Origin of the sequence: Rhizobium subbaraonis (assembly GCF_900220975.1) — a bacterium.
In the GTDB taxonomy this organism is placed as follows: domain Bacteria; phylum Pseudomonadota; class Alphaproteobacteria; order Rhizobiales; family Rhizobiaceae; genus Mycoplana; species Mycoplana subbaraonis.
The window spans coordinates 1-115,343 of the sequence record NZ_OBQD01000001.1 but is presented as its reverse complement, the minus strand read 5'-3'; the positions used below and the strand labels follow the sequence as shown (position 1 = coordinate 115,343).

The 115,343-nt window shown below is 64.0% G+C and carries 92 protein-coding genes, 1 tRNA gene and 5 pseudogenes (1 of these 98 running past the window's edge); 55 read left to right on the top strand and 43 right to left on the bottom strand.

Annotated features, from left to right (window positions below; genetic code table 11):
- From CRO48_RS00490 to CRO48_RS00475, 4 genes are all read left to right on the top strand, one after another.
- Positions 1–52: the end of an inorganic phosphate transporter gene (locus CRO48_RS00490; protein ID WP_097135376.1), read on the top strand. The gene continues 1,457 nt to the left of window position 1, outside the view; the window shows 52 of its 1,509 coding nt (coding positions 1,458–1,509); its start codon lies beyond the left edge, outside the window; the stop codon is at positions 50–52.
- A gap of 11 nt (positions 53–63) precedes the next feature.
- Positions 64–801, top strand: coding sequence for a 16S rRNA (uracil(1498)-N(3))-methyltransferase (locus CRO48_RS00485; RefSeq protein ID WP_097135374.1), 738 nt, complete (start codon positions 64–66; stop codon positions 799–801).
- Between the two features lie 183 nt (positions 802–984).
- Positions 985–2,358 (top strand): glutamate--cysteine ligase, encoded by a 1,374-nt coding sequence (locus CRO48_RS00480; protein ID WP_097135372.1) that lies wholly within the window; start codon positions 985–987, stop codon positions 2,356–2,358.
- A gap of 126 nt (positions 2,359–2,484) precedes the next feature.
- A complete protein-coding gene (locus tag CRO48_RS00475) occupies positions 2,485–3,366 on the top strand; it encodes a DUF937 domain-containing protein (RefSeq protein WP_097135370.1) in 882 nt (293 codons plus the stop codon).
- A 99-nt stretch (positions 3,367–3,465) separates the two neighbouring features.
- Here CRO48_RS00475 and CRO48_RS00470 read toward each other — a convergent pair whose 3' ends face one another.
- The gene (locus CRO48_RS00470; protein ID WP_097135368.1) at positions 3,466–3,762 is read right to left on the bottom strand and encodes a DUF1127 domain-containing protein; all 297 of its coding nucleotides are present in this window, start codon (positions 3,760–3,762) and stop codon (positions 3,466–3,468) included.
- 269 nt (positions 3,763–4,031) lie between these two features.
- Between CRO48_RS00470 and CRO48_RS00465 the strand changes: the two genes are divergently transcribed.
- On the top strand, positions 4,032–4,985 hold the full coding sequence (locus CRO48_RS00465; protein WP_097135366.1) for a LysR substrate-binding domain-containing protein: 954 nt from the start codon (positions 4,032–4,034) through the stop codon (positions 4,983–4,985).
- Positions 4,986–5,248: 263 nt separating this feature from the next.
- Here CRO48_RS00465 and katA read toward each other — a convergent pair whose 3' ends face one another.
- Complete coding sequence (gene katA / locus CRO48_RS00460) at positions 5,249–6,733, bottom strand: catalase KatA (RefSeq protein WP_097135364.1); 1,485 nt, start codon at positions 6,731–6,733, stop codon at positions 5,249–5,251.
- A 197-nt stretch (positions 6,734–6,930) separates the two neighbouring features.
- On the opposite strand from katA, the gene CRO48_RS00455 reads away from it, so the two are divergent.
- Positions 6,931–7,842 (top strand): hydrogen peroxide-inducible genes activator, encoded by a 912-nt coding sequence (locus CRO48_RS00455; RefSeq protein WP_097135362.1) that lies wholly within the window; start codon positions 6,931–6,933, stop codon positions 7,840–7,842.
- A 70-nt stretch (positions 7,843–7,912) separates the two neighbouring features.
- Here CRO48_RS00455 and CRO48_RS00450 read toward each other — a convergent pair whose 3' ends face one another.
- From CRO48_RS00450 to CRO48_RS00435, 4 genes are all read right to left on the bottom strand, one after another.
- Entirely contained in the window at positions 7,913–8,791 is an 879-nt protein-coding gene (locus CRO48_RS00450) for a dienelactone hydrolase family protein (RefSeq protein WP_097135360.1), read from the bottom strand.
- A 162-nt stretch (positions 8,792–8,953) separates the two neighbouring features.
- Positions 8,954–9,988 carry an alcohol dehydrogenase AdhP gene (adhP, locus tag CRO48_RS00445; protein WP_097135358.1) on the bottom strand — a complete coding sequence of 345 codons (1,035 nt, stop codon included), beginning with the start codon at positions 9,986–9,988 and terminating at the stop codon, positions 8,954–8,956.
- 267 nt (positions 9,989–10,255) lie between these two features.
- Positions 10,256–11,755: an IMP dehydrogenase gene (gene guaB / locus CRO48_RS00440; protein WP_097135355.1), complete on the bottom strand. Its 1,500-nt coding sequence runs from the start codon at positions 11,753–11,755 to the stop codon at positions 10,256–10,258.
- Positions 11,756–11,951: 196 nt separating this feature from the next.
- The gene (locus tag CRO48_RS00435) at positions 11,952–12,938 is read right to left on the bottom strand and encodes an MBL fold metallo-hydrolase (protein ID WP_176526607.1); all 987 of its coding nucleotides are present in this window, start codon (positions 12,936–12,938) and stop codon (positions 11,952–11,954) included.
- Positions 12,939–13,202: 264 nt separating this feature from the next.
- Between CRO48_RS00435 and CRO48_RS00430 the strand changes: the two genes are divergently transcribed.
- Positions 13,203–14,612 (top strand): MFS transporter, encoded by a 1,410-nt coding sequence (locus CRO48_RS00430; RefSeq protein ID WP_097135350.1) that lies wholly within the window; start codon positions 13,203–13,205, stop codon positions 14,610–14,612.
- A gap of 34 nt (positions 14,613–14,646) precedes the next feature.
- Here CRO48_RS00430 and CRO48_RS00425 read toward each other — a convergent pair whose 3' ends face one another.
- Genes CRO48_RS00425 through CRO48_RS00415 form a run of 3 tightly spaced genes read right to left on the bottom strand, consistent with a single transcriptional unit; the run spans position 14,647 to position 17,404 of the window.
- Positions 14,647–15,030: a VOC family protein gene (locus tag CRO48_RS00425; protein WP_097135348.1), complete on the bottom strand. Its 384-nt coding sequence runs from the start codon at positions 15,028–15,030 to the stop codon at positions 14,647–14,649.
- Positions 15,030–15,797: an RlmE family RNA methyltransferase gene (locus tag CRO48_RS00420; protein ID WP_097135346.1), complete on the bottom strand. Its 768-nt coding sequence runs from the start codon at positions 15,795–15,797 to the stop codon at positions 15,030–15,032. Before CRO48_RS00420 ends, CRO48_RS00425 begins: the two co-directional genes overlap by 1 nt.
- Entirely contained in the window at positions 15,794–17,404 is a 1,611-nt protein-coding gene (locus CRO48_RS00415; RefSeq protein WP_097135344.1) for a Ppx/GppA phosphatase family protein, read from the bottom strand. Before CRO48_RS00415 ends, CRO48_RS00420 begins: the two co-directional genes overlap by 4 nt.
- Before the next feature lie 370 nt (positions 17,405–17,774).
- Between CRO48_RS00415 and CRO48_RS00410 the strand changes: the two genes are divergently transcribed.
- From CRO48_RS00410 to CRO48_RS00385, 6 genes and pseudogenes are all read left to right on the top strand, one after another.
- Positions 17,775–17,848 (top strand) — tRNA-Gln (locus tag CRO48_RS00410).
- 84 nt (positions 17,849–17,932) lie between these two features.
- Positions 17,933–18,280 (top strand): annotated as a pseudogene (locus tag CRO48_RS00405) (haloacid dehalogenase-like hydrolase); the annotation flags it as partial.
- A gap of 72 nt (positions 18,281–18,352) precedes the next feature.
- Positions 18,353–19,720, top strand: coding sequence for a DUF3300 domain-containing protein (locus CRO48_RS00400; protein WP_245423369.1), 1,368 nt, complete (start codon positions 18,353–18,355; stop codon positions 19,718–19,720).
- 25 nt (positions 19,721–19,745) lie between these two features.
- Complete coding sequence (locus CRO48_RS00395; protein WP_176526606.1) at positions 19,746–20,702, top strand: DUF2950 family protein; 957 nt, start codon at positions 19,746–19,748, stop codon at positions 20,700–20,702.
- A gap of 115 nt (positions 20,703–20,817) precedes the next feature.
- A pseudogene (locus tag CRO48_RS32745) lies at positions 20,818–20,927 on the top strand (formylglycine-generating enzyme family protein); the annotation flags it as partial.
- Between the two features lie 1,456 nt (positions 20,928–22,383).
- A complete protein-coding gene (locus tag CRO48_RS00385) occupies positions 22,384–22,995 on the top strand; it encodes a class I SAM-dependent methyltransferase (RefSeq protein WP_176526604.1) in 612 nt (203 codons plus the stop codon).
- 332 nt (positions 22,996–23,327) lie between these two features.
- Here the strand turns inward: CRO48_RS00385 and CRO48_RS00380 are convergent, their stop codons facing one another.
- Complete coding sequence (locus tag CRO48_RS00380; protein ID WP_097135339.1) at positions 23,328–24,227, bottom strand: LysR family transcriptional regulator; 900 nt, start codon at positions 24,225–24,227, stop codon at positions 23,328–23,330.
- A gap of 119 nt (positions 24,228–24,346) precedes the next feature.
- Between CRO48_RS00380 and CRO48_RS00375 the strand changes: the two genes are divergently transcribed.
- The 8 genes from CRO48_RS00375 (at position 24,347) to CRO48_RS00340 (ending at position 32,722) form a co-directional block, all read left to right on the top strand.
- Entirely contained in the window at positions 24,347–25,531 is a 1,185-nt protein-coding gene (locus tag CRO48_RS00375) for an MFS transporter (protein WP_097136029.1), read from the top strand.
- The gene (locus CRO48_RS00370) at positions 25,528–25,995 is read left to right on the top strand and encodes a cyclophilin-like fold protein (RefSeq protein ID WP_097135337.1); all 468 of its coding nucleotides are present in this window, start codon (positions 25,528–25,530) and stop codon (positions 25,993–25,995) included. The genes CRO48_RS00375 and CRO48_RS00370 overlap by 4 nt, the downstream gene beginning before the upstream one ends.
- 30 nt (positions 25,996–26,025) lie before the next feature.
- Positions 26,026–27,105, top strand: a complete 1,080-nt coding sequence (locus CRO48_RS00365) for an alpha/beta hydrolase (RefSeq protein WP_097135335.1) — start codon at positions 26,026–26,028, stop codon at positions 27,103–27,105.
- A 492-nt stretch (positions 27,106–27,597) separates the two neighbouring features.
- Positions 27,598–28,440 carry a metallophosphoesterase family protein gene (locus CRO48_RS00360; protein WP_097135333.1) on the top strand — a complete coding sequence of 281 codons (843 nt, stop codon included), beginning with the start codon at positions 27,598–27,600 and terminating at the stop codon, positions 28,438–28,440.
- Positions 28,437–29,606, top strand: coding sequence for an ABC transporter ATP-binding protein (locus tag CRO48_RS00355; protein ID WP_097135331.1), 1,170 nt, complete (start codon positions 28,437–28,439; stop codon positions 29,604–29,606). The genes CRO48_RS00360 and CRO48_RS00355 overlap by 4 nt, the downstream gene beginning before the upstream one ends.
- 1 nt (position 29,607) lies before the next feature.
- A complete protein-coding gene (locus tag CRO48_RS00350; RefSeq protein ID WP_097135329.1) occupies positions 29,608–30,540 on the top strand; it encodes a carbohydrate ABC transporter permease in 933 nt (310 codons plus the stop codon).
- Positions 30,537–31,385, top strand: coding sequence for a carbohydrate ABC transporter permease (locus tag CRO48_RS00345; protein WP_097135327.1), 849 nt, complete (start codon positions 30,537–30,539; stop codon positions 31,383–31,385). Before CRO48_RS00350 ends, CRO48_RS00345 begins: the two co-directional genes overlap by 4 nt.
- A gap of 56 nt (positions 31,386–31,441) precedes the next feature.
- Positions 31,442–32,722 (top strand): ABC transporter substrate-binding protein, encoded by a 1,281-nt coding sequence (locus CRO48_RS00340; protein WP_097135325.1) that lies wholly within the window; start codon positions 31,442–31,444, stop codon positions 32,720–32,722.
- Positions 32,723–32,813: 91 nt separating this feature from the next.
- Here the strand turns inward: CRO48_RS00340 and CRO48_RS00335 are convergent, their stop codons facing one another.
- The 5 genes from CRO48_RS00335 to CRO48_RS31990 form a co-directional block, all read right to left on the bottom strand.
- Positions 32,814–33,797, bottom strand: coding sequence for a substrate-binding domain-containing protein (locus CRO48_RS00335; protein WP_097135323.1), 984 nt, complete (start codon positions 33,795–33,797; stop codon positions 32,814–32,816).
- Positions 33,798–34,051: 254 nt separating this feature from the next.
- Positions 34,052–34,444 (bottom strand): GFA family protein, encoded by a 393-nt coding sequence (locus tag CRO48_RS00330; RefSeq protein WP_097135321.1) that lies wholly within the window; start codon positions 34,442–34,444, stop codon positions 34,052–34,054.
- Between the two features lie 351 nt (positions 34,445–34,795).
- Positions 34,796–35,434 (bottom strand): Vgb family protein, encoded by a 639-nt coding sequence (locus tag CRO48_RS00325; RefSeq protein ID WP_097135319.1) that lies wholly within the window; start codon positions 35,432–35,434, stop codon positions 34,796–34,798.
- 64 nt (positions 35,435–35,498) lie between these two features.
- Complete coding sequence (locus tag CRO48_RS00320; protein WP_097135317.1) at positions 35,499–36,719, bottom strand: helix-turn-helix domain-containing protein; 1,221 nt, start codon at positions 36,717–36,719, stop codon at positions 35,499–35,501.
- 154 nt (positions 36,720–36,873) lie between these two features.
- A complete protein-coding gene (locus CRO48_RS31990; RefSeq protein WP_176526603.1) occupies positions 36,874–37,038 on the bottom strand; it encodes a hypothetical protein in 165 nt (54 codons plus the stop codon).
- A gap of 96 nt (positions 37,039–37,134) precedes the next feature.
- Between CRO48_RS31990 and CRO48_RS00310 the strand changes: the two genes are divergently transcribed.
- On the top strand, positions 37,135–37,833 hold the full coding sequence (locus tag CRO48_RS00310) for a DUF899 domain-containing protein (RefSeq protein WP_097135311.1): 699 nt from the start codon (positions 37,135–37,137) through the stop codon (positions 37,831–37,833).
- A 31-nt stretch (positions 37,834–37,864) separates the two neighbouring features.
- Here the strand turns inward: CRO48_RS00310 and hemN are convergent, their stop codons facing one another.
- Together hemN and CRO48_RS00300 are read right to left on the bottom strand one after the other, a co-directional pair.
- Complete coding sequence (gene hemN / locus CRO48_RS00305; protein WP_097135309.1) at positions 37,865–39,217, bottom strand: oxygen-independent coproporphyrinogen III oxidase; 1,353 nt, start codon at positions 39,215–39,217, stop codon at positions 37,865–37,867.
- Positions 39,218–39,398: 181 nt separating this feature from the next.
- Positions 39,399–42,359, bottom strand: a complete 2,961-nt coding sequence (locus CRO48_RS00300; RefSeq protein WP_097136028.1) for a calcium-binding protein — start codon at positions 42,357–42,359, stop codon at positions 39,399–39,401.
- 208 nt (positions 42,360–42,567) lie between these two features.
- Here CRO48_RS00300 and CRO48_RS00295 point away from each other — a divergent pair, with 208 nt between their 5' ends.
- On the top strand, positions 42,568–44,556 hold the full coding sequence (locus CRO48_RS00295; RefSeq protein WP_097135307.1) for an adenylate/guanylate cyclase domain-containing protein: 1,989 nt from the start codon (positions 42,568–42,570) through the stop codon (positions 44,554–44,556).
- Positions 44,557–44,576: 20 nt separating this feature from the next.
- Here the strand turns inward: CRO48_RS00295 and CRO48_RS00290 are convergent, their stop codons facing one another.
- Entirely contained in the window at positions 44,577–45,125 is a 549-nt protein-coding gene (locus tag CRO48_RS00290; RefSeq protein ID WP_097135305.1) for a cupin domain-containing protein, read from the bottom strand.
- A 161-nt stretch (positions 45,126–45,286) separates the two neighbouring features.
- On the opposite strand from CRO48_RS00290, the gene CRO48_RS00285 reads away from it, so the two are divergent.
- On the top strand, positions 45,287–46,624 hold the full coding sequence (locus CRO48_RS00285) for an aspartate aminotransferase family protein (RefSeq protein ID WP_097135303.1): 1,338 nt from the start codon (positions 45,287–45,289) through the stop codon (positions 46,622–46,624).
- Between the two features lie 82 nt (positions 46,625–46,706).
- Here CRO48_RS00285 and CRO48_RS00280 read toward each other — a convergent pair whose 3' ends face one another.
- The gene (locus CRO48_RS00280) at positions 46,707–47,510 is read right to left on the bottom strand and encodes a hypothetical protein (protein WP_176526602.1); all 804 of its coding nucleotides are present in this window, start codon (positions 47,508–47,510) and stop codon (positions 46,707–46,709) included.
- A 362-nt stretch (positions 47,511–47,872) separates the two neighbouring features.
- Here CRO48_RS00280 and CRO48_RS32740 point away from each other — a divergent pair.
- Both CRO48_RS32740 and CRO48_RS00270 read left to right on the top strand, forming a co-directional pair.
- Positions 47,873–48,004, top strand: a pseudogene (locus CRO48_RS32740) (dihydrofolate reductase family protein); the annotation flags it as partial.
- Positions 48,005–48,101: 97 nt separating this feature from the next.
- Positions 48,102–48,761 carry a glutathione S-transferase family protein gene (locus CRO48_RS00270; protein WP_097135301.1) on the top strand — a complete coding sequence of 220 codons (660 nt, stop codon included), beginning with the start codon at positions 48,102–48,104 and terminating at the stop codon, positions 48,759–48,761.
- 164 nt (positions 48,762–48,925) lie between these two features.
- Here CRO48_RS00270 and CRO48_RS00265 read toward each other — a convergent pair whose 3' ends face one another.
- From CRO48_RS00265 to CRO48_RS00235, 6 genes are all read right to left on the bottom strand, one after another.
- Positions 48,926–50,011, bottom strand: coding sequence for an ABC transporter ATP-binding protein (locus CRO48_RS00265; protein WP_097135299.1), 1,086 nt, complete (start codon positions 50,009–50,011; stop codon positions 48,926–48,928).
- Positions 50,012–50,016: 5 nt separating this feature from the next.
- On the bottom strand, positions 50,017–50,850 hold the full coding sequence (locus CRO48_RS00260) for a carbohydrate ABC transporter permease (RefSeq protein ID WP_097135297.1): 834 nt from the start codon (positions 50,848–50,850) through the stop codon (positions 50,017–50,019).
- A gap of 4 nt (positions 50,851–50,854) precedes the next feature.
- On the bottom strand, positions 50,855–51,775 hold the full coding sequence (locus CRO48_RS00255; protein WP_097135295.1) for a carbohydrate ABC transporter permease: 921 nt from the start codon (positions 51,773–51,775) through the stop codon (positions 50,855–50,857).
- Between the two features lie 292 nt (positions 51,776–52,067).
- Positions 52,068–53,327 (bottom strand): ABC transporter substrate-binding protein, encoded by a 1,260-nt coding sequence (locus CRO48_RS00245; protein WP_097135293.1) that lies wholly within the window; start codon positions 53,325–53,327, stop codon positions 52,068–52,070.
- Positions 53,328–53,363: 36 nt separating this feature from the next.
- Positions 53,364–54,536 (bottom strand): PLP-dependent transferase, encoded by a 1,173-nt coding sequence (locus tag CRO48_RS00240; RefSeq protein ID WP_097135291.1) that lies wholly within the window; start codon positions 54,534–54,536, stop codon positions 53,364–53,366.
- The gene (locus tag CRO48_RS00235; protein WP_176526601.1) at positions 54,533–55,255 is read right to left on the bottom strand and encodes a FadR/GntR family transcriptional regulator; all 723 of its coding nucleotides are present in this window, start codon (positions 55,253–55,255) and stop codon (positions 54,533–54,535) included. The genes CRO48_RS00240 and CRO48_RS00235 overlap by 4 nt, the downstream gene beginning before the upstream one ends.
- Positions 55,256–55,497: 242 nt before the next feature.
- Between CRO48_RS00235 and CRO48_RS00230 the strand changes: the two genes are divergently transcribed.
- The 3 genes from CRO48_RS00230 (at position 55,498) to CRO48_RS00225 (ending at position 57,985) form a co-directional block, all read left to right on the top strand.
- Positions 55,498–56,865, top strand: coding sequence for an FAD-binding oxidoreductase (locus CRO48_RS00230; RefSeq protein ID WP_097135289.1), 1,368 nt, complete (start codon positions 55,498–55,500; stop codon positions 56,863–56,865).
- 93 nt (positions 56,866–56,958) lie between these two features.
- Complete coding sequence (locus CRO48_RS31985; protein WP_176526600.1) at positions 56,959–57,114, top strand: hypothetical protein; 156 nt, start codon at positions 56,959–56,961, stop codon at positions 57,112–57,114.
- A 124-nt stretch (positions 57,115–57,238) separates the two neighbouring features.
- On the top strand, positions 57,239–57,985 hold the full coding sequence (locus tag CRO48_RS00225; protein ID WP_097135287.1) for an SDR family oxidoreductase: 747 nt from the start codon (positions 57,239–57,241) through the stop codon (positions 57,983–57,985).
- A gap of 133 nt (positions 57,986–58,118) precedes the next feature.
- Here CRO48_RS00225 and tsaA read toward each other — a convergent pair whose 3' ends face one another.
- Positions 58,119–58,637, bottom strand: coding sequence for a tRNA (N6-threonylcarbamoyladenosine(37)-N6)-methyltransferase TrmO (gene tsaA, locus CRO48_RS00220; protein ID WP_097135285.1), 519 nt, complete (start codon positions 58,635–58,637; stop codon positions 58,119–58,121).
- A gap of 171 nt (positions 58,638–58,808) precedes the next feature.
- Here tsaA and modA point away from each other — a divergent pair, with 171 nt between their 5' ends.
- The 3 genes from modA to modC all read left to right on the top strand — a co-directional run bounded on the left by modA (position 58,809) and on the right by modC (position 61,535).
- Positions 58,809–59,603: a molybdate ABC transporter substrate-binding protein gene (gene modA, locus CRO48_RS00215; RefSeq protein ID WP_097135283.1), complete on the top strand. Its 795-nt coding sequence runs from the start codon at positions 58,809–58,811 to the stop codon at positions 59,601–59,603.
- Positions 59,604–59,715: 112 nt separating this feature from the next.
- Complete coding sequence (modB, locus tag CRO48_RS00210; RefSeq protein WP_097135281.1) at positions 59,716–60,462, top strand: molybdate ABC transporter permease subunit; 747 nt, start codon at positions 59,716–59,718, stop codon at positions 60,460–60,462.
- Positions 60,459–61,535: a molybdenum ABC transporter ATP-binding protein gene (gene modC / locus CRO48_RS00205; protein WP_097135279.1), complete on the top strand. Its 1,077-nt coding sequence runs from the start codon at positions 60,459–60,461 to the stop codon at positions 61,533–61,535. The genes modB and modC overlap by 4 nt, the downstream gene beginning before the upstream one ends.
- A 2-nt stretch (positions 61,536–61,537) precedes the next feature.
- Here modC and CRO48_RS00200 read toward each other — a convergent pair whose 3' ends face one another.
- Complete coding sequence (locus tag CRO48_RS00200; RefSeq protein WP_210201966.1) at positions 61,538–61,915, bottom strand: winged helix-turn-helix domain-containing protein; 378 nt, start codon at positions 61,913–61,915, stop codon at positions 61,538–61,540.
- Positions 61,916–62,089: 174 nt separating this feature from the next.
- On the opposite strand from CRO48_RS00200, the gene CRO48_RS00195 reads away from it, so the two are divergent.
- Entirely contained in the window at positions 62,090–63,304 is a 1,215-nt protein-coding gene (locus CRO48_RS00195) for a TIGR03862 family flavoprotein (protein ID WP_097136024.1), read from the top strand.
- A gap of 222 nt (positions 63,305–63,526) precedes the next feature.
- Positions 63,527–64,231, top strand: coding sequence for a Crp/Fnr family transcriptional regulator (locus CRO48_RS00190; RefSeq protein WP_176526599.1), 705 nt, complete (start codon positions 63,527–63,529; stop codon positions 64,229–64,231).
- A gap of 15 nt (positions 64,232–64,246) precedes the next feature.
- Here the strand turns inward: CRO48_RS00190 and CRO48_RS00185 are convergent, their stop codons facing one another.
- From CRO48_RS00185 to CRO48_RS00165, 5 genes are all read right to left on the bottom strand, one after another.
- Positions 64,247–65,578, bottom strand: a complete 1,332-nt coding sequence (locus tag CRO48_RS00185; RefSeq protein ID WP_097136023.1) for an NAD(P)/FAD-dependent oxidoreductase — start codon at positions 65,576–65,578, stop codon at positions 64,247–64,249.
- A gap of 228 nt (positions 65,579–65,806) precedes the next feature.
- On the bottom strand, positions 65,807–68,194 hold the full coding sequence (locus CRO48_RS00180) for a phosphoketolase family protein (protein ID WP_097135273.1): 2,388 nt from the start codon (positions 68,192–68,194) through the stop codon (positions 65,807–65,809).
- A gap of 59 nt (positions 68,195–68,253) precedes the next feature.
- Positions 68,254–69,366, bottom strand: a complete 1,113-nt coding sequence (locus tag CRO48_RS00175) for an ABC transporter permease (protein ID WP_097135271.1) — start codon at positions 69,364–69,366, stop codon at positions 68,254–68,256.
- 1 nt (position 69,367) lies between these two features.
- A complete protein-coding gene (rbbA, locus tag CRO48_RS00170; RefSeq protein ID WP_097135269.1) occupies positions 69,368–72,139 on the bottom strand; it encodes a ribosome-associated ATPase/putative transporter RbbA in 2,772 nt (923 codons plus the stop codon).
- Entirely contained in the window at positions 72,136–73,197 is a 1,062-nt protein-coding gene (locus CRO48_RS00165) for an HlyD family secretion protein (protein WP_097135267.1), read from the bottom strand. The genes rbbA and CRO48_RS00165 overlap by 4 nt, the downstream gene beginning before the upstream one ends.
- Before the next feature lie 785 nt (positions 73,198–73,982).
- On the opposite strand from CRO48_RS00165, the gene CRO48_RS00160 reads away from it, so the two are divergent.
- The gene (locus tag CRO48_RS00160) at positions 73,983–74,363 is read left to right on the top strand and encodes a hypothetical protein (protein ID WP_097135265.1); all 381 of its coding nucleotides are present in this window, start codon (positions 73,983–73,985) and stop codon (positions 74,361–74,363) included.
- Positions 74,364–74,476: 113 nt separating this feature from the next.
- Here CRO48_RS00160 and CRO48_RS00155 read toward each other — a convergent pair whose 3' ends face one another.
- Positions 74,477–74,743: a hypothetical protein gene (locus CRO48_RS00155; protein WP_097135263.1), complete on the bottom strand. Its 267-nt coding sequence runs from the start codon at positions 74,741–74,743 to the stop codon at positions 74,477–74,479.
- 176 nt (positions 74,744–74,919) lie between these two features.
- On the opposite strand from CRO48_RS00155, the pseudogene CRO48_RS00150 reads away from it, so the two are divergent.
- From CRO48_RS00150 to CRO48_RS00135, 4 genes and pseudogenes are all read left to right on the top strand, one after another.
- A pseudogene (locus tag CRO48_RS00150) lies at positions 74,920–75,395 on the top strand (HD domain-containing protein).
- A 293-nt stretch (positions 75,396–75,688) separates the two neighbouring features.
- The gene (locus tag CRO48_RS00145) at positions 75,689–77,638 is read left to right on the top strand and encodes a PrkA family serine protein kinase (protein WP_097135261.1); all 1,950 of its coding nucleotides are present in this window, start codon (positions 75,689–75,691) and stop codon (positions 77,636–77,638) included.
- A gap of 211 nt (positions 77,639–77,849) precedes the next feature.
- Positions 77,850–79,157, top strand: a complete 1,308-nt coding sequence (locus CRO48_RS00140; RefSeq protein ID WP_097135259.1) for a YeaH/YhbH family protein — start codon at positions 77,850–77,852, stop codon at positions 79,155–79,157.
- Between the two features lie 13 nt (positions 79,158–79,170).
- Entirely contained in the window at positions 79,171–80,709 is a 1,539-nt protein-coding gene (locus tag CRO48_RS00135) for a SpoVR family protein (protein WP_097135257.1), read from the top strand.
- A 29-nt stretch (positions 80,710–80,738) separates the two neighbouring features.
- On the opposite strand, the gene CRO48_RS00130 is transcribed toward CRO48_RS00135, so the two are convergent.
- From CRO48_RS00130 to xdhC, 6 genes are all read right to left on the bottom strand, one after another.
- Positions 80,739–81,326, bottom strand: a complete 588-nt coding sequence (locus CRO48_RS00130; protein WP_097136022.1) for a J domain-containing protein — start codon at positions 81,324–81,326, stop codon at positions 80,739–80,741.
- Positions 81,327–81,704: 378 nt separating this feature from the next.
- A complete protein-coding gene (locus tag CRO48_RS00125) occupies positions 81,705–83,894 on the bottom strand; it encodes a cellulose synthase (RefSeq protein WP_097136021.1) in 2,190 nt (729 codons plus the stop codon).
- 264 nt (positions 83,895–84,158) lie between these two features.
- Positions 84,159–86,606, bottom strand: coding sequence for a cellulose biosynthesis cyclic di-GMP-binding regulatory protein BcsB (locus CRO48_RS00120; RefSeq protein ID WP_097135255.1), 2,448 nt, complete (start codon positions 86,604–86,606; stop codon positions 84,159–84,161).
- Positions 86,603–88,783, bottom strand: a complete 2,181-nt coding sequence (bcsA, locus tag CRO48_RS00115; protein WP_097135250.1) for a UDP-forming cellulose synthase catalytic subunit — start codon at positions 88,781–88,783, stop codon at positions 86,603–86,605. Before bcsA ends, CRO48_RS00120 begins: the two co-directional genes overlap by 4 nt.
- An 88-nt stretch (positions 88,784–88,871) precedes the next feature.
- Positions 88,872–89,750, bottom strand: a complete 879-nt coding sequence (bcsN, locus tag CRO48_RS00110) for a cellulose biosynthesis protein BcsN (protein ID WP_097135248.1) — start codon at positions 89,748–89,750, stop codon at positions 88,872–88,874.
- Positions 89,751–89,944: 194 nt separating this feature from the next.
- Positions 89,945–90,793, bottom strand: coding sequence for a xanthine dehydrogenase accessory protein XdhC (xdhC, locus tag CRO48_RS00105; RefSeq protein WP_097135246.1), 849 nt, complete (start codon positions 90,791–90,793; stop codon positions 89,945–89,947).
- Positions 90,794–90,950: 157 nt separating this feature from the next.
- Here xdhC and CRO48_RS00100 point away from each other — a divergent pair, with 157 nt between their 5' ends.
- The 7 genes from CRO48_RS00100 to mnhG all read left to right on the top strand — a co-directional run bounded on the left by CRO48_RS00100 (position 90,951) and on the right by mnhG (position 98,082).
- Positions 90,951–91,775, top strand: a complete 825-nt coding sequence (locus tag CRO48_RS00100) for a bifunctional allantoicase/(S)-ureidoglycine aminohydrolase (RefSeq protein WP_245423368.1) — start codon at positions 90,951–90,953, stop codon at positions 91,773–91,775.
- Between the two features lie 282 nt (positions 91,776–92,057).
- Positions 92,058–94,967 (top strand): monovalent cation/H+ antiporter subunit A, encoded by a 2,910-nt coding sequence (locus CRO48_RS00095; RefSeq protein WP_097136020.1) that lies wholly within the window; start codon positions 92,058–92,060, stop codon positions 94,965–94,967.
- Positions 94,967–95,302 (top strand): Na+/H+ antiporter subunit C, encoded by a 336-nt coding sequence (locus CRO48_RS00090; RefSeq protein ID WP_097135242.1) that lies wholly within the window; start codon positions 94,967–94,969, stop codon positions 95,300–95,302. The genes CRO48_RS00095 and CRO48_RS00090 overlap by 1 nt, the downstream gene beginning before the upstream one ends.
- Complete coding sequence (locus tag CRO48_RS00085) at positions 95,302–96,945, top strand: monovalent cation/H+ antiporter subunit D (protein WP_097135240.1); 1,644 nt, start codon at positions 95,302–95,304, stop codon at positions 96,943–96,945. The genes CRO48_RS00090 and CRO48_RS00085 overlap by 1 nt, the downstream gene beginning before the upstream one ends.
- Complete coding sequence (locus CRO48_RS00080) at positions 96,942–97,424, top strand: Na+/H+ antiporter subunit E (protein ID WP_097135238.1); 483 nt, start codon at positions 96,942–96,944, stop codon at positions 97,422–97,424. Before CRO48_RS00085 ends, CRO48_RS00080 begins: the two co-directional genes overlap by 4 nt.
- The gene (locus CRO48_RS00075; protein WP_097135236.1) at positions 97,421–97,702 is read left to right on the top strand and encodes a K+/H+ antiporter subunit F; all 282 of its coding nucleotides are present in this window, start codon (positions 97,421–97,423) and stop codon (positions 97,700–97,702) included. Before CRO48_RS00080 ends, CRO48_RS00075 begins: the two co-directional genes overlap by 4 nt.
- Positions 97,699–98,082: a monovalent cation/H(+) antiporter subunit G gene (gene mnhG, locus CRO48_RS00070; protein ID WP_097135233.1), complete on the top strand. Its 384-nt coding sequence runs from the start codon at positions 97,699–97,701 to the stop codon at positions 98,080–98,082. Before CRO48_RS00075 ends, mnhG begins: the two co-directional genes overlap by 4 nt.
- A 47-nt stretch (positions 98,083–98,129) precedes the next feature.
- On the opposite strand, the gene CRO48_RS00065 is transcribed toward mnhG, so the two are convergent.
- Positions 98,130–99,071, bottom strand: coding sequence for a LysR family transcriptional regulator (locus CRO48_RS00065; RefSeq protein WP_097135231.1), 942 nt, complete (start codon positions 99,069–99,071; stop codon positions 98,130–98,132).
- A gap of 173 nt (positions 99,072–99,244) precedes the next feature.
- On the opposite strand from CRO48_RS00065, the gene CRO48_RS00060 reads away from it, so the two are divergent.
- The 9 genes and pseudogenes from CRO48_RS00060 (at position 99,245) to CRO48_RS00020 (ending at position 109,825) form a co-directional block, all read left to right on the top strand.
- On the top strand, positions 99,245–100,453 hold the full coding sequence (locus CRO48_RS00060) for an ABC transporter substrate-binding protein (RefSeq protein ID WP_097135229.1): 1,209 nt from the start codon (positions 99,245–99,247) through the stop codon (positions 100,451–100,453).
- Positions 100,454–100,470: 17 nt separating this feature from the next.
- Positions 100,471–101,253 (top strand): ABC transporter ATP-binding protein, encoded by a 783-nt coding sequence (locus tag CRO48_RS00055; RefSeq protein WP_097135227.1) that lies wholly within the window; start codon positions 100,471–100,473, stop codon positions 101,251–101,253.
- A gap of 1 nt (position 101,254) precedes the next feature.
- The gene (locus CRO48_RS00050; protein WP_097135225.1) at positions 101,255–101,956 is read left to right on the top strand and encodes an ABC transporter ATP-binding protein; all 702 of its coding nucleotides are present in this window, start codon (positions 101,255–101,257) and stop codon (positions 101,954–101,956) included.
- Positions 101,957–101,960: 4 nt separating this feature from the next.
- Entirely contained in the window at positions 101,961–102,848 is an 888-nt protein-coding gene (locus tag CRO48_RS00045; RefSeq protein ID WP_097135223.1) for a branched-chain amino acid ABC transporter permease, read from the top strand.
- Positions 102,849–102,945: 97 nt separating this feature from the next.
- Positions 102,946–103,833 (top strand): annotated as a pseudogene (locus tag CRO48_RS00040) (branched-chain amino acid ABC transporter permease); the annotation flags it as partial.
- A gap of 132 nt (positions 103,834–103,965) precedes the next feature.
- Complete coding sequence (locus tag CRO48_RS00035; RefSeq protein WP_097135220.1) at positions 103,966–105,561, top strand: GMC family oxidoreductase; 1,596 nt, start codon at positions 103,966–103,968, stop codon at positions 105,559–105,561.
- Between the two features lie 105 nt (positions 105,562–105,666).
- Positions 105,667–106,557 (top strand): 3-hydroxyisobutyrate dehydrogenase, encoded by an 891-nt coding sequence (gene mmsB / locus CRO48_RS00030; protein WP_097135218.1) that lies wholly within the window; start codon positions 105,667–105,669, stop codon positions 106,555–106,557.
- A 141-nt stretch (positions 106,558–106,698) separates the two neighbouring features.
- On the top strand, positions 106,699–107,154 hold the full coding sequence (locus tag CRO48_RS00025; protein ID WP_097135217.1) for a MarR family winged helix-turn-helix transcriptional regulator: 456 nt from the start codon (positions 106,699–106,701) through the stop codon (positions 107,152–107,154).
- Positions 107,155–107,263: 109 nt separating this feature from the next.
- A complete protein-coding gene (locus CRO48_RS00020) occupies positions 107,264–109,825 on the top strand; it encodes a GcvT family protein (RefSeq protein ID WP_097135215.1) in 2,562 nt (853 codons plus the stop codon).
- Between the two features lie 156 nt (positions 109,826–109,981).
- Here CRO48_RS00020 and CRO48_RS00015 read toward each other — a convergent pair whose 3' ends face one another.
- From CRO48_RS00015 to CRO48_RS00005, 3 genes are all read right to left on the bottom strand, one after another.
- Positions 109,982–111,934 carry a methyl-accepting chemotaxis protein gene (locus CRO48_RS00015; RefSeq protein ID WP_097135212.1) on the bottom strand — a complete coding sequence of 651 codons (1,953 nt, stop codon included), beginning with the start codon at positions 111,932–111,934 and terminating at the stop codon, positions 109,982–109,984.
- 271 nt (positions 111,935–112,205) lie between these two features.
- Positions 112,206–113,009, bottom strand: a complete 804-nt coding sequence (locus CRO48_RS00010; protein ID WP_141401995.1) for an amidohydrolase family protein — start codon at positions 113,007–113,009, stop codon at positions 112,206–112,208.
- A gap of 319 nt (positions 113,010–113,328) precedes the next feature.
- Positions 113,329–115,230 carry a hypothetical protein gene (locus CRO48_RS00005; RefSeq protein ID WP_097135209.1) on the bottom strand — a complete coding sequence of 634 codons (1,902 nt, stop codon included), beginning with the start codon at positions 115,228–115,230 and terminating at the stop codon, positions 113,329–113,331.
- Positions 115,231–115,343: the final 113 nt, after the last annotated feature.

Genomic DNA, 115,343 nt, shown 5'->3' with positions numbered 1-115,343 from the left:
CGCAATGTCGGGGGCAATCGTGTTCAGCATCCTCAACGCGCTCTTTGGCTGACGGAATACACAATGCGCGCCAACTACCGCATGCAACGCCTGTTCGTCGAAGCCGATCTCGCTGCCGGCAGCGCCTTCGAGGTGTCGAAGGACCAGTTCCACTATCTCGCCAACGTGCTGAGGCTGGAGGACGGATCGGAACTGCTGGTCTTCAACGGCCGCGACGGCGAATGGACGGCCACGGTCTCCTATCCGACCCGAAAACGCCTGCTGCTGACTGCCACTGGGCAAGTGCGGCCGCAGCCCGCGGCCTGCGACCTGCACTACCTCTTTGCGCCATTGAAGGTGGGCAGGCTCGACTATCTCGTCCAGAAGGCGGTGGAGATGGGCGCCGGCGTGCTGCAGCCGGTCATGACGCAACACGTGCAGGGCAAGATCACCAGCATCGAGCGGATCGAGGCGAACGTCGTGGAAGCGGCCGAGCAATGCGGCATCCTCTCCATTCCTGCCGTGGCCGCGCCGAGAAAACTGGAGGACCTGCTTGAGGACTGGCCGCAGGATCGCCGCCTCATCTTCTGTGACGAGGGGCACGACAGCCAGAACCCGCTTTCCGCGCTCAAGGCGGTCACCGAACGCAAGCTTGCCCTTCTTGTCGGTCCGGAAGGCGGCTTTTCCGACGCAGAACGAACATTGCTGCGCGGATTGCCATTCGTGACCGCGATTCCGCTCGGCCCACGCATCCTGCGGGCCGATACGGCCGCCGTCGCCGCGATGGCGGTGATCCAGGCGACCATTGGCGACTGGAAATAACTACCGGATGCCGCCTGGAAATGGCCCGCGGACCGGCTGCGACAAAGGCTGGTCCGCGAACGGCGTTTCTGTTTTTTTGAAGGTATCTTGAAAGAAATTTGCTTGCACCGCACTTAATTACGGTTCAAGCACCCTCACCTGCCTGACCTTCCGGTCCGGTTCCACCTCTTTAAGAAGACGCCCATGGCTCGCGATACCACCGACCAGACGCCGGTTCGCTCGACGGCGGAAATGACCGACTATCTCGCTTCCGGCTGCAAGCCGAAGGCAGATTTCCGCATCGGCACGGAGCATGAGAAGTTCGTCTTCTTCACCGCCGATCACACTCCCGTTCCCTATTTCGGCGAACGCAGCATCTCGGCACTTTTGAACGGCATGCAGGCCAAGACCGGCTGGGAGCCGATCATGGACGGCGACAACATCATCGGGCTCGCGGGCCCCTCCGGCGCCGGCGCGATCTCGCTGGAGCCGGGCGGCCAGTTCGAGCTTTCCGGCGCGCCGCTCGAAAACCTGCACCAGACCTGCAAGGAATCCAACCAGCATCTGGCGACGCTGCGCGAGATCGCCGAACCGCTCGGCATCCGCTTCCTCGGCATGGGCGGCAGCCCGAAGTGGACGCTGGCAGAGACGCCGGTGATGCCCAAGTCGCGCTACGAGATCATGACGCGCTACATGCCGAAGGTCGGCCGCCACGGCCTGGACATGATGTACCGCACCTGCACGATCCAGGTGAACCTCGACTTCGCCTCCGAAGAAGACATGCGCCGCAAGATGCAGGTGTCGCTGAAGCTGCAAGCGCTCGCCACCGCGCTCTTCGCCTCGTCTCCCTTTACCGACGGCAAGCCGAACGGCCTGCTTTCCTGGCGCGGCGAGATCTGGCGCGACACCGACAACAACCGTTCCGGCCTCATCCCCTTCGCCTTCGCCGCCGATTTCGGCTTCGAGAACTACGTCGAGTGGGCGCTGGACGTGCCGATGTACTTCGTCGTGCGCGACGGCAAGTATCACGACTGCACGCATGTCACCTTCCGCCAGTTCATGGCGGGCGCCCTGAAGGGCGAGATCGCCGACTGGGAGCCCAATATGGGCGACTGGACCAACCACCTCTCGACGCTGTTTCCGGACGTGCGGCTGAAGCGTTTCCTGGAAATGCGCGGCGCCGATGGCGGCCCCTGGCGGCGCATCTGTGCGCTGCCGGCCTTCTGGGTCGGGCTGCTTTACGACGACACCGCACTTCTCGCCGCCGAAGACCTGACGCGCGACTGGACCGTCGAGGAGGTCTCGGCCCTTCGCGATGCCGTCCCCGCGCAAGGGCTGAACGCGCGCCATCGCGGCCTGTCGCTGTGGGACATCGCCCGCGAGGTGATTTCGATCTCCCGTTCCGGCCTTTCGGCGCGAAACCGGCTGAACGGAGACGGCGTGGACGAAACGATCTTTCTCTCGCCGCTGGACGAGGTTCTGGCCAAGAAGTCGACGCTCGCCGAAGACATGCTCGCCCGCTACAACGGCCGCTGGAACAGTTCGGTCGAGCCGGTCTTCACCGACTATCAGTACTGAGGTCGCTGCGACCGGGCTGCCTCAAGAATCCGGTTCCAGTCATCTCCGTTGTCGTTATAGTGCAAGGACATGCATCTGCATGTGCCGGGGCGCGAACCCGCCCGCACAATGACGAAAGGATCGGCTATGATCGCACTGTACGATTTGATGCTGAAGGCCCAGAACGGCAGTGCTCTGGACGTGATGGCAAAGCAGTTCGGGCTGGCGCAGAAACAGGCGAACGAGGCAATCTCGGCGCTGATGCCGGCGTTTTCCGAAGGCATGAAGCGCAGCACGATGAACCCGTACGATTTCGGCGGCTTCATGAAGGCGCTATCTTCGGGTGATCACGTCAAATATTTCGAGGACGTGACGAAGGCCTTCAGCCCCAAGGGCATCGAGGCGGGCAACGACCTGCTCGGCCAGTTCTTCGGCTCCAAGGACGTGTCGCGGGCGATCGCCGCCCAGGCCGCGCAGATGACGGGCATCGGCCAGGAAATCTACAAGCAGATGCTGCCCGTCGTCGCCAACACGCTGATGGGCGGATTGTTTAAGCAATCCATGGCGCCGTTCCTCGGGGCCACGCAGCCGGGCATGGACAATCCCTGGGCCGCCGCCATGCAACAATGGATGGAAGCGACCGGCATGGCGAAGAAGCCCGAACCCCAGGGCGTCCCCTTCGCCAACCCGTTCGACAATCCCTTCACGCAGGCGTTCTTCGGAACGGGGGGCGAGAAGAAGGCACCGCAGGATCCCTTTGCGGACAATCCTTTCGCAAAGGCGTTTTCCGACATGATGACGGCGATGAGCGGCGGAAAAGCCGAAGGCCCGCCCACGCCCGAGAAGGGCACAACACCGGCCGATTCGTTGACGAGCTTCGTCAACACCCTGTTCGATGCGGGGCTGGAGATGCAGAAGGACTATCAGAAGAACATCGAAAACATCTTCAACACGATGAGCAAGACGCCGGAGAGCGACGCTACGCCGAAGGCGGATCCGAAGAAGGGCGCGCCCGACATCGACAAATAGCCCGGCCAACAAAAAAACCCGGCGGGACCGCGAACGGTCACACGCCGGGCAAGCGGCAGGGTTATTGGCTCTCACCCTGCGGGGAAGCTGGGAACGGCCTCAGTCGCGGCGACCGTTCCGGAGGTAGCGTTGCGCGCGCTCGCGCGATGCGATCGTCAGATGCAGGCCGGGATCGGCAAAGAACGTCGACGTCAGCGCGTCCTTCACGTCCGAGCGTTCGAGCCCGATGTCGCGCAGCTGCCAGTCGTCGAGATCGTGAAGCCGGTTCACGGCGGCACGGTTTCGCCATGTACGCATTGCACGGACGGCAAACTGGAAAAGGCGGGAGGGCAGCGACGGAGCGCTTCCGCGCGCGGCGGCAATATCGAGGTCTATGCGGCTGTCGATGGTGCGCATGGCATTTTCTCCTTTCCGGTGCGCCGCGCCCATCGGGCAATTGCGCACGCATGATGTGTTCGCCGGCCGCGGATCGGCAGGCGTCAAAAGGTTTAGGTCTTCTCAAATAAGGCCCATCCCGGCTGGAGGCCGTACGGGATGGTAATGTCCCCAAGATGCCCGTCACTGAGGTGATGTTCATCTTGCTGGCCCTTTGTCGCAAAATGACATTGATCAGTCCAACGAATGTTTTTAATAGTATCTATCAAACACTCTGATGGAAAACCGCCATGTCCGCTCCGCTAGACATCGATCAGTTGCAGACCTTCGTTGCAATCGCCGATACCGGATCCTTCACGAAGGCCGCGGACCGCGTCTTCAAGACCCAGTCCGCCGTCTCCATGCAGATGCGCCGGCTGGAGGAACGCATCGGCAAGCAACTGTTCATGAAGGACGGCCGCGGCAATCGCCTGACCGCGGAAGGGGAGCGGCTGCTCAACTTCGCACGGCGGATGATCCGCCTCAACAACGAGGCGATCGCGGCCTTCGACGACAACCGTCTCGAAGGTACCCTGCGCATCGGCACGCCCGACGACTATGCCGACCGCTACATGCCCGAAATCATCATGAGGTTTGCCAAGACGCATCCCAATGTCGAGCTCTACATCGTCTGCGAGCCTTCCGTGGATCTGGCTGAAAAGATGAACAAGGGCGAACTGGACATCGCGCTCGTGACGCACAATCCGCGGCTTCGCCATTCAGACGTGGTCCGGACGGAGCCGCTTTGCTGGGTCATGTCCGCAAACCACCCTCTGCCGGAAAATGCGCCGGTGCCGCTGGCCGTCGGCCGGCGCGACTGTCAGTGGCGGCAGATCGCCTGCGCCGCGCTCGATTCGGTGGGGCGCGAATACCAGGTTCTGTTCACGAGCTGGTCGTCGACGGTCGTCGCTGCCGCCGTCATGGCCGGAATGGCTGTCTCGGTGCTGCCGGAATCAGCGCTGCGGCCGGGCATGCGCGTGCTGACGCAGGCCGACGGTTTCCCACCGCTGGCGCCGGTGCAGATCGGCATCATGAAGCGCGCGGGCCTGTCGACGTCGCTGATGAACGCCATCACCAGCCACATTACCGCCTGTCTCGACAACATTTCCCCACTTGCCGTCAACGACGACCTGCCCGATGCCGAGGTCAAGACCTTCCCGCGCCTGCCGCGGCTGCGGCCGGGGCACATCCTGCCGGGCTGGTAGGCGGCGGCAAACGCCGCCCGACGGCACCTTGACCCTGGCCGTATCAGGCAGACCGGCATGGCCGGCATATGCCTTTCGCAACATCCCACGACACGCAACATGCAAAAGCCGGGCTTATCGCCCGGCTTTCTCCTGCCTCACTTCCACGCTCGTCGGACGAAGCGCGGCGCCTGTCAAAGGATCACGCGACGCGCTTTGCCGCTTTCTTGCGCATGTCGTTGTCGCAAAACCGCGGCACACTTTTGCGCGACATGCCTGCGGATCTACTCAGCCGCCGTGCTGATCGTGTCGGCCTCGTAGCCGTGTGCGGTTTTCAGCGCGGCGCGGACGCCGGCCTCATAGTCCGGATGGACCTGCCTGTAGTGGGCCATCTGGCGCTCGATGATGGCGCCCGGTACCCCGCCCATTGCCGCGGCGATGTTCGAGAACAGGCGCGCCTTCTGCTCGTCGTTGAACAGATTGAAGAGCGCGCGCGGCTGCGAATAGTCGTCATTGCCGATGCGGTGGTTGTAGCGGTCCATGTCGCCCGAGACCTTCAGCGGCGGCTCCTTGGCCGACGGCAGCTCGGCGGCCGACCCCGAGACCGAGTTCGGCTCGTAGTAGGCGTCGACGTTGCCGGTCTTCTGGCCGAAGAAGTTCATCTGCCCGTCCTTGTGGTAGTGATGGACGGGACAGCGCGGGGCGTTGACCGGCAGCGCCTCATAGTGCGTGCCGAGCCGGTGGCGGTGGGCGTCGGCATAGGAGAAGACGCGCGCCTGCAGCATCTTGTCCGGCGAGTGGCTGATGCCGGGGACGATGTTCGACGGCGAGAAGGCGACCTGCTCGATCTCGGCGAAATAGTTCTCCGGGTTGCGGTTCAGTTCCATGACGCCGATGTCGATCGGCGGATAGTCGCCATGCGGCCAGACCTTGGTCAGGTCGAAGGGGTTGTAGGGCGTCTTGTCCGCATCGGCTTCCGGCATGATCTGCACCTGCACCGTCCAGCGCGGGAACCTGCCCTCCTCGATGGCGCCGAACAGCGCTTCCTGGTAGCCCTCGCGGGTCTTGCCGATGATGCCCTCGGCCACCTCGTTGGTGTAGTGCTCGTGGCCCTGCTGGGTCTTGAAGTGGAACTTCACCCAGAACCGCTCGCCGGCATCGTTCCACAGCGAATAGGTGTGCGAACCGTAGCCGTTCATGTGCATCGGGGTGATCGGCAGGCCGCGGTCGGAGAACAGGATCGTGGTCTGGTGCAGGCTTTCGGGCGACAGCGACCAGAAGTCCCACATCGCGGTCGGCGAACGCAGGTTCGTCTTCGGATGACGCTTTTGCGTGTGGATGAAGTCGGGGAACTTGTAGGGATCGCGGACGAAGAAGACTGGAGTATTGTTGCCTACGAGGTCCCAGTTGCCTTCCTCGGTGTAGAACTTCAGGGCAAAGCCGCGCACGTCGCGCTCGTGGTCGGCCGCGCCCAGTTCGCCTGCGACGGTGGAGAAGCGGGCGATCATCGGCGTCTCGGCGCCCGGCTGCAGGACCTTGGCACGGGTGTATTTCGAAATGTCGCCGGTAATCTTCAGCGTGCCGTAGGCACCCCAGCCCTTGGCATGGACGACGCGTTCGGGAATGCGCTCGCGGTTCTGGTGGGCAAGCTTCTCGAGAAGCTGGTAGTCCTGGATCATCACGCCGCCGCGCGGGCCGGCCGTCAGCGAGTTCTGGTTGTCACTTACCGGCGCGCCGGCCGTGGTGGTCATTGTCGGTCGATCTGACATGGGATCCTCCTGTTTCTCGTCGCATCCATTGCCGAAAGGCTGCCCGGCGAAGCCGCGGCCCTTCCAACCTAGGGCAGCCTTTTGGCATTGCCATGAAGCCCGACCCACTCTGGAATTTTTCTAACAAGTCTTTGTCCCACCGCGCGACGATAATTTCCAATTGTATTTGCATTAATTTTCGATCAGAAAAACCTATCATGATTACCGTTCGTCAAATGCGCTACTTCGATGCGCTCGCCTCCACCCTGCACTTCGGACGGGCGGCAGAGCTTGCCCATGTCAGCCAGCCCGCACTCTCGGCGCAGATCCTCGAAATGGAGGCCAATCTCGGCGTCAAGCTTGTCGAGCGCGGGCGCGGCAACACGCTTCTGACCCGCAAGGGCGAGGAGGTGTTGACGCATGTGCGCTCCATCCTGGCCGAACTGGACCGGCTGGAGCAGACGACCCGGCGCAGCGACGGTCTGCTGGGTGGGCTAATGCGGCTCGGGATCATCCCGACGGTGGCGCCCTATCTCGTGCCGCGTCTCGTGCCGCATCTGCGCACCGCCTATCCGGCGATCCAGATCGAACTGCGCGAGGCGGTGACCGACCGCCTCATCGCCGATCTCTCCGAGGGTCGGCTCGACCTCGTGATCGTGGCACTGCCGATCGAGAGCGAGGTGATCGCGACGCGTCCGCTCTTCCGCGACCGCTTCTTCATGGCGATGGCGGAGAACGACAGCGAAGTGCTGATGTCGCCGCTCTCCGAGTCCGACGTCGACGTCGACCGGCTACTGCTTCTCGAGGAAGGGCACTGCCTGCGCGACCAGGCGCTTGCGGTCTGCGGAACGGCGGGCAAACGCAGCCTCGTCAATTTCGGCGCGACCTCGATGGCAACGCTGCTCCAGATGGTGTCGCACGACATGGGCATGACGCTGATCCCGGAGATCGCGGTGCCGACCGAGACGCTGCGCAACCCCATCCGCATCGTCCCTTTCGCCGACCCGCAGCCCGCCCGAGAGATCGGGCTGGCCTGGCGGCGGGGGATCCTGCAGGCGGAAGAAACCGATGCCATCGCCGAAGCGGTGTGCGCCTGCGTGGGAGAGCAAGCTGCCGCAACGTTCTCTTGAGGGGATCATCGCATCGGGCTGCTGCGATGATCCATCACTTCCACGCCGCGGCTTACCCTTGGCCAGTGAACTATCCCAGGTTCTTCTTCAGAAACGCCACCGTGCGCTGCCAGGCGAGCTCGGCCGCGGCCTTGTCGTAACGGGCGGCGGAGGTGTCGTTGTTGAAGGCATGGTTGACGCCCTCGTAGACGAAGAGCTCATAGGGCTTGCCGCTGTCGTCCAGCGCCTTTTTGTAGGCATCGATGCCCGCGTTGATGCGCTCGTCGAGGCCGGCATAGTGCAGCATAACGGCAGCCTTGATCTTCGGTACGTCCTCTACCGGCGGCTGGGCGCCGTAATAGGCGACACCGGCCTTCAAGTTGGGATCGGCGACGGCCAGCTGGTTGACCAGCCCTCCGCCCCAGCAGAAGCCGATCGCGCCGACCTTGCCGTTGACCCAGTCGAGTTCGGAGAGATAGGCGACGGTGGCAACCGCATTTTCGACGGTGACGGCGCGATCGAGCTTGCCGAACATCTCGCGCGCCTTGTCCTCGTCTTCCGGCGTTCCACCTTCCAACGACAGAAAATCGGGGGCGAGTGCGACGAAGCCATCCAGCGCCAGGCGGCGGGCGACATCGCGGATATGCGAATTGAGGCCGCGGTTCTCGTGGATGACGATCACGCCGCCGAGCGGTCCGGGCGCATCCTTCAGCCGGGCGATGTAACCCTTCATCTGCCCCTTGGGCGCCGCCCAGCTGACCTCTTCGGTCGTGAGCCGCGAATCGCTTTCGGCGACGATCTGCGCGCTGGCGCTGTTGGCGGCCAGAAGCGGCGCGATGGCAGCAGCGCCGGCTGCCGATCCTGCAAGCGCCGTCAGCCGTTCCATGAAGCGACGGCGGTCGAGCGAGAGGTGAGTATACTCGTCATAGGCGTCGATCATCGCCTGGGTGATCTTCGGCATCCGTTCCATGGTGGCTTCTCCCGTGATCTCCGCACGCGCCCTGCCGGCGCGCCAACACCAACGATCGATGATAGGCGACGGAGAGGCGAATGCCAGCCGGGCATCCTCACGGTTGCGTGATCTTCGGCCACGCCGACCAAGCGCCGGCGTGGCCCGCATGTCATCACGTCATCAGGCGTTCAGGTCCAGCACGATGCGGCCATCGATCTTGCCCTGCTTCATGCGCTCGAAGATGTCGTTGATGTTCTCGATGCTGTCCCAGGAGAAATGCGAGGCGACCTTGCCGTCGCCGGCAAACTGCAGTGCTTCCTCGAGGTCCTGACGGGTCCCGACGATCGATCCGCGCACGGTGATGCGCTTCAGCACCGTGTCGAAGACCGGCAGGGAGATGAAGCCCGGCGGCAGGCCGACCAACGCCATCGTTCCCTTCGAGCGGAGGAAACCATAGGCCTGTTCCATCGCCTTGGGCGAGACGGCCGTCACCAGCGCGCCATGCGCCCCGCCGGTTTCCTTCTGCACCGTCTCGATCGCATCGGCCTTGCGCGCATCGACGACGAGATCCGCGCCGAGGTTCTTGGCGAGCGCCAGCTTGTCCTCGAAGATGTCGGAGGCAACGACGTTCATGCCCATGGCCTTGGCATATTGCACGGCCATGTGCCCCAACCCCCCGATGCCGGAAATGACGACCCACTCGCCCGGCCTGACCTCGGTTTCCTTCAACCCCTTGTAGACCGTGACACCGGCGCAAAGCACGGGCGCGGCGGGGCCGAATTCGAGATTGGCCGGCAGACGGCCGACGAAGGCGGGATCGGCGAGTCCGTACTGGGCAAAGGTGCCGTTGACGGAATAGCCCGTGTTCTGCTGCTCAGCGCAAAGCGTCTCCCAACCGGTGTTGCAATAGCCGCAGCAGCGGCAGGCCGTGTGCAGCCACGGCACGCCGACGCGATCACCTTCCTTGATGAGCCTGGAGTTGACCTTGGAGCCGATCCTCGCGACGTAGCCGACGCCTTCGTGGCCTGGAGTGAAGGGCGGGTTCGGCTTTACCGGCCAGTCGCCGTTGGCCGCATGCAGGTCGGTGTGGCAGACCCCCGTCGCCTCGTACTTGACGAGGATCTGGTCCGGGCCGGGTTCGGGGATGTCGAGCTCCTCGATCACCAGCGGTTTGCCGAACTCCCGCACGACGGCGGCCTTCATCTTGCTTGCCATGGCTCTGCTCCCTTAAGCGCCCGCCCGACGCATGCGGCGTGCAGGCCCTGTCGTTCGGCGCAGCGGATCGACAGGGTGTCGTCCGCGTGCCGGTGGCGCCGCCGATGCTTCCGGCGGACCTGTGAACACTATGGGCAATGTCGGGCGATGGGAAGTTGACCGAGGTCAAGCGGAAGCTATGACTGTCGCAGATATGCGACGGCGGCCGTCGCTCGGATCGACGGCCGCCGTGCGAAAGGTCTGGCGTTCAGGGGCTGGACCTGGCGGTCAGCCGGCTCCACCCGGATAGTTCGGGCTTTCGCGCGTGATCGTCACGTCGTGGGCGTGGCTTTCGCGCAGGCCCGCACCGGAGATACGCACGAAGGTGGCGCGCTCCTGGAACTGCTTGATGTCGGCGCCGCCGACATAGCCCATCGACGCCTTGAGGCCGCCGGCGAGCTGGTGCAGGACGCCGGAGACCGGGCCCTTGTAAGGCACCTGGCCCTCGATGCCTTCCGGCACGAGCTTCAGCGTGTCGCGCACCTCGGCCTGGAAATAGCGGTCGGCGGAGCCGCGCGCCATCGCGCCGACGGAACCCATGCCGCGATAGGCCTTGAAGGAGCGGCCCTGGTAGAGGAACACTTCGCCCGGGCTTTCGTCGGTGCCGGCGAGCAGCGAGCCCACCATGACGGCCGAGGCGCCGGCTGCGATCGCCTTGGCCAGATCGCCGGAGAACTTGATGCCGCCGTCGGCGATCACCGGAACGTCGGCCTGCTGCCCGGCCTCGACTGCCGACATGATGGCGGCGAGCTGCGGCACGCCGACGCCCGCGACGATGCGCGTGGTGCAGATGGAGCCCGGGCCGATGCCGACCTTGACCGCGTCCGCGCCCGCATCGATCAATGCCCTGGTGCCGTCGGCGGTGGCGACGTTGCCGGCCATGATGCGCACCGAGTTGGAAAGCTTCTTCACGCGGCTGACGGCGTCGAGGACGCGCTGGGAATGGCCGTGCGCGGTATCGACGACGAGCAGGTCGACGCCCGCGTCGATCAGCCGCTCGGCGCGCTCGAAGCCGTCGTCACCGACGGAGATTGCGGCGGCGGCGCGCAGGCGCCCCTGCGCATCCTTGGAAGCGTTGGGATTGAGCTGGGACTTCTCGATGTCCTTCACCGTGATCAGGCCGACGCAGCGGGCGTCACCGTCGATCACCAGCAGCTTCTCGATGCGGTGCTTGTGGAGCAGCCGCTTGGCTTCCTGCTGATCGACGCTTTCCTTCACGGTGATAAGGTTTTCCCGCGTCATCAGTTCGTAGATCTTCTGCTTCGGATCCGAAGCGAAGCGCACGTCGCGGTTTGTCAGGATGCCGACGAGGCGGCCGGCAACACCGCTCTTGCCGTTCTCGACGACCGGAATACCGGAGATGCCATGCGCCTTCATCAGCGCCAGCGCCTCGGCCAGCGTTGCGTCGGGGCCGATCGTCACCGGATTGACGACCATGCCGCTCTCGAATTTCTTGACCTGGCGGACTTCCTCGGCCTGTTCGGCCGGGGTGAGGTTGCGATGAATGACGCCAAGGCCGCCGGCCTGGGCCATGGCGATCGCCAGCCGGGCCTCGGTGACGGTGTCCATGGCGGACGACAGGATCGGCAGATTGAGTTCGAAATCCCTGGCGATGCGGGTGGCGATGTTGGTCTGCCCCGGCATGACCTCGGAGTGGCCGGGCTGCAGCAGGACGTCATCGAACGTCAGTGCTTCCAGTCCGGTTGCGGTTTCTATGATGCGCGCCATGGCCAATTTCCTTCGGTGTAAAGGGCTGCGGTCCAAGGGACCTCTTGGGAACGGTCCACCTGGTCGCTTGCAAGATAAGTCTTGGAAGTTGGCGAGGGCTCGTAACACGTTCATGACGGATTGGAAATAGCAAAAACGCCCGGGATCGCTCCCGGGCAAGCTGGCGCCGTTTCTCTTTCTCCCGTCTTTCGACCGGTCAGATGTCGAACTGGTAGGTCATCGGCACGAAGCGGTAGCCCTCGCCCGCCTTTTCAACGAACCCGACTGCCGGAAACGGCATGTGATATCCCATGAAGGCCAACCTGTCGGTGGCGACCATGTCGAACACTCTCTTGCGGGTCGCAGCCGCCGCTGCCTTGTCCATGTCGAACCGCACCTCCCAGTCCGGCCGCTGCAGCGACAGCACGAAGTGGTTGGCGGTATCCGCCGTGAGCATCAGGACCTTGCCGTCCGATTCGATGCGGTAGATCATGTGCCCCGGCGAATGGCCGAAGGCGTTCATGCCGGTGATGCCGGGCACCACCTCGCCGCCGTCCTCGATGAAGGTGATCTTGTCGGCAAGCGGCTTGACCTTGGCGAGCACGCCTTTGTGCCCCTGCTCGGCGCCGGTGCCGACACGATCGGCGCTGACCCAGAAATCGTATTCCGTCCGGCCGGTCACGTAGCGCGCGTTCGGAAAGGCAGGCTTTCCCTGCTCCATCAGGCCGCCGATGTGGTCGCCGTGCATATGCGTCAGCACCACCACGGTTACCTGCTCCGGTGCGTAGCCGACCGCGCGCAGGCCTTCGGCAAGGCGGCCGAGGCCGTTCTCACGGCCGCCCTCGCCCATCCCGGTGTCGAACAGGACGAGCTGCGAGCCGGTGTCGACGATGGTCGGCGTGAAACTGTTGACGAAGCTGTCGGCAGGCAGGAAGTTCTCGGTCAGCAAAGCGCCGACGGTATCGGCCGACTGGTTCGTGCCGAACGTCTCGTTCGGCACGCCGGAAGCGCGCATGCCGTCGCGCACCGCGGTGACGCGGAACCCGCCGAGCTTGAAGCTGCGGGCCTCGACTGGCGAAATGGTCATGTCGGTCTTGGTCTCCGAAGCAGCGCGTACAATGCTGCCGTTCATGATGAAGGGTGCTGCCAGCGTGCCAATGCCGGCCGTATAGAACAAGGACCTGCGTGAAATATTCATGGTCACGGCACCTCCCGCAAGAGTGAACACAGAACTGTGGTCGCGGCGCCAACAACGCGCCGACGGCTCGCGAACATTGCATGGCTGCAGGCCGAAAGGCGGTCACGAATGCAACCTTTCGCATCACGGGTTTGTGAGAACACGCACCGCTGGCGGATTTGACAGATCCCGACGGGAGGCGCACAAGCGGCAGGCCGGAACGAAACCGGGCGTTGCCCGTTCACAATCCAGTCCTCCGGCGTTCCCGCCGGCCCGTCCACGTTCATCGCCATGAATCGCATCGTTCCCCTGATCCTTGCCGTCGCGCTCTTCATGGAGCAGATGGATTCCACCGTGATCGCCACGTCGTTGCCGGCGATCGCCCACGACCTCAATGTCGGGCCGATCACGCTGAAACTGGCGCTGACGGCCTACATGGTGTCGCTTGCCATCTTCATCCCGCTTTCCGGCTGGATGGCGGACCGGTTCGGCGCCAAGCGCGTCTTCCGGCTGGCGATCCTCGTCTTCATTATCGGCTCGATCCTCTGCGCGGTTGCCGACGGCCTCATCTTTTTCGTCGTCGCCCGCTTCATCCAGGGCATGGGCGGGGCGATGATGACGCCGGTGGCCCGCCTCGTGCTCGTGCGCAGCACCTCGCGCAGCGAACTCGTATCTGCCATGGCCATGCTGACGATACCCGCCCTTGTCGGACCACTCGCAGGCCCGCCGCTCGGCGGCTTCATCACCACCTATTTCACCTGGCACTGGATCTTCCTGATCAACGTTCCGGTCGGCATCCTCGGCTATGTGCTGTCGGGAATCTATCTGCCCGACATCCACTCCGCGCCACCCGGGCCGCTGGACCTCAAAGGGTTCGTGCTCGGGGCGATCGCCGCAGGCGGCACGATGTTCGGCCTTTCCGTCATCAGCCTGCCCGCCCTGCCGCCCGCCGTCGGCGTGGTGTCGACGCTATCAGGGCTTCTGGCCGGCTGGCTCTACGTGCGGCACGCGAAAAGGCATCCCTCGCCGCTGCTCGACCTGAAGCTCTTCGGCGACAGCGCCTTCAGGGCGGCTGCCATCGGCGGGACGCTGTTTCGCATCTCGATCGGCGCCATCCCCTTCCTCATGCCGCTGATGCTGCAGGTCGGCTTTGGTCTTTCGCCCTTCCAGTCGGGCATGATCACCTTCACCGGTGCGATCGGCGCGATCACGACGAAGTTCATCGCCAAGCGCGTGCTTTCGCTTGCCGGCTTCCGCACCACGCTGATCATCGCCAGCCTCAGCGGCGCGGTCTTCACCGCCGTCAATGCGCTGTTCACGCCCCAGACGCCGGTGTGGATCATCTCGCTCATTCTGCTTGCCGCCGGCTTCGTCCGCTCGTTCTTCTTCACCGGCGTAAACGCGCTGTCCTTCGCCGACATCGCCGACAGCGATGCCAGCAAGGCGACCTCGATGAGTGCGGTGCTGCAACAGATGAGCCTGGCGCTGGGCGTCGCCATCGCCGGCACCATTCTGGAGATCGAGACGACGATTTCCGGCACGCAGCTGAGCCTTGAGGACTTCCACCTCGCCTTCATCATCATTTCGGTGCTGACACTTGCGGCGGTCGTGCCCTTCCTGACCATGGCCAAGAGCGCCGGCGCCTCGGTATCGGGACACCGGCTGATACAGAAGAACGAGGAAGTCACCGCCGTCAAATAGGCGCTATCGGCCCTGTCGCTGCCGGAGCCTGTGGCTATTCCGGCCGTTCGCAGACCGCGGACAGCTTGTTGCCGTCGAGATCACGGACGAAGGCGGCGTAGAAATGGGGATGGAACGGCCTTATTCCCGGCGCCCCCTCGTCGGTACCGCCATTGGCGATAGCTGCCGCGTGAAAGGCATCGACGGCCGCACGGCTCGGCGCATCGAAGGCCACCGTGGCGCCGTTGCCGAACGTCGCCGGCTTGCGGTTGAAGGGCTCTACCACCCAGAAGCGGCAGCGCACGTCTCCGTCCGCCGCATAGCCGATCTCGCCATCCGCCTGCTTCTGCCGGCGATAGCCGATGAGCGGCAGTACCGCGTCATAGAAGCGGCCGGCGCGCTCCAGGTCGTTCGTGCCGACGGTCACGTAAAGAAGCATCACGCCTCCAGACCGGCGGCTTCGCCGGTTGCCTCGTCGGTTGTCTCTTCGGTGACACCGTCAGCGGACACAGCCTTGCGCCCTTTGAACCCCTTGGCGAGCAGGAACATCTCGACCGATTCAGCGCGCGAGGCACCCGGCTTGACGTGGATGACCTGCTTGAAATTCTGCTTCAGCAGGTTCAGGAGGTCGCGCTCCGTGCCGCCCTGGAAGGTCTTGGCCAGGAAATGGCCGCCTTCGGCCAGCACCTCGATGGCGAAGTGGGCCGCCACCTCGCACAGGTGCATGGTGCGGATGTGATCGGTCTGGCGATGACCCGTCGTCGGCGCCGCCATATCCGAGATCACCAGGTTCGGCGTGCCGCCCACCGCTTCCTTCAGCTTTTCCGGCGCCTGCGAATCGAGGAAATCCATCTGCAGGATCCGCACCCCAGGCAAGGGATCCATCTCCAGAAAGTCGATCGCCGCCACCCGCGGGTCGGCATCCGTCGAGTTGGTCACCTTGGCGGCGATCTGCGACCAGCTGCCGGGTGCGGCGCCAAGGTCGATGATGCGCCGGGCGCCATCGAGGATCTTGTGCTTCTCGTCGATCTCGAGAAGCTTGAAGGCGGCGCGTGCGCGATAACCCTCGAGGCGGGCGCGCTGCACATAGGGATCGTTGATGTGGCGCTCGATCCAGCGCCGCGACGACGCCTTCAGCTTGCCCTTCTTCACCTTCTGGCCGAGTTTTCTTCCGGTGCGGCTTCCGCCGGCTGGGGGCTTCGTCATGTCTCAAGTCCTTCGGGCCGGAACGGGTGGCGGAAGCCGCTGCGGTTCTGCCGGCGGCTGCGGCCGCGCCGCCACACGCCGTCGTCGGCCATCATTTCCGTCAGGAGGCCCTCGCGCAGGCCGCGGTCGGCGACGCGCATGCGCGTCGAGGGCCAGCGGTTCCGGATCGCTTCCAGAATGGCGCAGCCGGCAAGCACCAGGTCGGCCCGGTCCGGGCCGATGCAGGGATTGGCGGCACGGGTGGAGAAATCCCAGGAAAGCAGCCGTGCCTGCATGGCGCTGACTTCCGCGTCCATGAGCCAGACGCCATCGACCTGGCGGCGGTCGTAGCGCGGCAGGTCGAGATAGACGCCGGCAAGCGTCGTCACCGTTCCCGACGTCCCGATCAGGTGGAAGTCCTCCGGCGCCTCGAGGTGCGCATGCGAGGGGCAGTCAAACCCCGCGAGCATGGATTCGACCTCCCGGACCATGCCGGCAAAGCTCTCCGGCGTCACGTCGCGGCCGCCATGCCGCTCCGACAGCGTCACGACGCCGACCGGCAGTGACGTCCAGTGGGTGATGTGGTTCGCCAGCCGGTTGGAGCGGTTCTCGCCGATGCGGATCACCGCGATCTCGGACGAGCCGCCGCCGATGTCGAACAGAACGACCGACTTCGCCTCGCGGCCAACCAGCGAGGAGCAGCCGGAAACGGCCAGCCGCGCCTCTGTCTCGCGGTTGATGATCTCCAGCTCCAGCCCCGTCTCCGCCTTGACACGGGCCAGAAAAGCCTCGCCGTTCTCCGCCCGCCGACATGCCTCGGTGGCGATCAGCCGGCTGCGGCGGATATCGCGGTTGCGCAACTTCGCAGCGCAGATCCTGAGCGCCTCGATCGAGCGATCCATCGCCTCGTCCGAAAGGCGGCCGCTCGCCGCAAGCCCCTCGCCGAGCCGCACGATGCGGGAAAAGGCATCGACGACGCGGAACTGGCCCGGGCGGGTCGGCTGGGCGATCAGCAGCCGGCAATTGTTGGTGCCGAGATCGAGGGCAGCATAGAGCGGCGCGTCGTTGAACTGAAATTCGCTGCGCGCAGCCCCGGCATTTGCCGCCTCGCGACCGGCGGCCGACCTGCCGGCCTGCGGTCCGTTGACGGCCGGAGCCGCCTTGGGCGGCGGGGCAACGAACGCCGGCGGCTTTTCGGCAGGCCGCAACGGGCGGCCCTGCAGCCCGCGCTGTTGGTGCGCCTTCCTGCGGCCGGCTGCCCCCTGCCCGGCCCCCGCGTGCCGGTCTCCCGCGTGTCCCGCGCGCACGGAAGCGTCGGCGGAATCGCGATCGCCTTCGACGGAATGAGGTTGCGGCTTCGCATTGCCGCCCTTGCCGCGACGGCGGCGCTTGCGCTTGCGGACAGCTTCGCCATCCTGGTCGACAGGCTGTGCCTGCGCGGTCTTCTGGGGGCGCGTCTCCGGGCCGTTGCGGCCGGATTCGTTGCTCGGTCCAAGGGAGGCGGACGACGGAGCCGTGGCCCGCTTGTCCTTTCCCTTGCGGCGGCGAGACCGCTTGGGTCTTGCCGGTCCGCCCGTGCCCTGCCCCCCGGATACGGACGGCTTTGCGCCGTGTTCGGGGTCGCTCACGTGTCTGCCTATCGCGCCGCGCAACTCCGTTTCCGGCTGCAGCAGGCGCTTTCTCGATTTTTCGTTGCCGCGACCTTACCAGCGACCGTCGTTTTCGACAATTGCTTTTGTTCGACAACGTTCGACAGGCATTCGACAACCGTCGGCACAACCGGCAGCCACCGCTCCCGGTCCCGCACAATACGGGGCTCCAGAACGTCCGGTCTGAAGGCTCTTCCGGCATCGGCTGCACGGAGGGACCTTGGCCAAACACCCATTTGCCATTGATCCACATAAATCGAAAAAATCGACAGAAACCTATTTGCAACTTCCGACCTTTTGGTTATAAGCCCCGCACACCGACGGGACGCCGCTTCGCAGCGCCTCTTGTTGGGGAATAGTTCAATGGTAGAACGGCGGACTCTGACTCCGTTAATCTTGGTTCGAATCCAGGTTCCCCAGCCAATTCTCCCGAAAACCCCTTAATTCCTCGATTTCCCAGTCGTGCCGGATATCGTTTTGGCATCATTGGCGACCTGATGCCCAGTGTCGCGGTACGAAGACAAGGACGGTAAGCCCTCCATCGTCCGCCTGCCGGAAGTCGACTTCATCGACGATGGCCCGGGCAAGCCGATAGGGATCTATGGCCACATCGGCCGACGCCCGATCGCTGCCTTCGGGAATTCGGACGGCGACTTCCAGATGCTGGAATGGACGACGTCGGGACCGGGGCGGACCTTCGGCCTGATCGTCCATCATGACGACGCCGAAAGAGAATACGCCTACGACCGCAACTCACACTTTGGGAAGCTTGATAGAGGTCTGACGGAGGGCCCGAAACGCGGCTGGAACATCGTCAGCATGAAGAACGACTGGAACAAGGTGTATCCGCAGTAGCCGCAAATGCCGCGTTCGCAGTGCCCTCACCGTTCGTTTCTATTCGTATTTTTACCCCGGGAGCATCTGACAGTGACCATTGCCTTCAGTCTCGTCGGCCGCACAGTCGGTTCGTTGATCGTCACACTCCTTCTTACGAGTAGCCCGCTTCCGGTTTCCAATGCCAGCGCGCAAGACAGCTCTCAGAGCCAACCTGCCGTCGATGGCAGCGAGAGCCCGCCCGACCTGCTCACGGAGGAAGAACTCGAAGTGCTCGTGGCACGGATCGCGCTTTATCCTGATGAACTCGTGGCGGTGATCTCGTCTGCCTCGCTGTTTCCCCTACAGATCGTGGAAGCAGATCGGTTCCTTCAGCAATCAAAATCAGAGAAGGACCTGAAGCCGAAGGAGAGCTGGGATGGCAGCGTGATCTCGCTGCTGAATTATCCCCAGATCGTCAAGATGATGAGCGGCGACCTAGAATGGACCCAGGCGCTCGGCAGTGCGCTGTCCTTCCAGCAAAAGGACGTGCTGATCGCCGTTCAAACCTTGCGCGACAAGGCCGTGGCGGACAACGTCATCAAGAGCGACGACAAGATCACTGTCGTGAACGAGGGCGACAATGTCGTCATTCAATCCAAGAACCCGGACAAGATATACGTTCCGCAGTACGAGCCGCAGATGCTCTACGAGCCAGGCTATCCCCCTGCGCCAGTTGCCTATCATCCCGATCCATACCCGAACTACTATTATCCAACAGCGCCCTTTTTCGCTGCTGCCGTCACCGGGGTCGCATGGGCATCCGTGATGGACTGGGACGACTGGGGCGTGTGGGGAGGCGACTGGCACGGAGGCGACGTCGATATCGATTGCGACGGCTGCTTTAACAACATTGATATCGATCGCGACAAGCTGAAGTTCAACGACGTCGACTGGAAGAATATCGACCGATCCAAGATCAAGTCTGACCGGAACAAATTCAACAGGATCGACCACAATGCGTTGAAAAGCGACTTCAAATCGAACCGAAACAACAACATCTCCGCGCGCGCAAAGAACGTACGGCGCGGGCACGGGGACACGATATCTGGCAATCATCCCAAAGTATCGGTCGGCGACATCCGGAAGAGCAAGGTTGATGCAGACCGAATTCGTGGTCGCGAAAGCAACGTCAGGCCGGGCAACGCAAGGCCGGCTGCGGCTTCCCACCGACAAGGCGCTTCCGATACGCACATCGGTTCGAAGCACACCTCCCAGCACGCGACGCGCCATGCAAGGCAACCGAAGCCGGGAGCACATGCCCACAGACATGCCACCGGGAACCATTCCGTGCTCGGCCATCCGGGAAATCGCCATCAGACCCACCTCTCGTCCAATCGAGGGCGGCACTCCATGGGTGGCGGGCATCGCGGCGGCGGTGGGCATAAAGTCGTCAGGCACGGCGGCGGTCGCCATCGCTGAGGAAGGTGCAAAGGAGATGTTCACGATGAAAGCACTTCGCAACGGCATCGCCGCCTCCCTGTGCGCCCTCCTGCTCGGCACCACGGCACTGACCGCGGCTGCGCAGGTCACAGATTCCGGTACCGAATCCTTGAACGCGTACGTTGCCGCCGAGGCGCCGCAGACGTTTGCAACCGTCGAGGAAGCCGTCGAGACCTTCAAGTCGACAGTGGTGGGAGGGGACTTCGACAAGCTGGCCACTCTCCTGGGGCTAGACGCCGCCAGAACCAGGCAGAGCGACGGCACAATGGACGCCTACACCGACATCCAATCCCGCGTGAGGGAGTATGTCGGCGTTCAGGACGTCAACGGCAGAAAGGTGCTCGAGCTTGGAGGCGAGCGTTGGCCGTTTCCGTTTCCGATCGCACAAGGTGCTGACGGCAAATGGGCTTTCGACACCTATGTCGGCCTGGAAGAGGTCGCCAATCGCCGGGTCGGCGATAACGAACTTTCGACGATCGCGACCCTGCATGCCTATGTCGAAGCGCAGGAGCTGTATGCCCGTGCGGACCATGATGGCGACGGCGTTCTCGAATACGCGCAGAAGCTCATCAGCTCCGAAGGATCGCAGGACGGATTATACTGGCCGGCTGAGCAATTTGACGGGGAGGAAAGCCCTGCCGGGCCTGCGCTGGCGGATGCGGATGCGCTGCAATCGGCCAAAGCTGGCGACGGCTTCAATGGCTATCACTATCGCATCCTGACGCGCCAGGGAGATGCGATCGCGGGCGGGGCGCATGACTATCGTGTCAACGGCAACATGATCGCAGGCTTTGCTCTCGTCGCATGGCCGGTGAACTATGGTGTGAGCGGTGTCAAGACCTTCGCCGTCGACCGGCACGGGATCGTGTACGAGGCGGACCTCGGTGAAAAGACCAGAGACATTGCGGCGGGGATAGAAACATTCAACCCCAATGACGATTGGGATATCGCGGACGACTGAGACTGGCGATCCCGGCAGAAGTTCGTCGTATCTGCTCTACCGCCGATATCAGGGTGGAGCGGCAAGGCGTAGCAGGGCGTTGCATCAGTTGTCAGCAATTTCGCCGCACTCTGCGCGTCACATGGCAAACATCTGGCAGGGCAGCTTCCCGGTTCAAAACCTATCGTCCGATGGTTACGAACGGACGTCGCCGATTCGATCATTTCCCCGAATGGCTACGGCCTCCGGATAATTGCCCATGTAATGATAGATGGAAGCTTGGGCCTTCAGGGCGGTGATATTGTTACCGTCCAGCACCAAGGCGTGAGCGACCGTTGACAGTCCACGCTGGAAGGCCCTCCATGCGTCTCCGTCGACTGCCCAGCCAAAGCGCCCTGCGTCCATGTGCAGCCAACCAAGCATTGCCCATGCGTCAGCATATTTCGGGTCTCGGAGAACGGCCTGCTCGAGGCAGGTCATGACAGCCTTGTGCCCGGCTGCGGTGAACGATCGCCGGTAAGCGAAGGCGCGCAGAACGCATTCATAGCTTGAGGTGCTCGGCGCGGCTTCATCCAGCAATCGGCTGCTCTCTTCCGTCCGGATGACGCCGTAGGGTTGCCCAAGTGCCGAAGCCACCGCCGAAGCGATTTCTCCTCGAATTGCGAAAAGCGAGCGCGCTGACCTGGGCCGTTCGAAAGTGCCGATCCACATGATCCGATGCGTGTCGACCTCAATCAGGCGCGCCGAGATCCGAACGGAATCGACCCCCGGATCAAAATGGACGCTGCCGTCCACAATGTAGGTCAAGCCGAGCCGATCACCGATTTCCATCGGATCACCGGTCATCGTCCCGCTGTTCGTCGCCGGCGGCAAGTACAAGCGATAACCGGAAAAGCGGCTGAGCTCCGCCATGATTTGATCGGCGAACCCGCTTCCAAGTGCGGCATGCTCGGCGTTGCCTCCATCGGTCGCAAACGCCATCACTGCAAGTGCAGGACCGCGACTACCTTCCTGACGGGCCAGTCCAGAGGGCGACCAATGGGCGTACCAGATACTGACAACAAGTAGCGCGAGGACGAGTGCTACACCCCATGCCAGCCGTCGCGGTCGCGCCAGCAAGCCCAAAGGTGCACGTGGAGAGGGATCGGTAGCGGCGACTTCCTCGGTCTGGAGTGACACGGTTGTCCCAGTGGGCCCGATGTCCTCTTCCGACCATTCGATGGTCGGTGCATATTGTCCTTTGGGGATGGAGATACGTATCGCATTGTCTCGTCCGGATGACGCATAGTAACCGTCGAGGTCGTGCCGCAGCCGACGCGCTTCGAGGCGCACGATAGGATCGGTCTGGGGGTCGAAATCGTCGTCACGGCCGAAAACGACTGTGGCGATCGTGTACCCCTTGAGCTCGCGATCCCTGCCCGCAAGCATCTCTTCAACTAGATATCTCAGCAGCTTGCGGCGCCGGGGTGTGCCTTTGAAATCAGAACTGTCGAGGATTCTTTGAAGTTCATCCTGGACCCTCTCCTGGGGCGGGTACGAACTCGACGACACTTCGGCATGTTCTTTCTGCCATCTTGTTGGCATACAGACCTCCCGCGGGGCGTGCCATGCATTCAACGTCGTAACCTCAGGGAAATCCAGTGCAAAAAGTACACTGGGTATAATTTCCGTTCCAACGCTGGCGCCGTCCTGGTGATTTATGATGCGAGAGATTCGCGCCAAGAGCTCATTCGTGCTCACGGAGGGTGCGGCTCGGGCGAGCGCCATCGATTTTGGCAGTCCCGAGCAGATCGCCGAAGCGTTTCGACAGGCGGACGCCGATGGCGAGTCCTCGCTGCTGGAAATGCGGCAGGGCGACATTGTTGATCCACCACTATCCGAAGAGGAGTTCGGCCAATTCGACGTCGCACATGCACGATTCGTGCTTGAGTACATGCCCGACCCGCTGCTGATTGTTCGCAACATGGCCCGTGCGGTTCGGCCCGGTGGGCGGGTGATCTTGTCGGATGACGATTACGAGACGCTCCGGCTCTGGCCGGAGCCAGCCGGCTTTGCGCCGCTATGGCATGCCTATCAGCGTACCTATGACCGACATGGCAATGACCCAATCGTAGGACGCCGTCTCGTCCAATTACTTTATCAGGCAGGGCTGCTACCGAACCGCAACTCGATGGTGTTTTTTGGCGGATGCGCCGGAGAGCCGGAATTCGAAAATGTTGTCCGCAATATTGCAAGCATGATCGATGAGGCAATTCAAGACATCGTAGCGACAGAACACCTCGTGCATCGGTTAATGCAACGCTTGACGCATTGATCGGTTGGAGCGAAGAACACGATTCCGCCGTATGGTTCGGGATGCCTTGGGCCGAAGGAATTCGACAAGAATGATGCTGCGAGCAGAGGCTTGCGTCCGGGGCCGCGGTGGCACGCGATGTCGTCGTTAAGTCGGCTTTGCAGCAACAGCGACCGGTAGCGGGAACGACCACAATGAGGGCGCGAAGCTGTCGCGCACTCTATGCCGCTTGATAGCGAGCTTGTTGTCGGAGCGGAATTATTGCCGCTCGCCCCTCCTTTTGACTGAGACCCAAAGCCAGGGCACAAAGGTGGCATCCACGGTCGTTCGCGGCGGGAAAATACAGCCGAAATTCAAGCTCCGCCGCGATGTCGAAGCGCTTCCACGACCACGGCCATGGCGGGCGACATATGGCGCCTGCTGGGATAGTAGAGGTGGTAGCCGGTGAAGGGCTGGCTCCAATCGTCCAGCACGGGCAAAAGCTTTTCCGCGGCGATATGGTCTTCGACGATATCCTCGGGGACGTAGGCGATTCCGTACCCGTTTAAGGCGGCGTCGATCTGCGCGATGGAGGAGTTGAAGCTGAGCTGGCCGTCCACCCGCACCCGCAGTTCTCGTCCATCCTTTTCGAACTCCCAGGCGTAGAAGCCGCCCCATGTCGCCTGGCGCGTGTTGATGCAGACATGCCCCACCAGATCCTGTGGCGTCTTGGGAGATCCATACCTGGCCAGGTATTCCGGCGAGGCGACGGCGCGAAGTCTCCAGTCGGGTCCGATCCGCACGGCAATCATGTCCTTGTCGACGCTCTCTCCCAGTCGAACTCCGGCATCGAAGCGTTCCTCGACGATGTTGCGCATCCCGTTGTCGCTGTAGAGCTCCACCTTGACGTCCGGATAGTGGCGAAGGACGCGGGAAAGCTTCGGCCAGACCGTCATCTGGAGGGCGTGATCGGACAGGGTCAGCCTCACGGTACCGGAGGGCTTCTCGCGGAAGGCGACCAGATCCGCCAGGTCCGCTTCGATACCCTGGAAGCGTGGAGCAATGGACCTGAACAGGCGCTCCCCCGCCTCCGTCGTGGCGACACTGCGGGTCGTCCTCATCAGAAGTCGGACGCCGAGGCGGGCCTCCAACTGCTTGATGGCATGGCTGAGAGTCGACTGCGACGTGCCGAGGTTCGCGGCAGCTTTGGTGAAGCTCTGCTCTTTCGCCACCTCGATGAACCAGAGCAGGTCCTTCATATCCTCGCGCTGCATCAGCCCTGACCTATGTTGGAATTCGATAAGTCCATGCGAATTGGCACGGATAGTCCGCAAAGTACGTGAGGACTATCTTCCCTGCAACGCTGGAAACGATCCAACAGGGACTGATGCATATGACGCTCACCTTCGCCGACATCGACAGCAGACGCTCGGCCTGGGGCGCCGTGTTCTCCATGACCTTGTGCGTGCTCGTTCTGATCGCGTCGGAGTTCATGCCGGTCAGCCTGCTAACGCCGATCGCTGCCGATCTCGGCGTTTCGGAAGGCAATGCCGGCCAGGCGATCTCGATCTCTGGCATCTTCGCCGTCTTGACCAGCCTTTTTATCGCCAGGCTCACCCACCGGCTGGACCGCCGTTTCCTCGTCCTGGCCCTGACGGGCCTGCTGATGCTGTCGGGCATCACAGTCACCCTCGCACCTTCCTATCCGGTCCTGATGCTGGGCCGCGCCTTGCTCGGCATCTCGATCGGCGGCTTCTGGTCGATGTCGACCGCGATCGTGATGCGTCTCGTGTCGAAGGACCAGGTGCCGAAGGCCCTCGCCTTGCTCAACGCAGGCAACGCGATCGCCGCGACGATCTCCGCGCCGATGGGAAGTCTTCTCGGCTCCCAGATCGGGTGGCGCGGCGCCTTCTTCCTCGTCGTCCCCGTGGCACTGCTCGCGCTCGTTTGGCAGTGGATCAGCCTGCCCGGCCTCCCGCCCCGTCGTGACGGAACGTCAGGAAGCATCTTTCGGCTTCTGGGGCGTCCGCCCGTCGCACTGGGCATGGCGGCGATCCTGCTCCTCTTCATGGGACAGTTCGCGCTCTTCACCTATCTCCGGCCATTCCTGGAGAGCGTGACCAACCTTGGCATCGAAACCCTTTCGCTCGTTCTTCTGATGATGGGCCTTGCCGGAGCGGTCGGCACGTGGGTTATCGGGCGGCTCCTGCCCCATCGCATGTTCAGCATTCTCATGGTCATCCCATTGCTGATGGCCGGCATCGCCCTGGCCATGATCGCTGTGGGCGACATGAAGCTTCCCGTGTTCTTGTCGCTGATCGGCTGGGGCTTTCTGGGAACGGCCGCGCCAGTCGGCTGGGGTACCTGGCTGAGCCTCGTTCTTCCCGATGATGCGGAGGCCGGCGGCGGGCTCCAGGTGGCCGTCATCCAGCTTGCGATCACGGCCGGAGCGTCGCTTGGCGGTGTCCTGTTCGATGTCGTCGGCTGGCAGTCCACTTTCATGCTCAGCGCGGTGCTGCTTTGCGGATCATCGCTGGCATCCCTGACCGCATGGCGTGTGACCAGGAAGTCGACATGAGCACCCAGTTCAGAAACCCGACCAGGCGCGGCCTTCTTGCGACAGCCATTGCAGCCGCAGCCTACCCCGGCGCCGTGTTCGGCCAGGGCGACCCCAAAAATCAGGAGCGGACCCACGTGAGGATCAGGCTGACGTTCGCGAAGCATACGATGACCGCGACGCTCTACGACAACCCGTCGGCGCGCGACTTCGCTTCCATGCTTCCGCTGGATCTCACGATCGACGACTTCGGATCCAACGAGAAGATCGCCTACCTACCGCGCAAACTGAGCGTGGAAGGCCACGGCCCGTTCACCAACGAGCGGCCGTACGACCTCTGCTACTACGTGCCCTGGGGCAATCTCGCGATGTTCTACGCCGACTACAAGCATCCGGGGCTGGTGCGCCTCGGACGCTTCGACGACGGCTACGAGGCGCTGCATGTCCCAGGGCAATTCCCGTTGCGTATCGAACGCATCCAGTGACCCCACGCTTAAATCGAAGGAGATCCACCCATGACCAAGAAGATCGATAATGCCGATACATTCAATGCCAGCCGGCGCGTCTTGATGAAGGCGACGGGCGTTGTCTTCGCTGCGATGAGCGTGATTCCGGCCGCAGCCGCGGCACAGTCTCTCGCCCAGACGACCTCGTGGGACAAGGTGTTTCCGAAGAGCGACAAGGTCGATCACCAGAAGGTGTCGTTCAAGAACCGCTACGGCATCACGCTGGCCGGCGATCTCTACCTGCCAAAGGAGCGCGGAAATGCGCGCCTTGCGGCGCTTGTCGTCGGCGGCCCCTTCGGCGCCGTCAAGGAGCAGTCTTCCGGGCTCTACGCCCAGACGATGGCCGAGCGTGGCTTTGCGACGCTGGCCTTCGATGGATCCTACACCGGAGAGAGCGGCGGCGAGCCCCGCAACATCGCCTCGCCCGACATCAACACGGAGGACTTCAGCGCGGCGGTGGACTTCATCGGCCTCCAGACCTTCGTCGACCGCGAGCGCATCGGGATGATCGGCATCTGCGGCTGGGGCGGCATGGCGCTGAACGCAGTCGCCGTGGACAAGCGGGTCAAGGCGGTCGTCGCCAGCACGATGTACGACATGACCCGCGTTATGTCGAAGGGGTACAACGACAGTGTGACGCTGGAACAGCGGACGCAGGCGCTGGAGCAGTTGAGCCGGCAGCGCTGGGCGGACTTCGAGAAAGGAACGCCCGCCTATCAGCCCCCTTACAACGAGCGGATGGACGGCGAAGCGCAGTTCCTGGTCGACTATCACGACTACTACATGACGCCGCGAGGCTATCACCCGCGCGCGGTCAACTCCGGGAACGCCTGGTCGCAGACGACGCCGCTGTCGTTCATGAACATGCCGGTCCTGACCTACATCGCGGAGATCTCGCCCCGTCCCGTCCTGTTCATCCACGGCGAGAAAGCCCATTCGCGCTACTTCGCCGAAACGGCCTTCGCCGCTGCCGCGGAGCCCAAGGAGCTGATGATCATACCCGGCGCCAGCCACACGGATCTTTACGACCGGATGGACAAGATCCCCTTCGACCGGATCGCCGACTTCTTCGGACAGCACCTGGCGTAGACGGAACCCGGCCATGGAAGGGTTGCAGGGCGCTCGGTCCGCGCTGCCCTTGAGACCCGGCGACGTCGGGTCGCGCCCGGTCCGACGTCGCCGATGTGCATGTGCAGGACGCAAAGATGAAAGGGGTTCCAGTTCCTCGCGCTCGGCGTGCAGGCCGCCTTCGAACTGGCCAACATGTTGAGGGGTGAAGCCTACAACACGCTTTCCATCGCCCTTGGTCGAAGCTCTCGCCGCGCCAGTTCAGCCGTGCATTTCGTGCCGGGACCGGTCAGACACCTGCCAAGGCGGTGGAGCAGATCCGCCTTATTCAATCCATGTGCGCTGGCGGCCGAGGTGCTTGTTTCCTCCAGAGGCAAGAGCCCGTGAAGCTTTTGTGACCGAATTGATGAAAAGGTGGAAAGGGCTGTAACAGGCCTGACATGGGAGGGCTCTAAGGAAGGCGCCGTCGCCGCCATCAAGCGCAGGCGCACGATGACCTCGGAGAGTCCATTCATGAAAATCATCCAGATCACCGACACCCATTTCAGCCCAGAGAAGACCCATTTCAACGGCAACTGGGCACCACTTCTGAGCTGGATTGAGGACCAGGAGGCGGACCTCGTTGTCCACACGGGCGACCTGACTGTCGATGGCGCCGACAAGGCGGACGACATCTCCTTCTCGATGGACCTGATGCGCCAGGTCTCCACACCGATGCTGATCGTGCCCGGCAATCATGACGTCGGCCACTTCTCCCATATGAGCCAGCCGGTGAATGCCGAGCGTCTGGCCCGGTGGCGCTCGCTCGCGGGCGGCGACCGCTTTGTCGAAGATGCGAACGGCTGGCGTCTCGTCGGGCTCAATGCGCTTCTTTTCGGGCTCGAGGACGAGGAAGAAGAGGCGCAGTTCGAATGGCTGCGGACCACGTTCGAGGAGCGTGACGGACGCCGGCTGGCATTGTTTGCTCACAAGCCGCTGTTTGTTGACGAACCGCATGAGGGCGATACGGGTTACTGGGGCCTCCGGCCCAGGCAGCGCCAGCGTGTCTACGACCTGATGACAGCCCACGACGTGGCGCTCTATGCAAGCGGCCACCTCCACTGGGCCTGGAAGGGGCGCTTCGAGAACACCTCCGTCGTATGGGGGCCATCCGCCGCCTTCGTCATCGATACGCTGGAGCGCGAGATGCCCGGCGAACGCCTGATCGGCGCCGTCGTACATCATCTCGGCGACGAGGTGAGGAGCGAGATCGTCGCCGTGCCCGGCATGACGGCATATGTCATCGATGACGTCATCCATGAGGTCTATCCCGCTTCCGCTCAGAAGGCGAAAGCAGCGGCGGAGGCGGCGGAATGAGCGCGCTCACCCTCACCAACATCCAGAAGTCGTTCGGCGGAAACCAGATCCTCAAGAGCGTCAGCCTTGACGCCCAGCCGGGCGAGTTCATCGCGCTGGTCGGGCCGTCGGGCTGCGGGAAGAGCACGCTTCTGCGCATTCTTGCAGGGCTCGAAAGTGCGGATAGCGGCGAGATTGTCATCGACGGTCGCAACGTGAGCCGGGTCCAGGCCGCCGATCGCAACGTCGCGATGGTGTTCCAGTCCTACGCCCTTTATCCGCATCTGACGGCAGCGCAGAACATTGCCGTTCCGCTGGTCATGCGCCGCCTGACGCGGGCGCAGCGCATCCCCTTCGTCGCGCCGCTGATGCCCGGCCAGCGCAAGGCGGTCGCCGCCATTCATCGCGATGTGCGCGAGATGGCCACCTCGCTGAAGATCGACCACCTCCTTGACCGCAAGCCAGGCCAGATGTCCGGCGGCCAGCGCCAGCGCGTGGCACTCGCGCGCGCCATGGTGCGCCGCCCGGCCGTCTTCCTGATGGACGAGCCGCTGTCGAACCTCGACGCCAACCTGCGCGTCCATGCCCGCGGCGAGATCGTCGAAATGCACCGCCGTGCGAGCGTGCCGACCGTCTACGTCACCCACGACCAGGCGGAAGCGCTATCGATGGCCGACCGCGTCGCCGTGATGATCGGCGGTTCGTTGCTCCAGCTTGCCCCGCCGCAGGTGATCTACGACAATCCGCAGCATGTCGAGGTCGCCAAATTTGTCGGCCAGCCGCGCATCAACCTCATCGCCTCCCGTGTGGAAGCCAAAGGCGCCATCGCGCTCGGCGCCGAGCGCTGCGTCCTTCTCGATCGAGCTCTGCCCGTGGATACGCCCGTCACGCTCGGCATCCGGCCGGAATTCGTCCGTGTGTTGCGCTCGGGCGCGTCCGGCCTGCCTGCCCGCGTCGAGCGGGTGGAGTTCCTCGGTTCGGAAATCATCGCCTACTGCCGGCTTGACGCGATCGGCGAAACGATGATCGCCAAGGTCACTCCTGCTGAAGGTGCGGGGCTTGCCGCCGGCACGGCCGTGCGTCTTTCAACGGCCGCCGAACACATCTTCGTCTTTGGCGCCGATGGCGCTCGCCTCGCCGCGGCGCCGCTTGTCGAAAACCCGGTCCGGGAGGCGGCCCATGGCTGACATGGCCGCAACGCCCATCGGCGCGGTTCCGGCCGTCCCGAAGACGCCGCGCTCTGCCGCCGAACGGCAGGAGGCCCGCGTCGGGCTGCTTCTTTCGCTGCCCGCCATCCTGCTCGTCTTCGTTTTCATCATCCTACCGGTCGCGGCAGTGATCACTCTCGGCTTCACCAATTTTGAGCTCGGCTATGCGAGCTTCGAATTCGTCGGCTTCGAAAACTATGTCGAGCTGTTGGGCGACCGCACCTTCATGCAGTCGCTGTGGAACACGGGCATCTATGCGGTGATCGTGACGCCGATCTCGATCTTCATGGCGCTGGGGCTTGCGATGCTGATCGAGGCCGAAGGTATCGGACGCTCCTTCTTCCGCACGGCCTATTTCCTGCCGGTCGCCTCGCTGCTCGTCGCCATGGCAACCGTGTGGCAATATCTCTTCCATCCCACGATCGGCCCGATCAACACGATGCTCGCCATGATCGGCATCGCCGGTCCGAATTGGCTCGGTGCCGCAAACACCGTGCTCTACAGCCTGTCGATCATCGGCATCTGGCAGTCGGTCGGCTTCAACCTCGTGCTCTTCCTTGCCGGCCTCACCGCCATTCCTCGTGAACTTTACGCCGCAGCCGAAGTCGATGGCGCCAAAACCGCCTGGGACCGCTTCCGGCTCGTCACGTGGCCGATGCTCGGGCCGACCACACTCTTCGTCACCACGATCAGCGTCATCAGCTCGGTCAAGGTGTTCGAGACGGTCAAGACGCTTACCGAAGGCGGACCGAACAAGGCGTCCGAAGTGCTGCTCTACACGATCTACCAGGAGGGCTTCGTGTACCTGCGCGTCGGTTATGCCTCCGCCATGACGGTCGTCTTCCTCGCCATCCTCGTCGTGCTGATGTTTCTACAATATCGCATCCAGGACAAGCAGGTGCATTACGTATGAGCCAGAACGCTTTCACCCCCTCCATGTCGCTGGGCCGCGTTGTCCGGCTCTCGATCCTAGGCCTCGGCGCCCTCGTTTTCCTGATGCCCTACATCTTCATGATCTCGACCGCAGGAAAGGCGCAGAGCGACATCTTCACGTCGTCACTCAACCTGATCCCGACCCACTGGTTCTACGGGGAAAACTTCGCCAAGGCGTGGTCTCGCGTGCACATGCCGACGCTGCTGTTCAACGGTATCCTGGTCTGCCTCATGATCCTCGTCATCCAGGTGGTGATCGCCATCCCCTGCGCCTACGCCATGGCAAAAATGAAGTTCCGCGCGGCCAAGGCGATGATGGTTCTCATCATGCTCGGTCTGCTTGTGCCGATCCACGCGACAGCTCTGCCGCTCTACGTCGCCTTCGATCGCGCAGGCGCGCTGAACAGCTATTTCTCGCTGGTCGCCCCCTTCAGCATCTCGGTCTTCGGCATCTTCCTGTTCCTGCAGTTCTTCCGTGCCATGCCGAACGACCTGATCCACGCTGCGCGCCTCGACGGCATGAGCGAGATCGGCGTCATCGCCCGGGTCATCGTGCCGAACGCCTGGCCCGCGATCACCGCCTTCTCAATCTTCTCGGTCGTCGCCCACTGGAACGACCTTTTCTGGCCGCTGGTCGTCGTTTCGAACCAGGCCTATGCCACGCCGCCCCTTGGTCTTCTTTACTTCCGCGCCGCGGAAGCCGGCGACGACTACGGCGCCCTGATGGCCGCAACCCTCATCATCACTTCCCCTCTCGTCGTCGCCTTTCTGCTCGCCCAGAAGCGCTTCGTCGAAGGGATCACCATGACCGGCCTCAAGGGCTGACCCTTGAGCTAACCGGTCGTCTCCTCCCAAGCCGCCCCGAACCCAGGAGCCATGCGATGAAGCCTTTCACCAAGATCCTTGCCGCTGCGAGCGTCGCCATAACAGGCACCATGACGATCTCGCTTCCGGCACATGCCGAAACCACGCTCACTGTGCATTACCCGATGCCGGGCTTCTTCAAGGACGTGATGGACACGATCTCGAAGAAGTTCATGGAAGAGAACCCGGACATCAAGATCCAGTTCGCCAATCCTTCCGCGACCTATGAGGAAGGCATCCAGACGATCATGCGCCAGGTCGGCACCTCCGAAATGCCGGACCTGACCTTCATCGGCCTCAACCGGCTGCGCATGGCGAATGAACGCGATGTCCCGGTCGATCTCGGGCCACTGATCGCCAAGGAAAAGGCGTCCATGGCCGAGCAGGGTTTTTCGGATACGATCCTGAAGCTCGCACAGGTCAACGGCAAGCAGGTCGGTCTGGCATTCGCGACCTCCAACCCCATCATGTACTACAATGCCGATCTGGTTAAGGCGGCGGGCGGCAACCCGGACCAGCCGCCGAAGACCTGGGACGAGGTCATCGACCTCGGCGCCAAGATCAAGGCCCTTGGCAACGGCGTCGATTCCGTGGACTTCCGCTGGCAGGGTGACGACTGGATGTTCTCCGCGCTTCTCTTCGGCGCCGGCGGCACCATGCTCTCCGAAGACGAAAGCACGGTCACTTTCAACGGTCCCGAAGGCCAAAAGGCGATGAAGGTCGTCGATCGCCTGGTCAAGGAAGCCGGTATGCCGGTCTTCACCAAGCAGGCCGGCGAACAGGCCTTCGTCGCCGGCAAGGTCGGCTTTGCCTTCCAGACCACCGGAGCATTGCGCAACACGATCAAGAATGTCGGCGACAAGTTCGACCTGCGCACCGCTGAAATCCCCCTTCTCGACCCGGAGAACGGCAAGCTGCCGACCGGTGGCAACGCCGTCGTCATCCTGACCCGTGACGAAGCAAAGCAGAACGCTGCCTGGAAGTTCGCAAAGTTTGCCGCCGGCCCCTATGGCGCGTCAGTGGTTGTGCCGGGCACGGGCTACGTTCCGAACAACGAACTGGCCGCTACGTCGCCGGAGTATCTCGGAGCGTTCTACGAGAAGAACCCGCTCTTCCAGGCCGGGCTGAAGCAGATGCCGCGGATGATCCCGTGGTACGCGTTTCCGGGCTCGAACGGCGTCCGCGTCACAAAGACGATCGTCGATAACACTGCCCGGGTTGTCGAGCAGTCGGCCACGCCGGAAGAAGCCTTGGACGACGCGGCAAAGGACGTGAAGCGACTGCTGCCGCGTAGCTGACACGGACTTACCAGTGTCGTGCCGCCGCTCTCCCGATGGGAGGCGGCGGTACACGTTTACTTCATGCGCACGCCGGGCTCGAGGCGGAGGACTATTCCGAGATCGCCCGCACCGTGCCACCGCGTCGCAAGGAGTAGCCCACTTCAAGATGACGGTCCGGCGCGGCATTCTCGGCGATGTCGAGCAAAAGCGACGCGGCAGCCGCCCCCATGCTGACATCCGGCATCTCAATTGTGGTCAGCGGCGGATCCATTATCCGGCCAAGAGAAATTCCATCGAAGCCCGCAACCGACACATCGCCCGGGACCGACAACCCCTCGCGGCGGAGGGCGGCTATGACGCCGAAGGCCAGAAGATCGTTGGAAGCAATTATCGCTGTCGGCCGAACATCGGCCACGGCAGCGCCCAGATCGAGCATGTCGTACTCGCCGATGAAGGCGATCTGCATCGCCCGCAAAGGCTCAAGTCCTGTCTCCGCCATTGCCTGACAGTAACCCTCGTAGCGCAGGCGTGCCCGGTCGGACGCAATAAAGCTCCCAGATACGAACAGAATGCGTTCGTGCCCGAGTTCTCTCAGCAGCATCGCAAGTTCACGTCCAGCCTTGAAATTATCCACCGTGACCGCCGAGGGAAACCGGTCCGTCGGGCGGTTGTGAAGCAGAACGGTCGGCGGTAGCGGCAGGGCTGGAAAACTGTTTCGGTCGGCGCTGCAGAGGGTCAGAATCAGGCCAGTCGGCTTCTCGTTGAGCAGGGCCGAGACGGCATCCAGTTCGCGCGCCGGATCGTAGTGAGACTGGGCGATCAAAACACCATGTCCGGCTATCAGCATGCGGTTTTCGATGCTCGATAGCGAGGAGGAGAAAACCGGATTCGTGATGCTGGGTATAAGAACTCCCACAACAAGTCGCCTTTCGGCTTTGCCCGTGGAAGCAGGCGGCCGGTAGCCGAGTTCGGCGGCGGCGCGGCGGACCTTGCGCACCATCGCCTCGCTCACGGAACCCTTGAGTGTGAGAGCCCGGCTTGCGCTCGCGAGAGAACATCCGGCCTTCGAAGCCACGTCCTGAAGCGTAGCCAATTACCAACCCCGTTTCATTTCACCGTCCGGAGACATCTTTCCGTCGCCCAAACAGCAAACGGTCCGATCCGACGCTTTAGCATGTCCACTAAAGCAATGTCATGCTGAGCTTATCCTCCGAACGTGCCTCTCCGAGCTCTTCCCCCTCCTCGCGAGCGTTGAACTCGATTTTGACCCGAGAGGGGCTCGTATTTGAGCAACACGTGTCCCCTCACACCGCAACTCTGCCTTGCGCGCTTCTTGCGACCGCCTAGCTAGTCTTCGGAGCGGCCCGTGGCGTCGCGGTCGCGGTCGTATTGCTTCATGAGCGGAAACGGCGGCAGCCAGTGTTCGCGGCGGATGGTCCAGAGTTCATATGTGGGCTTCAGTTGGTCGGGGGCGTCCAGGGACCCGAGGTTGACCTCGATCTCGTCAGCGCTGCGCCCGAAAACGGGCGAACCGCAACGTGGGCAGAAGAAGCGTCCGGCGTAGTCGCGCGTTTCGCCCTCGACCGCCACCGCATCCTGCGGAAATATCGCGGAGGCATGAAACAGGGCGCCGTGATGCTTGCGGCAGTCGAGGCAGTGGCACAGGCCGACCCGGTACGGGCGGTCCGACGCTACGAAACGGACGTTGCCGCACAGGCAACCGCCGGCAAACCGGTCCATGCTGCATCTCCTCCAAAGTCGAGCGGCGGTCATCCATGACAAACACCATGATTCTTCCACGGCCGGACGTGCGCAACTTGCTGAACCTTATCGGCCCTTTCAACCGCTCTTTCGGATCGGTGCGTCAGAAGCCGCGGGTGCGAAACGTGGAACCCGCGCGGATCATGACCCTCGCAAGCCGAGAAGAATATTGCCGCTGCCGATGAACCCCGCAAGATCGTCTTGGTTCCGATTTTGCGGGCGCCGGGCAGAAATGAAAACAGGCCGGCAAGAGCTATCGACAGCGCAGCCGGCGCAGAACCCGCGCCGGCCCGCATGCTGTCCCGCAGAATTTTCCTGCGCTCGGCCGACCTATGCCTCCCGGCCGGGGCGACGGATGGAGCGGATCCTGCCGCTTGGTCCGCCGCCGCAGTAGAAGCGGTCGCGGCCGTCGGCTTCGAGGCCGGACACGCCCGAGTCGGCCGGCATGTCCAGGCGCTCCAACACCTCGCCGGTATCGGGATCAATCCGCCGCACGTCGCTTGCCCCGCCCTCCCAGGTGCCGTGCCACAGCTCGCCGTCGCTCCACGTGACGCCGGTGACCATGCGGTCGGACTGGATGGTGCGCAGTATCCTGCCGGTTTCCGGATCGATCTCGTGGATCTTGCGCTCGCGGTGCTGCCCGACCCAGAGGGTGCCTTCGGCCCAGGCAAGGCCGGAATCGCCGCCATTGCCGGGCGCGGGAATCGTCGCCAGCACCTTGCCGCTCACCGGATCGATCTTGCGGATCACGTCTTCGCCGATCTGGTACAGGTGCTTGCCGTCGTAGGCGGTTCCCGCATGGGCCGCAACCTCTATGCTCTGAACCGTGGCGCCGCTTTCCGGATCGATCGCGTTGAGCGTTTCGCCGGCCGCAAACCAGACGTTGCGGCCGTCGAAGGTGACACCCGCCACGTCAGAACCTGTGAACGGGCCGTATTCCCTGAGGATTTCCGCTTGTGAACGCTTCATCTCCTGCTCCTTTGGTCGGGCATGACGACGTCACGCCGAAGGGTTGATGTTCCACGACCCAAGCCTAGCCGCCCGGCAGCGGACCCGGGAGTAACAAGACTGTCGGGAAGCCGGCGACGGGTACCGTGAGCCAGCGGCGCGCTCTGCCCTTGCCAAAGAACTGCACCCTGCCCGCGCGCTCCAGATGCTCCAGTGCGCGCTGAACGGTTCGCGGGCTTGCGCCCAGCGCGATCGAAAGCGCGGAGCTCGACCACGCCTCGCCATCGGCAAGCAACGCGAGCACGGCGGAATCCCTGTCTTCCAGCGGCGGGGCGATGACGACGACGTCCTCCCTGCCCGAGGGTGTCAACGCGAATCCCCGCTTCGTCGCCTGCACATCCGCAAGGCCTGTCAGCTCCTGTCGCAGCCGGCCGATTTCTACCCGCAACCGCGCGCGATGGGATTCGTCGGCATGCTTCCCGCGGAAGGCGCGGGCGATCAGAACGCTGCGCCTTTCATCGTTCGGCCAGACTTCGGCCAGGGCACGCACCAGCGAAAAGAGGACCGGACGGCTTGCCAGCGGGACGAGCGTGCCACCACGGCGAACGACATGCCTGCAGGCATCGATGACGAGCGCCCCAGAGGCAAACAGTGTTTCCACCTCATCGAGCCGCAGGAGGCGCTCCTGGCCAGCGCTGATCAGACGGGCCGCAGGCGCTGTCAGGATGCGGGCAGCGTTGGCGATCTCCGCCGACAGAGCAGGAATGCCGGCGGCATGCGCTGCAAGCTTCGCCTCCTCGAATGAGACGGCGGCCTCCTGCGTCCGCAGGCGGCGCACCATGATGCCCGCAACGACGAGCGCGCAGGCCGCCCGGGTCGCCGGCGGCAGCAAGGCGGGCTCCAGGCCCTCCAGGAAGCGCTCGGCCTCGTCGAGCCGGCCGACCAGAAGCAGCCGGCGGACCTCCAGGATGCGGGCATGAGCGGCATTGACAGGGTCGCCATGCGCCTCGAGCGTCGCGCGTGCGGCGGCGAGCGCTGCTGGCGGCCAGCCGAGCTCGCGCGAGACGAGGGCGATTTCAGACTGGGCGACGACGCATCGCGCCTTCGCGACGGCTTCGCGCGTGCCGAAGGCGCGGGCAGCGCTTTTCAGCAGGGCGCGGGCGCGTACGAAGTCGCCGAGTTGCGCCATCGCGATGCCGCGCAAGGCGAGAGCCGGCGCATCGTCGCGCAGCGCCACCCGCTTGAGGGCCGATAGCGGATCGCCCGTCGCAAGCGCCCTTGCCGCAGCCGTGATCAGCGAGTCCATCGAAATCCCGCCAGACTTGTAACTCCCACCAGGGCGCTGACCGACGCTAAGCCTGCAGGGGGCGGGCAATCGCCGGAAAGCACCGTTGGCAAAATGGATAGCCGAAAATGTTGCAATGGATAAGCACAAGACATCAAGTGGAACGCGGAAGCCTTCAGGCGGCGGCCGCCGGCAAGCTCGCCCGCGGCCTGAGGCTTGCGGCAGCACCGGTCTTCGCGCTGATGGCACTGGGATCTGCGGTCAGTCCGGAAACGGGCGCAGCCGGGATGCTGTGTTCCTCGGCATCCGGGTGGGCGCCCTTCGGCAGCATGACGTTCATGTATCTCCTGATGAGCCTTTTCCATTGCGCTCCATGGCTGAGACTTTTCGCCGACCGCCCCACGCCCTCAACACATCTATCGACAGGAGGCTTATGATGGAAAACCAGGTGGTTTCACACGAGCAATGGCTGCAGGCGCGGATCGACCTGCTGGCCGCCGAAAAGGAACTGACGCGGCAGCGGGACGCGGTGAGCCGGCGGCGCATGGCGATGCCCTGGGAGAAGGTCGAGAAGACCTATCGGTTCGAAGGGCCGAAGGGCGAGCTGACGCTCGAACAGCTCTTCGACGGGCGCTCGCAACTGATCGTCTACCATTTCATGTTCGGCCCCGACTGGGAGGAAGGCTGCAAGTCGTGCACCTTCTGGGCGGACAATTTCGACCGCATTCCCGTGCACCTCAACCATCGCGACGTCACCTTCACGGCAGTTTCCCGAGCGCCGATTGCGAAGATCGAAGCCTACAAGAAGCGTTTCGACTGGAGCTTTCCGTGGGTTTCGGCCCTCGGCGGCGACTTCAGCCTCGACTATCAGGCAGCAGTCACTCCGCAGCAGTTGGCGGAAGGCAAGGCCTACTACAATTACGAGGTCCAGCGCACGCATGCCTCCGACATCGTCGCGATCAGCGTCTTCGCCAGGAACGGGGCCGGAGAGGTCTTTCACACCTACTCCTGCTACGGACGTGGCGTGGAAATGGTCAACGGCGCCTATGCGTTTCTCGATCTTGTTCCCAAGGGACGGGACGAGGACGGCCTCGACTTCCCGATGGCATGGGTGCGACGGCGCGACCAATACTGAAGCAGACGATCAAGGCCCGGGCCGCCGTCGATCAGGCGGCCTTGCTGTATGTCCGTCCAGACGTGCCGAGATAGGCATCGAAGGCTGCGGCAACGGCGCGGACGACGAAGCGGTACCGCTCCTCGACCTCGACGGTGGCGCCGTCGATCACAACCAGCCCGTCGGCTTGCAGGGCTTCGAGCGCGGCGTTGCCGGAAAGGATGGTGGCGGCGTTAAGACCGTGCCTGCCGGCGACGGCCGTGACGTCGACACGGAAGTCGCACATGATGCGTTCGATCAATTCCGCCCGGAAGCGGTCGTCGGCCGTAAGACGATAGCCGCGCGAAACGGCAAGCTCGCCGCGCCTGACACGTTCTGAATACTGGCCGATCGGCACGGCATTCTGCACATAGCCCTGGTCGAACCGGCCGATCGCCGAGGCGCCGAAGCCGATCAGGGTGCGGCACTCGTCGGTGGTATAGCCCTGGAAGTTGCGATGCAGGCGGCCGCTACGCTGCGAGACGCTGAGTTCATCTTCCGGCAGGGCGAAATGATCGAGACCGATCCGCTCGTAGCCCGCCGCCGCAAGGGCTGCCGCGATCGCTTCCGCCTGCTCGTGGCGCGCGTGCGCGTCCGGCAGCGCCGTCTCGTCGATCAGCCGTTGATGCTTCTTGAAGCCCGGCACATGGGCATAGCCGAAGACGGCGAAGCGGCTCGGGCGCAGCGCGATCGATGCCTCGACCGTCTCGATGCAGGATTTCACCGTCTGATGGGGCAGGCCGTAGATCAGGTCGAAGCTGAGGCCGGATATGCCGGCATGCCTCAGTTTCTCGACCGCCCGGGCAGTGGCATCGACGCTCTGGAGGCGGTTGATCGCCTGCTGTACGACCGGATCGAAACTCTGCACACCGAGGCTTGCGCGGTTGACGCCCGCGCTGCCCAGCATTTCGGCCATGGCTGCCGTCAGCGTGCGCGGGTCGATCTCGACGGCGATATTCACGTCGTCGGCAAAACCGAGCCGGTGGCGCATCGCCGCGATCAGGGCTGCAAAAGCATCAGGCGAGATGATCGTCGGGGTGCCGCCGCCGAAATGGATCTCGCCGATCGAAAGCGCCTCGCTGCGCGCAGCGGCGACAAGATCGATCTCTTTATGCAGGCATTCGAGATATTCGACGATCGGACGATCGCGCGCCGTGATCGTTGTATGGCAACCGCAGTACCAGCACATGGAACGACAGAACGGAATATGGAGATAGGCGGATACGCGTTCGCCGGCGGAGACGGAGCCGAGCCACCCGGCATAGGCCGAGGCGTCTTCGAGGGCGGCGAAGTGCGGGGCGGTCGGGTAGCTCGTGTAGCGCGGCAGCCGGGCCTCGCCGTATTTGTCCATGATGGCCTGCGACATGGGATTTCCCTGCGTTCGTTCTGATCCGGGCGCGAACCTAGGAAGGACACTGCCGGCGGTCATTGACGAATCTCAAACGGCAGACGGAACACGGCCCGTTCGCACGCCCCCTTGCCAGCAAAAGAGGAAGGGCCGCGGGAGATACCCGCGGCCCACCCAGGCAGTTAATCCGGCAAACCGATCAGATCAGGATGAAATCGCTGGCCGAAAGCGAGGTCACCTTGCCGAGGGTGGCGACGAGCACGCCATCGGCCTCGTTGCCCGTGCCGTCCGCATCGTACCAGAGGCGGCCATTGTCCTTTTCAAAGAAGAACTGCGGGGCGGAGCCCGTGGCTTTCAGATCGTTGCCGGAATAGAGCGCGAGCTTGGAAATGCCGAAGATGCTCTTGTCGATCATCAGCTTGTCCTCGCCGCGCTTGAAGTCGGTGATGAGGTCGCCGGAACCGATCGCCTCGGAGGAGGCGTAGATGAACTGGTCGGCGCCCGCGCCGCCCGTCAGCATGTCGCCGTCGCCACCCCCCTCCAGCTTGTCGTTGCCGGCGCGGCCGTCGAGCTTGTCGTCGCCGAGCCCGCCCCTGAGCGTGTTGCTCGTCGCGTTGCCGAGGATGGTGTCGTCGGTTTGGCGACCGGTCACGTTTTCGATGCTCGACAGCGACAGGCCGGTGGCGACGCCGCCATTGCGGGCGTTGTTTTCCAGGTCGATGATCACCGATTTGTCGGAGACGATGTCGAATTCGAGCGTGTCTACGCCCGATCCGCCGGAGAAGTAGTCGGCGCCACTCTCGTCGGTGTAGCGGGTGAACCAGTCGTTGCCGGCCTCGCCATAGAGCTTGTCGTTGCCGGCGCCGTCGACGAGATAGTCGTTGGCGCCGCCGCCCTTCAGTGTGTCGTTGCCGGCGCCGCCGTGGAGGTAGTCGACATCGCTGCCGCCTGTCACCACGTCCTTTCCGCTGCCGCCGAGATAGTCGATCGCCTCCATGCCGGCAAACGAGGTCTTCGCATTGACCTTGACCAGGCCGTCGGTCAGCACGAATGAGACGTCGAAGGTCTCTTCCTTCAGGTCGACGACGACACGATCCTCCCCGCTACCGCCGGAGGCGTAGTCGTTGACGTTCATGAAGATCACGTCGTTGCCCTTTTCGCCGTAGAGCATGTCGCGGTCGTTGTCCTTGATGCCGCCGCTGCCGTAGATCGTGTCGTTGCCGTCGCCGCCATAGATCTTGTCGGCACCGTACCATCCGGTCAGTTCGTCATTGCCGCCAAGCCCCTTCAGCGTATCGTTGCCGCTCATGCCGTTCAGGTAGTCGGAAAGCTTGCCGCCTGTCAGCGTGTCGTGGCCCTGGCCCGAGGAAATGTGCACGCTCTCAAAGTTCTTCGCGGTAACACCACCATTGACGAGGGTGGCTTTGGAAGACAGCGTGAACGACAGGTTGGCCTTGCTGTCATAGCGGTTGATCCAGAGGATATCCGTGCCCGAGCCGCCGTCGGCGGTGAACCGGCCAGCGGTGGAGCCGCCGGCATTGTTGATGGTGACGGTGTCGTTGCCCGCCCCGCCCAAAAGCGTCGAGAGCCCGTTGCCGGTTTGCGTTTCCGCAGAGAGATAGTCGTTGCCATTGCCGCCGTCGAGCAGGTTGGTGCCGCCACCGGAATCGATGAGGCGATCGTCGCCGTCACCGCCCTTCACGGTGTCGCTGCCTGAGGTGGAATAGAACTGGTCGTTGCCCTTCCCCCCGGTCATGCGGTTATTGCCGCTGCCCGCGTTGAAATCGACGTGCGCCGCCGTTCCTGCGGAGAGGACGTCGCTGCCGCTGCCCGTGACGACGGTGAAGCTGTCGCCGTCGGTGACCACGCTGCCGTCGGAAAGCTTGGCTGTATTGCCCGAGACGCTGAAGGTGAGATTGCTCTTGATGTCGGAGCGGGTGATCCACACTGAATCGTAGCCCTTGCCGGCCTTGATCGTATCCTTGCCGCCGCTGCCGACGATCAGCAGGTCGTTGCCGTCGCCGCCGTCGAGGTAGTCGATGCCAAGTCCGCCATCGAGATGATCGTTACCGCCAAGCCCGATCAGCGTGTCGTTGCCCGACATCCCGGAAAGCGTATCGTTTCCGGCCCCGCCGGTGAACTTCTCCGCCTTCTCCGTTCCACTCAGCGAATAGTTCTCGAAGTTGACGAACGTCGTGCCGTTGGAGAGCGTCTGCTTGATCGACGAAGCCTTGGCGGTGAAGGTGCCCGACAGGCCGCTCAGGACGAGGGTATCGGTGCCCGTGCCGCCGTCGAGGACGTCCCTGCCGGCGCCGGCCCAGCTTTCCAAGTTGTGGCTGATCGTGTCGTTGCCCGAGCCACCGCGCACCGTGTCGTCGTCGCTATCGCCCGACAAGAAGTCGGCGCCGGAACCACCGTCGATCAGGTCGCGGCCGCGGCCGCCCTGGACGGTGTCGTTGCCGCTGTCGCCGAACATCTTGTCGTTGCCTTCGTGGCCGTAGATGTAGTCGTCGTTGGCGCCGCCATAGAGGGTATCGTTGCCCTCTTCGCCGGAGAGCCAGTCGCGCCCGTAGCCGCCCTCTATCGTGTCGTCGCCCGCCTCGCCCAAAAGGGAATCGCTGCCGTTGCCGCCATGGATCTTGTCGTTTCCATCCCCGCCGGCAAGCCAGTCGTCGCCGATCTCTCCCTTCAGGACGTCGTTTCCGGCACCGCCCTCGAACCAGTCCTTCCAGCGGCCGCCGACAAAGGTGTCGTCGTAGTTGCTTCCGGTGAGGTCGAAGCGCTCGACATTGACGATGGTGGCCCCGAGCACCGATCGGGAGACGGCGGGGTCGAAGGCGGTGAACGAGACCCCCCTGGCGGAGGCGGCAAAATTGATCGCAAGCTCGTCGTAGCCAAGGCCGCCGTCGATCCTGTCGCCCGCCAGCGCACCGACTGAAAGATTGACGATACTATCGTCGCCGGTGCCGGCGCTGATCTTGTCCGCGCCCAGGCGGCCCTCGATGGTGTCCTTGCCGGAACCGGTGCTCAGCGTATTGCCGAGGTCGTCACCATAGACGATCTGATCGCCGACCCCGGGGATGGTATAGCCGGCAGCGGCGCCGGCAGTCTGTGCGGATATCGCCTGCATCTGGGCGATCAGCTTGAATTTTTTGCTCATGGCATCCTCGATCGTTTGGGTTGCAACGCCGATACGACGTGCGTCCATTGCTAGAGCGCGGGAGAGCAGGACGTTGTTACTGCAGTAACAGGAGGGGGCGGGACGCCTTTTTACGTTGCGCCGCGACTCCGCGAATCTTATCAATGGGATCGCGCCCGGATTTGCCGATGGCGGTCGATCGGGCGGCAGGGAACGTAAGGGGCGCAGAATGGCGGACAGCGACAGAGACGTTGCGGCTGTACCGAAGAAGGGGATGTGGCGGGGATCGCTGCGGACACTTCTCAGCGCTGTGATGGTCGCGATCCTGCTTGCAGTCTCCGGCAGCCTGATCGGGCTCGATTACTACCGCGCCCGCAATGCCGCCATCGAGTCCGCAGAAGGCCACATGCGCGGCTTCGAGGACCGGCTGATCTCACGCATGCAGAGCCTGTCCGGCGACACGGGGGGGCTGGTGAACCTGATCGTGTCGATCGCCAACTCCTTCCTCGCCGATCCCTCCGAGCGTATCAACGACAAGGTGACCATTCTACGGGCGGCGCTCGCGCGCTCGCCGCAGATCGACGGGCTCTATGCCGGCTATCCGGATGGCGGCTTCTTCCATGCCGTCAACCTGTCGTCGAACGACTGGCGCACCCTCCTCAGGGCGCCGCCGAACGCGTCGATGGCCGTTCGCATCCTCAACCGCGGCGAAAGCGGGCCGATCGGGCATGTTCTCTTCTTCGACGCCGCCGGCAAGCAACTGCTTCGCCGGACCCTCACCGGCTGGGACTACGACCCGCGGCAGCGCCCGTGGTATCGCGCAGCTGCGGGTGGCACCGGACCGGTCGCGACCGGCCCCTACAGCACGGCGACGACGAAATCGCTCGCGATGACGATTTCGCAGGCACACAAGGGCAATCCGGAGATCGTCGTCGGCGCCGACGTGGTGCTCGACCGCATCACCCGCTTCATCGCCAGCGAACGCCTGACGCCGACGGCGGTGGCCTTCGTGGTCGATGCCGACAAGAAGCTGCTCATCCACTCCGACCGCCGGCTGATGCAGGCGATCGCCGCATCCAAAAGCGAGCGTGACTTCGATCCCGCCGACCTGCAGGATCCGCTGATCGAGGCGATCAAGGCGCATCCCCCGGCGCTCGACAAGATGGAGATGATCGAGGCGGCGGGCAGGCGCTGGGTCGTACTCGGATCCGAAGTCGATGGAGCGATGCTGTTTCCCGGCCACATCGCCGTCATCGCCGCCCCGGTCGACGAGCTCATGGCTCCGGCCATTCGCGGCCTCTATCAGGGGCTCGCCATCTCCGGCGCGATCGTCATCCTTGCCATTGCCGGCACGCTGCTTCTGGCGCACCTCATCACCAAGTCGCTGAACCAGCTGACCGACAGCGCCCACCGCCTGCAGGACCTGGACTTCCGTACCCCGATCGACGTGCCGACGCATGTGCGCGAGATCGCCACGCTCGGCGGCGCGATGAACCGGGCGCGGGACGCCATCTTCACTTTCGGTCTCTATGTGCCCAAGGAACTGGTGCGCAAGGGCATGGAATCCGGCGAGTTTTCCGGACGAACGGCGCGGCGCCAGGACGTTACCGCCGTCTTCACGGATATCTATGATTTCACGACGATCAGCGAGCGGCATTCGCCGGAAGAAGTCGTCGGCATGCTGTCGGAGTATTTCGACATCCTGAACGACACCGTGAATGCGCATGGCGGCACGATCATCCAGTTCCTCGGCGATTCGATCTTTGCCATGTGGAACGCGCCGGAACCCGATCCGGACCATGCGGGGAACGCCTGCCGTGGGGCGCTTGCCATGCGGTCGCGCATCGACGCCTTCAACGAGAACCAGCGCCGGCGGGGGCTGCCGGAATTCCGCACCCGCTTCGGCATCCATTCCGGAACCGCCGTCGTCGGCAGCGTCGGTGCGAACGACCGGCTGCAATATACGGCAATGGGCGACAGCATCAACGTCGCCTCAAGGCTGGAGGGAATGAACAAAAGCTATGGCACGGTGATCCTTGCCAGCGGCGCGGTCGTGGCGCAGTGCCGTGACAAGATCCGCTTCCGGCCGCTCGGACAGGGGCAGGCGAAGGGCCGGAGCACCGCGCTGGAACTCTACGAGGTCATCGGAATTATCGAGGGCGCGGACAACAGGCAGCGCGTCGAGGAAGCCCCGCACGGCGCCCCGTCGCGCCGGTAGCCTGTGCCGCCGAACGCGGCTCAGAATGTCGGCGGCGTGCAGGCGCTGATCACCTCGCAGGGCACCGGCCCGACGCAGCGGAAACGATGGGGGCGGCGGCTCTCGAAATAGTAGGCGTCGCCCGGGCCGAGGATTCGCCGTTCGTCGTCCACGGTCACTTCGAGGCGGCCGGACAGCACGATGCCGCCCTCCTCCCCCTCATGCACCAGCGGAACCTTGCCGGTATCGGCGCCCGGCTGATAGCACTCCTTGAGAATCTGCAGACTGCGGCCGAACAGGTTTTCGCCGACCTGCCGGTAGGAGATCGGCCCCTTGCCGATCTCGACAAGTTCGTCGGCGCGATAGAAGGCCTGCTTGGGGCGATCGGGCTCGAAGGCGAAAAATTCCGCAAGCCCGATGGGAATCCCGTCCAGTATCCGCTTAAGTGCGCCAACCGAGGGATTGGAGGCATTCGACTCGATCAGCGAGATCGTCGAGTTCGTCACGCCGGCGCGCTTGGCAAGCTCGCGCTGGGAGAAATTGTGCGCCATGCGCAGGCTGCGCAGCCTGTTTCCTATGTCGACCGACATGCGACCTCCCGCCGTACAACCACTGCCTGTTTCGATTGTTCGAAATATCGAAACATTGGACCGGCAGACCCATATTTTTCAATGCCTTCATAGCAAGTAGAAAAGGACTTGTTCAAGATCGCAAAGCATGACCTCAATCGTGCCAGCCAGAGGAGATCTCCATGAACGTTCACAACAAGCCCAACGCGCCGGTGCTCGACAGCTACTGGATGCCGTTCACCGCCAACCGCCAGTTCAAGGCAGCCCCCCGCCTGCTCGCCGGTGCCGAGGGCATGCACTACACCACGCATGACGGCCGCAAGGTGCTGGACGGCACGGCGGGGCTCTGGTGCGTCAACGCCGGCCACGGCCGCCGCCAGATCGCCGCCGCCGTCGAGCGCCAACTGTCGACGCTGGACTATGCGCCGTCCTTCCAGATGGGGCACCCGATCGCCTTCGACTTCGCCGAGCGGCTGGCGGAGATCGCGCCCGGGCCTGCCGGCGCCAAGCTCGACCGCATCTTCTATACCGGCTCGGGTTCGGAATCGGTCGATACCGCGCTGAAGATCGCGATCGCCTACCAGCGCGCGATCGGCCAGGGCACGCGGACGCGCCTGATCGGCCGCGAGCGCGGCTATCACGGCGTCGGCTTCGGCGGGATTTCGGTCGGCGGCCTCGTCAACAATCGCCGCGTCTTCCCACAGCTTCCCGGCTCCGATCACCTGCGTCACACGCACGATCTTGCGAAGAACGCCTATGCGAAAGGCCAGCCCGAGCACGGTGCGGAACTGGCCGACGACCTCGAAAGGCTGGTGGCACTGCATGGTGCGGAGACGATCGCCGCCTGCATCGTCGAGCCGGTCGCCGGCTCCACCGGCGTGCTGGTGCCGCCGAAGGGCTATCTCGAGCGGCTGCGGTCGATCTGCGACAAGCACGGTATCATCCTCATCTTCGACGAAGTCATCACCGGCTTCGGCCGCCTCGGTGCGCCGTTCGCCACGGATTTCTTCGGCGTCACGCCCGATATCGTCACCACGGCCAAGGGCCTGACCAACGGCGCGATCCCGATGGGCGCGGTGTTCACCAGCCGCAAGGTTCACGACGCGCTGATGCAGGGCCCGGAGGGCGCGATCGAGCTGTTCCACGGCTACACCTATTCCGGCCATCCGGCCGCCTGCGCTGCCGGCATCGCCACGCTCGACATCTATCGCGACGAGGGCCTGCTCACGCGCGCCGCCGACCTGCAGGACGACTGGCACGCGGCGATGCACTCGCTGAAGGGCCTGCCGCATGTCATCGACATCCGCACGATCGGACTGATTGCCGGCATCGAGCTGTCGTCGCGCGACGGTGCCGTGGGCGCGCGGGCCTACGACGTCTTCGTCGACTGCTTCGAAAAGGGCCTGCTGATCCGCGTCACCGGCGACATCATCGCATTCTCACCGCCGCTGATCGCCGAGAAGATGCACTTCGAGGAAATCGTCTCGGTCCTGGGCGAGGCGCTGAAGCGGGCGAAGTGACCAGCGCGCCATGACATTCGAAAGGCCGGTCTGCGAGGACCGGCCTTTTCCTGTCACCAGAGCATCCCATCGAGCGGACGCTCTAGAACTTGACGGCGAGGCCGATGATCGGCCCCTGCTCAACGACATCGAAGACGAAGCCGTCATTGCTGTAGTCGACGCCGAGCGCGCGGTAGCCGATGACCGACGAGAAGGTATCGTTGAACTTGTAGCCGACCGTCGCCGCGACGTCCCAGTCGATATCCGCACCACCGCCACCGACAATGCCCCAACCGGTCAGGAAGAGATTCGGCGTGAGGAAATAGGTGCCCTTCACGCCGCCGACGGCGTCCACCCAGGTCTCGCCGTCGCTTGTCGAGCGGCCGTCGAGCAGGCCGCCGCTGAGGGAAATCGTCGTATCGACCGACCAGACGCGAACGCCGCCGACGATATCGAGGTTGCCGGTATTGTCCTTCAGGAGCGAGTAGCCGACGCCGAGAAGACCCGCGAAGGTCTCGGAATCGACTTCCGCATCGTCGGCCGCAATACCTCTGGGCGTGCCGGCAGTTCCGGACAACTTTACATAAATGAGGTCCGAGAAGACGCTATAGCGATCATATCGGGCTTCACCGATCGCCATTGCCGCGAAATCGAGATGATCCCAGATGTCGCCAAAGGACGCGTCCACATCGACGGTGGGTTGGAAACGGCCGATGTTCATTCCGACGTCCCCGGACAATCCTGCAGCCCAGAAATAGGGGGCAAAGGTAAAGGTCCAGCCGCTTTCGGTTTCGACCTGCTGGGCCTCCGGGGTCATCGCGACCGGACCGATGTCGGCCGCCACGGCGCCCTGGCCAAGCATGCACAGCCCCATGCAAAAGAAAGTCGACGCAATGCGATGTTTCATGTGGCTCTCCTCGATCGCCTCACCCGAGCGATCATCTATCCCCTGTCGCTCCGGTGCGACCCGGTCCCCACAGGCCCAGTCCCACTGCATCCACCCGGAGCCTCGCCCACTGACGATTCGTCGCAGCCGATGCCGCACATGACAGCAACAGAACGCATGTTTGACAAGGAAATCCGCCTGCCTGCCCGCCGCGGCAGCGCAATCGGCCGAAGGATGCGACAGAAATCACGCACTTTTGGCGGCGCAGCAGTCAACCGGTCGCTTTCCGAGCCGAGCTTGTCGGAGCCGGGGGCAGAGATACGTCCTTGAACCAGACACGCACCGGTCGCACAGGGAGAGATGAGGAAGATCATTGTCGGCGCGTCTACTCCAGGGCCTCGCCGCTGGGCGTGACGATGAACAGATATGTCCGTTCCGGCGACGCAAGGACAGGGTCGTTCGAATTCGACGAGCCGACGGCTGCGGAGCTGGAGCGCCGGCGGAAGCTGACCTGACCGGCGAGGCCGGAAGCGGGGTACGGCTCAATCTGATTGCAAAATGCAATCAGTATTGCTAGCCTTTCGGCATTGAGGAGATGGACGGGAGGACGACGTGAAACCCATTCTCTACGCACACCCTTTCTCGGCCTATTGCCAGAAGGTGCTGATCGCGCTCTACGAAAACGAGATCCCTTTCGAGTTCCGCCTGCTGGCCCAGGAACATCCGGACGTGCTCGCCGAATTCGAGGCGCTGTGGCCGGTGAAGCGCTTTCCCGTCCTCGTCGACGGCGAAAAGACGCTGCTGGAGGCGACCATCATCATCGAATATCTCGACCAGGCCTTTCCGGGGCCGTTCAAGCCGATCCCGAGTGCGGCCGATGCGGCGCTGGAGGTGCGGATGCTCGACCGGATCTTCGACAACTACGTCATGACCCCGATGCAGAAGATCGTGTTCGACGCGATCAGGCCCGCAGCCGACCGCGACGCCCACGGCGTGGCGGATGCCCGCACGATGCTCGATCGCGCCTATCTCTGGCTCGACCGGAAACTGGAGGGACGCTCATGGGCCGCCGGCGACGGTTTCAGCCTCGCCGATTGCGCGGCCGCGCCGGCGCTCTTCTATTCCGACTGGACACATGCAATCGACCGCAAGTTCGAAAACCTGCGCGCCTACCGCGACCGCCTGCGCGCCCGCCCTTCCTTCGCCCGGGCGGTGGACGAGGCACGGCCGTTTCGCAAGCTGTTCCCGCTCGGCGCGCCGGATCGCGATTGAGTGGCGGCCTCTGCCTCTCATCCGGCGCCCCTTTTTCACAGCGGGCAGGAAGGCCGGTCCCGTCCCGCATCCGCCAGCCTGCACCTTCTGCCCGCAGGCGGGGCGAGGGTCAGGTCACGATCAGGGTCACGGGCAATCATTTCGCGCGGCGGTCGCCGACGACTTCAATCCGCCCGGTTGCCCGCCTCGTCGAAGACGTGCAGGTGCTTTTGCGGAAAGTCGACGCGGACCGTGGGGCCGGCAGAGAGTGCGTCGCGGTCGAGCGTGAAGATCTTGAACGGGAGGCCATGCAGGGACAGGTGGAGGATGATACCGAAGCCCGTGGGTTCGACGAGGTCAACGCCGGCCTCCAGCATGCCGTTTTCGGCGATGACGACGTGCTCGGGGCGAATGCCGAGCGTCGCTGCGGCGTCCGGTGCGAGACCGGCGCGAGGTGCGACCGGGACCACCGTGCCGTCCGAAAGCCGGATGCCCGCCCCCTCGCCTGCAGCCCCTGCCCCTCCTCCGACCACATATCGGCCCTCGAGGAAATTCATGCCCGGCGAGCCGATGAAGCCTGCGACGAAGAGATTTGCAGGGGTGTCGTAGAGTTCCAGCGGCGTGCCGACCTGCTGGACGATGCCGCCATGCATGGCGACGATGCGGTCGGCGAGCGTCATCGCCTCGATCTGGTCGTGGGTGACGTAGATCGAGGTGGCCTTAAGGTCGGCGTGCAGCTTCTTGATCTCGGCGCGCATCTGCTCGCGCAGGCGGGCGTCGAGGTTCGACAGCGGCTCGTCGAACAGGAAGGCCTTGGGCTGGCGGACGATGGCGCGCCCCATGGCGACGCGCTGCCGCTGGCCGCCGGACAATGCCTTCGGCCGGCGCTCCAGAAGCGGATCGAGCCCGAGTTTTTTGGCGGCGCTGCCGACGGCACTGGCGATCTTCTCCTTCGCCGTCTTCCTCAGCCGCAGGCTGTAGCTCATGTTGTCCGCCACGCTCATGTGCGGATAGAGCGCGTAGGACTGGAACACCATGGCGATGTCGCGGTCCTTGGGTGCCAGATCGTTGACGCGGTTGCCGGAGATGCGGATCTCCCCGCCGGTCACCTCCTCCAGTCCCGCAATCATCCGCAGCAGCGTGGACTTGCCGCAGCCGGAGGGGCCGACGAGGACGATGAACTCGCCATCCTTGATCTCAAGGTCGACGCCGTGCAGGACGGGAAACGAGCCGTAGCTCTTGCGGACGCTTTCGATATCGATGGAAGCCATGGCCATTATCCCTTGACCGCGCCGGCCGTCAGGCCCTGCACGAGATAGCGCTGGATGAGGAGGAAGAACAGGCAGGCCGGGATCAGCGCGAGCACGCCGGCGGCCATCATCTGCCCGAAGTCCACGGAGAACTTGGAGACGAAGGTGAGAAGCCCGACCGGGAACGTCGCCGCGTCGTTGCCGGAGATCAGCATCAGCGCGAACAGAAGCTCGCTCCAGGCGGCGGTGAAGACGAAGCCGAGGGTGGCGGCGATGCCCGGCAGCGTCAGCGGCAGGATGATCTGGCGGAAGGCCACGAACTGGGTGGCGCCGTCGATCATCGCCGCCTCCTCCAGGTCCTTCGGAATGCCGTCGAAGAAGGACTGCATCAGGAAGGTGGCGAAGGGGACGTTGAAGGCGGAGTAGACGATGACGAGGCCGGTCAGGCTGTTGGTCAGCCCTAGCGGCGACAGCATCTTGAAGATCGGCGCCACCAGCATGACCAGCGGGAACATCTGGGTGATCAGCATCAGCGCCACGATCCAGTACTTCGCCCGGAAGGAGAAGCGCGACAGCGCGTAGCCGGACAGCGAGGCGAGGATGGTGACGACGACGGCCGTGGCGCCGGCGACGATCAGGCTGTTCTTGAAGAAGGTCGGAAAGGCGCTGTGGGCGATGACGAAATTGAAATGCTCGAACGTCATCCGCGACGGCCACATGCGCACGCCCTCGCTGTAGAGCAGGTCGTTCGGCGTAACCGAGACCTTCAGGAGCCAGAATAGCGGAAAGAGCGCGAAGACGACATAGGCGAGGATCGCCAGACGATGCGCACCGGTGAGGAGGAGGCTGCGGGTTCTCATTGGCTCAGCCCTTGTTCAGCATGGTCTGGCGAAGCAGCACGATCAGCATCGAATAGACGAGCAGCAGTGCCAGCAGCACGAGCGCGATCGCAGAGGCATAGCCGAAATCGAGCCGCTTGAACGCCTGGGTGAAAATGTAGCTCGCCACGATCTGGGTGCGGTCGGCCGGGCCGCCATTGGTCATGACGACGATCAGGTCGGCGAAGTTGGAGATCCAGACGGTGCGGAGAAGCACGGTGATGGCGATCGTCGGCGCGAGAAAGGGCAGCGTGATCGACATGAACCGCTGGACGGGGCCGGCACCGTCGATCGAGGCGGCTTCGTAAAGATCGCGCGGGATCGCCTGCAGGGCGGCAAGGAGCGTAATGGCGAAGAAGGGGATGCCCCACCAGACGTTCGCCGCGATCGGCCCCCACATGGCAAGATGCGGATCGGAAAGGATGTTGTGCGGCTCATCCATCAGGCCGAGCGCGGTGAACCAGTGCGGCAGCGGGCCGATGACCGGATTGAACAGCCAGGCCCAGTTGAGACCGGCGAGGAAGCTCGGCACCGCCCAGGGAAGAAAGACCAACGCCTGTACGAGGCCGCGACCATAGAACGGCTTGTCGAGCAGGAGCGCGAGGATCAGGCCGAAGGTGAACTGCAAAAAGACCGAGGCACCGGTCCACCACAGCGTGTTGCGCAGCGCGCCGTAAAAGGCCTCGTCCTGGCCCAGAGCGCGGAAATGGTCGAGGCCGACGAAGCCGCCGGAAAACGGGTTCAAAAGCTGGATGTCCCGGAAGGCATAGGAGATGCCGACAACGAGCGGCACAAGCATGACCGCAACGATCAGGATCAGCGCCGGCGCACTGTAGAGATAGGGCTCCGAGGCATCGGCAAGCCGCTTTTTCAGCGGCGGGCGATGCTTTTTGATCGGCTGGTGCATTGTCGCAAGTCTTCCATTGTCGTCTTGGTGCCGGCGCGCAAGGATCGGCGCGCATAAGAATCTTGCCCGACGCGGCCATGGAGAAAGGCTGGCGCTACCCCTCATCCGCCTGCCGGCACTTTCTCCCCGCAAGCGGGGAGAAGGGCGATCGCCGCAACGTTGCCAGTCCCCTCTCCCCGCTTGCGGGGAGAGGGCCTAGGGTGAGGGGCCGTCTGTGGCGGCGCGTGGGAGCGCTGAGGTCGGCCACGATATGGGCCAGACATACGCTCGCACCGCTACCGACACCCCAAACCTACTTCTTCGCCAGATACTTCTGTTGCGCCTTGGTCAGGTACTCGGCCCACTGGTCGGCCAGTTCCTGCGGCGTGATCTCGCCAAGCAGCGCCTTCTGCGAGGTCTGGATCACCAGCGAGTCCTTGAAGAAGGCGAACTCCTCGAGGTAGGTCGGCATCACCGTCGGCACGGCGTCCTTGTCCTCAAGCTCGGCAAACCAGCCCTTGAACTGCTCGCTGGCATAGAAGGGATCCTTCTCGGCGGAGGTGTGGACCGGCAGCGCGCCGGTGCGCTTGTTCCACTCGATGTTGCCTTGCGGGCCTTCCAGCGTCTCGATCAGCTTCCAGGAGAGGTCCTTGTTCTCGCTCGCCGCCATCATCGACCAGCCGGCATAGCCGATGGTCGGGAAGGTCTTGCCGGACGGGCCCTTCGGCATGGTGATGATGCCGTAGTCCTCGGCCTTCATGCGCTCGGCGATCGCGATCAGCGCGTCGGGGTCCTGGTCGAGGAAGGCGCAGGTGCCGCTGTAGAAGCCGGCGACGATCTCGTTGAAGCCCCAGTTGACGCTGTCCTTGGGCGCATAGCCGTTCTTGTAGAGATCGATCAGCCAGGTCAGGCCCTTGACCCAGCCCTCGCTGTTCATGGTCGAGGTGCCGTCCTCGTTGAAGAACTTGTTGTCGCCGGCCATGGTGGCGCCGAACATCATCCAGCCGTTGAGGCCGCCCGGGCCGCCGCGCAGGCAGTAGCCGGACTTGCCGGGGAGTGCGGAGACCTTCTTGGCGGCTTCCGCGAATTCGTCCATCGTCTTGGGCGGCTCGGAGACGCCGGCTTCCTCAAGCAGCTTCTTGTTGTAGAACATGGCGCGCAGATAGAAGCCGTAGGGCAGCATGTAGGCGGTGTCGTTGACGTCGCGGCCGAGTTCGAGCGCGCGGGCCGTCAGGCCCGAGGTGTGCTCCCATTTGGACAGATAGGGCTCGAGGCTCTCCAGCATGCCGTTGTTGGCATAGAGCGACAGCCAGGTGTCGGGCATTTCCATCACGTCGGGGATCTCGCCGGCGGAGACCATGGTGGCGAACTTCTGGAACGCCTCGCCCCAGGGCAGCGAGATGATCTCGACCTTGGTGCCCGGGTTCTCGGCCTCGAACTTGCCGACGATTGATTTCAGCGTCTCGGTGCGCTCGGGGCTGGTGATGACCTCGACGAGCTTCAGCGTCGTGTCGGCCAGCGCCGTCCCCGACATCATCGCGGCGAACAATGCGGCAGTCAGCAGTCTTTTCATGGTCGCTCCCCCTTGTGGGCTTTGGTTTATTGCTCTTCAGGCTTGGGAGGCGGCTGCGATCGCCGCCTCCAGATCACGCCACAGGGCCCCGGTTCCTTCGAGGCCGACGTGGAGACGCACGGACCGCGGATGGATGCCGAATGCGTGCGCGGAATTGGGCTCCGCCTTCTGCTGCAGCACGACCTCACCCGGTACGATCAGGCTCTCGTGACCGCCCCAGCTGACGCCGAGCTTGAACAGCTTCAGGCGATCGGCGAAGGCGCGGATGTCGATGCCCTCGCGGAAAATGAAGGAGAACAGGCCGGAGGTGCCCGTCAGGCCCGGCGGCAGGCGGTTGGCAAGCGCGGGATGCTGGACGCTCTCGACAACGTCCAGCGCCTGGAGCCGGCGTGCAATCTCCAGCGCCGAGGCCTCGTGCGCCTTCATGCGGATCGGCAGCGTGCGCAGGCCGCGCACCAGCAGCCACGCATCGAAGGGCGACAGCTTGCCGCCGAGATAGGGATAGGCCTCGGCGCGGATGCGGCCGATCAGATCCTTCGAGCCGGTGACGACGCCGGCGACCACGTCGCTGTGGCCGCCGAGATATTTCGAGGCCGAGTGCAGCACGAGGTCGACGCCGAGCGACAGCGGGCGCTGGAAGACCGGGCTTGCCCAGCTGTTGTCGATGACCGAGACGATGCCGTGGCGTTTCGCCAGCGCGGCCAGCGCGCCAACGTCGTGGACGTCCATCACCCAACTCGTCGGGCTCTCCATGTAGAAGAGCTTCGCGCCCGGAAGCGCGCGGGCGACCGCCTCCTCGTCGCGGCCGTCGACATAGGTCACCTCGACCTTCATCCGCTTCAGGATGGTGCCGAACAGGCGGAAGGCGTCGGGATAGACGTGCCTGACCGCGACGATGCGATCGCCGGGCTCGACGAAGGAGAGTACGGTGGAGGAGATCGCCGCCATGCCGCTGGCAAAGCCCATCGCGTCCTCGCCACCCTCCAGCTTCGCCAGCATCTCCTCGAAGGCGCGCACGGTCGGGTTCAGGCCGCGAGTGTAGATCGGCCGGACGATCTCGCCGCGATAGGCCGAAACCATCTCGTCATAGGAGGAGAAGGTGAACAGCGACGTCTGCACGATCGGCGGCACCACCGCCTCGAAGGCATTGGCCTCGTCGTGGGCGACGATCAGCGAGGCGAGGTCGAACGGATCGGCACCGTCAGTCATTTTGACATTTCCTTGATGTCTTCCTCGACGACATCGAGGATCTTCAGCGTTTCGCGGCGTGCGGCTTCCGTGTCCTGGGCGACGATCGCGTTGAACAGCGTGCGGTGGAAGGGAAAGGAGCGGCGAGCAAAGTCGGGCCGGTCGAACGGCTCGTCCCAGAAGCGCTCGAAGGCCTCGCGCATCTGCTCCAGAAGCTGGCGGAACAGCGGATTATGGGTGGCGTCGTAGATGGCAAGGTGAAAGGCCAGGTCTTCCGGGCCGGATGTGCCCTTGGCCAGGTGTACACGCTCCATCGCGTCGAGCTTTTCCTCGATCGTGGCCAGGTCGCTTGCGGTGCGGCGGCGGGCGGCGACCATGTTGGCCTCGCATTCGATGCCGCGGCGCACCTCCAGCGTCTGCAGCAGCGCATCGCGCAGATGAATGGCGTCGAAGGACAGCGGCATGTGGATCGTGGCGGTCGTGACGGGCTTCAGGAGATAGGTGCCGCTGCCCTTGCGCGTCTCCATGACCCCGAGGGCCTGGAAATGGCGGATGACCTCGCGGATGGTCGATCGCCCGACGGCAAGTGCGGCCATCAGCTCGCGCTCGGCCGGAAGCCGGTCGCCGGCCTTGAGGTTCGCCTGGCCGATATAGCTGGCGAGCGCCTCGGTGACCTGGCGCGCCCGGTCCATTGGCGGCAGCGGCAAAATTGCCGCCCTGGCATACATTCTCGCCGTCATGCGGCCATTCCCCGTTTGTCGCCAGCTTCTCAAAATTGGTCTGACATCTGATCATTATGAAGACACATTGCAGGGTGTCAAGGGCCCCGACAAGAATCCTGATTTTCCGTAAAACGTAGCAATTTCATCTGCTTGATCAGACGTTCACCTCAAAGTGGCGACCGGCCGCCGGCGTTGCATTCGGCGAGCGCGCCCGCTAATCACTGAAACATCCGAGTTACGCCATCGCGCAGGAAACCGACATGAGCATCATCGACGAACTGACCGAAGCGCTTGGCGCGGAGACGGTCCTCACCGGGGCAGCGATTGGCGAGCGCTACCGCAGCGACGAGAGCCTGACCGGGCGCGTGCTGCCGATGGCCGTCATCCGGCCACGGACCGTCGAGGAAGTCTCGACTGCGCTTAGGATCTGCAACGCCCACGGCCAGCCGGTCGTCCCTCAGGGCGGATTGGCCGGGCTTGCGGGCGGCGCGAACGCCTCGGGCGGAGACGTGGCGATATCGCTGGAAAACCTCGCCGGCATCGAGGAGATCGATACGGCCGCGGGCACGATGACAGTGAAGGCCGGCACCGTGCTGGAGGTGGCGCAGAACGCAGCGGCGGAGGCCGGCATGCTGCTTGCGATCGACCTCGGCGCACGCGGCAGCTGTCAGATCGGCGGCAACATCTCCACCAATGCCGGCGGCATCCGGGTTATCCGGCACGGCGTAACCCGCGACAACGTGCTGGGCCTGGAGGTGGTGCTTGCGGACGGCACCGTGCTCTCCATGCTCAACAAGATGACGAAGAACAACACCGGCTACGACCTGCGCCAGTTCTTCATCGGCGCGGAAGGAACGCTCGGCATCATCACGCGTGCCGTCGTAAAGCTGAAACCCCGGCCGCCCGCGCGCAGCACCGCACTTGTCGCGCTGGAAAACTACGATGCGGTCGTCGCGCTGCTCGGGCGCGCCCGTCGCGAACTCGAAGCGCTATCGGCTTTCGAGGCCATGTGGGAAAACTTCGTCCGCTTCAATTGCGAGGCGGCTGGGATCAGCTTCTTCGAGACGGCCTATCCGTTCCTGGTGATCGTCGAAGAAGATTCCGACGGGTCGGATGCGGCGCGCGACCGGTTCGAAGCCTTCCTCGGCCGCGCGCTGGAGGACGGCCTGATCGTCGATGCGCTCATCGCCCAGTCGGAAAAGGAAACGCAGCGCTTCTGGTCCGTGCGCGAGGCCTACATGATGGGGCAGTTGCTGCCCTCGCTGATCAATCTCGACGTCAGCCTGCCGATCGGCAGCATCGGGGACTATGCGCGGGCCTGCGAGGCAGCCCTGCTGGAGCGCTTCCCCGACGCCCACGTGTCCTTCTTCGGCCATATCGGTGACAGCAACCTGCATGTCGCCATTTCCGTCGGCGAAGCCTCGGCAGAGGAGCTGCACGCTGTCGACGAGATCGCCTACGATCTGGTGAAGGCTTTTGGGGGATCGATTTCGGCGGAACATGGAATAGGCACGTTGAAACGTCCCTATCTCGGCTGCTCGCGCAGTGCGGAGGAACTGGATGCGATGCGCCGGATCAAGTTGGCGCTGGATCCGAAGGGAATCCTCAACCCCGGCAAGGTGATCTGACACCGCAACGAAAAGATCGGCGGCGGGGTTCGCGGCCACCCGCGAGGAACCAATTCCGGCCGACTTCGTTTCGGGCCAACGAAAGGAAGCTTCATGTCGGCAAGGATACTGCTGGTCGTCCTCATCTTGATGGTCGGATCGATCATGAGCATCGTCGTGCTTCAACGTGTATCCGGCGCCGGCAGCGACAAGCAGCCGCCCGAAGGCGAATTGCTGTCGACGCCCACGCGCATGTCGCACGAGCAGTAGCCGCCTCCCCGATCTCCCCCCGGTCGCTACCCAAGCACGGCCCTCCAACACCAGCCTTCAAATCGATGTCGGCAGGCGCTAAGGAGAACCGGGCAATCAGGGGATGCAACCGCAAGGACAGCCAATGACCAAGGAAAGCAGACGCGTGCTCGTGACGGGCGCAACGCGCGGCATGGGGCTTGAGATCGCGCGCGCCTTTGCGCGTGCCGGCGAACGGGTCGTGCTGAACGGGCGGGAAGAGGCAACACTGGAAGCGCATTGCGCCGCATTGAGGGGCGAAGGTTTCGCTGCGGAAGCGCTCGCGGCCGACCTTTCCGTCGATCCCGAAGCGGTCGCCCTGCGCGCCGGCGAGAGCCTTGGCGGACTGGACGTCGTCGTCCATGCCGCCAGCCTCCGGGACCGGCGCCGGACGGAAGAGCTGGATGGTGCGGCTTTCGCCTCGCTTCTCGACGTCAATCTCACCGCTTCCTACCGGCTGGCGCGGGCCGCCCTGCCGCTGCTGCAGCGTTCGCAGGCCGGCCGGCTGGTCTTCATCACGTCGATCGCCGCCCGCATCGCCCGCGCGCCTGACCCGGCCTACACCGCCTCCAAGGGCGGGCTGGAAGCGCTCACCCGCTCGCTCGCGGTCGAGTTCGGCGCCGACAACCTGACGGTGAACGCGATCGCGCCCGGATGGTTCGTTACCGATCCGAACAGGGCGCTGTCGGAAGACCCGCAGGTGCAGTCCTTCGTCAACGTGCGCATTCCGCTGAAGCGCTGGGGACGGCCGGAAGAACTGGCGCCTGCCGCGCTTTTCCTGGCATCGCCTTCGGCGAGCTTCGTCAACGGCATCACGCTGACGGTCGACGGCGGCATGTCGGCGCAGATGTGATCGCCACCATCACCAACGCTGCCATCGAGGACTTGGCCTTGAAGGCCGGAAAGCCCGCCTGAGCGGTGATCAAGGCATCGGACGTGACGGGCACAGTTCGAAGGCCAGGCTTTGCAACGAAAGCTGTGGCGCGTCAGGCCTTCTGGCAATACGTCGCCGTTTCGCCGGTCTCATAGTCGCCCGGCTGCGGCGGGGCGATCGGCTTGAACAGCGAACGGTCGGGCTTGAGATCGAGCAGCGGCGTTCCGTCGAGGCAGTCGAGGCCGCGCACGAACAGGACGTTGCCCTCTACCCGCTCGAGGTGAACGATGGAGGTTCCGATCGGGTTCGGGCGCACGGGCGAGCGGAGCGAGAAGGTGCCGTGCACCTTGCCGTTGCTGCCGGGGCTCTGCAGCACGAGGTCGCGCCTCGAACGGTCCAGCCAGTACAGCACCTCCAGGCGCTCGAAGGCCTCGACGCCGCGCAGGGCCTGATCCCAGGGCTCGAAAATCTCGATGCGGCAGAGCGGGCCGTCGGCCCGCCCCTGACGCGGGCACAACAGCCGTTGATCCCACGGCGTGCGGATGCGCCCGATGAACACAAGGCCCGCATCGACCGGCTCCGGCGGGCTCACGGCGACTTCGTTCTGTCGGATCTCGTTTTCGCGCACCATGCCCTGCTCCCTGCCCTTGCCATTAACGCGGCTGCCTGCGCTTCCGCCCAGGCGTCACTTTCGCCTGCTCCGCGCCCACGCACAAGCGTTATATATACAAAAATATAGCACTGGCCATTTCCGGCAGGGCGCTATATTCGTTGGAATATCACGCACAACACGGAGAGGGAAATGAGCATCAACCGTCGTCACTGGCTGAGGCTTGCCGCAGCCTCGCTCACAGCCGCCTGGCTCGGCGTCTTCGCAATCGGCGCGCCGGCCATGGCGCAGGACAAGGTCACCGTCTTTGCCGCCGCCAGCCTGAAGAACGCGCTCGACGCCGCCAATGCGGCCTGGACCAAGGAGAGCGCCAAGGAAACGACGGTGTCGTATGCCGCAAGTTCGGCTCTGGCCAAGCAGATCGAAGCTGGAGCACCCGCCGACGTCTTCATCTCCGCCGACCTCGCCTGGATGGACTATGTCACCGAGAAGAGGCTGATAAAGGACGGCACGCGCTCCAACTTCCTCGGTAACCGCATCGTGCTGGTCGCGCCGAAGGATGCCGCCACGCCGGTGGAGATCAAGGACGGCTTCGACCTTGCCGCCCTCGTCGGCGACGGCAGGCTTGCCATGGGCGCAGTCGATTCCGTGCCAGCCGGCAAATACGGAAAGGCGGCACTCGTGAAACTCGGAATCTGGTCCTCCGTCGAAGACAAGGTGGCCAGCGCGGAAAGCGTTCGTGCTGCACTCGCCCTCGTCTCCCGCGGCGAAGCCCCTTACGGCATCGTCTATGCGACCGATGCCGCCGCCGATCCGGGCGTTGCCGTCGTCGGCACCTTTCCCGAGGACAGCCATCCGCCGATCATCTACCCGATTGCCATTCTCTCGGAATCCGAAAACACCGATGCCCGCGCCTATCTCGACTACCTGACGTCGGACAAGGCCGCACCGTTCTTCACCGAACAGGGCTTCACCGTCCTGAAATAGCATCTTACCGCCGCCGCGCACCGCTTGCCGGCGCGCGGCGGATCTTCCTCAAGCTATTGATCGCGATCGATTTCATGCCATTGTCCGGATTTCCCGGACCCGTCGCGCCCTGATGGCCTGCTGCGTTCGTTGCGATCGAAAATGTGAGTTGCCCGATTTGGACTGGTTTACGTTGAGCGAAGAAGAATGGACGGCAATCCGGCTCAGCCTGCTCGTCTCCACCGTTGCGGTCGCCGCAAGCCTTCCGTTCGGCATTCTCGCGGCGCTGGCGCTGTCGCGCGGCCGCTTCTGGGGTAAGTCGATCCTGAACGGCATCGTTCACCTGCCGCTGATCCTGCCGCCCGTCGTCACCGGTTTCCTGCTCCTGATCCTGTTCGGGCGAAAGGGGCCGATCGGCGCGTTTCTCGATCAGCATTTCGGCATCGTCTTCTCGTTTCGCTGGACGGGGGCGGCCCTTGCCTGCGCGGTGATGGGCTTTCCGCTGCTCGTGCGCTCCATCCGCCTCTCGCTCGACGCTGTCGATCGCAAGCTGGAGGACGCCGCCGGCACGCTGGGCGCGAACCCGGCCTGGGTCTTCCTCACAGTCACCTTTCCGCTGATCCTGCCCGGCGTGATTGCCGGTATGATCCTCTCCTTCGCCAAGGCGATGGGTGAATTCGGCGCGACGATCACCTTCGTGTCCAACATTCCCGGCGAAACGCAGACGCTGTCGGCTGCGATCTACACCTTCACGCAGGTGCCCGGCGGCGACGTGGGCGCCATGCGGCTGACGATCGTCGCCATCGTCATTTCCATGGCCGCGCTGCTCGCCTCCGAATTCATGGCGCATGCGCTGGGCAAGAAGGTGAACTTCGAATGACGCTGCTGGTCGATGTCCGCCACCGACTGGGCGCCTTTCGCCTCGAGGCAGGCTTCGCCTCCGACGGCGGGGTGACTGCGCTCTTCGGCCGTTCCGGCTCCGGCAAGACCTCGCTGATCCGGGCGATTGCCGGGCTGATCCGCCCGGACGAGGGACGGATCGTGCTGGACGGCGACGTGCTGGTCGACACAAGGCGCGACATCTTCGTGCCCAAGCACAGGCGGCGTTTCGGCTACGTATTCCAGGAAGCGCGGCTGTTTCCCCATTTCACCGTGCGCGGCAACCTCTCCTATGGCCGCTGGTTCGCACCCCGCGGCGAGGTTCCCGACAGCCAGGACCGGGTGGTTGAACTGCTCGGCATAGGCCACCTTTTGGACCGCCGCCCCGCCAATCTCTCCGGCGGCGAGCGTCAGCGCGTCGCGATCGGCCGCGCCCTGCTCTCCGCCCCTCGCCTGCTTTTGATGGACGAGCCGCTGGCCGCACTCGACGAGGAGCGCAAGGCCGAAATCCTGCCCTACCTCGAGCGACTGCGCGACGAAACGAAAGTGCCGATCGTCTATGTCAGCCATGCGGTGCACGAGGTCGCAAGGCTTGCCGACCGTGTCGTCCTGATGCGTGACGGGCTGGTTGTGGCGACGGGTCCCGTCTCCGATGTGCTCAGCGCACCCACCCTGAATTCCGGCATGGACCGCCGCGAGATGGGCAGCGTGCTTTCCGGCGTGATCGCGTCGTTCGACCCGCCGCACCGGCTGGCCACGGTGCAACTGAAAAGCAATGTCCTGCACGTGCCCAACAGCGACGTTGCCGAAGGCGCGCCCGTGCGCGTCCACATTCCCGCCCGCGACGTCATGCTGGCGATCGAGAGACCGGCCGGCCTCAGCGCGCTCAACATCCTCGACGGCAGGATCGAGACGATCGTGGCGGACAGCGACGGAATGGTCACCGTGCGGGTCGCCTGCGGCGGGGATGTCGTCCATGCCCGCATCACGGGCCTCTCCACCGAGCGGCTCGACCTGCAGCCCGGCAAGCCGGTCTTCGCCGTCATCAAGACGGTCGCGCTGGATCCCCGCTGAGGTCAGCCCTTGTCCTTTGCATCCCTGGCGCGGTTCGCCTCCAGCCATTCAAGGTCCGGGGCCAGCGCGTCCCGCGCCTTTTGCTCCATGGCGCGGAAGCGGGCCAGAAGGGTCTCGCCGAAAGCCGTGATCGCCGCGCCGCCACCCTGCTTGCCGCCGCGCTGCGATTCCACCACCGGCGAGGCAAACATGCGGTTCATCGCGTCGACCAGCAGCCACGCGCGGCGATAGGACATGTCCATCGCCCGTCCGGCAGCCGAAATCGACCCGGTTTCCCGGATCTTCTCCAGCAGCATCATCTTGCCGCGTCCGAGACGCTCTGTTTCGGGAAAGTCTATGCGCAGGATCACACGCAGATCGGGTGGCGCGCGGTCTGTCATGGGATCCGCTCCTCTTCTTTGCCGCGACGCTATCCAATCGCCAGCCCCCTGCCAATCCGCCAGAAGCATGTCCACAGGCCGGAAGCATGATCGCGATTTTGACCCGCACCCTTGCGCCGGCGCGCCACCCGCGCAAAAGAGAAGACCGAAGAACCGAAACCGGCTGGCAGGCGCATGCAGGAAGTGGAAATCGCGATCGTCGGCGGCGGGCCGGCCGGGCTGATGGCGGCGGAGGTCCTGTCGGCGTCCGGCCGGGCGGTCGCCGTGTACGAGGCGATGCCGACCGTCGCCCGGAAATTCCTGCTTGCCGGAAAATCCGGTCTGAACATCACCCATTCCGAACCCTTCGCATCCTTTTCCGGGCGCTTCGGGGCAGCGTCGCCCCATCTTCGCGCAGCACTCGACGCGTTTCCGCCGCAGGCCGTGCAGGACTGGTGCGCCGCCCTCGGCATTGAGACCTTCGTCGGCACGTCCGGGCGGGTCTTTCCGACAGCAATGAAGGCCTCCCCTCTTCTTCGGGCATGGCTGCGCCGGCTCGAGGCGCAGGGTGCAACCATTTCCACCCGGCACCGCTTCATCGGCTTCGAAGGCGACGCGCTTGTCTTCGACACGCCGGACGGAAAGGCGACGGTCAAAAGCCGCGCAACCCTGCTTTCGCTCGGCGGAGCGAGCTGGCCCCGGCTTGGATCGGATGCGACCTGGGTGGATATGCTCGTCGAACGCGGAGTTGCGGTCTCGCCGTTCCGCCCCGCCAACTGCGGCTTCGACGTCGACTGGTCGGCAAGCTTTGCGACCCGCTTCGCAGGCGAGCCGCTCAAGTCCGTCACCGCCACCTCGGATGCCGGCACAGTCCAAGGCGAGTTCGTGATTTCGCGCCATGGCATCGAAGGCAGCCTGGTCTATGCCCATGCGGCTGCATTGCGCGACCGGCTGGCGGCAGGCGGGGCAGCGAACCTCGTCATCGACCTGGCGCCCGGTCGCAGCATCGACAAGCTTGCGCGCGATTTCGCCCGACAGGGGACGAAGGCCAGCTTCACCAATCGCCTGCGCAAGGGAGCCGGGCTTTCGGGCGTCAAGGCGGCGCTGCTGCGGGAAATCGCACCGGAGGCCGGTCGCCGCGGGCCGGAAGAGCTCGCCGCCCTGATCAAGGCGTTGCCTATCCCGGCTCTGCGTCCCCGGCCCATCGCTGAGGCCATCTCGTCGGCCGGCGGCATCGAATGGGCCGGCATCGACGCAAGCTTCATGCTCAAGGCGATGCCCGGCGTGTTCGTGGCCGGCGAAATGATCGACTGGGAGGCCCCCACCGGCGGCTATCTGCTGACCGCGTGCCTTGCCAGCGGCCGGGCCGCTGCGCACGGGATGGAAGACTGGCTGCGTGCCACATCGTGAGGGGATATACACGCCACTACTTTTGGTTGCGGCGTTCAGGTTATATACGCAATTTGACTTAAGTCTTCGTCAGTCTGCCTATGACTAACGATCACCGCGACGTTAACCTTATGCCGAGACTCCTTGTCGAAATCGGCTACAAGATGCCTAACGAACAGTAAATGGTCGTTTAAAAGTTTGCTGAATATGTTACTAGTTCAATGGGACATACTGGGGCGTTCCTTGATCGACAGTAACAAATCAGACAATTTTTTCGGCAACAAGATTCTATCCTCGCTGCATCCGAGCGCTCGGGAATTCATGTTCGAGTGCGGGGAAATTCGTGAGCTGGAAACCGGCGACGTCATCTTCAGCGAAGAAGAGGCGATGAGCCATGTCGTCTTCCCTGTCGAAGGCGTCATCTCCTTCGTTACTGACGTGACCGGCGACAAGAACGTGGAGAAGGCTTCGCTGGGACCGGAAGGTCTCCTCGGACTCGCCTTCGTTCTGGAAGGAGACCGTGCGCTCGGCAAATCGGTCGTCCAGGTGCCGGGCAAGGCGCTCTGGCTTTCGGTCGAGGATTTCCGCACGGCGCTGGACCGCTTCCACGACCTGCGCCCCGCCATCCTTCGCTATGTGCGCTCGCTCATCGTGCAACTGATGGAATCGGCTGCCTGCAACAGTCTCCACACCGCCGAGCAAAGGGTCTCGCGCTGGCTGCTGCAGACGCATGACCGCGTGGCCGGCGACCAGTTCCACATCACGCAGGAGGCGATGTCGAAGCTGCTGGCACTGCGGCGGGCGACCGTCAACGTCATCTGCACGGAACTGATGGAGGCCGGCGCGATCAGCTACAACCGCGGGCGCATCACTGTGCGCGACAGGCAGCAACTGCATGTGAAAAGCTGCAGCTGCTACGATCGCATCCGGCTCGCCATGAAGAGCTGAAAGTGGCCGCCTGTCTCAGAAGCCGCTGATCAGCTCGATCTTCGAGCCGTCGGTGAAACGGGACAGGCGGAAATCCCTCGGATCCACCACCGGCGTTGCGCCGGTGACGATGTCGGCCATCAGCCGGCCCGCCCCCGGGCCGATGCCGAAGCCATGGCCGGAAAAGCCCGTTGCGATATGGAAGCCGGGAATGCGGTCGACCGCGGAGATCACGGGAATCGCATCGGGCGTGACATCCATCAGGCCGCCCCAGCGCTGGGCAACCTGCGCCCTCTCGAAGACGGGGAAGGCGCGGCGCAGACTCGAAAGCGCATTGTCCGACATCTTCCTGGACGGAACCGGGTCGAGCACGCGGCAATATTCGAACGGGCTCGGCTCGTCCAACGCCCAGCGGCTGGCGATGCGCGCCTCATCGAAAAAGCGCCAGCCGGCGCGAAACTTCAGCGACCGCCATTGCATCTTCAGCGCGGGCAGAAAATCGAACGCGAAGCGGAAGGACTTCGGCACGATGTCGACGATGTTTTCGTGACCGGAGGCCACCGTATAGCCGCCGTCCTGACGCTTGCGGAAGGCAAAGCCGGAGGCCCACATCGTCTGCTCCGGCGCGCCGTCGAGCGGCGTGGTGCGCAGGACCGAATTCAGAACCTTCAATTGCGGCAGGTGAATGCCCAACGTGCCGGCAAACAGGCTCGACCAGGCACCGCCCGCGAGCACCACCGCCTTGCAGGCTATGGCGCCCCGCTCCGTGACCACGCCGGACACCGCGCCGGCGGCCGTCTCGATGCCGCGCACCGCGCATTCGGTGAGGATTGCCGCCCCGTTGGCCCTCGCCGCCTCGGCGATTGCGGGTGCTGCCTTCTGCGGCTCGGCGCGGGCATCGGTGGGCGTATAGAGCGCGCCCTTCAGGTTCATCGTCGTGCCCGGATACATCTCCCGGAACTCGGCGCCGGTCAGCATACGCGCCTCGATGTCGTAGCCGTCGAGGTTCCGGATCCAGCTGCTGTGGTCGGCGAACTCCCGCTCGGTCGACGAGGTGAAGATGATGCCCGCCCGCTTGAAGCCGGTGTCGCGGCCGGTGCGTTCGTCGAGCGTGTCCCAGATGCGCAGGGAAGCGGCCATCAGCGGCACTTCGCGCGGATCGCGGCAGGCGATGCGCACCCAGCCCCAGTTGCGGCTCGACTGCTCCTGCGCGATCCCCCCCTTCTCGCACAGCGCGACACGCAGGCCGCGCTCGGAAAGCTCCAGCGCGGTGGACGTGCCGATAATGCCGCCGCCGATGACGACAACATCGACCTCCTTCGGCAGATCGGCATCACCGTGGACGGGAACAACATAGGGACCGGGCATTTTCAGAAAGTCCTTCGAAAGGCGGGAGGAGAAAATTCGACGGCACCGGTCGTCACGCAGCCGCGCTTCGATGTCAAGCGGAGAACGCGGCGACGGCAACATCGAAGGCAGGCGTTCCGCCGGCCACGCGTGTCGCGTGAAAAGGGGTTCGTGCGGCACGCTTCAGGTCCCGGTTTTTGCGCATGTGGTTGCCACAAGAACCCACTACCGACTGCGGAAATGGCGCCCTCAGCGTGACCAGGTCCAGTCCCGGATTTCAGGCATGTCCTCGCCATAGGCGCGCACATAGTGATGATGCGCATCGAGCTTGCCCTGAAGTTCGGCGACCACCTCGGAGGCGCGCACCTCCAGGCCCGGCACCCATTTGATGGCGGCAAGGGCCAGGTGATAGCGGTCGAGCTCGTTCATCACGGTCATGTCGAAGGGCGAGGTCGTGGTGCCCTCGTCGACGAAGCCGTGCACGTGGATGTTGCCGTGGTTCCTTCGCTTGTATGTCAGCCGATGGATCAGGTAGGGATAGCCGTGATAGGCGAAGACCACCGGCCGGTTCTTGGTGAACAGCGCGTCGAAAGCCTCGTCGTCCAGCCCATGCGGGTGGCGGTACTGCGGCTGCAGCGCCAGAAGATCGACGACATTGACGACCCGGACCTTCAGGTCGGGAATATGCTCGCGCAAGAGGTCCACCGCCGCGAGCGTCTCCATGGTCGGGACATCGCCGGCACAGGCCATGACGACGTCCGGCTCCTCCTCGCCCTCGTTGCTGGCCCAATCCCATCGGCCCATGCCCGCCTCGCAGTGCTGGACGGCCTCCTCCATCGTCAGCCATTGCGGCTCGGGCTGCTTTCCGGCGACGATGACGTTGATGCGGTCATAAGTCTTCAGGCAATGATCGCCGACCCACAACAGCGTGTTGGCATCGGGCGGCAGATAGATGCGGACGATGTCGGCCTTCTTGTTGGCGACCAGATCGATGAAGCCCGGATCCTGATGGCTGAGGCCGTTATGGTCCTGCCGCCAGACATGCGAGGTCAGCAGATAGTTCAGCGACGAGACAGGCTTGCGCCAGGACAGTTCGCGCGAGACCTGCAGCCACTTGGCGTGCTGGTTGAACATGGAATCGACGATGTGGATGAAGGCTTCGTAGCAGGAGAAGAAGCCGTGCCGGCCGGTGAGCAGATAGCCTTCCAGCCAGCCCTGGCAAAGATGCTCGCTGAGCACCTCCATCACGCGCCCATCGGGCGAAAGATGAACGTCGTATGGCTGGATGTCCTCCATCCAGACGCGGTCGGTCGCCTGGAAAACGTCGCCGAGGCGGTTGGATTCGGTCTCGTCGGGGCCAAAAACGCGGAAGTTCGAATATTTGTCGTTCATCCGCATGACATCGCGCAGATAGCTGCCGAGCACCCTGGTCGATTGTCCGAGATCGCGGCCGGGGCTTTCGACGGCGACGGCATAGTCGCGAATGTCGGGCAGTTCGAGCGTGCGCCGCAGCAGACCGCCATTCGCATGCGGGTTGGCGCCCATGCGGCGCCGTCCCTGCGGCGCAAGCGCCCGCAACTCCGGTCTCAGCCGGCCCGCCTCGTCGAACAGGTCGTGCGGTCCGTAGCTCTGCATCCATTCCTCGAGGATCTTGCGGTGTCCGGCATCGCCGCGGCAATTGGAAACGGGTACCTGGTGCGAGCGCCAGAAATCCTCGACCTTGAGGCCGTCCACTTCCTTCGGGCCGGTCCAGCCCTTGGGGCTGCGCAGCACGATCATCGGCCAGCGCGGGCAACCGTGCCCCGCGTCACCGGATCGCGCCTTCGCCTGGATTTCGGCGATCACATCGAACACTTCGTCCAGCACCTCCGCCATGCGGGGGTGCATCTTCTCCGGCTCGTGACCTTCGACAAAATAGGGCTGGTAGCCGTAGCCGGTAAAGAGGCTGCGCAGGTCCTCGTCGCTCATGCGGGCGAGGACAGTGGGATTGGCGATCTTGTAGCCGTTCAGGTGCAGGATCGGCAGAACCGCACCGTCGCGGGCGGCGTTTAGGAACTTGTGCGACTGCCAGCTTGTGGAGAGCGGACCGGTCTCCGCTTCGCCATCGCCGACCACGCAGGCGACGACGAGATCGGGATTGTCGAATGCCGCACCGTATGCGTGGACCAGCGCATAGCCGAGTTCGCCGCCCTCATGAATGGAACCCGGCGTCTCGGGAGCCACGTGGCTCGGCACGCCGCCGGGGAAGGAGAACTGCTTGAACAGCTTCTGCAGACCTTCCGCATCCTCACCGATCGCGGGATAGACCTCGCTGTAGGTTCCCTCCAGATAGGTGTTGGCGACCATGCCGGGTCCGCCGTGGCCGGGGCCGCAGACGTAGATCACATTGGCGTCGCGCGCGCGGATGATGCGGTTCAGGTGCGCGTAGATGAAGTTCAGCCCCGGCGTCGTTCCCCAATGGCCGAGCAGCCGCGGCTTGATGTGCTCCGCCTTCAGCGGCTCGCGCAGGAGCGGATTGTCGAGCAGGTAGATCTGCCCGACGGAGAGATAGTTCGCAGCCCGCCAGTAGCGGTCGATCAGCGCGATTTCCGCCGCATCCGGCCTCTGCCTGCGCGTTTCGGTCCTATTCGCTGTCATCGAACATCTCCTTGAATTGCAACACCATGTGTCAACGGCGCACGGCGGCGGCCACTGCGTTAGCGCAGGAACTGGCGGAACCGGCGCAATGAAACGTAGAAGAAGACCGCACCGATCGCCGTCAGCGCCAAAAACTGCGGCCAGACGACCGAAAGCCCCGCGCCCCGAAACAGGATCGCCTGGGCGAGGATGACGAAATGGGTGTTGGGGGCGGCGAGCATCAGCGTCTGGATGAATTCGGGCATGCTTTCGCGCGGCGTCAGCGCACCGGAGAGAACCTGGAGCGGCAGAAGCACAAGCATCAGCAGCAGGCCGAACTGCGGCATGGAGCCGGCCACCGTCGCAAGGAAGATGCCCATGCAGGTGGTGGCAAAGAGCTGAAGCGCCGTCCCGGCAAGAAAGAGCGCCAGCGATCCCTCGATCGGAACGCTCAGGATGCCCTGCACGACGATGACCAATGAGAGGGCGGAGGCGACGAGAACGACGGCACCCATCGACCAGATCTTACTGACCATGATCTCGGTCGGGGTGACCGGCATCACCAGCAGATGCTCGATCGTGCCGTGCTCGCGTTCGCGAATGAGCGCTGCCCCCGTCAGCACGATCGCCAGCATGGTGATCGCCGTGATCACGTTGGATATTGGCATGAACCAGCCCTTGTCGAGCTGCGGATTGAAGCGGGCGCGAAGCACCAGATCGACCGGCAGACTCGTCTCGCCGCGGTAGCGGTTGATATATTCGTCGATTTCGCCCGACACGATCGACTGCACGTAACCGCCGCCGCTGAACGCCTGCGACATGCGCGTGGCGTCGACGTTGAGCTGGATCGTCGGCGACTTTCCGGCCAGGAGGTCGCGCTGGAAATTCGGCGGGATGTCGAGCGCGAAGGTGTCGAGCCCCGCGTCCATACGGCTGTCCATCTCCGCCTGGGTGATCAGTTTCGGCACCGAGAAATAGGGCGGATAGAAGGCGGTGATGATGCGCGAGGAGATCGGCGATTCGTCCTCGTCGACGATCGCGATCGCCGCGTGGTTCAGCGTGTCCGGCGTGGCGTTGGAGGCGGAATAGATCGACAGCGAGAACGAGTAGAGGATCAGGATCAGCAGCACGGGATCGCGCATGAGCCCGCGCAGTTCCTTGACGCCCAGCTGGAAAACGTTGGCTAGCCGCATGTCACGTCGCCTGCTTCTTGAGGAGCGCCACGCCGAGGCCGAAGAGCACGGGAACGGCGATCAGGAGCGGGAGGAAGGCGGCGCCGAGATCGGCAAAATCGAGGGCCTTCGAAAACGATCCGCGCGAGATGGTGATGAAGTAGGTTGTCGGGAGGATGTTGCCGATCACGGCGCCGAAACCGCGCAGCGAAGAAACCGGGTCGATCATGCCGGAATACTGCACGGCCGGCACCAGCGTGATCAGCGCCGTGCCGAAGATCGCGGCGATCTGGCTGTTGATGAAAGTGGAGATCACCAGCCCCATGCTGGTCGTGACGACGACATAGAGGAGTGCCGCCGTGCCGAACACCAGGAAGCTGCCGGTGAAGGGCACGCGAAAGACGAATATGGCAAAGGCGGTCAGCAGAATGACGTTGAGGGCGGCAAGCACGATATAGGGGATCTGCTTGCCGAGCAGGAATTCGAGCCGCGTCACCGGCGTCACGTAGAAATTGATGATCGACCCCAGCTCCTTCTCGCGGACGATGCTGAGAACGGTCAGCATGGACGGGATCATCAAGAGCAGGATCGGCATGACGGCGGGAACGATCGCGATCAGGCTCTGCACATCGGGATTGTAGCGGTAGCGGATCTCCAGCTGGTAATCGCCAGCCGCGGCGACATCGCCGTAGCGCTGACGCGCCTTCTGGCTGAGCCAGGTGGCGTGCATGCCCTGCACGTAGCCGCGGACCGTCTCCGCGCGCGTCGGCATGGCGCCGTCGATCCAGGCGCTGACCTGCGCATCGCGGCCGCGGGCAACGTCGCGCCCGAAGCCTGGCGGAATCTCGATGGCAAGGCTCAGTTCGCCATTGCGCATGCGCCGGTCCATGTCCTCGTAGTCGGTGATCGGCGCCTTCTCGGTGAAATAGCGCGAGCCTGCGATCTGCAGGGTGTAGTCGCGGCTGATGGTCGTGTCGTCCCGGTCGAGAACCGCAAAAGACAGGTTCTCCACGTCGAGATTGATGCCGTAGCCGATGACGAACATCAGGACGAGGCTGCCGATCAGGGCTAGCGTGGCGCGGATCGGGTCGCGCTGCAATTCCAGCGTCTCGCGCCTGGTATAGGCGAACATGCGGCCGAAATCGAAGAAGCGCCGCGCGCGCGCCTCGGCCTTCGCTGCCTCGGCCACCGGCGTCACGGGTTGCGACGGCCCGGCTTCGGCGGCAGGCGACGTCTCGCCGATCGCTTCCTCGAGATATTCGACGAAGGCCTGCTCCAGGGTCTGCGCGCTGCGAAACTTGACAATGTTGGCAGGCGTGTCGCTGACCAGCACCTTGCCGGCGTGCATCAGCGAGATGCGGTCGCACAGTTCGGCCTCGTTCATGAAATGGGTCGAGACGAAGATCGTGACGTTGTCCTTGCGCGACAGGTCGGCCAGGATCTCCCAGAAGCCGTCGCGCGCGACCGGATCGACGCCCGATGTCGGCTCGTCGAGGATCAGGATTTCCGGCGAATGCACCATCGCAACGGCCAGCGAAAGCCTCTGGCGGATACCGAGCGGCAGCGCGTCCGGCATGGCATCCATCACGTCCGTCAGATCGAAGCGCTCGGCCATGTAGGCGACGCGCTCGGAGATCGCATCCGCAGGCATCTGGAACAGGCGGGCGTGCAGTTCGAGATTCTGCCGGACCGAAAGCTCGCCATAGAGCGAAAAAGCCTGGGACATGTAGCCGATGCGCCTTCGCACGGCCATATCGTTGGGATCCACCACCTTGCCGAACAGCCGGGCGGTGCCTTCGCTGGCAGGCAGAAGGCCGGTCAGCATCTTCATCGTCGTCGTCTTGCCGCAGCCGTTGGAGCCGAGGAAGCCGAAGATCTCGCCGCGCGGAATGCGGAAGCTGACATCGCTGACGGCGGTGAAGTCGCCGAAGCGCATCGTCAGATGATCGGCCTCGATAGCGATCTGCTCGTCCGCGCCCGTCTTTCGCGGCGGGATCGTCAGCTCAGTGTGGCCGCGGCGCTTTTCCTCCGGCAGAAGTGCCACGAAGGCCGCGTCGAGATTGGAGGTGCCGGTCCGTTCCAAAAGCTCGGCCGGCGTGCCGGTGGCCAGCACCCGGCCTGCATCCATCGCCACCAGCCAGTCGAAGCGCGCCGCCTCCTCCATGTAGGCGGTGGAAACCAGCACGCTCATGCCGGTGCGCTCATCGCGGATCTTGTCGATCAATTCCCAGAACTGCCGCCGCGACAGGGGATCGACGCCGGTGGTCGGCTCGTCGAGGATCAGAAGATCGGGATCGTGGATCAGCGCGCAGCAGAGGCCGAGCTTCTGCTTCATGCCGCCGGAAAGCTTGCCGGCGGGACGATCCGCAAAGGGGCCAAGCCCCGTGCTCTTCAGGAGCGCAGCGATGCGGGCCTTCCGTTCCTGCGCACCCTGACCAAACAGACCGCCGAAGAAATCGGCGTTCTCGAAGACCGACAGCGTCGGATAGAGGTTCTTTCCCAGCCCCTGCGGCATGAAGGCGATGCGCGGCGAGGTCAGGCGGCGGTGGCGCGCATCGGCGATATCGCCGCCCAGCACCTCGATCCGCCCCTGCTGCATGGCGCGGGCACCGGCAATCAGCGACAGCAGGCTCGACTTTCCGACGCCGTCCGGACCGATGAGGCCAACCATGCAGCCGGAAGGAATTTCGAGCGTTATCCCGTCCAGCGCACGTGTCTTGCCGTAGGAGAGGCCGACATCCTCGATGCGCGCGACGGTGCCGGCTGTCGCATCCCTCGTCGCAGCGACGCTCATTTCACGACGTTTCCGAGCGCGGCAGGCCACTCGGCATCCTGCGCGATCTTAACATAGGCCACGCCCGGCAGACCGGTCTTCACCTGGCGGATGTATCGCGTGAGAAGCTCGGGCTCGATCCTCGCCTTGATGCGGAACATCAGCTTCAGCCGTTCCTCCTGCGTCTCGACCGTCTTCGGCGTGAACTGGGCGACGTCGGCCACGAAGGTGGCCTTGGCCGGGATCACGTATTGCGGAATGGCGTCGAGCACGAGCCGGACCTCGCTGCCGAGCGCGACGCGGCCGGCCTGCTCGGTCGGCAGGAAGAAGGTCATGGAGACGTCGGTCAGGTCGACCAGGTTCAGGACGCGACCGCCGGCGGAAAGCACCTCTCCCGGCTGGGCGACCCGATACTGGACGCGGCCGGCGCGCGGCGAACGCAGCACGCTATCGTTCAGGTCTGCGTCGATGCTCTCGATTGCGGCCTCTGCCGCCTCGACTGCGGCCTTCGCGTCCACAACCTGCGCCTGCGCCGTGCTGACGGCGGCCTCTGCAGCTGCGAGCTGCGCCTTGGCGGCAGCGACCGTCGCAACCGCAGCCTGGTAGTTCGCGCGGTCGTCGTCGAGCACCTGCTGCGAGACGGTATTCGTCCGCAACAACTGCTCGGAGCGGTTCCTTCGTGTCAGGGCGGCTTCCAGTTCGGCCTGGCGCTGCGCGATCAGGGCGGCAGCCGCTTCCCTCTGGGCTTCCTGCTGCCTGACGAGACTTCCAGCCGTCTCCACACCGATTTTCGCCCGCGCCAGTTCCGCTTCCGCCTGGCGGCGCCGGGCGTCCAGCTGGGCGGTATCCATCCGCGCCAGTTCCTGACCCGGTTCGACAAACTCGCCTTCGTCGACGAGGATATCGGCAATGCGGCCGGCGATCTTCGTGGAGACGTCGATTTCCACGGCCTCGATGCGTCCGTTACCGCTGGCAATGCCGGCAGGAAGGCGCGAACCGGTGAGGCTGGTCCAGCCGTAATAGCCGCCCGCCGCAACGACAGCCACCAGCGCTGCGATTATCCAACCCTTCCTGGTCATCAATCGAAATCCTTCACGTCATGCCCTTTGCTCGGGCTGTTGGCTGGGACAGCCGCAACCGGATGTCCGCTGCGACCTTAAGGAAACAGCGGCTCAGGCGCCCCGGGCGGGCGGATATCGCCGAGACGGCAGCACGCGCGGTGGCGCCGTGTGCACGGGCGCGTCAAAAAGAGGGGGACGAACGGCGCAGTCCATCGCGGCACCGGCAGAGGCTGGACCTGCAGATCGGCTTCGGGTGGAAAGCAGCGGCCGGAAAAACCCGCCCGCCTCCAATTGGCCAGTCGTCATCCCGTTCACGATCGTCATTGCAGAAGCTCCTGAAGATTCAAATCATGCGATGCAAAGACCTATTGTGCGGTGCTCTCCCCAGCCTTGATCAAGGTCAACATCGGCTGACCGGGTTCGATACTAGGAACAGCGTTTGATGGTGGCAATCGATTTCTGGGGCAACCAGAAGCCGAGGCAGGTTGAGTGGCTCCCGCGCGCGCGGTCGATACGGCAATTTCCTGAAAACCATTCGACAGCAAATAGATACCGCCCTCCTCCCGCGTTCACGGCCTGCCCCGGGAGGTTTCGGTTGATGACTTTTCGGAAGAACACATGACCGGCGGCTTCCCAGGAACCGGGCGTTCGACGAAATGGCGCCGGGGGGATAACGCTTCGCCGAGGCGGGTCGTCGGCCTCGACGACAGCCTCGGCCAACGGGTCGCCCACGGCGCGGGCCGCCGGAACATTGGCGCTCAACGCGACGTTTGGATGTCGATGTCTAACGGAGGATCATTGCCATGCAGATTGTCGGAACGCAGGTTCATTCCGAAGCCGGCCGCCGGGGCGCCTTCACGGTCGAATTCGTGGGCGATCACGGCGAAGTCATCAGCGTCCGGCTTGCCGGTGACGGCGGCGGACGCCGCAACCGGATGAACGCCGTCGACGAGGCGCGCGCGCTTCTTGCCGATGTCGCCGCCACCAGCGGCGCGCTCCCCGAAATGGACGACGAAAAGATGCGCGTCCTGCGAAGCGCGCGAGAGACCGGAGATGCGTTGGCGCTGGAGGAGGAGCTGGAAGCAGGCCTTATGGGATCTTTCCCGGCGAGCGACCCGGCGTCGGCGACCACCTCCACCATAACAGCAGGACGCGCCGGCAAGCGGGCGGCGAAAAAGGACTAAGTCACCCAATGGGCGGAAACACAGCCGCCGCGGCAATCGACTTGCCGCGGCGGCTTTCAATTCGACACAAACCTATCGATGCGCCGGAAGGGCCGGTCGGATTTTCGAACTCACTATTCGTGCGATGAGAGTCCCGTTGCGCCCGGCGCGATCGCGCCGTCGTTCGCACGCAGGCGGCGCAGCTGCCGCATCAGCATGAGGGCGCTCGAGGTGCGGGCCGACGAGGCCTGTGAACTTTCCCCGATCACCTGCAAGGCAACCTCCGCTTCATCGGCCGAAACCATGCCGCGGGTCGCCAGGTCGCCGATAAGAAGGATCAGGGCGCGCTCTAGGGCAAGCGCTCGCCGTTCAACTTCGTGATCGTTCTTTGCTTCCTGCATCAGACTGTTCTCCTTCCTTGCCACTGGTCAACGGCGGGTCTGTGTAATGGTTCCGCCCGTCGTGACATGCCTGGACCCGGCTTGCACCAGCGAACAATCCTTCGGCATCCAGCAGGAACCAGGCGTTGCTCCGTGCGTTCGAACGACAAAGAAAGACCAACGCAAGCAGGTCCGTCATGAATGCCTCGACAATGCTCATGCGGGCAGTCGCCATCGCCCGCAACGCGCACCACGGACAACTGGACAAGGTTGGCGAACCCTATTTCGAACATTGCCGGCGGGTTGCCGAAGCCATGTCCACCGCCGAGGAAAAAACCGTCGCCTATCTGCATGACGTGGTGGAGAAGACCGGCTCGTGGACATCGGCGCGGCTGGCCGGCGAAGGCTTTTCCCGAGCATCCTCGATGCGGTGGACGCACTGACCCGGCGTGCCGGGGAAGCCGACGACGATTTCCTGAAACGCGCACTGGCAAATTCCCTGGCTCGGGCGGTGAAGATCGCCGATCTGAACGACAATCTCGTCCAGGTGCTGCAGGTCGGCGGCGATACGGAGCGGCTGTCACGAGAACTGGCTGTCGCCAAGCGGCAAGCCGAACCCGTATCCGCTGACGACCGGACTTTCCGGTCTTCGCACGCTGCATCGCACAAATAAGTTTACTGCGGTGCGTTCAATCTCAGTTACGTGATTGGCCAAGGGGCGCGATATGTGCTCCATTCGCGTTCATGGCCGTTCTTCCCGGGTTTAAGTTCCAGAACTTCCCACGCCACGAAAGCCTCGCCTCGCCTGAGGCGAAAGACCGGTTCGCGCGCCTTCCAATCACACAAATCGCCACATTGGCTCATTATTGTGAAGGGAACACTAAGCCATGAAATCCGTTTTCCTGTATAGTGTTTACACAGGCACTGATTCCATCCGACTTCAGCGGGTTGTCCTAGGAGACGAACATGCAAAGGGGTGAGTCCGACGTCTTCAATCTCTTCTCGGAGATTTACTCCAGCACGGCGCGCGAGGAGATGTCTCTGCAGGAATACCTGATAGCGTGCCGAGATGACAAAAGCATGTACGCCACCGCCCAGGAGCGGATGGTCGAAGCGATCGGCGAGCCCACCCTGATCGATACCAGCGCCGACGAACGGCTCGGGCGCATCTACTCCAACCGGACCATCAAGATCTATCCGGCCTTCTCCGAATTCTACGGGATGGAAGACACGATCGAGCGGATCGTGGGGTATTTCCGCTATGCGGCACAGGGGCTCGAGGAGCGCAAGCAGATTCTTTACCTGCTCGGTCCCGTCGGCGGCGGCAAGTCGTCGCTGGCCGAGCGGCTGAAGAAGCTGATGGAGCTTCGGCCGATCTACACGCTGATGGTCAACGGCAAGGTCAGCCCGATCTTCGAAAGCCCGCTCGGCCTTTTCCACCCCGACCGTATGGCCGATCTTCTGGAAGACAAGTACGGCATCAGCCGGCGGCGCCTCACCGGGCTGATCTCTCCCTGGGCGGCGAAACGGCTCGACGAGGTCGGCGGCGACATTTCCAAGTTCAGCGTGGTCAAGATGATGCCGTCGCGGCTGCGTCAGATCGCGATCGCCAAGACCGAGCCCGGCGACGAGAACAACCAGGACGTCTCCTCGCTGGTCGGCAAGGTGGACATCCGCCAGCTCGAGAACTTCAGCCAGGCCGATCCGGACGCCTATTCCTACTCGGGCGGCCTGAACCGGACGACGCAGGGCCTGCTCGAATTCGTCGAGATGTTCAAGGCGCCGATCAAGGTTCTGCACCCGCTGCTGACGGCGACCCAGGAAGGGAACTACAACGGCACCGAGAATTTCGGCGCCTTCCCCTACCAGGGCATCGTGCTGGCGCACTCCAACGAATCCGAGTGGCTGCAGTTCAAGAACAACAAGAACAACGAGGCCTTCCTCGACCGTATCCTGGTGGTCAAGGTTCCCTACTGCCTGCGCGTGACCGAGGAACGGCAGATCTACGAGAAGCTCTTGCGCGAAAGCGAGCTTGCGAAGAACCCATGCGCGCCGGAGGTGCTGGAAACGCTCAGCCGCTTCACCGTCTCCACGCGTCTCGCACCCCACGAGAATTCCTCGCTCTACACCAAGATGCGGGTCTATGACGGCGAGAACCTGAAGGACGTCGATCCCAAGGCGAAGTCGGTTCAGGAGTACCGCGATGCCGCCGGCGTCGACGAGGGCATGACCGGCGTCAGCACCCGCTTCGCCTTCAAGGTGCTGTCGGAAACCTTCAACTACGACACGAAGGAAGTGGCCGCCGATCCGGTGCACCTGATGTACATTCTCGAGCAGGCGATCCGGCGCGAGCAGTATCCGAAGGAAACCGAGGCCGCCTATCTGGACTTCATCCGCTCCGAGCTCGCCAGCCGCTACGCCGAGTTCATCGGGCATGAGATTCAGAAGGCCTATCTGGAATCCTACAGCGAGTACGGCCAGAACCTGTTCGACCGCTACATCGCCTATGCCGACGCCTGGCTGGAAGACCAGGACTTCAAGGATCCCGACACGGGCCAGATCCTCAACCGGCAGATTCTCGACAGCGAGCTGTCGCAGATCGAAAAGCCGGCCGGCATCGCCAACCCGAAGGACTTCCGCAACGAGGTGGTCAAGTTCACGCTGAGGGCGCGGGCCAAGAACAACGGCCGCAATCCGTCCTGGACGAGCTACGAGAAGCTTCGCGAAGTGATCGAGAAGCGGATGTTCGGGCAGGTCGAGGATTTGCTTCCGGTGATCAGCTTCGGCTCCAAGAAGGACAGCGCGACAGAGAAGCAGCATGCCGAGTTCATCCATCGCATGATCGAACGCGGTTACACCAGGCGGCAGGTCCGGCGCCTCGTCGATTGGTACATGCGGGTGAACAAGGCCGGATGATGCATGTTCTCCGGGGGCTCCCCTCCCCCGGACGGCTTGAGTGTCCCATCGCTCCGGAAGGAATTGGCCATGGTTGCGATTTTCGTCGAAGGGCATACCCTGAGGTACGGCCGCGGCGAAGCGAGACAGTCGGAGCGGATGGCATCGGACGATGTCGATCGCGCAATGTCGCCGGGGCATGGGTGCGAAATCAACCATCCGGGGCTTTAGCATGCCGAATTTCATCGACCGGCGCCTCAATCCCAAAGACAAGAGTATCGGCAACCGGCAGCGCTTTCTGAAACGGGCGCGCGAGGAACTGAAGCGCGCTGTGAAGGAGCAGATCAAGTCTGTCGGCATCGCCGACGTCGGCGGCGGGCAGAACGTTTCAATGCCGACGCGCGGCGTATCCGAGCCGACGTTCCAGCCTGCAGGCGACACCGGGGACCGCGAGCGTGTCTTGCCCGGCAACAAGGAATTCTCGCCGGGCGACCGGCTGCGCAAGCCCCAGGGCGGCGGAGGCGGGAAAGGTGGTGCGGGAACGGGCGAGGACGAGGACGACTTCCAGTTCTCGCTCTCGCACGACGAGGTGCTCGACCTTTTCTTTGAAGACCTCGAACTTCCCGACATGATCAAGCTGTCGCTGAAGGAGACAATGACCTTCAAGCCGCGGCGGGCGGGCTATGCCGTCACCGGTTCTCCCACCAACATCAACGTCGCAAAGACGATGCGCAACAGCCACGGCCGGCGCATCGCACTGCGCCGGCCGAAGCAGGCCGAGATCGACGCGCTTTCGGCCGAAATCGCGGAGCTTGAGAAAAAGCCGGGCGCACAGGCCAAGGAACGGCTCGCCATGCTGCAGGCCGAACTGGACTGGCTGGAGCGGCGGCGGCGGCGGGTCCCCTTCATCGATACCGTGGACATCCGCTTCAACCGCTTCGAACAGCAACCTCTGCCAAACGCCAATGCGGTGATGTTCTGCCTGATGGACGTTTCCGCCTCGATGGGCGAGCGGGAGAAGGACCTGGCCAAGCGCTTCTTCGTGCTGCTGCACCTGTTCCTGAGGCGGCGCTACGAACGGATCGACATCGTCTTCATCCGGCATACGGACGAGGCGCACGAGGTGGACGAGGAAACCTTCTTCTACAGCACCCAGAGCGGCGGAACGATGGTCTCCACGGCGCTCGAGGAGATGCTGCGCGTGATTGCAGCGCGCTATCCGGCCAACGAGTGGAACATCTATGCCGCCCAGGCTTCCGACGGCGACAACATCTCCGGCGATTCGGAGCGCTGCGTCAGCCTTCTGAGCGCGGCGATGAAGTATTGCCAGTACTACGCCTATGTTGAGATCATCGACGAGCGCGAGAGCGAGATCTTCGCGCGCACCGACAACGGCACCTCGCTCTGGCGTGCCTATCGGACGGTCGATGGCGAGTGGCCCAATTTCCAGATGACGCGGATCGCCAAGCCGGGCGACATCTACCCGGTATTCCGCAAGCTCTTCGCCAAGCAGTCGGCGCTGCGCCAGCCGCGCAAGTAGATAGGGAGCCGCCATGACGAAGAGCGCCGGAAAGCTGCTGTTCGACGGATCCGACTGGAACTTTGCGACGCTGTCGCGCACCTACGACGCGATCGAGGAGATCGCGCTCGGCGAACTGAAGCTCGACATCTATCCGAACCAGATGGAAATCATCTCGTCCGAGCAGATGCTGGACGCCTATTCGTCCGTCGGCATGCCGCTGATGTACCAGCACTGGTCGTTCGGCAAGCGCTTCGTCTTCGAGGACCATCTCTACCGCAAGGGCCGGCGCGGGCTCGCCTATGAGCTCGTCATCAACTCCAATCCCTGCATCGTCTACCTGATGGAGGAAAACACGATGGCGATGCAGGCGCTGGTCACCGCCCATGCCGCCTTCGGCCACAACCATTTTTTCAAGAACAACTATCTGTTCCGGCAGTGGACCGACGCCAGCGCGATCCTGAGCTACATGGAATTCGCCAAGAAATACATCGCCAAGTGCGAGGAGCGGCACGGCACCTCTGCCGTCGAGGCGATCCTGGATTCGGCGCATGCGATCATGGACCAGGGCGTCTTCCGCTATCGCCGCCCGCCGCGGCTGTCGTCGGAAAAGGAACGCGAGCGGGCACGCGAGCGGCTGGAATACGAGGAGCAGACCTTCAACGACCTCTGGCGAACTCTCCCACCGTCCACCAGAGACCGGGAGGAAGCCGAGCGGGATGCCTCGGAGCGCAAGAAGGCGCTGAACCTGCCGGAAGAAAACCTGCTCTACTTCCTCGAGAAGACCAGCCTCATCCTCGAGCCGTGGCAGCGCGAGTTGCTGCGCATCGTGCGCGTCATCGCCCAGTACTTCTATCCCCAGCGGCAGACGAAGGTGATGAACGAGGGCTGCGCCACCTTCGTCCACTACACGATCATGAACCGCATGTTCGAGAAGGACCAGGTCAGCGAAGGCACGATGCTGGAAGTGCTGCAGAGCCATGCCAACGTGGTCTTCCAGCCGGGATTCGACGACCCGCGCTACTACGGCATGAACCCCTATGCGCTCGGTTTCGCGATGATGCAGGACATCGAACGGATCTGCACGGCGCCCACGGCGGAAGATCGCGACTGGTTTCCCGACATCGCCGGGAACGGCAACTGGCGCGACACGCTGCTCGACGCCTGGGCGAACCACCGCGACGAATCGTTCATCCTGCAATTTCTGAGCCCGGCGCTGATCCGCAAATTCCGGCTGTTCCTGCTGACGGACAATGCCGGCGACAACTTCCTCGAGGTCGCCTCCATCCACAACGAGCGCGGCTACCAGACGATCCGCGCCGCGCTGGCCCGCAGCTACGACATCGGTGCGAACCAGCAGGACATCCAGGTGGTGGACGTGAATCTGCTGGGCGACCGGCAATTGCGGCTGCGGCACAACGTCAAGGACGGCGTGCAGCTGGAAGAGACCAGCCGCGACGCCACCTTGCGCCATATCCGTCATCTCTGGGGCTACGACGTCAGCCTCGTGGGCGTTGATGCCGAGACCGGCGAGACGCTCTACGAGTGCTCCACCGACGGAGACATGCTGTAGAGCGTGTTCTGGAAGACGAGAACGCGCGGCTACTCGGCCGCGTTGCGCGTCTCGATCTCAACTTCGACATCGTAGGAATAGCCGTCGAGCATGCCGTAGGCCTGTTCGATATCCTTGATCTGCGCCTCCGCCTTCTCGATCGCCTCGGCAATCGCCTCGCTGCGGGCGCGCAGCATGCTGCCGAACACGTCCGTCGAGGGCCGCTTGCCGACGCGATCCATATGGTTGCGGATACGCGCGCGGTGACGCTCCATTTCCATGATGTGGAAACGGGCGTTGACGATCTCGTTGGTGAGCTTGCGGCGGATGGCGGCGATCGGGTCGAAACTTCCCGGCTCGCGCTCGTCGAGGATCACCTCGTTGATCAGCTTTTCGAGCACCATCAGGCCCTTGAGGTCCTTGGTGTCGGCCAGCTCCGGGTCGTAGCCCGTGTCGTCATAGACCTTGCGGCGGACGGGATCGAGCAGAAGCTCGTAGGCCGCCTTCAGCCGTGCGAACGTATCGACGTCGCCCCCGGAATCGGGATGGGCCGTCTTGGCGCGGCGGCGATAGGCGGCCTTGATGGAGGCCGTGTTGGCATCGCGCGCGACACCGATAATGTCATAGGGATCGATCACAGTTTCACCCGTCTTCGGCAAGTTCAGCCCTGACGCTTCTCCTAAAGGCTGGCGTCGCTCGCCTCAACCCCGGACTACGCGTCGTGCCCAGTTCCTTGCCCGGCCACCCGGAACGGCGAGCCGGATCGTCGATCCGGCCATCGTCCCGCCTTTTCATCTCGGCACATGCGCGAAGCCTTGTCCCGGCTTGCGGAATGGGCTCCGACCCGCGCGACCATCATAGCCGAAATCCGGCATTCCTATGGTCCTGCTGCAGCCGGCCGGCCACATTTCGGCATTCATCCACGAAAATGCGTGCCGGCGGCAACCATCCCTCGGCCGGCCAGCGCCGTCCCGTCACTTCGGACGGAACAGCATGATCGTGCCTCCATGGCCTTGTCAGTGCGGCCGCGATCCCTGGTCACGCATGTCGCCCAGCGCGCGAACCGCGTCCCGCTGGCCGGTGGCTGCGAGGGCTTCGAAGATCGCCCGCGCGTCGGCCGTGCGGTTCAGGCTCTTGTAGGCATAGCCACGCAGCACCATCAGGTCCTGACGCTCCGTGCGGAGCTGCGCGAGCTGGTCGAGGAACAGCAGCGTTTCGCGGTATCTGCCGGAATCGAACGCCGCCACGGCTCGATCCGAAAGGATCGCCGACTGGAGCTCCACCGCCCGTTCGCGCGGCTGCCTTGCCTTCGTCGCAGCGACGGCAGCCTCCTTCAGCAGGCCGGCGCGGATATAGGCGAGGCTCTGTCCGTAGGCCGCATCGCGCCGCACGTGCTCGGCGGTGGCGCGCAGGCCGACGCCGAACGACGCCGCCGCCTCCAGCGGCCGGTTCAGCTCCATCAGGCACCATCCGCGCGACAATGCCGCAGCCGGTGCCAGGGTCTGCGGATCGACGGTGGACTTGCAGCCGGCGACCGTACGGCGCGCGCTCTTCTCGCTTCGCGCCACCGGCCGCTCGTAGGCGACCACGCGCGGTTCGTCGGCAGCGGTCGCCGAGACCGCCCCGGCTCCTACGACCGGCGAAACCGTCCGCTCGACCAGACCGGGCACCGTCGGCCTCTTCTCCGGCTCGCCGACGCGCGCGATGCGCTCGGAACGCCCCTTCCACAGGGCCTGCACGGCCTGAAGCCCCGTCATGTCCTTCATTCGCAGCCGGGAGACTGCAAGGCCGTAGGCGGACGGCTCGTCGTCGGGCTTCCAGTTCAGCACGGAAAGAAACCATTGCTCCGCGGTCTTCGGCTGCTCGAAAGCCAGCGCGTACCAGCCGAACTGCTGGCCACTTGCCGGATCGCGCTCCTTCAAGGTCACCGTTGCCATCCGCTGCAGGATATCGGAGGCGATGACGACGACCGGTTCGACCGCCAGCGTATTGGCCACGGCGGCAAGATAGGTGGCCTTGGTCTCGTCGGAGGTGTCGTACCAGCGGTACATCACCGCTTCCGCCTCGAGAGGCGCCTTGCGGTCGATCAGCGCAAGCGCGAGCCCTTGCGAGGCCGATGCGGTGTCCTCGATGTCGCGTGCCTTGCGGAACCAGCGTTCGGCGGTCGGCATGTCGTCGCGGCGCAGCGCATACCAGCCGAGCAGCAGCGCGTCCGATGCAAGCCCCTCGCGCTCGACGAGACGCTCGACCCGCTGGATATAGGGCAGCCCCACCACCAGCTTATCGTCGTCGTCGCCTTCCGCCACGAAGCGGCGGGCGAGATCATCGCGAATACTCTCGAACTCGCGGGTGCCGTCGGCCAGCGTCTTCTCGTTTCCGAGCAGTTCCTGCATGTCGGCATAGTCGAGCAGCGCCGCGGCCTTCTGGATCGTGGCGATCCGCTCCGGCTGGTTCGTGCAGTTCTTCAGGATATAGGAATAGGCGTCGCGGGCGCGGATCCTGCGATCGGTGCCGGCGAACGCTTCGGCCACGCGCCAGAGGATATCGACGTCGCTGCAGGTCAGCAGGCTCGGCGCGTCCGCAGCAAGGCTCACCACGTCGGCAAACTTCTTCGCATCGGAGGCAGCGACCAGCTCGCTGCGCCGTTCGGCGAGCGCCAGCCGCTCGAGCAGATCGGCCGGAGGCGTCCAACCGGGCTCGCGCGCCTGGCGGTCGGCGATCGCGGCGCGCACCTCGGCATAGCGCGATTCCGAATACAGCTGCCACATGCGCTCCAGCGCCTGGTCGGCGTTCTGCGGCACCGCAAGCGGATCGCGCGGCGGCGTCCAGCTCGGATAGAGCGCCCGCAGGCGGGCGATTTCGGCCTCCAGCCGCGCCTTGTCGCCCTTGCTCGCAAAGTAGCGAAGGGCACTTTCATCGACGACAACGGCTTCGCCGCCGGCTGCCGGGCTCTGTCCCTCGACGGGCGCCGCCGGCGTTCCCGCCGGAGGCGTCGCCACAGGCGCCTGCGCCAGCTCGACGGGGGCCTCCACCACCCTGCTCGTCCGCGGGTCGGCTGCGATCCCGGGAACTCCCTGTTCCACCGAGGACGTCTGGTTGAGCATGTCTATCGTGTCGCCGAACAGGTCGACGTCGGGCCTAAGCACGCCGATGACGCTGCCGGCCGCCGCTCCGACGCATGCAAGAGCCAGGATTGCAGATCTCATCGCGATGCCAGTCTCCATCACAGGCATGCATGACACATCACGCACGTCATTCCGTTCGAGGCGATACGCCGCAAGAACTGCACGCGGGCCGAAAAGAACCCAGGGGCGTGCAAGCTACCGGTAACAAGCCGGCGTCATGCACCGCCGATGCAATCCTGCTGCGGGACGGCCGTCGGGTGATTCCACCCAAAAGCAGCCCAGGGTCGAGAAAGCCAGATCATGGTAAACGCAGGGTAAATGATTCGGCCAGTTCTGCCTCATCGATCACCTATTCTTGCCGAAACGGCTGAGAAGCGCCGACGTGGCGAGACCCAGCAGCACGGAGAAGCAGACCAGGAGAACCGCAAACGACAGAATGTTCGTCGAAAGCCAGTTCGCCGCGATCAGCCGGAAGTTCCAGATGGAGAACGGCTGCGTCGGCAGAAAGGATACCTGCGTGGCCGCACGCGTCTCCAACGGCGGATCGCCGACGCCATATTGCGTCAGCGAACCGTCGAGTTGCTCCCATATCTTGTGCTGCGTCAGGCTGTTCGCCCCGCGCTGCAGCTTCTCCCCGGTCGGCGCCGTCAGCACGAGCCACGTGCCGTTTCCAGACGGGGCCACGCCCTGGCTCAGAACGACATTCGCGGTCTCCGGCGGCAGGAACATCGGCTCGTCGCCCGGAGCGAACCGCAGCGACCCCAGGGAGATGTCGAAGTTCCGGCCCAGCCAGTCACTGATGGTGGCGAAGGGTGAGATGGCGCTGGTCTTCTGCCGCCACTCATCCAGCATGTCCTGATTGAGATTGCCGGGGGCACTCTGGGCCGAGGTGCCCCAGGTCTTCGGTGCCTCTTCGGACAGATGGGTCTGGGCGAGCGCAAGCGGCGGGATCTGCGAGATCTGGCCGACGAAAATGGCGTCGCCCTCGCCCGTTGCGATCGCCGACGCCTTGGGTATCGTCCGCAACGGGCGCCCCGCCACGACGGCCAGCTGGCTCAGGAGCGTGGCTGTCGCAGACAGCGTCTGATTGTCGATGCGATCGATGAAGAGGTCGACGTTTTCGCCGCGGCCATAGGGAAAGCCGGTGCCGGAAACGGCGGCGAGGTTTGGAACCTGCGCGATGCGCGCAAAATCGCCAAGGCGGAATTCGGAGGTATCAAACAGCGCGAAGCGCGGCTCCTTGCTGGCCGTCGAGCCGGGCGAGCAGACCTGGTCGGCGCGCGTCAACAGCACGGCCTCAAGCTCGATCAGGTTCGCCCCGGGGCGGAAATGGCGCATGGTGAAGCGGATCGGCAGCTGTCGCAGCACGCTGCCGCCGGAATTGGTGATCGGCACCGTCGAGGCGATGCTGCCGTTGACGTAGATATCGATGTGGCTGCCAGGCAGGACGTCGCTCGAGTAGGCGGCATCCAGCAATATGCGCGCCTCGCCATACGCATTGCCGAAGAAGTCCGAGGGGATGCCGACGTTGAAACCCGTGCGGAAGCGCCGGCCGTTGAACTCCGTCGACTTCAGCCCGAGCGCCGAAAACGGCATGCGGGTGCTGCCGGTCAGCAGCGGCGTGTTCATCCCCGTCCAGCGCTGCGTCATCAGCACGGAACGCGAGACGCTTTCGGGGCGGTCGACGGGAGCGAGAATGTTTTCGACGATGCTCTCGACCGCGGGCCAGCTCGGACCGGTCAGTACCAGGAGCTGCGTTGCCGTCGCCGGGTTTTCGACAAAGGCTGCGATGCCGCCTGAAAGGGCGCCGTCCGGCAGCCTCGGAAGGACGCCCTCCAGCTCGGCGGCAGTGCCGACAACCACCGTCAGCTCGCCCGGCGACACCTGCGTCGGCAGGGTCGTCGAGAATTCGAAGACCTGGTTCGGCATGGCAGCCAGCATGCCGAGCGCCTGCGACAGGCGCAGCAGAGGCGTGGTCGAGGCGGACTGATCCAGCTTGGGCACGACAATGTTGAAACGCGTCTGCCCCTGCCCGTTGACGCCGACGGCGCGTATGTCGTCGAGCGTCGGCGGCATCGTCATCTTGGCCGTATCGAATTCGAGATAGGTCTGCTCGGGAACGATGTCGGTCCACAGCTCGTAGGTGGACTGGACCGTACAATCGGTGCGGTGGCGCTGGGAAGCGCTGAAGCTGATCTTGTTGGAGCCTGGACGCATCAGGCCGTAGGGAAGCTCGATGCTGTTCTCGGTCACGCCGGCAGCCGACCGGATCGTTGTCTCGCCGATTGGGGTGTCGTTGACCTCCACCGAAAGCGTCGAGGCTTCGGGGGCGACATAAATGCTGTTGCGGTAGCCGAAATTCAGCCGTACGGCGGCCTCGGCCTGCTCGGGCGTCAGGTAGATCGTCCATTCCCGGCTGGCGAATTCGCCGGCGAGATTGAGACGATCGGAAGGCACGACGAAGTGGCGCTTGCCGGCAGTCGCCGGACTTGCCGGAGGCTGTCCTGCCGGTGTCGACTCCGGTGCCTGTTGCGCCGGCGTGGCCGGGACGGTGGCGGGTACGGGTGCCGCCGGTTGCGGAGGCGTGAGCGAGGGCTGCGCGGCCTGCGGCGTCTGCGGCACGGGAGGGGTCGCCGGCTGCGGCTGCACGGGCGGCGGGCTTGTGGCCGGCGGGGGGCGTTTCTCCGGCTCGCCCGGCCGTTCGCCGCTCATGTCGAAGGGCGTGACCTGGGCATGGAGCGTGCCCGCGAAAGCGCAGGACGCGATCAGCGTTGCGGCAAGCAGCGATCTCATGATGCGGCCCTCTTGGCGGCGCCCGCCTTGGGCTTCATGCTGCGCACGAGATAGACGAGACCGCGGCTCGTCTGGAACAGCGCAAGCCGCAGGAACCAGAGCGTTCCGAAGAAGATGCCGGGATTGCCGCGGCGAGCCATCTGGAAGTCGCTCCACTGGTTCGAATTGGCGAAGATCAGGTCGGCGACGAGGCTGTGATGGCGCGCCACGCACGGGGTGAAACGGCATCCGACGGCGGTCAGTTCCCCCTGCCCTTCGAAGTTGCGCACCAGCACCGGCAGTTCCTCCGGCTCCTCGCCGCTATAGGGCTTGAAGCGGATCGCCGCGTCCATGTCCTCGCCGATGATCTGCCGGTCGAGCCCGAACACCTGCACACGCGCGCCGTTTGCCGAAACGTTCTCGATCGTCGCGGGGTAGCTGCGACCGTCGAGGACGAATTCGCAGCGGCGGCTCAGCCGGACCCGGCGGCTCGCCGAGCGCTCGCCGCGCTCGGAGACGACGCCGAGCGCGCAGCCGGCGATGATGAGGTTCAGAAGGTTCCAGCCGCCGACCACTGCCGTCACGTCCGCCTTGTAGGGTTCGGCGTAGAAGCGGTAGATGCTGACGAGAAGTGCCACGAAAAGCACGGCGAAGATGACGAAGAAGGGCCGGCTGATCTCCGACAGCCGGCTGACGAGCACCGACTCGTCCTTTGCCGTTACCTTGAAGGTCGGCTTGCGCGGATTGATGATCGCGGAGACGACAGCCGGCAGCAGGTGCACGCTCTGTACATATTCGTAGAGTTCGGAAATCCACGGCCAGCGGAACGAACCGTACAGGTAATTCTGCATCATCATGTTCACGAGCATGTAGGCGAGCGTGTAGCCGAGGAACTCGCCGCCGGATGCGGTGAAGATCTGCAGGTCGAAAAAGAGATAGAACAGCGGCGCGATCAGGAACATCGTCCGCGGGAACGGGAAGAACCAGAACATCGTCGATGACATGTAGCACAGGCGCTGCGGGAAGCTCAGCCCTCGCTTCAGCAGCGGGAAACGGAACCGCAGGATCTGGATCATCCCCTGCGCCCACCGGCTGCGCTGGCCGATGAAGCTCGCAAACGTCGCCGGCTGCAGGCCGGCAATCAGCGGCTTGTCGACATAAACGCTGTTCCAGCCGAGCGAGTGCAGCGCGATCGCGGTTTCGCAGTCCTCGGTGATGGAGACGCCGCTGAACCCGTCCGTTTCCTTCAGCGCCTTGCGGCTGAGGACGGCAGCGGAACCGCAGAAGAAGGCGGCGTTCCACTTGTCCAGCCCGCGCTGGATGATGCCGTAGAACATCTCGTTCTCGCTCGGCATCTTTTCGAACGTCTGAAGATTGCGTTCCAGCGGGTCCGGATTGAGGAAGAAGTGCGGCGTCTGGACCAGGAAGAGCTTGGGATCGTCCTCGAAATAGCCGACCGTCTCGAGAAGGAAGTCGCGCGCCGGCGCATGGTCGGCGTCGAACACGGCGACCAGTTCGCCGTCGGAATGATCGAGGCCGTTGTTCAGGTTGCCCGCCTTGGCATGCAGGTTCTTCGCGCGTGTCAGATAGCGCACGCCGAGATCCTCGCAGAGCTGGCGCAGCGAATTGTGCCGGGCGATCGCCGCCTGGGCCTCCAGAACATTGACCGAATTGCGCTTCTGCTCGGTGCCGCCGTCGTCGAGCAGCCAGACCTGCAGGCGATCCGGCGGGTAGTCGAGCGCCTTGGCGGCCGCCAACGTGTTCGCCAGCAGCGCCTCATCCTCGTTGTAGGTCGGCACGAAGACGTCGACCTTCGGAAAATATTTCAGGTCGCCTTTTCGCTCGGTGCGCTGCGGTAGCGGCATGGAAACGACGAACAGGCTGAGCGCCAGCATGCCGACGCTGTACATCTCGGCCAGGTACAGCAGGATGCCCGGAATGAAGTTCTCGATCTGGTTGACCGGCGGCAGGGTGCTCGTCGTGCGCCAGTAGACATAGCGAAGGACGATCGCCGTGCCGAAGGCAAGCGCGATCAGCCGCCAGATGCCTTCCCCCTTCATGATCTTGATCACCGCCATCAACGCCACGATCGTGATGCTGGCGATGAGCTGCGTCTGCATGTTGATGGGGAGCGTGATCAGGCTGATGACGCAGAATGCGACGATGGCCCAGATTGCGACCGTACCAAACCTGTTCATTCCCATTCCTTCGTATGCGGGCGGCATGGTAAAACTAGCCGCGTCGCGTTAACGAGAAATTAGCCCGCGTGGATATTGCGCGCCGGGCTCAATTGCAGGCGGAGCCGCCTTCGACACAACCGGGTGCCGGCACGACGGGTGTGCCCTTCTGGGTGGCCGCCCCCTCCACGGCCACGGGAGAAGGAACAAGCACCGCAGGCTGTCGGTGCGCCCCTGAAACGTCCGTCGCCGTCGCGGCCGGCGCCGCATTCTCCACTGCCACGCGCCGAACCCGCGGGGCTGCGGCCGGCACCGGGCGGGTCGACAATTCCTCTTCCCCCGGCAGGATGGGGCTCGAGTCCTCGCCAAGGGTCGGATCGACGGGGCGCGGCGCACCGTAGGGGTTCCAGCCGCCGGGCACGAAGGTGCCGCTGATGGTGTAGCCGTACATGAGCGCGAGAAGCTGCCTCTCGTCCGCCTCGCTGTCGCAGATGCGGGCTCGGATCTGGATGTTGCCGCGGTTCTGGAACATCGTTCGTTCGTTGTCGCGGGCGCGAATCTGTTGCCAGCCGTAGAGGCACGCACCGCCGCTGGCGCTCCGCCCGAAGGCATATCCGAACGGGCCGTAGTTGTTCTGCAGATAGAGGCCGGACGTCCTCATCGGCACGCCGGGAACCTGCTGGCGCATCTCGCGGGAGAGTTGAGCCACATGCACCGGGCGGAATCCCAGCCTCGTCTCCCCGTCGAGCTCGGGCTGCATCGGGCCGTACATCTGGATGTTGAGGTAGTTCTGCCCGGGAACGGCGGAAGACGTGAACAGCGACACCCTCTGTTCAACAGCATTCGTATAGTTGCGCTCGACCACATCGACGACGGCAGGACCGCCCGCGGCAGGCAGGATCAAGGCATCGGTCTCGGCGACGACCCGGTTTCCGGCCGGAATGCGTACGCCGTCACGCGCAGCGCAACCGGCGAGCACGACCATCATCGCGAGCCCGACAAGGCAATGAGCCGATATGGATTGTCTTGCGACGCAGGCCGTTGGCAAACGCAACGCTCCCCGAATCAGTACGCTGTTCCTGTCTCCGTCTATAGTTCACATGGACAGGCAGATAAACCCGCAGAACCGGCAGCTCGGCCCGCAGCAGACCGTATCCAAAGGAAGGGTGGAAACGCGCCCGGTCAGGTCGCGCCGGAAGCGACCTTGGAGGTGACGGCCGCGCGATGGGCAAGTACCGCTGTGAGAATTTCCGCAGCCGCCAGGGTGGCGATCACCGCAGGGCGTTTGTCCTTCAGCGCGGTCCCGCCGATCGGACAGACCAGACGGCGAAGCTGGGACGCATCTCCCCCTTCGCGCGCCAGCCAGTTCCTGAACGTCGCGCGCTTCGTCTTCGAGCCGATCATGCCTACATAGGCGGCATCCGCGCGCTTGAGCGCTTCGGCAGCGACAAGAAAATCGAGTGCGTGATCGTGCGTCAGGACGACGAAGGCCGAACCGGCGCCGGCATCGCGAACCAGCCTTTCCGGCATCGCGGTCAGTGCGGTCTCGATGCCCCGGGCGCGCGCCGCCGCAAGTTCGTCGGAACGGCTGTCGACGAGGATGGTGCGCACCGGCGCCAGCGAAAGGGCAAGGGCGAGCGCGTTGCCCACATGGCCGGCGCCGAACACATGGACGGCTGGCCTTGCCTCGAGCTCCGCCGCCGCCCGCGACACCAGCCGCCGGGAGAGGTCGGCGGTCACGCCGGTAAAGGCCAGCGAAACGCGGCCGCCGCAGCACTGGCCGATTTCCGGCCCGAGCGGGACCGTCAGTGTCTCGGCCGGCGCTCCATTCCGCAGGGCGCGCCTGGCATGGTCGATCGCCAGATATTCCAGCTGGCCGCCGCCGATGGTCGAGAACAGGCCGTCGCGCGACACCAGCATCCAGGCACCGGCCTCCCGCGGCGTCGAGCCGTCCGCAGTCGCGACCTCGACAAGGATGCAATCGGGCGCGTTTCGCAGGAAGTCGCGGATATCCTCGCGGCTGCAAGGCATTGTCAGGCTCCTCGGGTGCGACCGCTCCACCGCGCAGGCCCGAACCGGAGCCGGCACAACGGAAAGCTTCAACAAGCCGCTGCATTTTAGGCGCGTATGCGCTATCGGTCAGCAAATCACGAAACGTCGAAATCACCAAGTCCGCATGGAGGCCCGAATGACCGAACAAAGCTATTACGCACCGAAGGGCGGCGCCCCCCTGCAGACGCAGCTTCTGACGGGGCGCGCCGTCTTTACCGAAGCCTATGCGGTCATTCCGAAGGGCGTGATGATGGACATCGTCACGAGCTTCCTGCCGTTCTGGGACGATACCCGTGTGTGGATTCTGGCACGCCCGCTTTCCGGCTTTGCCGAAACCTTTTCTCAATACATCATGGAGGTCGGTCCGGGCGGGGGAAGCGAACGACCAGAACTCGATCCGGCGGCGGAGGGCGTGCTGTTCGTGGTCGAGGGCGAGATCACCGTCGAACTCGACGGCAACACCCACAGGCTGACACCGGGTGGCTACGCGTTCCTGCCGCCGTCGAGCGGATGGCGCCTGCGCAACAATGGTTCCGAAGCGGCGCGGTTCCACTGGATCCGCAAGGCATACGAGCAGGTGGACGGTCTCGACGTGCCGGAAGCGATCTTTGCCAACGAGAAGGATATCGCGCCCGCGCCGATGGCCCACACCGAGGGCAAGTGGGCGACGACGCGTTTCGTCGATCCGGCCGACCTGCGCCACGACATGCACGTGACCATCGTCACCTTCGAGCCCGGCGCGGTCATTCCCTTCGCAGAGACGCATGTGATGGAGCACGGCCTGTACGTTCTGGAAGGCAAGGCCGTCTACCGGCTGAACCAGGACTGGGTCGAGGTCGAGGCCGGCGACTTCATGTGGCTGCGCGCCTTCTGCCCGCAGGCCTGCTATGCCGGCGGCCCCGGCCGGTTCCGCTACCTTCTCTACAAGGATGTCAACCGGCACATGAAGCTCCCCCGCTGAAGGTCGCAACCGACACCTGGACCGGCGGCGGCAAATCGCCGCCAGATCCATCAGACGGCAAATTGCAACGCCCGCAATCAAGACGCGCATGTTTTGCATCGGATAAGGAAAAGGGGCCGGTATCTCCCCAAACGGGTCGATTTCTCCCATTCGGCGGATTGCAACGAGCGTATTGATCGGTAAAGATAATTTTACAGCGCGCCAAGCGCACATGAGCGCGACCTGCGCTACACATACCCCAATGTGACAAAGAGGTTCCGATTCGAGACGATATGTTTGCTGATGCCTGAATATTTACTGCTGCTTCTTTTAGTTCTCCCCTTTGTCGGCAGCCTTGCGATCGCTTCGCTGCTTCGCACCGCCGCAAGAACGCTTCCCTCCTGGCTTGCCGGTAGCGTTGCCCTTCTGGCGACAATCCTTACAGCCTCCTACTACCCGTCGGTCACCAACGGAAAAGTCGTCCGCTACGAGATTGCGTGGCTGCCTGAGCTCGGGCTCAACTTCACGCTGCGGCTGGATGGTTTCGCATGGCTGTTCACCATGCTCGTGACCGCGATCGGCTTCCTCGTCGTATTGTACGCCCGCTACTACATGTCGGCGGAAGACCCGATCCCGCGCTTCTTCTCATTCCTGCTTGCCTTCATGGGCGCGATGCTGGGCGTCGTGCTTTCGGGCAACATCATCCTCCTGTCGATCTTCTGGGAACTGACGAGCATCTTCTCGTTCCTGCTGATCGGCTACTGGTATCACAATGCCAATGCACGCGACGGCGCGCGCATGGCGTTGACGATCACCGGCATCGGCGGCTTCTGCCTTCTCGTCGGCTTCCTGCTGATCGGCCATATCGTCGGCAGCTACGACCTGGACCGGGTGCTGGCCTCCGGCGACATCATTCGCGAGCACCCGCTCTATCTGCCGGCGCTGGTCCTGATCCTGATCGGCGCGCTTACGAAGAGCGCGCAATTTCCCTTCCACTTCTGGCTGCCGAACGCCATGGCTGCGCCGACGCCGGTATCGGCCTACCTGCATTCGGCAACGATGGTGAAGGCGGGCGTGTTCCTGCTCGTCCGCCTGTGGCCGGCCCTTTCCGGCACGTTCGAGTGGTTCTGGCTGGTGGGGCTTGCGGGCATCAGCACGCTGCTGCTGGGCGCCTACTTCGCCATCTTCCAGCGCGACCTGAAGGGCCTGCTCGCCTATTCGACCATCAGCCATCTCGGCCTGATCACCACGCTGCTCAGCCTGGGAAGCCCGCTGGCTGCCGTCGCCGCAGTCTTCCACATGGTCAACCACGCCACCTTCAAGGCGTCGTTGTTCATGGCGGCCGGCATCATCGACCACGAGACCGGCACCCGCGACATGCAGAAGCTCAGCGGCCTGTTCCGCTACCTGCCCTATACCGCGTCGCTGGCGATGGTCGCCTGCGCGGCGATGGCCGGGGTGCCGTTGCTGAACGGCTTCCTGTCGAAGGAGATGTTCTTCGCAGAAGCGGTCGAGACCCATGCGGATTCGATCCTCGACCGGGCCCTGCCCTACATCGCGACGCTCGCCGGCGCCTTCAGCGTCGCCTACTCCATCCGCTTCATCCATACGGTCTTCTTCGGGCCGCCGCCGACGGACATTCCCAAACCGCACCCGCACGAGCCGCCGCGCTGGATGCGTTTTCCGGTGGAATCGCTGGTCTTCGCCTGCCTCATCGTGGGTATCGTGCCGAGCCTTTCGATCGGGCCGTTCCTGCATACGGCGGTTCTGTCGGTGCTCGGCCCAGAAACCCCCTATTACAGCCTTGCGGTCTGGCACGGCTTCAATCTGCCGCTGGTCATGAGCATCGTAGCGATGCTCGGCGGCGCGGCGCTCTATTTCGCGCTGCATAACTACCTGGCGCGGTGCGAGGACGGGCCGCCGATCTTCCGCCACCTGCGCGGGCAGCGCATCTTCGAGCGCATCCTCGTCACCCTCTCCTGGAAATGGGCCCGCTGGCTCGAAGCCAATATCGGCACCCGGCGCCTGCAGCCGCAATTGCGGATCGTGGCGGTGGTCGCCTTCCTCGCGGCCTTCCTGCCGCTTCACTTCTCCGGCTTCGACGCCAAACTGCCGCCGGTACGGGGCGTGGATCCGGCCTTCGTGATGCTCTGGATCATCGGCATGCTCTCGGCCCTCGCCGCCGCCTTCCTCGCCAAGTATCACCGCTTCGCGGCGCTGCTTCTGATCGGCGGCTCGGGCATTGTCACCTGCGTCACATTCGCATGGCTGTCGGCACCGGATCTCGCCATCACCCAGTTGCTGGTGGAGATCGTGACCACCGTGCTGCTTCTGCTCGGCCTGCGCTGGCTGCCGAAGCGCCTCGGCAAGATCGACGAGAGCGCGACGTTCTCCGCACGCCTGCGACGCCTGCGCGATTTCGCCATTGCGGTCGCCTGCGGGGTCGGCATGTCGATCCTCGCCTATGCGGTGATGACGCTGCCGGTGCCGGACACGATCGCGAACTTCTTCCTTGAGCGGGCCTATAGCGAGGGCGGCGGTCGGAACGTCGTCAACGTCATCCTCGTCGATTTCCGCGGCTTCGACACGATGGGCGAGATCGCGGTCCTCGGCATCGTCGGGCTGACGGTCTTTGCGTTGCTTCGCCGCTTCCGCCCGGCGACGGAGAGCATCGGACTGCCTGAGCAGCAGCGCATCCAGAATGCCTATGACGACGCCCAGCCGGAGCGGAACAAGGGCGACACGGTCAGGGACTACCTGTTCGTACCTTCGGTCGTCATGCAGTGGCTGTTCCCGGTTGTCATCACGTTTGCGATCTACCTCTTCATGCGCGGCCATGACCTGCCGGGCGGCGGTTTCGCAGCCGGCATCACCATGGCGATCGCCTTCCTGCTGCAATATCTCGCGGGCGGCACGCGCTGGGCAGAGGACCGGCTGAGGATCCTGCCCTTGCGCTGGATCGCCTTCGGCCTTTTGATCGCGGCTGCGACCGGTGCCGGGTCCTGGTTCTTCGGCTATCCGTTCCTGACTTCGCATTCGCAGTATCTCACCCTTCCGCTGATCGGAAAGGTTCCGACAGCCTCCGCCCTGCTCTTCGATCTCGGCGTGTTCAGTCTTGTCGTCGGCGCAACCGTGCTGATCCTGATTGCCATCGCCCACCAGTCGATCCGTACCTACCGGGTCAAGACCGCGCCGAAGACGGAGGACGCGTAATGGAATTCATCCTGTCGCTCGGTATCGGGGTCATGACCGGCTCCGGCGTCTGGCTCATCCTGAGACCACGCACCTATCAGGTCATCATCGGTCTTTCACTGCTGTCTTATGCGGTCAACCTGTTCATCTTCGGGGTCGGCGGGTTGAAGGTGAACGCGCCTGCCATCCTGCAGGAGGGCGTGGACATCTCCGCCTATACGGATCCGGTGCCGCAGGCGCTGGTGCTCACGGCGATCGTGATCGGCTTTGCCACCACGGCGCTGTTTCTCGTCGTGCTGCTTGCCGCGCGCGGCCTGACCGGCACCGACCACGTCGACGGCCGGGAGCAACCCTGATGAACCTCTCCCAGCATCTCATCATTGCTCCGATCCTGATACCTCTGGTGACGGGGGCCCTGCTTCTGCTCATCGACGAACGGCAGCGCACGGCAAAGGCCCTGGTCGGGCTCGGCTCCACGCTGCTGCTTTTCGTCGTGGCGCTCGGGCTCTTCCGCTTCGCCGCCAGTATCGACGGCCCCGACGCCGCGCAGCAGGGCGTCTACCTGCTCGGCAACTGGGCGGCGCCCTTCGGCATCGTGCTCGTCGTCGACCGGCTGTCTGCCCTGATGCTCATGCTCTCGTCGACGCTTGCGATCGCCGCGCTCATCTTCGCGCTGGCCCGCTGGCATACGGCAGGCGCGCATTTCCACAGCCTGTACCAGTTCCTGCTGATGGGCCTGAACGGCGCCTTCCTGACGGGCGACCTGTTCAACCTGTTCGTCTTCTTCGAGGTGATGCTGGCCGCATCCTACGGCCTGCTGCTGCACGGTTCCGGCCTGCTGCGCGTGAAGGCCGGCCTGCACTACATCGCGGTGAACCTGGCGGCGGCTCTGCTGTTCCTCATCGGCGTCAGCCTGATCTACGGGGTCACCGGCACGCTGAACATGGCGGATCTCGCCGTCCGCGTCTCGACGGTCGGACCGGAGCAGCGCATGCTTCTCGAAGCGGGCGCGGGCATCCTGGGTGTCGCCTTCCTGATCAAGGCAGGCATGTGGCCGCTGAACTTCTGGCTGCCGCCGGCCTACACCGCCGCTTCCGCGCCGGTTGCAGGCATCTTCGCCATCATGAGCAAGGTCGGCATCTATGTCGTGCTGCGGCTTTCGCTGCTTGTGTTCGGCCACGACTCGTCGCCCTCTTCGGGCTTCGGCCTGCATGTGCTGCTGATCGGCGGGCTGGCCACGATCGCCTTCGGCGCCATCGGGGTTCTGGCCTCGCAGGCGCTCGGCAGGCTTGCCGGCTTCTCGGTGCTCGTTTCCTCGGGAACGCTGCTGACGGCGATCGGTATGGGCAATGTCGGCATCACCACCGGCGCCCTGTTCTACCTCGCAAGCTCCACGCTGACGATCAGCGCCTTCTTCATGCTGATCGAACTCGTCGAGCGCGGGCAGGACGCGGGCGCCAGCGTTCTCGCCGTCACCATGGAAGCCTATGGCGACGCCGATCCCGACGAAGAGGAACAGGAAGGCGATCTCGGCTTCGCGATGCCCGGCACGATGGCCGTACTCGGCATCTGCTTTGCCGCCTGCGGCATCCTCCTGGCCGGGCTGCCGCCGCTCTCCGGCTTCGTTGCCAAGTTCGCGATGCTGTCGGCAATGCTCAATCCGATCGGCGGCGACACCACAGCCGCGGTTCCTGGCTTCGTCTGGTTCGTCGTCTTCCTCGTCATCCTATCGGGCCTTTCGGCGCTGATCGCGATGACCCGCTCGGGCATCCGCACCTTCTGGGCATCCATGGAAGGCACCGAGCCGCGCGTGCTCGTCATCGAAGTTGCGCCCGTCTTCCTGCTCATCGCCGCCACGCTCTATCTCACCGTGCAGGCGGGACCGGTCATGCGCTTCATGGACGACACGACGCGCGCGCTAAGCGCTCCCCAGCAGTATATCGAGGCGGTGTTCAATGCGCGGCGCGCCGGCGTTCCGGGCACGGAGGTGCAGCCATGACCGTCCTGCCCTACCCGCTTTTGACGGCGTCGCTGCTGTTGATGTGGATGACCCTGAACAGCTTCTCGATCGGGCATTTCATTCTCGGCGCCATCATCGCCACGGTGGCCTCCTGGGCGATGGCGGCACTGCGGCCGGCAAAGCCGCACCTGCGCAAATGGTACCTGCTGCCGAAGCTTCTGGGCATCGTCCTCTACGACATCGTCCGGTCGAACATTGCCGTCGTCGGCATCATCCTGACCGGACGCACGCGTACGCGCCGATCCGGCTTCATGACCATCCACATTGAACTGAAGGACACGACTGCGCTCGCCCTCCTCGCAGTCATTCTGACCAGCACGCCCGGCACGGCCTGGCTCGAATACAATTCGTCGGACGGCACGCTCCTGATGCACGTCCTCGACCTCATCGAGGAACAGGAATGGACCGACCTCGTCAAGAACCGCTATGAAAGGCTACTGATGGAGATCTTCGAATGAACATCACCATCCTCGAAGGCGCGCTGGCGACGGCGCAAGTCATGCTGACGGCGGCAATGGCGCTCGCCCTCTTCCGCATGATCTACGGTCCGCGGGCGCAGGACCGCGTGCTCGGCCTCGACACGCTCTATGTCAATTCGATGCTGATGCTGCTGACCCTCGGCATCAGCAGCGGCCGAACCCTCTATTTCGAGATTGCCCTGATCATCGGCTTGCTCGGCTTTGTGGCGACCGTGGCGCTTGCCAAATTCCTCATGCGCGGCGAGGTGATCGAATGAACGAGGCCGCCACCCTGCCGTTCTGGGCCGAGATCGTCGTTTCCGCCTTCGTGCTGCTCGGGGCCTCGCTGGCACTGATCGGCACGATCGGCCTGGCGCGCCTGCCGACGTTCTTCGAGCGGCTGCACGCCCCCACGCTCGGCACCAGCTGGGGCACCGGCGCCATGGTGATCGCGTCGATGATCTTCTTCACCGTCACGAGCGGAAGACCGGTCTTCCACGAGATCCTCATCGGCATCTTCGTGACGGTGACGACACCGGTGACGCTCATGCTGCTCGCCCAGTCGGCGCTGCACCGGGAACGTGCAGAGGGCAATCCGGACGTGCCAGCCTCCGTCAGCAGGACGCCTGCGCCCGACAGCGACCCCAACGAAGCCTGACCTTCCGTCAAGGCGGCGCCTTCGGCCTTTCTCCGGCTTCGACGATGTCAGCGCCGCGGTGCGTTGACCGTGCTGTCATCCAGCTCCCGGAGGAACGACGCGACGCTCGAGCGGACGATGGTGAACAGGAAATCGATCACCCAGCGCACGCGCGGGACGTTGCGCAGGTCGTGGTGGCAGATCAGCCAGTAATTGCGCCTCAGTTCCACCTCGTCTGCCAGCACGATCTCGAGTTCGGGATGCTGCTTGGCCACGAAATGCGGGAGGATGCACAGCCCGAGCCCGTTTCGCGTCGCCGTCAGCTGGGCGAAGATGCTGGAGCTCTGGAAGCGCGCCTTGATGCCGGGATGAACGTCACCCAGATAGTCGAGGCCGGGCGCGAAGATCATGTCCTCGATATAGCCGATGAACGGGTGCTGGAGCAGTTCGTCGCGGTTTTGCACAGGACCGTGCTCGCGCAGGTACTGCCGCGAGCCGTACACATGTAGACTATAGTCTGAGATCTTCTCGTAGAAATACGGTCCGGCCTTGGGCGGATCGAGGGCGACGGCGAGGTCCGCTTCCTTGCGCGAGAGCGACATGATCTGCTGGATGGTCACCAGTTCGAGGGAAAGATTGGGAAATCCGGCGGTGAAATCCCGCAGCCGGTGGGTGAGAAAAAAGTTGGCGAAACCCTCCGGCGCGCTCATGCGGATCACCCCCCGCTGCGCGGTGGCGCCGCCTGAGATTTCCGCCTGGAGCCGATCGGCCTCGGCCTCGATTTTCTCGGCAGTTTCAACGAAACGCTGCCCCACCGCGGTCAGCACGTAGCCCCGCGGATTGCGTTCGAACAACTTCACCTTGAGCGCGAATTCGAGCCGGTCGATGCGGCGGGAAACCGTCGCGTGGCTGGTCCGCAACCGTCGCGCCGCGGTCGAGAGCTGACCGGTCCTGGCGACCGCCAGAAAGTACATCAGGTCGTCCCAGGTGAAATGCGGATTGCCCGTCATGCCTCCCCCTTCTGTTCAAAAATGAACAGAGCATGTTTGGAATTAGTCCGGGCTGGGCCTTGCGTCAATCGGCCAATTGGCGAAACTGGCGCATGGAGGGCCAATCGTCGGGAGAGCGATCGGCCAATTTCTGAACAGATCCGCAGTCTGTTTGTCTCTGGGAGGAGAAATCAATGCGTTACAGCCTCATTGCGTCCACCGCCATCCTGCTCACCATGGGCGCCACCGCCCAGGCCGCCGACGTTTCCGACGGCAAGGTGAAGATCGGCATCCTCAACGATCAATCGGGCGTCTATGCCGACTTCGGCGGCAAGTGGTCCTACGAAGCGGCGAAGATGGCGGTCGAGGACTATGGCGGCAAGGCCGGCGGCGCACCGGTGGAAGTCGTGACCGCCGACCACCAGAACAAGGCCGACATCGCCTCCAACATCGCGCGCCAGTGGTACGACACCGAGCAGGTCGACAGCATCATGGAGCTGACCTCTTCGTCGGTGGGCCTTGCGGTGCAGGCGCTGTCGAAGGAAAAGAAGAAGATCACGATCAACACCGGGGCTGCGACGACCGAACTCACCGGCAAGCAGTGCAGCCCCTACGGCTTCCATTGGGCCTACGACACCCATTCGCTGGCCGTCGGCACCGGCGGCGCGCTCGTGAAGCAGGGCGGCGACAGCTGGTTTTTCCTCACCGCCGACTACGCCTTCGGCTATTCGCTCGAAGAGAACACGTCGAACTTCGTCAAGGAGAATGGCGGTTCGGTCGCGGGCTCGGTTCGCCACCCGCTCGCAACGACCGACTACTCCTCGTTCCTTCTGCAGGCCCAGTCCTCCGGCGCCAAGGTGATCGGGCTTGCCAATGCCGGCCTCGACACCTCCAACGCCATCAAGCAGGCAGCCGAGTTCGGCATCGTCGCCGGCGGCCAGCGCCTGGCCGCGCTTCTCTTCACGCTTGCCGAGGTGCACGGCCTCGGCCTCGAGGCGGCACAGGGCCTGACGCTGACCGAGGGCTTCTACTGGAACCGCGACGAGGAATCGGCGAAGTTCGGCCAGCGCTTCTTCGAGCGCACCGGGCGGATGCCCAACATGGTCCACGCCGGCACCTACTCCGCCGTCACGCAGTACCTGAAGGCGATCGACAAGGCCGGCACGGATGATGCCGATGCCGTCTCCAAGGCCATGCACGAGATGCCGGTCAACGATGTCTTCGCCCAGAACGGCACGGTTGCCCCGAACGGCCGCATGATCCACGACATGTATCTGCTCGAGGTGAAGAAGCCGGGCGAGAGCGACGTTGCCTGGGATTACTTCAAGGTGCTCGCGACCATTCCGGGCAAGGAAGCCTTCATCGATCCGGCCAAGAGCGGCTGCGATCTGGTGACCCAGTAAGTATCTGGGAACAAGACATGGCTATGTCTGAAAGACAGACACGGCCGGATCCGCGGGTGGTGCTTTCCGCCCGCGGCCTCCGGCGCGATTTCGGTGGCTTCACGGCGGTGAAGGACGTCGACCTTGACGTGCATCATGCCCGTGTCCACGCCCTCATCGGGCCGAACGGCGCCGGCAAGACCACGGTCTTCAACCTCCTGACCAAGTTCCTGCAGCCGACCCACGGGACGATCACCCTGCTCGGCACCGATATCACCAGAACGCCGCCCGACAAGGTGGCCCGCATGGGTCTCGTCCGCTCGTTTCAGATTTCCGCCGTCTTCCCACACCTTTCCGTGCTGGACAACGTGCGGGTGGCGCTTCAGCGGCCCAACCATCTCGCCACGCAGTTCTGGAAGCCGCTGTCGTCGCTGAACAGCCTCAACGCGCGTGCGGACGAGCTGATCTCGATGGTCGGCCTGGAGCGCTGGCGCAACGGCATGGCCGCCGACCTCTCCTACGGCCGCAAGCGCGCGCTAGAGATCGCAACGACGCTCGCGCTGGATCCGAAAGTGCTGCTGCTCGACGAACCGATGGCCGGAATGGGCCAGGAAGACGTCGGCGTCATCGCCCGTCTCATCACCGACCTGTCGAAGGACCGGGCGATCCTGATGGTCGAGCACAATCTCAACGTCGTCGCCGACATCTGCCACCACGTCACCGTGCTCCAGCGCGGCGAGATCCTGGCCGAGGGCGACTATGCCACCGTCAGCCGCAACGAGCAGGTCCGCGTCGCCTACATGGGCACGGAGGAGGCCTGAGATGAAACCCATGCTTCAGGTCAAGGGTCTCAACAGCTGGTATGGCGAAAGTCATGTCCTGCACGGCGTCGACATGACGGTCGGCGAAGGCGAGATGATCACCATTCTCGGTCGCAACGGCGTCGGCAAGACGACGACATTGCGCACGATCATCGGCATCCTGCGCGAACGAAAGGGTCAGATCGTCTTCGACGGCCGCGACATGATGGGCGTGCCGCTGCACAAGACCGCGCATGCCGGCATCGGCTTCGTGCCGGAGGAACGCGGCATCTTCGCCACGCTGACGGTGGAGGAAAACCTCATGCTGCCGCCGGTCGTCGCCAAAGGCGGCATGTCGCTCGACGAGATCTACGAGCTGTTCCCCAACCTCGCCGAACGCCGCTCCAGCCCCGGCACGAAGCTTTCGGGCGGCGAGCAGCAGATGCTGGCGATGGCGCGCATCCTGCGCACCGGCGTGAAGATGTTGCTGCTCGACGAACCGACGGAAGGGCTGGCGCCCGTCATCGTCCAGCGTATCGGCGAAGTCTTGAAGAAGCTGAAGGAGCGCGGCATGACCGTTCTTCTGGTCGAGCAGAACTTCCGCTTCGCCAGCAAGATCGCCGATCGTTTCTATCTCATGGACCACGGCCAGATGGTGGCGGACTTCCCCGTATCCGACCTGCCGAACCAGATGCCGATGCTCCACAAGGTTCTGGGGGTCTAGCGCCATGACCACGATATTCGGAATTCCCATGCAGGCGCTGTTCGGCCAGTTGCTGATCGGCCTGATCAACGGCTCCTTCTATGCCCTTCTGAGCCTTGGGCTCGCCGTCATCTTCGGCCTGCTGCGCGTCATCAACTTCGCCCATGGCGCGCAGTACATGCTGGGCGCCTTCGTCGCCTATCTGCTGCTGCAGTATCTCGGCATCGGCTACTGGGCGGCGCTGATCGTTGCCCCGTTGATCGTCGGCCTGTTCGGGGCCGTGGTCGAGCGGACCATGCTGAGCCGGCTCTACAAGCTCGACCCGCTCTACGGACTACTGTTCACCTTCGGCCTGGCGCTGACGATCGAGGGCACCTTCCGTTATCTCTACGGTGCCTCCGGCCAGCCCTATGCCGCCCCGACGCAGCTTGGCGGCGGCACCAACCTCGGCTTCATGTTCCTGCCGAACTATCGCGGCTGGGTGGTCGTCGTCTCGCTGCTCGCCTGCCTCGGCACCTGGCTTTTGATCGAGAAGACCAAGCTCGGCTCTTACCTGCGGGCGGCGACGGAAAATCCGGTGCTGGTCCAGGCGTTCGGCGTCAACGTGCCGCTGCTTCTGACCTTCACCTATGCGCTCGGCGCCGGGCTCGCCGCCTTCGCGGGCGTTCTTGCCGCCCCCGTCTACCAGGTCTCGCCGCTGATGGGCACGAACCTCATCATCGTCGTCTTCGCCGTGGTCGTCGTCGGCGGCATGGGCTCGATCATGGGGGCCATCGTGACGGGCTATATGCTGGGCATTGCCGAGGGCCTGACCAAGGTCTTCTATCCGGAAGCATCCAACATCGTTATCTTCGTCATCATGGCGATCGTGCTTCTGCTCAGGCCCGCCGGCCTCTTCGGACGGGATGCGTGACATGGTGGAGCTATCCGAAAAAATGACCACGAACGTTGAGACCGAGCGCAACACCTCCACGCTCCAGATGACCATGCTCCTGGTCGCCATCGGCTGCCTCATGGCGGCGCCACTGTTCTTCTATCCGATCTTCCTGATGAAGCTTCTCTGCTTCGCGCTGTTCGCCTGCGCGTTCAACCTTCTGCTCGGCTACACCGGCCTGCTGTCGTTCGGGCACGCCACCTTCTTCGGGGGTGCTGCCTACTTCACCGCGCATGCGATGAAGGAGTGGGGTGTGACGCCGGAGGTCGGCGTACTGATCGGCGTCGCCGGCGCGGCGCTGCTCGGCCTGGTGGTCGGCTTCGTCGCGATCCGCCGTCAGGGCATCTACTTCGCCATGATCACGCTGGCGCTCGGGCAGATGTTCTATTTCTTCTGCCTGCAGGCGGGCTTCACCCGCGGCGAGGACGGCATCCAGTCGGTGCCGCGCGGCTACCTGTTCGGCTTCGTCGACCTCGGCAACACGACGAACATGTACTACTTCGTGCTGGCGGTGTTCGTGGTCGGTGTGGCGATCATCTGGCGCTTCATCAATTCGCCCTTCGGCATGATCCTCAAGTCGATCCGTGAGAACGAGGCCCGCGCCACCTCGCTCGGCTATTCGGTTGCGCGCTACAAGCTCGGCGCCTTCGTGATGTCGGCAGCGCTTACCGGGCTCGCCGGCGGGGTCAAGGCGCTGGTGTTCCAGTTCGCCACACTGACGGACGTCGGCTGGCAGATGTCCGGCGAGGTCATCCTGATGACGCTGCTTGGCGGCATCGGCACGCTGATCGGCCCGATCGTCGGCGCGGGGCTGGTGGTGACGCTGCAGAACTATCTCGCGACCTCCGACTTCCCGGTCACGATCATCACCGGCATCGTCTTCATGGTCTGCGTGCTGCTCTTCCGCCGCGGCATCATCGGCGAACTCCACGCCTCGCGGCTCGGCAAGAAGCTCGGCTTCTAGATCAACGGCGCTGCCCGGGCGCCATCCGGGCACCGCGCAACCGGCGGGCCGGCACCCGCAACACAAAGGGTCACGGAAACCGGCCTGTTACGCCCGCGCGGCGTGCGGGATAGGTTCCGCTCGGAGTTCGACATGGAACAGTTCGATTACATCGTCATCGGTGCGGGAAGTGCGGGCTGCGTCCTCGCCAACCGCCTTTCGGCCGACCGCAACAACCGCGTGCTGCTGCTGGAAGCAGGCGGCAGCGACAACTATCACTGGATCCACATTCCGGTCGGCTATCTCTACTGCATCAACAATCCGCGCACCGACTGGTGCTTCACCACCGAGAAGGAGGCGGGTCTCAACGGGCGGGCGCTGAACTATCCGCGCGGCAAGGTGCTCGGCGGCTGCTCCTCGATCAACGGCATGATCTACATGCGCGGCCAGGCGCGCGACTACGATCTGTGGCGCCAGCTCGGCTGCACCGGCTGGGGCTGGGACGACGTCCTGCCCTTCTTCCTGAAGTCCGAGGATTTCTACAAGGGCGCAAGCGACATGCACGCCGCCGGCGGCGAATGGCGCGTCGAGAAGGCACGCGTGCGCTGGGCGGTGCTGGACGCATTCCAGAAGGCGGCAAGCGAGGCCGGCATCCCCGAGATCGAGGACTTCAATCGCGGCGACAACGAGGGATCGGCCTATTTCGACGTCAACCAGCGCTCTGGCATCCGCTGGAACACGGCGAAGGCCTTCCTGCGGCCGGCACGCGGCCGGCCCAACCTGACCGTGCTGACCAAGGCGCATGCGCGGCGGCTGATCATCGAGGAGGGCGAGGTTCGCGGCGTCGAGTTTCAGCATGACGGTGTGGGGAAGAAAGCGCGCGCGAACAGGGAGACCGTCCTGGCAGCCGGCGCGATCGGCTCGCCGCACCTGCTCGAACTCTCCGGCATCGGCCGTGGCGAGGTGCTGCAGAAGGCGGGCATCGAAACCGTGAAGGACGTCGCCGGGATCGGCGAAAACCTGCAGGACCACCTGCAGCTTCGCATGATCTACAAGGTGACGGGTGTGCCGACGCTGAACGAGAAGGCGAGCACCATGTTCGGCAAGGCCGCGATCGGCCTTGAATATCTCATGAAGCGTTCCGGTCCGATGGCGATGGCGCCGAGCCAGCTCGGCATCTTCACCCGGTCGGGGCCGGACAAAGAGACGGCCGACCTGCAGTATCACATCCAGCCGGTGTCGCTGGAGAAGTTCGGCGAAAGCGTGCATCCCTTCCCGGGCATGACGGCGAGCGTGTGCAACCTGCGCCCCGACAGCCGCGGCTCGGTACATGCGAAGGGGCCGGATTTCGCCATGCAGCCGGAGATCCGGCCGAACTATCTGAGCGAACAGAGCGACCGCGACGTGGCGGTGCGTGCGATTCGACTGACCCGCAGCATCGTCCAGCAACCCTCCTTCGCGCGCTTCAAGCCTGTCGAGTACAAGCCGGGCCCGAGCTTCGAGACCGAAGCCGAACTGGAGAAGGCGGCCGGCGACATCGGCACGACGATCTTCCATCCCACCGGCACCTGCCGCATGGGCGGCGATCCCGAAAGCGTCGTCGATCCGCAACTGCGGCTGCGGGCGCTCGGGCGCCTGCGCATTGCCGACGCCTCGGTGATGCCGCGCATCACATCGGGAAACACCAACTCGCCAACGATCATGATCGCCGAGAAGGCCGCAGCCATGATTCTCGCGGGCGCACGCTAGGCGGCCCCGCTTCGACGAAGACCCGGGCGAACGGCGGCCCTTTCGTAGCCCCGGCCCTGCCAGACCCCGGCCAAGCCGGCTCGAAAACACCGAAGGATACGACATATGAAGCAGATCGCCTTTATCGGTTTGGGTAACATGGGCGGCCCCATGGCAGCCAACCTCGCAAAGGCCGGACACAGGGTGACGGGTTTCGACCTGTCGCAGGCCTCGCTCGACGCTGCAGCGCAGGCCGGCGTGGCTACCGCCGGCTCGCTGCGCGATGCCGTCAAGGACGCAGAGGCGGTGGTCACGATGCTGCCCAAGGGCGAGCACGTCGTTGCCGTCTGGCGCGAGCTTTGCGGCCTCGTTCCCGCAGGCACGCTTCTGATCGACTGCTCGACGGTCGACGTCGAGAGCGCTCGCAGCGCCCATGCGCTGGCCGAAACCGCCGGCTGCGTCTCGCTCGACGCGCCGGTCTCCGGCGGCACTGGCGGTGCTGCGGCCGGCACGCTGACCTTTATGGCCGGGGGGACGGAAGCCGCCTTCGGCCGCGCAAGGCCGCTGCTGGAGGCGATGGGCAAGCGGATCGTCCACTGCGGCGGCAACGGCGCCGGCCAGGCGGCGAAGATCTGCAACAACATGATCCTCGGCATCTCGATGATCGCCGTCGGCGAGGCCTTTGCGCTCGCAGAAAAGCTCGGACTGTCGCATCAGGCGTTGTTCGACGTTGCCTCCACCTCGTCGGGGCAATGCTGGTCGCTCACTTCCTATTGCCCCGTCCCCGGCCCGGTGCCGGCCTCACCCGCCAACAACGACTACAAGCCCGGATTTGCCGCAAGCCTGATGCTGAAGGACCTGATGCTGTCGCAGGACGCCGCATCGGCAAGCGGTGCCTCCACCCCGCTGGGTGCGGCCGCCACCGGCCTTTATGCCGCCTTCGACAGGGATGGGAACGGCGGGCGCGATTTTTCCGCGATCATCGAGATGCTGCGGCGCCAGGGCGAGCCGGAGTAGCATCCCCACCCGGATGGCCGGAGGATACGGCGGACCGGCACTCGTCCTCTGCAATTGACGCGGACCGGGGCTGGACAGGTATTGCGGTCAGGTCGCATAGTTCGTCGCAAACGCAACGGTCTCACCTGCAACGAACATCCGATGGCAAAGCTCCGGCTCGAACAGTTTCTCCCCTACCGGCTCAACCGCATCAGCGCAGCCGTATCCCGCGACTTCCGCTCCGTCTACGGACCGGATTTCGACCTTACGATCCCCGAATGGCGTGTGCTAGCCACGATCGGCCAGTTCGAGACCATTACCGCCCGCGAAATCGGCCTCCATTCCTCGATGCACAAGACCAAGGTCAGTCGTGCGGTGAAGGCGCTGGAGGACCGGCGCTGGTTGCGGCGCAAGCCCAACGACGAGGACAGGCGCGAAGAACATCTCGCCCTGACCGAGCTTGGGCGAAGCGTCTATGGAAAGATCGTTCCACGCGCACTGGAATTCGAAAAACGCATCGTGGAAGCGCTTGGCGATCAGGCCGAAGCCTTTCTTGCCGCACTGGAGCGGCTGGAAGCCGGTCATGCCGGCGGCGGAACTCCCGACGATGTTCTCTGAGCGACATCGCGCCCGTCGTGCAGCACGACGAGAATGTCGTAGACAGGCTCTAGTGACGGTGACACAAGCCCTAATATCCGCCTCCGGAACATAATCAGGGTCGCACGCAATGGCTGAATTTCCCCAACACGCAAAGGTCGTCATCATCGGGCTCGGAGGCATCGTGGGGGCATCGATCGCCCACCACCTGATCGAACGCGGGTGGGACGACATCGTCGGTATCGACAAGTCGGGTATCCCGACCGACATCGGCTCTACCGCGCATGCCTCGGACTTCTGCTACACCACCAGCCACGACTACCTGTCGGTCTGGACGACCCAGTACTCGATCGATTTCTACGAGAAGATGGGCCATTACGCCCGCATCGGCGGACTTGAGGTCGCCCGCACCGGCGACCAAAGCTGGATGGAAGAGATCAAGCGCAAGCTGACATCGGCGAGAGCCTTCGGCACTCGCGCGCACTACGTCTCGCCCTCGGAAATCAAGGAGATGTTCCCGCTGATCGAGGAAGATCAGGTCATGGGCGGCATGTTCGATCCCGATGCAGGCCTGGTTATTCCGCGCTCGCAAACCGTTGCGGGCAAGCTGGTCGACGCTGCGGAAAAATCCGGCAAGCTGCAGGCCTTCGCCAATACGCCAGCCAAGTCGCTAATCGTGGAGAACGGCCGGATCAAGGGCGTCGTCACCCATCGCGGCACGATCATGGCCGACCACGTCATCGTCTGCGCCGGCATCTGGGGCCGCCTGATCGCGGAAATGGTCGGCGAGGACCTGCCGGTCATGCCGGTCGACCATCCGCTGACTTTCTTCGGTCCCTACAACGAATTCGAGGGTACCGGCAAAGAGATCGGCTATCCGCTTCTGCGCGACCAGGGCAACTCCGCCTACATGCGCGATACCGGCGACCCAAAGACCACCGAGGGCGGCCAGATCGAATGGGGTTACTACGAGACCACCAATCCGCGTCTGTGCCATCCGCGCGACATCCTGGAGAAGAACGAGGCGCGGCTTTCTCCCTCGCAGCGCGACCTCGACATGGAGCAGATCATCGAGCCGCTCGAGCGCGCCATGGAGCTGACGCCCATCCTCGGCGAACTCGGCTACAACGAGAGCCATTCTTTCAACGGCCTGCTGCAGGTGTCCGCCGCCGGCGGCCCCTCCTGCGGCGAGAGCCAGAAGGTGCGCGGTCTCTGGTACTGCGTCGCCATCTGGGTCAAGGACGGCCCAGGCTACGGCAAGCTGATCGCCGACTGGATGACCGACGGCCGCACCGAGATCGACCATAACTCCATCGACTATTCGCGGTTCTACCCGCACCAGCTGGAGGAGAAGTTCATCGAGGGTCGCTGCTTCGAGGCGGCGCAGAAGATCTACTTCCCGGCCGTGCACCCGCGCGAACCCTATGCGACGGGCCGCAACGTCAAACGCTCGCCGTTCTACGAGCGCGAAAAGGAGCTCGGCGGCTACTTCATGGAGCTCGGCGGCTGGGAGCGCGCGCATGGCTATGCCGCCAACGAGCATCTTCTGGAAAAGTACGGCGACCGGGTTCCGGTCCGCGAAAACGAGTGGGACAGCCGCCATTTCTGGCGCGTCTCCAACGCCGAGCACCTGGCGATGAGCGAGGATTGCGGCATCGTCAACCTCAGCCACTTCCACATGGTCGACATCGAAGGCCCCGATCACGTCGAGCTGCTCGAATGGCTCTGCGCCGCCAAGATCGGCGGGGACGCGAATGTCGGCAAGGGCATCTACACGCACTTCCTCGACGACGAGGGCATGGTACGGGCCGATTTCACCGTGTTCCGCATGGCCGACCGCTGCCGCCTGGTGAACGGTGCGGATGCCGGCCCGCGCGACTTCCACTACATGAAGCGCGTCGCCGAGGATCGCGGCCTCGACGTCACCATCACAGACGTCTCGGAAAAGTTCGTCACGATCGGCATCTGGGGCCCGAATGCCCGCGACACGCTGAAAAAGGCCGTCGCCGATCCGGCCGGACTCGATCCGGAGAACTTCCCCTTCGCCGCGATCAAGCCAATCGAGATCGCCGGAAAGTCCGTCACCGCCTTCCGCATCTCCTATGTCGGCGAGCAGGGCTGGGAACTGCACATGAAATACGAGGACGGGCTTGCCGTCTGGGATGCGCTGCGCGCCACCGGCGTCATGGCCTTCGGGGTCGAGACCTATGCGAACTCGCGCCGCATGGAAAAGAGCCTGCGCCTGCAGAACGCCGACCTGCTCACCCAGTACAACCTGATTGAGGCCGACCTGGCGCGCCCGAAGGTTAAGGAAGCCGATTTCCGCGGCAAAGCCAAGCACCTGGAATACAAGGCCCGCGAGCAGCAGCCGGCCATGCTCTGCACGCTGGTGATGACGGAGAACACCGATAGCAGCGGCGTAAAGCGCTATCCCGTCGGCTCGATGCCGGTGGTCGATCCCGAAACGGGCAAGCCGCTCGTCGACAGCCTCGGCCGCCTCTCCTACACCACCTCGGTCGCCTTCGGCCCGACAGTCGGCAAGAACATCGCGCTCGCCTACCTGCCGCAGGAATACTGCCAGGTCGGGCGCAAGCTGAACGTCGAGTATTTCGCAGAGACCTATCCGGTCGAGGTGGTCGGCATCGGCTACAAGCCGATCTACGACCCGGAAAACCTCAAGCCCCGGACCTGAGACCTCTTTTCAGGGAGCGTGCCGGCCCGTCTGAGGCGGCACGCTTTACATTCGATCCGTCCTCGAAAAAGAAAGGCTCCGTCCGCGACATTGCGGACGGGGCCTTGTCATTTTGTCGATCGGCGTCCGGGGGAAGGCAAAGCCCCCCGGCCGTTCTCAGAACTCTTCCCACTCGTCCTTGATTGCGGCGTTGCCGGAGAAGGCGGCGGTCAGCTTGCGACCGAGCGCACGCACCGGCGATGCAGCCGGGGCGTCGGTCGTGCGGGCGGCCCGGACCGGTGCTGCGGATGCCGTGGCCGGCGCGCTCCCCGCATAGCCGGTTTCCGACAGCTTGAACTGCGCGAGGAGCTGGTTGAGCGAGACCGCTTCCTTGGCCAGCCCGTGGCTGGCCGCGGTGGTTTCCTCGACCATGGCCGCGTTCTTCTGCGTGTCCTGGTCCATCTGGTTGACGGCCGTGTTGATCTGCTGGAGGCCCGAGGACTGCTCCTGCGCCGCCTCGACGATCGCCACGACGAGGCCGTTGATCTCCTGCACTTCGCTGACGATCGTTGCAAGTGCACGACCAGTGTCGCCGACGAGCTGGACGCCTTCCTGCACCTGCGCGTTCGAGGTCGTCACCAGCGCCTTGATCTCCTTGGCGGCGTTGGCCGAGCGCTGCGCCAGTTCGCGCACTTCCTGGGCGACGACTGCAAAGCCCTTGCCGGCGTCACCCGCGCGAGCCGCTTCGACGCCCGCATTCAGCGCCAGAAGGTTCGTCTGGAAGGCGATCTCGTCAATCACGCCGATGATGTTGCCGATCTCACTCGAGGACTTCTCGATGCGCTCCATCGCCACCACCGCATGGCGTACGACCTCGCCAGACCGTTCCGCGCCACTGCGGGTGCGCGAAACCAGCTCTCCAGCTTCCTGGGCGCGCCGGGCCGAATCCTTGACGGTCGTGGTGATCTGCTCGAGCGCCGCTGCCGTTTCCTCGACGGCTGCCGCCTGCTGTTCGGTACGCTTGGCGAGGTCGTCGGCCGCCGAACGGATCTCGTTGGCGCCGGCATCGATCCCGCGGGCGTTCTGGGCAACCAGGACGAGGGCCGCCTGCAGCTTCTCGGCCGAAGCGTTGAAGTCCTTTCGCACGCCGTCGAGGCTTTCGACGAAGGTCTGGGTCAGCCGGTAGGAAACATCGCCATCGGAGAGATGCGACAGGCCTGCGGCCAGGCTGTCGACGGCGAACTGCACGTCGGCGGCTTCCTTCGCCTTCTGCCGCTCGCGCTCGATCCGCTCCCTGTCGCCGAGACTGCGGTTGGCCTCCGCCTCCTGCTCCAGCCGGATGCGTTCCAGCGCATTGTCGCGGAACACTGCAACTGCCTCCGCCATCTGCCCCACTTCGTCCTTGCGTCCGAGGCCGGCGATCTCCTCCTGCGTCTCACCACCGGCAAGCGAAAGCATGCGGGCGCGCAGCTTGTCGATCGGACCGGTGATGCCGCGCGAAGCGACGAACAGACCAAAGCCGATGGCGGCCAGCGTGACGGCCACAAGCAACGCCATGGTGGTCAAGATCGTGCTGTTCGTCCGTTCGGTCAGCTCGTCGCTGCCGTCCGTCATAGCCTTCATCATCTGGTCATTGCCGCTCGCAAAAAGAGGCAGCAGTTCCATGATCTGGTTGCCGGCAACCAACATCAGCTGCTGCGCCTCGACCTTCTGGCCGGCCTTGGCCAGCGAGATCACCTTCGCGCCCGCCGCTTCGATCACCGTCAGCCCCTGCAGCATTTTCGCTACCGGCTCGGCGCGGGAGGGAACCAGCTCGGCGCTCCTGGCGATGCGCTTCTTGATCTGGTCGCGATCGGCATCGTACTTCATGACCGCAGCGCCGAATTCCTTGCTTGCCGGGTCCGTTAGCGTCACCAGGCTGAGCTGGAAGCCCATCTGCAGCAGATTGCCGGTGGCCCGGGCATTGAGCATCGCGGCAGTCGCATCGTTGGAGATGAAATCGCTATAAACCGTGTCGGTGTTCTCGTACTGCAAACTGATAAAACACAGGCCGGCAAGCGAAATGAAGCTCGTCAGCGCAATGACGGCGACCACCTTGGTGCGGATCCTGGCATTCCTAAGGAAAGACATTTTGCCTCGCTATCGGTCGATACGACCGGCGCGGGAGTATCCGACATGGCAGACACCAGCCAGCTGCAGCGCCAGAACGGCGTTCGCAACTCCCGCGATTGAATTTATGGAAACAGGCAGAGAGGCTTCGCCGTCATGGCGCCCGATAACTCTGCCTTCCATGCCTAACGCAGCAGACGTTTAATTTCCGTAAGCTCGAGCGCCCAAGAAAATGCACCCCGGCTGGTTGTATGCCGCGCGCCTCCCGCTTGGTCGTACTGTTTCGCACGCCTTATTGCGAAAAGCTGAAAACCGACTTCGGGGCAGGCTCGGCCGCTGGCGTATCCGGCTCGACGTTCGACAGAACAGCCGCCGGTTTGACAGCCGAGGGCTCGGTCGCGGTCGCGGGCTTAACCCCCAGCGCAGCGGCAATCTCCCGGTCGAACGCCTCGCTTTCCGCCTTGTCGAGTCCTAGCAAGGCAACGCCCGCGGCAATGCGTTCGTCCGGCCTGGTTCCGCTCAAAAGCGGTTGGGCGAGATCCGGGAACTGACGCATCATGAGGCTGTCCACGTTAGCCGCCACAATATCCAGCGCCGCGCAATAGGCCAAGGCTGCCTGGCTCGGTTGCCCCTTCAGTGCCGCATGACAGCGCAGGATTTCCTCCACCGCCCCCGAAATGCCGCTTGGCACGTAGATCGCCTGAAATCTGTCCCTGCCACGGCGGGCCGCCTCTGCAACGGTCTCGCCTGCCTTGACCGGAATTACGTCTGTCGGCGGATTTTTTGCCGTCTCGCTCGATACAATGGCTCGATCGGTCGAAGCCGGCACGGCATCCTGTTGCGGCTGCGCTTCATTCGCGGCGTACGCTGCGGACGACGCGGAGGCGCATGCCTTGTCGGCAAGCGCCCGGGCCTGGTTGTTGGTCTTAACCCGGCCGAGAAGAGCTCCGCTGGACAGGTCGGTGACCACGAGACGCTCGCCCTTGACGGTGTACGCCCGGATGATGGCGGCGCATGGCTGTCTATCGCCTGCCCTCAAGCGCCACTCGTGCTTCGCCCCATAGGGATGGCGAGCACTCGCCGCGACTTCCATCATGTCTTCACGCTCAAGTTGAAGGTCCGCATGGACCGGCAGATAGAAAAGTCCGAAAAGGCCATCGACATATTGCAGTACCACACGGACCGAGCCAGGCCCGCGGCACTCGCGAATGAAGGCATCCTCACCCTCCGATACGACCGGGCAGGAGGGAGTATCGGTATAGGTTGAGACCATGCCGGCTGCAAATGCCCCCTGCGGGAGCGAAAGACCGGTGGCAGCGGAAAGAAGGAGGCAGCGTACAAGCTTCATTTGATTTTCGATCTGTTTGCACAAGAAGGATTCGGGGGCCGGACGGTGCCCTGCCCCCGCAGCTCGCTCACATGACGCAGGACGGACGCCCCATGAAGCAGGCGGTAACGCGTTCGATGGCGACCTTTTGCCGAGCCATTTCCTGCAGGGTCTTCTCGTCCTCGGCAGCGAGCCTCCAATCGGCCTCACCTTCGGCGGACTCCAGAAGGAAAGTATGCGTGTCTTTACCAATCGTGACACTCATGTGCTGCTTCTCCCACATCAGAACACCCGTACTGCTGAAGGCAACCTGCGCGTTCCGCTTCGTCATCGCGCACACCAGTTCGCTCAGCGCCGCGCCGGAACTGTCGCTTGGATCGAAGACTTCTATGGTACTGCTCAACAGATCTTCCGAGGCACCGGAGGCGGCAATGGCCTGTTCGCACTTCAATGCTTCCTCCTTCTCTTCGAGAGCCGCTCGCTCTTCCCTGCAGGCCGCGCTCGCCTTGAGCAGGGCAGCGCCATCAAGCGCTGAATGGAGATCCTCACACAGCTTTACGGCTTGCTCCGCAGCGGGTGTACCGGGCACGGCGCCGGTAAAGGCAGTCCGGACTTCGGCCACGACCCGCACTGCGACCTTTTCTGCGATCGAAGCCTCCGCCGCCTCGCACTTCGTGTCGATCTCTTCACGCGACCCGGAAGATCGATCCACGCCCTGCCTCAGCGCACTGCACACCGCCTCGGTGGATTTCGCGCTTTCCGGCTTGTCGGCGGAGGGTCCGGTGGAAAGCTCCGTGATCGCGGCGACGCTCGCCTTCATCAGTTCCTCGCGCTTCGGATCGAGAGCGGCACCGAAAAAGCGCTGGTAGACACGCGAATTTGTCGAAAGCGATCGGACCACCTGCTCGTCGGGCTGGAGAAGACCGGCATCGATCACCGTCTGCAGCGAAACAGGCAGGGCCAGAAGCCGCGCCTGCTCCTGCCGCAGCGCCTGGAGCGCCTGCTGGTTCTTCTGAATTTCCGGCCATGTCCGCGTCAGTTCCTGCGCGTAGTCTTCCGGCACGCCATCACAGCCGCGCAGGCCGCCGAGGATCTCCTCGGCCACGCTGCGGCTCCAGTAGTCCGAGGGGACACCGGAAGCCAGTTCGAGCTTTTCCATGTCGTAATAGCGATCCACCTTCAGGATCGCCGCCAGGTTCTGGCACGTCTGGCCGCCGCCGGGGAAGAACGCCTCCGAAGGGGAGCCGCTTGCGGCCGCAAAGCGGTCAGCGGCCTGCTGGAGATTGGAAAGCAACATCGATAGGCCATCGTTGCGGAGCATGAAGTGCAAGTTGGCGGACGACACTTCACCAATCCACCGCGCATAGGCCCTCCGGTCCTCGTCGCTGTTCAGCGGCCGGCTCGCCGCCTGCTTCACCAGCGAGGCGCGGTAGCTTTTCCAGAACTCTTCACCCAAGCTCGTGAAGCGCTGGAAATACTCCTGTTGATCGAGTTCCGGCAGTGCATGCGCGATGGGCGGCTGGGCAGACATATCCGCGACCTGCCGGGCCACCTCCGGCAAAGGGTCTTGCGTTTGAAGCAGAACAAACAGTGCGTCGAAGCGGGCCTTTTGGCTTTCGGTGCGCATCACGGAGAAGGGCTGGCACTCATAGGAAGGCCCCCCATTCAGCCAGCGCGCGCCGAGGCTGTCGCCTTTCGGGGAAATTTCGATCCGCGGATTGCCGTCCGCATCAATGAGAATGGCCTCGGCGCCCGAGGACCGCTCGGCAAGATCCAGCCACTCTGAACTGCTGGAACCGGGCCGCTGGTAGTAGACCCGAACCGACACCGTACCTCCGAGTGTCCGGGATATGTTCCAATCTGTCGCGTACTCGGTATTGCCGCAGGTGAAGCTCCCGGCATAGTAGCTCGTATCGGCCTCATCCGCCCAGGCGGTGTTCGCGGCACCGAGCATGGCCGCAGCGCAAGCGGACATCAAAAACTGTCGCATCGTAAACTCTTTCGAAATTGATGATGTGGACGGCCCTCCGAACCCGTCGCGCGAGATGCTAAGATCATTCTGCGCAACTCAGAGAAGGAACCGTGTCATGACTTTCGAGAAGA

Bases quoted from the DNA above. Each gene is read 5' to 3' on its own strand.
- CRO48_RS00485 (WP_097135374.1), top strand. From the start codon at position 64: ATGCGCGCCAACTACCGCATGCAACGCCTGTTCGTCGAAGCCGATCTC.
- CRO48_RS00480 (WP_097135372.1), top strand. From the start codon at position 985: ATGGCTCGCGATACCACCGACCAGACGCCGGTTCGCTCGACGGCGGAA.
- CRO48_RS00475 (WP_097135370.1), top strand. From the start codon at position 2,485: ATGATCGCACTGTACGATTTGATGCTGAAGGCCCAGAACGGCAGTGCT.
- CRO48_RS00470 (WP_097135368.1), bottom strand. From the start codon at position 3,762: ATGCGCACCATCGACAGCCGCATAGACCTCGATATTGCCGCCGCGCGC.
- CRO48_RS00465 (WP_097135366.1), top strand. From the start codon at position 4,032: ATGTCCGCTCCGCTAGACATCGATCAGTTGCAGACCTTCGTTGCAATC.
- katA (WP_097135364.1), bottom strand. From the start codon at position 6,733: ATGTCAGATCGACCGACAATGACCACCACGGCCGGCGCGCCGGTAAGT.
- CRO48_RS00455 (WP_097135362.1), top strand. From the start codon at position 6,931: ATGATTACCGTTCGTCAAATGCGCTACTTCGATGCGCTCGCCTCCACC.
- CRO48_RS00450 (WP_097135360.1), bottom strand. From the start codon at position 8,791: ATGGAACGGATGCCGAAGATCACCCAGGCGATGATCGACGCCTATGAC.
- adhP (WP_097135358.1), bottom strand. From the start codon at position 9,988: ATGGCAAGCAAGATGAAGGCCGCCGTCGTGCGGGAGTTCGGCAAACCG.
- guaB (WP_097135355.1), bottom strand. From the start codon at position 11,755: ATGGCGCGCATCATAGAAACCGCAACCGGACTGGAAGCACTGACGTTC.
- CRO48_RS00430 (WP_097135350.1), top strand. From the start codon at position 13,203: ATGAATCGCATCGTTCCCCTGATCCTTGCCGTCGCGCTCTTCATGGAG.
- CRO48_RS00425 (WP_097135348.1), bottom strand. From the start codon at position 15,030: ATGCTTCTTTACGTGACCGTCGGCACGAACGACCTGGAGCGCGCCGGC.
- CRO48_RS00420 (WP_097135346.1), bottom strand. From the start codon at position 15,797: ATGACGAAGCCCCCAGCCGGCGGAAGCCGCACCGGAAGAAAACTCGGC.
- CRO48_RS00395 (WP_176526606.1), top strand. From the start codon at position 19,746: ATGAAAGCACTTCGCAACGGCATCGCCGCCTCCCTGTGCGCCCTCCTG.
- CRO48_RS00385 (WP_176526604.1), top strand. From the start codon at position 22,384: ATGCGAGAGATTCGCGCCAAGAGCTCATTCGTGCTCACGGAGGGTGCG.
- CRO48_RS00380 (WP_097135339.1), bottom strand. From the start codon at position 24,227: ATGCAGCGCGAGGATATGAAGGACCTGCTCTGGTTCATCGAGGTGGCG.
- CRO48_RS00375 (WP_097136029.1), top strand. From the start codon at position 24,347: ATGACGCTCACCTTCGCCGACATCGACAGCAGACGCTCGGCCTGGGGC.
- CRO48_RS00370 (WP_097135337.1), top strand. From the start codon at position 25,528: ATGAGCACCCAGTTCAGAAACCCGACCAGGCGCGGCCTTCTTGCGACA.
- CRO48_RS00365 (WP_097135335.1), top strand. From the start codon at position 26,026: ATGACCAAGAAGATCGATAATGCCGATACATTCAATGCCAGCCGGCGC.
- CRO48_RS00360 (WP_097135333.1), top strand. From the start codon at position 27,598: ATGAAAATCATCCAGATCACCGACACCCATTTCAGCCCAGAGAAGACC.
- CRO48_RS00355 (WP_097135331.1), top strand. From the start codon at position 28,437: ATGAGCGCGCTCACCCTCACCAACATCCAGAAGTCGTTCGGCGGAAAC.
- CRO48_RS00350 (WP_097135329.1), top strand. From the start codon at position 29,608: ATGGCCGCAACGCCCATCGGCGCGGTTCCGGCCGTCCCGAAGACGCCG.
- CRO48_RS00345 (WP_097135327.1), top strand. From the start codon at position 30,537: ATGAGCCAGAACGCTTTCACCCCCTCCATGTCGCTGGGCCGCGTTGTC.
- CRO48_RS00340 (WP_097135325.1), top strand. From the start codon at position 31,442: ATGAAGCCTTTCACCAAGATCCTTGCCGCTGCGAGCGTCGCCATAACA.
- CRO48_RS00330 (WP_097135321.1), bottom strand. From the start codon at position 34,444: ATGGACCGGTTTGCCGGCGGTTGCCTGTGCGGCAACGTCCGTTTCGTA.
- CRO48_RS00325 (WP_097135319.1), bottom strand. From the start codon at position 35,434: ATGAAGCGTTCACAAGCGGAAATCCTCAGGGAATACGGCCCGTTCACA.
- CRO48_RS00320 (WP_097135317.1), bottom strand. From the start codon at position 36,719: ATGGACTCGCTGATCACGGCTGCGGCAAGGGCGCTTGCGACGGGCGAT.
- CRO48_RS31990 (WP_176526603.1), bottom strand. From the start codon at position 37,038: ATGAACGTCATGCTGCCGAAGGGCGCCCACCCGGATGCCGAGGAACAC.
- CRO48_RS00310 (WP_097135311.1), top strand. From the start codon at position 37,135: ATGGAAAACCAGGTGGTTTCACACGAGCAATGGCTGCAGGCGCGGATC.
- hemN (WP_097135309.1), bottom strand. From the start codon at position 39,217: ATGTCGCAGGCCATCATGGACAAATACGGCGAGGCCCGGCTGCCGCGC.
- CRO48_RS00300 (WP_097136028.1), bottom strand. From the start codon at position 42,359: ATGAGCAAAAAATTCAAGCTGATCGCCCAGATGCAGGCGATATCCGCA.
- CRO48_RS00295 (WP_097135307.1), top strand. From the start codon at position 42,568: ATGGCGGACAGCGACAGAGACGTTGCGGCTGTACCGAAGAAGGGGATG.
- CRO48_RS00290 (WP_097135305.1), bottom strand. From the start codon at position 45,125: ATGTCGGTCGACATAGGAAACAGGCTGCGCAGCCTGCGCATGGCGCAC.
- CRO48_RS00285 (WP_097135303.1), top strand. From the start codon at position 45,287: ATGAACGTTCACAACAAGCCCAACGCGCCGGTGCTCGACAGCTACTGG.
- CRO48_RS00280 (WP_176526602.1), bottom strand. From the start codon at position 47,510: ATGAAACATCGCATTGCGTCGACTTTCTTTTGCATGGGGCTGTGCATG.
- CRO48_RS00265 (WP_097135299.1), bottom strand. From the start codon at position 50,011: ATGGCTTCCATCGATATCGAAAGCGTCCGCAAGAGCTACGGCTCGTTT.
- CRO48_RS00260 (WP_097135297.1), bottom strand. From the start codon at position 50,850: ATGAGAACCCGCAGCCTCCTCCTCACCGGTGCGCATCGTCTGGCGATC.
- CRO48_RS00255 (WP_097135295.1), bottom strand. From the start codon at position 51,775: ATGCACCAGCCGATCAAAAAGCATCGCCCGCCGCTGAAAAAGCGGCTT.
- CRO48_RS00245 (WP_097135293.1), bottom strand. From the start codon at position 53,327: ATGAAAAGACTGCTGACTGCCGCATTGTTCGCCGCGATGATGTCGGGG.
- CRO48_RS00240 (WP_097135291.1), bottom strand. From the start codon at position 54,536: ATGACTGACGGTGCCGATCCGTTCGACCTCGCCTCGCTGATCGTCGCC.
- CRO48_RS00235 (WP_176526601.1), bottom strand. From the start codon at position 55,255: ATGACGGCGAGAATGTATGCCAGGGCGGCAATTTTGCCGCTGCCGCCA.
- CRO48_RS00230 (WP_097135289.1), top strand. From the start codon at position 55,498: ATGAGCATCATCGACGAACTGACCGAAGCGCTTGGCGCGGAGACGGTC.
- CRO48_RS31985 (WP_176526600.1), top strand. From the start codon at position 56,959: ATGTCGGCAAGGATACTGCTGGTCGTCCTCATCTTGATGGTCGGATCG.
- CRO48_RS00225 (WP_097135287.1), top strand. From the start codon at position 57,239: ATGACCAAGGAAAGCAGACGCGTGCTCGTGACGGGCGCAACGCGCGGC.
- tsaA (WP_097135285.1), bottom strand. From the start codon at position 58,637: ATGGTGCGCGAAAACGAGATCCGACAGAACGAAGTCGCCGTGAGCCCG.
- modA (WP_097135283.1), top strand. From the start codon at position 58,809: ATGAGCATCAACCGTCGTCACTGGCTGAGGCTTGCCGCAGCCTCGCTC.
- modB (WP_097135281.1), top strand. From the start codon at position 59,716: ATGGCCTGCTGCGTTCGTTGCGATCGAAAATGTGAGTTGCCCGATTTG.
- modC (WP_097135279.1), top strand. From the start codon at position 60,459: ATGACGCTGCTGGTCGATGTCCGCCACCGACTGGGCGCCTTTCGCCTC.
- CRO48_RS00200 (WP_210201966.1), bottom strand. From the start codon at position 61,915: ATGACAGACCGCGCGCCACCCGATCTGCGTGTGATCCTGCGCATAGAC.
- CRO48_RS00195 (WP_097136024.1), top strand. From the start codon at position 62,090: ATGCAGGAAGTGGAAATCGCGATCGTCGGCGGCGGGCCGGCCGGGCTG.
- CRO48_RS00185 (WP_097136023.1), bottom strand. From the start codon at position 65,578: ATGCCCGGTCCCTATGTTGTTCCCGTCCACGGTGATGCCGATCTGCCG.
- CRO48_RS00180 (WP_097135273.1), bottom strand. From the start codon at position 68,194: ATGACAGCGAATAGGACCGAAACGCGCAGGCAGAGGCCGGATGCGGCG.
- CRO48_RS00175 (WP_097135271.1), bottom strand. From the start codon at position 69,366: ATGCGGCTAGCCAACGTTTTCCAGCTGGGCGTCAAGGAACTGCGCGGG.
- rbbA (WP_097135269.1), bottom strand. From the start codon at position 72,139: ATGAGCGTCGCTGCGACGAGGGATGCGACAGCCGGCACCGTCGCGCGC.
- CRO48_RS00165 (WP_097135267.1), bottom strand. From the start codon at position 73,197: ATGACCAGGAAGGGTTGGATAATCGCAGCGCTGGTGGCTGTCGTTGCG.
- CRO48_RS00160 (WP_097135265.1), top strand. From the start codon at position 73,983: ATGCAGATTGTCGGAACGCAGGTTCATTCCGAAGCCGGCCGCCGGGGC.
- CRO48_RS00155 (WP_097135263.1), bottom strand. From the start codon at position 74,743: ATGCAGGAAGCAAAGAACGATCACGAAGTTGAACGGCGAGCGCTTGCC.
- CRO48_RS00145 (WP_097135261.1), top strand. From the start codon at position 75,689: ATGCAAAGGGGTGAGTCCGACGTCTTCAATCTCTTCTCGGAGATTTAC.
- CRO48_RS00140 (WP_097135259.1), top strand. From the start codon at position 77,850: ATGCCGAATTTCATCGACCGGCGCCTCAATCCCAAAGACAAGAGTATC.
- CRO48_RS00135 (WP_097135257.1), top strand. From the start codon at position 79,171: ATGACGAAGAGCGCCGGAAAGCTGCTGTTCGACGGATCCGACTGGAAC.
- CRO48_RS00125 (WP_097136021.1), bottom strand. From the start codon at position 83,894: ATGAGATCTGCAATCCTGGCTCTTGCATGCGTCGGAGCGGCGGCCGGC.
- CRO48_RS00120 (WP_097135255.1), bottom strand. From the start codon at position 86,606: ATGAGATCGCTGCTTGCCGCAACGCTGATCGCGTCCTGCGCTTTCGCG.
- bcsA (WP_097135250.1), bottom strand. From the start codon at position 88,783: ATGAACAGGTTTGGTACGGTCGCAATCTGGGCCATCGTCGCATTCTGC.
- bcsN (WP_097135248.1), bottom strand. From the start codon at position 89,750: ATGATGGTCGTGCTCGCCGGTTGCGCTGCGCGTGACGGCGTACGCATT.
- xdhC (WP_097135246.1), bottom strand. From the start codon at position 90,793: ATGCCTTGCAGCCGCGAGGATATCCGCGACTTCCTGCGAAACGCGCCC.
- CRO48_RS00100 (WP_245423368.1), top strand. From the start codon at position 90,951: ATGACCGAACAAAGCTATTACGCACCGAAGGGCGGCGCCCCCCTGCAG.
- CRO48_RS00095 (WP_097136020.1), top strand. From the start codon at position 92,058: ATGCCTGAATATTTACTGCTGCTTCTTTTAGTTCTCCCCTTTGTCGGC.
- CRO48_RS00090 (WP_097135242.1), top strand. From the start codon at position 94,967: ATGGAATTCATCCTGTCGCTCGGTATCGGGGTCATGACCGGCTCCGGC.
- CRO48_RS00085 (WP_097135240.1), top strand. From the start codon at position 95,302: ATGAACCTCTCCCAGCATCTCATCATTGCTCCGATCCTGATACCTCTG.
- CRO48_RS00080 (WP_097135238.1), top strand. From the start codon at position 96,942: ATGACCGTCCTGCCCTACCCGCTTTTGACGGCGTCGCTGCTGTTGATG.
- CRO48_RS00075 (WP_097135236.1), top strand. From the start codon at position 97,421: ATGAACATCACCATCCTCGAAGGCGCGCTGGCGACGGCGCAAGTCATG.
- mnhG (WP_097135233.1), top strand. From the start codon at position 97,699: ATGAACGAGGCCGCCACCCTGCCGTTCTGGGCCGAGATCGTCGTTTCC.
- CRO48_RS00065 (WP_097135231.1), bottom strand. From the start codon at position 99,071: ATGACGGGCAATCCGCATTTCACCTGGGACGACCTGATGTACTTTCTG.
- CRO48_RS00060 (WP_097135229.1), top strand. From the start codon at position 99,245: ATGCGTTACAGCCTCATTGCGTCCACCGCCATCCTGCTCACCATGGGC.
- CRO48_RS00055 (WP_097135227.1), top strand. From the start codon at position 100,471: ATGGCTATGTCTGAAAGACAGACACGGCCGGATCCGCGGGTGGTGCTT.
- CRO48_RS00050 (WP_097135225.1), top strand. From the start codon at position 101,255: ATGAAACCCATGCTTCAGGTCAAGGGTCTCAACAGCTGGTATGGCGAA.
- CRO48_RS00045 (WP_097135223.1), top strand. From the start codon at position 101,961: ATGACCACGATATTCGGAATTCCCATGCAGGCGCTGTTCGGCCAGTTG.
- CRO48_RS00035 (WP_097135220.1), top strand. From the start codon at position 103,966: ATGGAACAGTTCGATTACATCGTCATCGGTGCGGGAAGTGCGGGCTGC.
- mmsB (WP_097135218.1), top strand. From the start codon at position 105,667: ATGAAGCAGATCGCCTTTATCGGTTTGGGTAACATGGGCGGCCCCATG.
- CRO48_RS00025 (WP_097135217.1), top strand. From the start codon at position 106,699: ATGGCAAAGCTCCGGCTCGAACAGTTTCTCCCCTACCGGCTCAACCGC.
- CRO48_RS00020 (WP_097135215.1), top strand. From the start codon at position 107,264: ATGGCTGAATTTCCCCAACACGCAAAGGTCGTCATCATCGGGCTCGGA.
- CRO48_RS00015 (WP_097135212.1), bottom strand. From the start codon at position 111,934: ATGTCTTTCCTTAGGAATGCCAGGATCCGCACCAAGGTGGTCGCCGTC.
- CRO48_RS00010 (WP_141401995.1), bottom strand. From the start codon at position 113,009: ATGATGGAAGTCGCGGCGAGTGCTCGCCATCCCTATGGGGCGAAGCAC.
- CRO48_RS00005 (WP_097135209.1), bottom strand. From the start codon at position 115,230: ATGCGACAGTTTTTGATGTCCGCTTGCGCTGCGGCCATGCTCGGTGCC.